This is a genomic window from Delftia sp. WSY_7 (assembly GCF_043104845.1).
GTDB classification, from domain to species: domain Bacteria; phylum Pseudomonadota; class Gammaproteobacteria; order Burkholderiales; family Burkholderiaceae_C; genus Comamonas; species Comamonas tsuruhatensis.
In genome coordinates this window covers 110,249-220,066 of the sequence record NZ_JBICLB010000014.1, presented here as the reverse complement: position 1 = coordinate 220,066, position 109,818 = coordinate 110,249, and the positions used below count along the sequence as shown (strand labels likewise).

Genomic DNA, 109,818 nt, shown 5'->3' with positions numbered 1-109,818 from the left:
CGTTGGGGCCGCCCATGATGCGCAGGTTGACCGAATACAGGCCGATCATCATCAGGATGGAGGCCAGCAGGTCCATGATCTTCAGGCGCACATTGAGCCAGCCCGTGATCAGGCCTGCCACCGCGCCTGCGGCCGTGCCGGCCAGCGTGGCCAGCCAGGGATTGGTGCCTGTGGAAATCAGGATGGCGCAGACGGCGCCGCCCAGCGGGAAGCTGCCGTCCACCGTGAGGTCGGGAAAGCGCAGCAATCTGAACGAGATGAAGACGCCCAGCGCCACCAGGCTGAAGATCAGGCCGATCTCGACGGCACCGAGCAATGAGAAAAGAGACATAGGAGGAGCGACAGGCGCGTGGGACAGAAAACGACTTAAAAAAAGGGCAGGGCCATGTTGCCATGGCGCCTGCCACCGTGGGCGCACTGCCCGGGTTGGTCCCGGGCAGGCAAACCCCGGGTATTACTTGATCACCTGGGCGGCCGACTTGACCAGCGCGTCGGACAGCTTGACGCCTTGCTTCTCGGCGGCGCCGGGATTCACGAACAGCTCCATCTTGGTGCTGACTTCGGTCTTCATGTCGCCGGGCTTTTCGCCCTTGAGGATGCGCACGACCATGCGGCCGGTCTGCTCGCCCAGATCGCGGTAGTTGATGCCCAGGGCAGCCACGGCGCCGCGCTTGACGGAGTCGGTGTCCGAGGCCACCAGCGGGATCTTGGCGTCCTGGCCGACCTTGACCAGCGACTCGTAGGCCGAGACCACGTTGTTGTCGGTATTGGTATAGATCACATCGACCTTGCCGACCAGGCTGCGCGCGGCGCTGCTGACGTCCACGGAGCGGGGTGCGGCGGCTTCCACCAGGGTCATGCCCAGCTTGGGCAGCAGGGCCTTGAGTTCCTTGACCACCACGGCGGAGTTGGCCTCGCCGGGGTTGTAGACCATGCCCACGCGCTTGGCGTTGGGCACGACCTGCTTGACCAGATCCATCTGCTTGTCCAGGGCCAGCAGGTCGGACACGCCGGTCACGTTGTTCTTGGACGGCTCCCAGCTGGGCACCAGCTTGGCGGCCACGGGGTCGGTCACGGCGGAGAACACCACGGGCACGGTCTTGGTCGATGCGACCACGGCCTGGGCCGAGGGCGTGGCGATGGCCACGATGGCGTCAGGCTTGTCGCCCACGAACTTGCGTGCGATCTGCGCGGCCGTGCCGGTGTTGCCCTGGGCACTCTGGTACTGCCACTTGAGGTTCTTGCCGGCTTCGTAGCCTGCTTCCTTGAGCGCGGCCTGCACGCCGTCGCGCACGGCGTCGAGTGCAGGGTGCTCGACGATGGCGGTCACTGCGACCGACTTCTCGTCAGCGGCGTGGGCGCCGCCCGCGATGGCGGAAATTGCCAGGGCCAGCGCGCCCAGGGGCGCCCAAGACAAGTGCTTCATACGTGTATCTCCAACGTGCTTGTGTTTGTTCCTGTTTGCTCAGCAGAAGGCCGCACAGGACGGTCGCGGCGCTTCGCGGCAAAGTCTACTGCAGCCGCCCTGTACGCCTTGGCGTTTGGACGACCCGGTTTTCACCTATAGGTTTGTATCTAAAAATTGGCATGAAATCTGCGGGGAATGCCCTAGGTGCAACTTTTTCATGCGTCTTGGACTGGTTTGGCGATGCAGGTTTGCGTCTTCAAGGGCCTGTTTTTGGCTTTGCCGTGCATTTTTATTGCGTGCGATGGCATTTCGGATGGCCTTCTATGCTTTCTGCACCGATGTTGCTTTGACGAGGCTCAAAGAAAAAGCCTGCACAAGCAGGCTTGGGCAGGCTTCAGAGAAGGGCCGGTGTGGCGCGCGGATCACATGCCCGCGTAGTTCGGCCCGCCGCCGCCTTCGGGCGTGACCCAGACGATGTTCTGCGTGGGGTCCTTGATGTCGCAGGTCTTGCAGTGCACGCAGTTCTGGGCGTTGATCTGCAGGCGCTTGCCGCCCTGGGCCGTGTCGTCCACGAACTCGTAGACGCCGGCCGGGCAGTAGCGCTGCTCGGGGCCTGCGTACTTGGCCAGGTTGATGGCCACGGGCACCGAGGCGTCCTTGAGCGTCAGGTGGGCGGGCTGGTCTTCGGCGTGGTTGGTGTTGCTGATGAAGACGCTGGACAGGCGGTCGAAGGTCAGCTTGCCATCGGGCTTGGGGTAGTCGATGGGCTTGCACTCGGCCGCCGGCTTCAGGTAGGCGTGGTCGGGCTTGTCGCGGTGCAGCGTCCAGGGGATGTTGCCCTTGAGCACGAACTGCTCGATGCCGTTCATCAGCGTGGCCGTGGTCAGGCCCTTCTTGAACCAGGCCTTGAAGTTGCGCGACTTGTTCAGCTCTTCGTACAGCCAGCTGTTCTCGAAGGCCTGGACATAGGCGCCCAGCTCGTCGCCCTGGCGGCCCGCGACGATGGCGTCATAGGCGGCCTCGGCGGCCAGCATGCCGGTCTTGATGGCGGCATGGCTGCCCTTGATGCGGCTGACGTTCAGGAAACCTGCGTCGCAGCCCACGAGCGCGCCGCCCGGGAACACGAACTTGGGCAGGGACAGCAGGCCGCCGGCCGTGATGGCGCGCGCGCCGTAGCCCAGGCGCTTGGCCGGCTTGATGCCCTTGGACTCGTCGCCTTCCAGGTAGTAGCGGATGTTGGGATGGGTCTTCCAGCGCTGGAATTCCTCGAAGGGGCTCAGGTAGGGGTTGGCATAGTCCAGGCCCGTGATGAAGCCCAGCGTGACCTTGTTGTCGTCCAGGTGGTAGAGGAAGGCGCCGCCGTAGGTCTTGCTGTCCATGGGCCAGCCGGCCGTGTGCATCACGAAGCCGGGCTTGTGGCGTGCCGGGTCGATTTCCCACAACTCCTTGATGCCCAGGCCGTAGCTTTGCGGGTCCTTGCCGGCGTCCAGCTGGTACTTGGCGATGATCTGCTTGCCCAGATGGCCGCGTGAGCCTTCGGCAAAGATCGTGTACTTGGCGTGCAGCTCCATGCCCAGCTGGAACTCGCCCGTGGGCTCGCCGTCCTTGCCGATGCCCATGTTGCCGGTGGCCACGCCCTTGACCGAACCGTCCTCGTTGTAGAGCACTTCGGCAGCGGCAAAGCCCGGGAAGATTTCAACGCCCAGTGCCTCGGCCTGCTCGCCCAGCCACTTGACCACGTAGCCCAGGCGAACGATGTAGTTGCCATGGTTCTGGAAGCAGGCCGGCAGCAGGAAGTTGGGCGTGCGCAGGGCGGATTTCTCGCCCAGGAAGACCATGGCGTCATCGGTGACGGGCTGGGTCAGGGGCGCGCCCTTTTCCTTCCAGTCAGGGATCAGCTCGGTCAGCGCACGCGGGTCCATGATGGCGCCCGACAGGATGTGGGCACCGGGCTCCGACCCCTTTTCCAGCACGACGACGGAGACATCCTGGCCTTTTTCGGCCGCCAGCTGCTTGAGGCGGATGGCCGTGGCCAGCCCGCCGGGGCCGCCGCCGACCACCACCACGTCGTATTCCATGGCTTCGCGCGGCCCGTACTGGGCCAGGATTTCTTCGTTCGTCATCGGGGTGTCTCGCTTGGATATTGAAAAACAGGATGGTCGGCAGACCGAACGTTTGTTCGGTTGCAGCGCAAAAGCCGCAATGCGGTGGATTCTATGACGTGCTTGGACCCTGCCGTTGCTGATAGGTGACAGCGCGGGAATCCGCCCTGCTGCACAGTGACCGGGGGCTGCGGGGCATGGTGCCTTGCGGTGGCGCTACAACAAGGAGACTGCAGGCATGCGCATAGAGATTCCAGAATATAAAAAATGGGTTCACGAGATGCGATTCAAAGTGCGCTGGGGCGACATGGACGCCATGGGCCATGTCAACAACGCCATGTACTTCCGCTATCTGGAGACTGCCCGCATCGACTGGATGGTCGAAGCGGGCATGGCGCCTACGCCGGGTGGGCAGGGGCCGGTCATCGTCAATGCGTTCTGCAACTTCCACCAGCAGCTGGCCTATCCCGACGAAGTACTGCTCAAGATGTATGTCAGCGACCCCGGCCGCACCACCTTCGAGACCTGGGGAACCATGGAACGCGTCTCCGAACCCGGCGTGATCTGCGCGGCCGGTGGTGGCACCGTCATCTGGGTGGACTTTCCCAGGCAGAAGGCCGTCGAGCTGCCGGGCTGGGTGCGGGAGATGGTGGGCGGCACGGCTGGCCCAGGTTGACTCAGGCTCGCCCGCTGTACCAGCCGACGTGTAGCCAGCAATGGCTGGCGGGGCTGGCCCGGTCCGGACGAACAAGCCCTTTGATGCAGGGTGCGCTGGGGTTTTTGTTCTGCCGCATTGCAGATCCATCGCAGCCCTGGGTAGCCCGGCGTGGCGGCCGGGCGCGACTTACGCAGCCGCCAACCGCTCCTTTGCCAGCCGCGTGCCTGCTGCCAGCGCTTGCAGCTTGCGCCACGCCACGTCGCGGCCCATGGGTGCGAGGCCGCAGTTCGTGCAGGGGAACAGCCGCTCCTTCGGCACGAACTCCAGCGCCCGGCCGATGGTGTCGGCCACCTCTTCGGGGGTCTCGACCACGTCGCTGGCCACGTCGATCACGCCGACCATCACGTCCTTGCCGGCCAGCAGCCTCATCAGGTCGGGCGGCACGTGGGAGTGGATGCACTCCAGGCTCACCTGGTCGATGCGGCTCTTGGCCAGCGCGGGGAACACCGTCTCGTACTGGCGCCATTCATCGCCCAGGGTGCTTTTCCAGTCCGTATTGGCCTTGATCCCGTAGCCATAGCAGATATGCACGGCCGTCGTGCAGGTCAGGCCCTGCGCCGCACGTTCCAGCGCCTGCACGCCCCAGTCGGCGGCGTCCTTCATGTAGACGTTGAAGGCGGGCTCGTCGAACTGGATGATGTCCACGCCGTCGGCCTGCAGCGCCAGGGCCTCCTGGTTGAGCAGCTCGGCGAAAGCGAAGGCCATCTTCACCCTGTCGCCATAGAAGCGGTCCGCCACGGTGTCGACGATGGTCATGGGGCCGGGCAGCGTGAACTTCAGCTTCTTCCTGGTGTGCGCGCGTGCCAGTTGTGCCTCGAAGGCATGCACGCGTCCCTTCAGGCGCAGGGCCGACACCACCTGCGGCACCATCGCGTCGTAGCGGTTGTCGCGGATGCCCATCTTCACCTTGTTTTCGAAGTCGATGCCCTCGACCTGCTCCAGGAAGCCGTGCACGAAGTGCTGGCGTGACTGCTCGCCGTCGCACACGATGTCCAGGCCTGCGTCTTCCTGGGCCTTGATCCACAGCAGGGTTGCATCGGCCTTGGCCTGGCGAAGCGCATCGCCTTCGGCCTTCCACTGGGGCCAGAGCTTGTTGGTTTCAGCCAGCCAGGCGGGCTTGGGCAGGCTGCCGGCGATCGAGGTTTCGAACATCTGGGAATTCCTTCAAATCAAACAGGGGTATGGCGGGCGTGCTCCGGGACGGTTTTCCCGGCCCGCCACGGATTGGGTGCCATGGCAGGCATGGCGGCGGGTGGCTACAGGGCGAAATCGGCAGCCCATTGCTCAAGCACATTCTTGTACGGCTTGATGAAGTGCTGCTCTGCAAACTTGCCCTGCTTGACAGCCAACTGGCTGCGCTCTTCCCGGTCATAGACAATCTGCGTCGACGAGTAATCGTGATTCTTCAGGCTGGGTTGATAGAGCATCCCGGCTGCAGAATTCGCGTTGTAGATTTCGGGGCGATAAATCTTCTGGAAGGTCTCCATGGTGCTGATCGTGCCGATCAGCTCGATATTCGTATAGTCGTTCAGCAGGTCGCCGTGAAAGTAGAAGGCCAGTGGCGCAACGCCATTTGGAGGCATGAAGAAGCGAACCTGCATTCCCATCTTCTCGAAATACCGGTCGGTCGAGGAGAACTCGCTCTGCCGATACTCGATGCCCAGTATGGGGTGCCGGTTTCCGGTGCGCTGGTAGGTCTTGCTGGTGGACACGCTGATACAGATGACGGGCGGCTTGTCGAAGTGCTGCCTGTAGGTGCCTGAGCTGGAAAATTGCCTGAACAGCTTCCCATGCAAGTCGCCAAAATCATCGGGGGTGCCGAATTCGGATCGGTTGGCGTTGTACTCCGCAAGCACAACGCTGAAATCGTAGTCGCGCACGTAGGAGGAGAAATTGTTCCCTGCGATGCCGTCTATGCGCTTGTGGTTCTTCTTGTCGAGGATGCTGGTCTTCAATATCTCGATCAACGGAAACGCACCAAGGCCGTTTCTGGCGCCAATTCCCATTTCGACCGAGATGATCTCGAGCTCCACCGAGTAGCGATCTCCCGTGGGATTGTCCCAGTGGGCCAGGTCGTTGAAGCGGTTGTCAATCATCCTCAGCGTGTTGCGCAGGTTCTGCTGCCGGCAATCGCCACGGGCCAGATTGGCAAAGTTGGTGGTAATTCGCGTGCTGTCCGATGGTTGATAGTCTTCATCGAAACGAATGCGCTTGAGATGGAAGCTGAGTTCTTGGTTCATTGTGATCTGCGACCTGATTCATGCCCTTGCCGAAAACTGCGGGCAAGCAATAGGTGCGGATGTTATGGACGGCAATCGATGAAGTAAAGTGGTCTTATCTCATGAAACCATGAGCCTGGTTCATCAAAAGCCGGCAGGCCAGAGCGCATCCCGCTCAGCGCGGTGGAGCCAGTCGGTATCCGGGCCAGTTCCGACCGCGCCGCAGTCTTCAGGCTGACTGGCGCAGCACCAGCTTGGGCCTGGCCAACAACTGCTGGCGGGGCTGGCCCGGATGGGCCATGCGTGCCAGCAGCAAGGTGGCAGCCTGTTCGCCAAGCTCGGCGGGGCGCACGTCCACCGTGCTCAGGGGGGGATGGGAATGCGCGGCATCGAACACGTTGTCGAAGCCCATGAGCGCGAAGTCTTTGCCTGCGCGCAGTCCGTTTTCGTCCAGGGCAGACAGTGCGCCAAAGGCCACCAGATCGTTGTAGCAGATGGCCGCCTTGATGGCTGGCTGCGCGGCCAGCAGGCTGCGCATGGCGTCATGCCCTCCCGTGCGCGTGGGGCTGGCGGAGAAAACCAGATCTTCATCGAAAGCCAGGCCCGCATCGGCAAAGGCGGCCCTGCAGCCGCTCAGGCGCTGCTCCAGCATCAGGCCGTCCAGCCCTCCCAGAAAACCGATGCGGCGATGCCCGGCCGCGAGCAGGTGGCGCGTGGCCGCCATCACGCCATGGGCGTTGTCGGCGCCTGCGAAGTCGTAGCTTCCCTCGCCCAGCGTGCGGATCATGACCACCAGGGGAATGCCCCATGACTGCAGGTCCTGCGCCAGCGAGGCCGGCGTGTCCAGCGCCGGGCACAGCGCAATGCCGGCCGCGTTGTGCTCGCGCATGGTGGTCAGCACTTTTTGCTGGCGCTCCAGGCTTTCGCTGGTGTGGGCCATGAGCGTGATGAAGCCGGCATCGGCCAGCCTGCGCTCAAGCCCCGCCAGCACCTCGGCAAAGAAGGGGTTCATCAGGTCGTTGATCACGACACCGACCATGTTGGACGACTGGCGCCGCAGCTCTCCGGCGCGGCGGTTGTAGACGTAGCCGAGCTGCGCTGCCGCTGCACGCACGCGCTCCGATGTCTCGGCCGGAATCAGGGGGCTGCCCTTGAGCACCAGCGACACCGTTGATTTGGAGACCTGGGCCGCAGCCGCCACGTCAAGGATGGTCACGGCGCGCACGGAAGGGGGCTTGTTCATCATGGTTCGGTGTTTTCCCTGGGTCGGCGCGATTGTGCTTGATCTTCTTTTGGAACGTTCCAATAATCAATTAGAACGTTCCAATAGAAATCATCAATACAGGGAGGGGACCATGAGCGAGGTCGGTTGGGGATTGATAGGGGCCAGCACCATTGCTGCCGATCACATGATCGGTGCCATCCGCGCGCAGCGCGGGCACACGGTGGCGGCGGTCGCCAGCCGCAGTGCAAAGCGCGCGGCGCAGTTTGCTGCCGAGCAGGGCATTGCCCGCGCCTACGACTCGGTGCCCGCCATGCTGGCCGACCCGTCAGTCCAGGTGGTCTACGTCAGCGCCGACAACGAATTGCGCCACGCCCAGGTCCTTGCTGCGGCAGCGGCCGGCAAGCATGTCCTGTGCGAGAAGCCATTGGCGCTGACCGTGCAGCAGGCGCTGGACATGGTGAGGGCATGCCGGGCCGCAGGCGTGGTGCTGGGCACCAACCACCACCTGCGCAACGCGGCAACGCACCGCAGGATGCGCGAGCTGGTGCGCGATGGCGCCGTGGGCCAGCCGCTGTTTGCGCGCGTCTTCCACGCCATCGAGCTGCCGCCCTCTGTGCAGGGCTGGCGGCTGGAGCGGCCCGAGGCCGGTGGCGTGATCCTCGACATCGGCGTGCATGACGTGGATGCGCTGCGCTTCATCCTGGGGGCTGAGCCGGTGGAGGCGGTGGCGCTGGAGCAGCAAGGACCGCTGTCCCGCAACGGCGTGGCGGACGGCGTGATGGCCGTGCTGCGGCTGGACAACGGCGTGCTGGCGCAACTGCATGCGGCATTCACCGTGGCGCATGCGGGAACCGGCATCGAGATCCATGGCACCTCGGGCTCGCTCATCGGGCGCGATGTGATGACGCAGCGGCCGGGCGGCGAGGTGCTGCTGCGCAATGGGGCCGGCGAGCAGGCCATTGCCGTGGAGCACCACGGTCTCTACGCGCATGGGGTGGCCGCGTTCTGCGCCGCGCTGCGTGGCGAAGGCCTGCCTGCCGCCACCGGCGAGGATGGCGCGCGCTCGCTGGCGGCGGCGGTGGCCATGGCCCAGGCCTGCCGCACGGGCCGGGCCGTGCCCATAGCCAATCCCCTTGCACGGGAACGGGGGGCGGCCGCATGAGCAAGCACATCACCGCCGCACAGGCTGCAGCCTTGCTGCGCGACGGCGACATCGTCAGCGTGAGCTCGTCCAGCGGGCTGGGCTGCCCCGACAAGGTGCTGGCCGCCATTGGCGAGCGCTTCGAACGCGAGGGTGCTCCGCGCAACCTGACCACGCTGCACCCGATTGCGGCCGGCGATATGTACGGCATCAAGGGAATGGACCATCTGGCCCGGCCCGGGCTGCTGTCGCGTGTCCTGGCCGGCTCGTATCCCAGCGGCCCGTCCTCGCTGCCCATGCCTGCGATCTGGCGCATGGTGGTGGACAACCAGATCCAGGCCTACAACATCCCCAGCGGCATCCTGTTCGACATGCACCGCGAGGCCGCTGCGCGGCGCCCGGGCGTGCTGACCCAGGCGGGCATGGGCACCTTTGTCGATCCCGCACAGCAGGGCTGCGCGATGAACGAGCCGGCCAGCCGCCATCCGGTAGTGCGCCTGCAGCATTTCGACGGGCGCGACTGGCTGTTCTTTCCCGCTGTGGCGCCCGACGTGACCGTCCTGCGCGCCACCACGGCCGATGAGCGCGGCAACCTGGGCTATGAGCACGAAGGCGCGCTGCTGGGCGCGCTGGAGCAGGCGATGGCCGCACGCAACAACGGCGGCATCGTCATCGCCCAGGTCAAGCGCATCGTCAGGGCCGGCCACCTGAGGCCGCACGATGTCCGCGTCCCCTGCCATCTGGTGGACCATGTGGTGGTCGATGCCGATCAGTGGCAGACCACGCAGACGGTGTACGACCCGGCCATCAGCGGAGAGGTTGCGCAACCGCTGTCCGGCTTCGAGCCCCAGGCCTGGGGGCCCGAGAAGGTGATTGCGCGCCGCGCCGCCATGGAACTGGCGCACGGGCATGCCGCCAACCTGGGCTTTGGCATTGCGGCCAATGTGCCGCGCATCCTGCTCGAAGAGGGCCTGCATGGCGAGGTGACCTGGGTGATAGAGCAGGGCGCCGTCGGCGGCATGCCGCTACTGGGCTTTGCCTTTGGCTGCGCGGCCAATGCCGATGCCATCGTGGCCTCGCCCCAGCAGTTCACCTATTTCCAGGGTGGGGGCTTCGATGTGACGCTGCTGTCCTTCCTGCAGGTGGATGGCGATGGCAGCGTCAATGTCTCGCGGCTGGGGGCCAGGCCCTATCTGACGGCCGGCTGCGGCGGCTTTGTGGATATCACGGCCCATGCGCGGCGCATCGTCTTCTGCGGACTTTTCACGGCCGGCGCCAGGCTGCGCGTGGGCGACGGGCGGCTGGACATCCTCGAGGAGGGCGGCACGCGCAAGTTCGTCGGCACGGCCGAGCACATCAGCTTCAGCGGCCTGGTCGGGCGCCAGCGCGGGCAGCGGGTGCGCTATGTGACCGAGCGCTGCGTCATCGACCTCGAAGACCAGGGCCTGGTCGTGCGCGAGATCGCGCCCGGCGTGGACCTGCAGCGCGATGTGCTGGAGCAGGCCGGCATGGCGCTGCAGGTGGCGCCCGACCTGCGGCGAATGGATGAGCGCCTGTTCCACGATGCGCCCTTTGGCCTGGCCCTGCAGGCCCGGGAGGTCCGCCGTGGCTGAGACCCTGGTTCAACTGGTGCGCCAGGGCCCCGTGGCCCAGGTCACGATAGACCGGCCCGCACGGCTGAACGCGCTGACCCCCTGCATGCTCGACGCACTGGAGCACATGGCGCGCGAGATCGAGGCCGATGGCGCCATCCGTGCCGTGGTGCTGACCGGCCGTGGCGACAGGGCCTTTTGCGCGGGCGCCGACATCCATGCCTGGGCCGCGCTGCAGCCGCTGGACATGTGGCGGCAGTGGGTGCGCCGTGGCCACCAGGTGTTCGACCGGTGGGCGCGGCTGCGCCAGCCCGTGATTGCGGCGCTCAACGGCCATGCGTTCGGCGGCGGGCTGGAGCTGGCCATCACCAGCGATGTGCGCATCGCCGTCGATACGGCGCAGTTCGCGCTGCCAGAGGCATCGATCGCCACCTGTCCCGGCTGGTCCGGCTCGCAGCGGCTGGTGCGGCTGATCGGCCCCGGCCACGCGAAGTACCTGGCCCTGGGCGGCGTGCGGCTGTCCGCCGATCAGGCGCTGGCCTGCGGGCTGGTGCATGAACGGGTGCCGGCCAGCGAACTGGGCCTGCGCGCTGCTGCGTTGGCCCACGACATGGCAGGCCAGGCGCCCGTGGCACTGCAGCTGACCAAGCAACTGATCAATGCCGCCGCCGGCGAAGACGCACCCGCCGCACTGGAAGCCATGGCCGCAGCCCTGGCCGCGAGCACGGCCGATGCAGCCGAAGGCCTGCTCAGCTTCAAGGAAAAGCGCGTGCCGCGCTACCTGGGCCGCTGAATCTGCGCCGACCTGCCGACCTGCCGACCTGCCGACCTGCCGACCTGCCGATTCGCCGTTCCGCCCTTGCCCCCTGAACCACCCAAGGAGACCGCCACCATGACTGCCGCGAACCCGCCTCCAGCCCATGCAACTGCAGTGAATGCAGGGGCCACGGCCGGCCTCATCCACAGGCCCCCGTTCCATGGCCGGCTGCTCATCGATGGCGCCTGGGCCGATGCGGCCGACGGCGCGACGCTGGAACGCCGCTCCCCGGCCCACGGCACCGTGGCCAGCATCCATGCGCGGGCCGGCCGGGCCGATGCCGCGCGTGCCATTGCCGCAGCACGCCGCGCTGCGGACCACGGGCCCTGGCCCCGCATGAAGGGTGCGCAGCGCGCCAGCGTGCTGCGTGCCGTGGCCGAATGCCTGCTGGACCGCAGGCAGGAATTGGCGCGTATGGAGACGCTGGAGACCGGCAAGCCGCTGGACCAGTCGCTGGACGAGGTGGGCGCGGCAGCCGACCTGTGGCACTACGCCGCCGCACTGGCGCGCAACCTGCATGGCGACAGCTATGACACGCTGGGCGAGGAGACGCTTGGTGTGGTGCTGCGCGAGCCGCTGGGCGTGGTCGGCATCGTCACGCCCTGGAACTTTCCCCTGCTCATCGTCAGCCAGAAGCTGCCCTTTGCGCTGGCCGCCGGCTGCACGGCCGTGGTCAAGCCGGCCGAGGAAACATCGGCCACCACGCTGATGCTGGGCGAGATCCTCATGAACGCCGGCCTGCCGCCCGGTGCCGTCAACATCCTGCCAGGCGGCGGTGGCGCTGTCGGCGAGGTCCTGGCCGCGCACCCGGACATCGACATGCTGTCCTTCACGGGCTCCACGGAAACAGGCCGGAAGGTGGCCGCAGCTTCGGCGCAGACCCTCAAGAAGCTGTCCCTGGAGCTGGGCGGCAAGAACCCCCAGATCGTCTTTGCCGATTGCGACTTCGAGGCGGCCGTCGATGCCACGGTGCTGGGCATGCACTTCAATGCCGGCCAGTGCTGCAACAGCGGCAGCCGCGTGCTGGTGCAGGCGGCCATCGCCGAGCGCTTCGTGGCCGCCGTGGCCGAGCGCGCGCGGCAGGTGCGCGTGGGCGATCCGTTGGACCAGGGCGTGCAGGTGGGCGCCATCACCACGCAGCGCCAGCTGGACGCCATCCTCACCCACATCGAGGCCGCGTGCCAGGCCGGCGCCCGCGTGGTGCTGGGGGGCGGCCGCATGGCGCGCCCAGGCCTGTATGTGGAGCCCACGGTGCTGGCCGGCGTGACGCCGGACATGGCCATTGCCAGGCAGGAGGTCTTCGGGCCCGTGCTCGCGGTGCTGGTCTTCGAGGACCTGGACGATGCGATCGACCTGGCCAACGCCACGCTCTACGGCCTGTCGGCCGCCGTCTGGAGCCGTGACTTCAGCACCTGCCTGGCGGCGGCGCGGCGCATCAAGGCCGGCACGGTCTGGGTCAATACCTTCCTCGAAGGCCATGCCGAGCTGCCTTTCGGCGGCTACCGCCAAAGCGGCCTGGGCCGCGAGCTGGGCCGCCGTGCCGCCGAGGACTACACCCAGGCCAAGACCCTGCACATGCACCTGGGTGCGCGCAGCCACTGGTATCTGCCCATCCACGAAGGAGACACGGCATGAAGCGGCCACTGACTGCCATGGCGCTGGCCATGGCCCTTGCCACACCGCCGGCCGCCATGGCCGGTCAGAGCGTCGAGGTCCTGCACTGGTGGACCGCTGGCGGCGAGGCCGCCGCGCTGAACCTGCTCAAGAGCGGGCTGGAAAAGCAGGGCGTGCGCTGGAACGACATGCCCGTGGCCGGTGGCGGCGGCGAGGCGGCCATGACGGCGGTGCGCGCCCGCGTGACCTCGGGCAACCCGCCCACGGCGGTGCAGATGCTGGGCTTCGACATCCTGGACTGGGGCGGCCAGGGCGTGGTCGCCGACCTGGATGCCCTGGCCGCGCGCGAGGGCTGGGACAAGAGCGTGCCGCAGGAGGTGCAGAAATTCTCGCGCTACCAGGGCCGCTGGATCGCGGCGCCAGTCAACATCCATTCGACCAACTGGCTGTGGGCCAACCGGCAGGTGCTGGCCCAGGCGGGCGTGACGGCCGAGCCAGCGAGCTTTGACGAATTCATCGCGGCGGCGCGCAAGGTGCGCCAGGCCGGTTTCATCGCCATCGCCCATGGCGGCCAGCCCTGGCAGGAGGCCATCGTGTTCGACAGCGTGGCCCTGTCCACGGGCGGCGCCGACTACTACCGCAAGGCCTTCATCGAGCGCGATCCGGCCACCATCCGGTCGGCGACCACGCGCAAGGTATTCCAGCGCATGGCGCAGATCCGCAGCCTGGTGGACAAGGATTTTTCGGGGCGCGACTGGAACGTGGCCTCGGGCATGGTCATCGCCGGCAAGGCGGGCTTCCAGATCATGGGCGACTGGGCCAAGGGCGAGTTCCTCAACGCCGGCAAGCAGCCCGGCAAGGACTTTGCCTGCTACCGCTTCCCGGGCACCCAGGGCATGGTGGCCTTCAGCTCCGACCAGTTCGTGATGTTCAGGCTGTCCGACGCGGGCAAGGCGGCCGCTCAGCGCAAGCTGGCGGCCGCCATCATGGAGCCGGCCTTTCAGTCGGCGTTCAATGTCGTCAAGGGTGCGGCGCCTGCGCGCCTGGACGTGGCGGATACGGCCTTCGACGAATGCGGCAAAAAGGCCATCCGCGACGTGGCCGAGGCCGATGGCCGGCGCAGCATGCTGGGCTCCATTGCGCTGGGCCATGCGACGGCCGCATCGGCCAAGAACGCCATCTATGACGTGGTCACGCGCCACTTCAACGGCCAGATCGACGATGCCAGGGCCGTGGCCGAGCTGGCCTCGGCCCTGGCCGACTGATGGAGGACCCTGCCATGAAGGCCGGCTGGCTCCCCAGGCTGCTGCTCAGCCCCAGCGTGCTGCTCACGCTGGTGTGCGTGTACGGATGCATTCTGTTCACGGTCTATCTGTCGTTCACGGCATCGACCCTGCTGCCGCGCCATGAATGGGCCGGCACCGCTGCCTACACGCGGCTGCTGGGGCTGGAGAACTGGAAGATCTCGGCGAACAACCTCGCGGTGTTCGCCAGCCTCTACATCGCCATTGCCATGGCGCTGGGCCTGGTACTGGCCATCCTGATCGACCAGAAGATCCGCGCCGAGGCCGTGCTGCGCTCCATCTTCCTGTACCCCATGGCCCTGTCCTTCATCGTCACGGGAACGGCGTGGAAATGGCTGCTCGACCCCGGCGTGGGCCTGGAAAAATCCATGCACCTGCTGGGCTGGCAGGGCTTTGCGTTCGGCTGGATCAAGGACGGCGACATGGCCATCTACTGCGTGGTCATCGCCGCCGTGTGGCAGACCAGCGGCTTTGCCATGGCCCTGTTCCTGGCGGGCCTGCGCGGGGTGGACTCCGAGCAGATCCATGCGGCGCGGCTCGATGGCGCGCGCACCTGGCAGGTCTACTGGCGCATCGTCCTGCCGCAATTGGGGCCGGTTTTCGTATCGGCCTTCGTGATCCTGGCGCACATGGCCATCAAGTCCTATGACCTGGTGATTGCGCTGACCAATGGCGGGCCAGGCCGCTCGACCTGGCTGCCCTCGGTGTTCATGTACCAGTACTCGTTCACCCGCAACGAGATGGCCGTGGGCGCGGCCAGCTCGGTGCTGATGCTGCTGGCCGTGGGCGCCATCGTCCTGCCCTATCTCTGGGGCGCCATGCGCAGCGCAGGAGGTCGCCATGACTGAGCTGCGCACACCCTGGTCCGTGACACGGCGGCTTCAGCCCTGGCGCGTGCTGCTGTATGCGGCGCTGGTCCTGCTGGCGGCGGTCTTCCTGCTGCCGGTCTATGTGATGCTGGCCAATTCGTTCAAGCCGCTCGACGAGATCCGCAGCGGCCACCTGCTGGCGCTGCCCGGCCAGTGGACGCTGGCGCCCTGGCGCAGCGCCTGGAGCACGGCGCAGATCGGCGTGCAGGCCACGGGGCTGCGGCCGTTCTTCCTCAATTCCTTCCTGGTGGCCGTGCCATCCGTGCTGCTGTCCACGGCCCTGGGCGCGCTCAACGGCTGCATCCTGACCCAGTTCCGTTTCCGGGGGGCGGACCTGCTGTTCGGCGCCATCTTGCTGTCGGTCTTCATTCCATTCCAGATCGTGCTGATCCCCATGGCCAAGATGCTGGGGGCGCTGGGCCTGGCGGGCAGCCTCAAGGGCCTGGTCTTCGTCAACACGGTGTACGGCATAGGCTTCACCACGCTGTTCTTTCGCAACTACTACGCGGCCTTCCCGGCCGAGCTGGTGCGCTCGGCGCGCATGGATGGCGCGGGGTTCTTCGGGCTGCTGTGGCGCGTGCTGCTGCCCAACAGCCTGCCCATCGTCGTGGTGGCCGCGATATGGCAGTTCACCAGCATCTGGAACGAGTTCCTGTTCGGCGCCTCGTTCAGCGATTTCAGCTCCTACCCGCTGACCGTGGCGCTGAACAACCTGGTCAACAGCAGCACCGGCGTCAAGGAATACAACGTCCACTTCGCGGGGGCGTTCATCGCGGCCTTGCCGACGCTGGCCGTGTACCTGGTGTCGGGCCGGTTCTTCGTGCGCGGGCTGATGGCCGGCGCCGTCAAAGGCTGATGCCCAGCATCTTGCAGTGAGGCATTCCATGGCATTCCTTGATCTCGACCGCATCCACAAGCGCTTCGGCGCGGCCAGCATCCTGCAGGACATCAGCATTGCCGTGCAGGAGGGCGAATTCCTGGTCCTCGTCGGCCCGTCGGGCTGCGGCAAGAGCACGCTGATGAACATCATCGCGGGCCTGGAGCCGCCCAGCGGCGGCCGCCTGGCGCTGGGCGGCCGCGACATCACCCACGCGGCGCCGGCCGAGCGCGACATCTCCATGGTGTTCCAGTCCTATGCGCTGTACCCCAACATGACCGTGGCGGGCAACATCGGCTTTCCGCTGGAGATGCGCAAGGTGGACAAGTCGCGGCGCCTTGCGCGGGTGCAGGAGGTGTCCAGGCTGCTGCAGATAGAGCACCTGCTGGGGCGCAAGCCGCGCCAGCTGTCGGGCGGCCAGCGCCAGCGCGTGGCCATAGGGCGGGCGCTGGCGCGCGAGCCGCAGCTCTACCTGTTCGACGAGCCGCTGTCCAACCTCGATGCCCAGCTGCGCGTGGACATGCGCGCCGAGATCAAGAAGCTGCATCAGCGCCTGGGCGCCACCATCATCTATGTCACGCACGACCAGATCGAGGCCATGACCCTGGCCACGCGCATCGCCGTCATGAAGGGCGGGGTGCTGCAGCAGCTGGGCACGCCGCAGCAGGTCTACAACCGGCCGGCCAACACCTTTGTGGCGGGCTTCATGGGGTCGCCGCGCATGAACCTGCTGCCTGCGCGCGTGGGTGAGGGGGCGGGTGAGGGGCAGGGCGGTCCCTTCCTCGATATCGGCGGCCAGTCCCTGCCCCTGCCGCAGCCGCTGGCCACCGCGCTGCAGGGCCATGCGGGCAGCGAAGTCATTGCCGGCATACGTGCCGAGGCCGTGGGCCTGGCGCCCGAAGGCGTGCCGGCCGCCCCCGGCCAGGGCCTGGCCGAGGCCCGCGTCGAACTGCTGGAGCCCACCGGATCGGACACGCTGGCCCTGCTGAAGCTCGGTGGCCATGCGTTCACCGCGCGGCTGCCGCCCGATGCGCCGTTGCGCGCCGGGGACAGGGCACGCCTGCTGATCGACCTGTCTCGGCTGGTCTGCTTCGATGCCGCCACCCAGGCGCTGATCGCATGACCGCCATGGCGCACAACGGGCTGGACTGCGATGTGCTCATCATCGGCTCGGGCGTGGGTGGCTCGGCCGTGGCCCTGCAACTGGCGGGCAGCGGTGCGAGCGCATGGGTGCTGGAGCGCGGCCCGGTGCTGCCGCGCGAGGCGCAGAACTGGGACATCGAGGCCGTCTTCGCCGAAAGACGCTACCAGACCGACGAGGTCTGGTACGCCAGCGGGCGGGCGTTTCGGCCCGGCATGTTCTATTTCGTGGGCGGGCACACCAAGTTCTACGGCACGGCCATGCTGCGCTTTCGGCAGCGCGATTTCGAGGCGGTGGAGCATGAGGAGGGCATCTCGCCCGCCTGGCCGCTGCGCTATGCCGATCTCGAACCCTGGTATGCCCTGGCCGAGCAGCTGTTCGGCGTGCGCGGCCAGGGCGGCGCCGACCCCACGGAGCCGCCGCGCAGCACGGCCTATGCCCATCCCCCGGTGCCGCACGAGCCGCTGCTTTCGCGCATCGAGCAGCGCTTGCGTGCCCAGGGCCTGCGGCCGTTTCCCATGCCCTGCGCCATCGACCTGGGACCGGGCGGGCACTGCCGGCGCTGCGCCAATTGCGACGCCGTGCCCTGCATGGTGGGGGCCAAGGGCGATGCCGAAACCTGCCTGCTGCGGCCTGCGCTGGCGCACCGCAATGTGCGGCTGCACACAGGCGTGCACGTTCAGCGCCTGCTCACCGATGCGGGCGGGCGGCGCGTCGTCGCGGCGGAGGTGGTGGACCGCGGCGTGGCGCGCCGCATCACGGCGGGGCTGTTCGTGCTCAGTGCCGGCGCCATCAACTCGGCGGCCCTGCTGCTGCGCTCGGCCAATGCGCGGCATCCGCGCGGCCTGGCCAATGGCAGCGACGTGGTGGGCCGCCACTACATGACGCACAACACCACGGCCCTGATGGCATGGCACCCGTTCAGGCGCAACCGCACGCGCTTTCCCAAGACGCTGGCGCTGCACGACTTCTATTTTGGCGACGGCGCGGGCGGCCCGCCGCTGGGCAGCCTGCAACTGCTGGGAAAGATCCGCGAGCCCATGCTGCGTGCCGCCCTGCCGGGCACCCCGAGGTGGCTGCGCAGCGCGCTGGCCGAGCGCAGTGTGGACTGGTACGCGCAAAGCGAGGACCTGCCCCACCCCAGCAGCCGCGTCACGCTGCGCGCGGACGGAGCCATCGACCTGCACTGGCACCGCACCAACCTGCGCGCCCACCAGCGTTGGGTGGCGCGCTGCGCCCAGATACTGCGCGGCACCGGCTACCCGCTGGTGCTGTCGCGCGGCTTCGGCACCGAGGTGGTGTCGCACCAGTGCGGAACGGTGCGCCTTGGGAGTGATCCGGCCACCTCGGCGCTGGACCCGCAGTGCAAGGCCTGGGAGCTGGACAACCTGTATGTGGTCGATGCGGGATTCTTCCCGTCCTCGGCCGCAGTCAACCCCGCGCTGACCGTGGCGGCCCAGGCCCTGCGCGTGGGCAGTCACCTGCGTCACCACCTTCAGGAGCTGCTGCCATGAATCCGCAATCGACGGCACGGCGCCCCGTGGCCCTGGTCACCGGCGGCAGCCAGGGCATAGGCGCCGCCATTGCGCTGCAACTGGCGCACGACGGCTTTGACGTGGCCATCACCACGCTGCAGGACGACGGCGCCAGTGACGGCGCCAGCGTCGCGCAGATCCAGGCCTGCGGCGCGCGTGCGCTGCGTGTTTGCGGCGACCTGGCCGACGTGCACGACCACGCTCGTGTGCTCGATGCGGTCTGCGCCTGGGGCGGTGTGCCGTCCTGCCTGGTCAACAACGCAGGCATGGGATCGCCGCGCCGCGGCGATCTGCTGGACATCCGCGCCGAGGACTTCGACCGGGTGATGGCCACCAACCTGCGCGGCAGCTTCTTTTTCACGCAGGCCGTGGCGCAGCGCATGCTGGCTGCGTCTTCGGGCGCTGCGCGGTCCATCGTCACCGTGTCCTCGGTCAGCGGCGAGATGGCGTCGGTAGAGCGCGGCGAGTACTGCCTGTCCAAGGCCGGCCTGGGCATGCTGACGCGCCTGTTCGCGCTGCGCCTGGCGGCGCACGGCATTGGCGTGTTCGAGCTGCGCCCCGGCATCGTCCGCACGGCCATGACGGCGGGTGCTGCCGATCGGTACGACGGCCTGATCGCTGCGGGCCTTGTGCCCATGGGCCGCTGGGGCCGGCCCGAGGACGTGGCGCAGGCCGCCAGCGCGCTGGCAAGCGGCAGGCTGGCGTTTGCGACGGGGTCGGTGCTGCATGTGGATGGCGCGCTCTCCATCGCGCGGCTGTGAGGAGGATGACCATGGACAGCTATGACTACATCATCACGGGCGCGGGCTCGGCGGGCTGCGTGCTGGCCAACCGGCTGAGCGCCGACCCCTCGGTGCGCGTGCTGCTGCTGGAGGCCGGGGGCTGGGACTCGCATCTTCTGTACCACTGGCCTGCGGGTTTTGCGCGCATGACCCGGGGCCGGGGCTCCTGGGGATGGCAGACCGTGCCGCAGCGGCATCTGAACCAGCGCGTGCTGCGCTACACGCAGGCCAAGGTCATCGGTGGCGGCTCGACCATCAACGCCCAGCTGTACACGCGCGGCGCGCCGGCAGACTATGACGACTGGGAGCGCCTGGGCGGCGCCACGGGCTGGTCCTGGCGCGACGTGCTGCCGTACTTCAAGCGTTCGGAGAACAACCAGCGCTTTGCCAACGAGTACCACGGCTACGGCGGCCCGCTGGGCGTGTCCTGCCCCGTCAGCCCGCTGCCCATCTGCGAGGCCTTCTTCCAGGCCGGCCAGGAAATGGGCATGCCCTTCAACCCCGACTTCAACGGCGCCGCGCAGCAGGGCCTGGGCTACTACCAGCTCACGCAGTGGAATGCGCGCCGTGCGTCGGCGGCCACGGGCTTCATCGATCCGGTGCGCATGCGCCGCCCCAATCTGACCGTCCAGCTGCAGACCCAGGCGCTGCGCGTGCTGGTGCAGGGCAGGCGCGCGGTTGGCGTGGAGGCGGTCTCGGGCACCAGCCGTACGCCTTTCAGCGTGCACGCCAGCCGCGAAGTCATCGTCTGCTCGGGCGCCATAGGCTCGCCCAGGCTGCTGATGCACTCCGGCATAGGCCCTGCCGACCATCTGCGCAGCGTGGGGCTGGCGCCTGTGCATGACCTCCCTGGTGTCGGCTCCAACCTGCAGGACCACCTGGACCTGTTCGTGATCGCCGAATGCACGGGCGACCACACCTACGACAAATACCAGCGCCCCTGGCACGCGGCCTGGGCGGGCCTGCAGTACCTGCTGCTCAAGAAAGGGCCGGCCGCCTCCAGCCTCTTCGAGACCGGGGGCTTCTGGTATGCCGACCCCGATGCGCTCGCGCGCTCGCCCGACATCCAGTTCCATCTGGGGCTGGGCTCGGGCATAGAAGCCGGAATGACCGGGCTGGAGAACGCAGGCGTGACGCTGAACACGGCCTACCTGCGCCCCCGCTCGCGCGGCACGGTCCGGCTCGCGGATGCAGACCCGGCGTCGGCGCCCTTGATCGATCCCAACTACTGGGCCGACCCCCATGACCGGGCCATGTCCATCAAGGGCCTGCGCCTTGCGCGCAAGCTGCTGGGCCAGCCCGCGCTGCGGCGCTACGTGCACGGCGAGGTATTGCCGGGCGGACATCGGGACAGCGATGCCGAGCTGTCTGACTACGCCTGCGCCCATGCCAAGACCGACCACCATCCCGTGGGCACCTGCCGCATGGGCCCCGAGCACGACCCGTACAGCGTGGTGACGCCGCAACTGCAGCTCATCGGCATGGAGAGGCTGCGCGTGGCCGATGCGTCCGTGATGCCCTTCATCCCCTCGTGCAACACCAACGCTCCCACCATCATGGTGGCCGAGAAGGCTGCCGACCACATCCTCGGCCGACTGGCTTGAGGCAGGAGACCCCCATGCAGATCCTCCTTCCCCGAAGCGACGGCCGTCTCGTGCCACTGGCCATGAAGGCCAGTCCCATCGCTCCCGCGGGCCCGGCTCCTGCCTTCAACCGCAGCGTCTACGCAGCGGCCCATTTGGTGATCGACCCGTTGGCAACCACGCATCCCTGGGATGGCCCGCCTGCCATCGATTGGGAGGCGACGCTGGCCTTCCGCGAGCATCTGTACCGCCTGGGCTTCAAGGTCGCCGAAGCCATGGACACGGCCCAGCGCGGCATGGGCCTGGACTGGCCATCGGCACGCGAACTCATCCAGCGCAGCGCGCGCCATGCGCGGGCAGTGGGCGGCCAGCTGGCCTGCGGCGCGGGCACCGACCAGCTGGCGGCGCAACCCGGGGTCACGCTGGCACAGGTCGAGGGGGCCTACCGCGAGCAGATGGATGTGGTGCAGGCCGAAGGCTGCCCCGTGGTCCTCATGGCCAGCCGCGCCCTGGTCCAGGCCGCGCGCGGCCCGCAGGACTATCTGCAACTCTATGACCGGCTGCTGGACGCTGCCGACCAGCCCGTGGTGCTGCACTGGCTGGGCGAGATGTTCGACCCTGCGCTGCGCGGCTACTGGGGCAGTACGGACCTGGTGCAGGCCCTTGATACCGTCGCCGCGCTGATCGCAGCGAAGGCGCCCAAGGTCGAAGGCATCAAGGTATCGCTGCTCGATGCGCAATGGGAGAGGGCGCTGCGCCGCAGGCTGCCTGCGGGCGTGAAGATGTACACGGGTGACGATTTCCACTACGCCGAACTCATGGCCGGCGATGGGACGGCAGCCGGTGAGGGCGGCCACTCCCACGGCCTGCTGGGCATCTTCGACCCCATCGCCCCGGTGGCGGCCGTGGCGCTGGCCGAACTGGCCCAGGGCCGCAGCGGGCGCTTCCGGGAACTGCTGGATCCCACGGTGGCGCTGTCGCGCGAGATTTTTTGCGCGCCCACGCGGCATTACAAGGCAGGCATCGTGTTCCTGGCCTGGCTCAATGGCCACCAGAAGCACTTCTCCATGGCCGGCGCAATGCAGTCTGCACGCGGGGCCGTGCACTTTGCCAAGGTGTTCGAGCTGGCCGATGCCTGCGGTGCGCTGGCCGACCCGCAGCGGGCCAGCGCGCGCATGAAAAGCTATCTGTCGGTGGCCTGTGGCGTCGAGGCTTGAAGCAGGATTGCCCGGATCTTGCCCCGTCTTCCCCAGGCCGGCAGCTCACACCGCACTCACTCCACGCTCACACCAGGCTCACACCAGGCTCAGGGATTCATCGCATCCCGGCTGCAGCATCGGCTGCAGCCCGAGCATCAGATCAAGGTTCTGCACCGCCGCACCGGCGGCGCCCTTGCCCAGGTTGTCGAACACGGCGGTCAGCAGCACCTGCTCTTCCTGCGGCTGTCCGAACACCGCGAGCCGCATCCGGTTGCTGCCATTGAGCGCACGCGGATCGAGCCGCTGCGCATCGGCGTCCTCCTCCAGGGGGTGCAGCTCGATGCAGGGCTGGCCCTGGTACCGCGCCTGAAGCGCAGCGTGCAGGCTGCGGGCGGTCACACCAGCGGGCAGCAGCCGCAGATGCAGGGCGATGGTCAGCACGATGCCTTGCCGGTAGTGGCCATAGGCCGGCACGAACACCGGCGCATGGGCCAGGCCGGCATGCTGCTGTATCTCGGGCACGTGCTTGTGGTGCAGACCCAGGCCATAGACCTGCAGGGGCACGGCAGTGGCGGCGGCAGCGCCCTCATGGTCCAGCAGCCCTGCGCGGCCCCGTCCCGAATAGCCCGATACCGCGTGAATGACGAGCGGGTAGTCGGGGGGCAGCAGGCCCGCGTCGATCAAGGGCCTGAGCAGTGCCAGAGCACCTGTCGGATAGCAGCCGGGATTGCTGACGCGCCGGGCATGGGCGATGCGTTCAGCCTGGCCTGCCTCCAGTTCCGGCAGGCCATAGACCCAGCCCGGCGCGGTGCGATGCGCAGAACTCGCATCGATCACGCGCACGCCGGGCCGGCGCACCAGCGCCACCGCCTCGCGCGCAGCCTCGTCCGGCAGGCACAGCAAGGCGATGTCGCAGTCGTTGAGCGCCTCGGCCCGGTGCGCCGTGCTTTTGCGCTGGTCGGCCGGCAGTTGCAGCAGGCGCAGGTCGGTCCGATCCGCCAGCCATTCGCGCACCTGCAGGCCGGTGGTGCCTTGGTCGCCATCGATGAAAACAAGAGAGGTCATGGGTTGCTCCGATTGGGTGTGGAGCGCATGGTGCAGCGCCTGCCGCATGCAGGCCAGTTGAATCTGACAAACTACGGATTCATGATTCCTGAATTGCTGGCAACCTGGGACACCGCACCATGCGCGAAATCAATCTGGACCGTCTGCGCACCCTGCTGACGGTGGCCGACCTGGGCTCGTTCGCCGCCGCCGCCAAGGTGCTGCACCTGGCGCCGCCCACGGTGACGCTGCATGTGGCGCAGCTCGAAGAACGTCTGGGAACTCGTCTATTGCACCGCGCACCGGCCGGCGTCACCGCCACATCGGCGGGCAGCCTGCTGATAGACAAGGCGCGCCAGCTCCTGGCCGAGGCCGACGATCTCCTGCAGACCGTGCAGCGCCAGATCGCCACGCGCGGGGGCCGCGTGCGCCTGGGCGCCTCCACCGGCGCACTCGCGCACCTCTTGCCCCAGGCACTGGAAACCCTGGCCGCCCGGCATCCCGAGATCGACGTGCAAGTGGCGGTGATGACCAGCGAGGAAGCCCTGGCGCGCCTGGCTGCCGGCAGCCTGGACATCGGCATCGTTGCCTTGCCGCAGCCTGTGCTGCGCGGGCTGCAGGTGCAGGCCTGGCGCCAGGACCCGGTGCTGGCCTTCATCCCGGCCGCCTGGAAGCCGCCGCGGCACATCACGCCCGCTTGGCTTGCGGCCCGCCCCCTGATCGCCAACGACCGTGGCACCCGGCTGTCGCGCCAGACCGCCGAATGGTTTGCCGCAGGCGGCGCCCGGCCGCAGGCACGCATCGAGCTGAACTACAACGACGCAATGAAGAGCCTGGTGGCAGCGGGCTACGGCGCCGCGCTGCTGCCCCATGAGGCCGGCGCACCGCAGCCTGACCCCCGCATCACCACGCGGCCCCTGCGGCCGGCACTGTCAAGGGCGTTGGGCATCGCGCATCGCAAAAGGCCGGATGACGACGCGACGACGGTGACGATTGAGGTTTTGATGGGGATGCGGGGGCGTTGATTGACAGCAGGAATCAGTAGAGCCGATGAGCGGACTGGAATAAACCTCGGCTTCATCCCAGTCCGTTTCGGTGCCTTGTTGATGCGATGGCACCATCACCGGCTTGACACTACGCTGGAATGAAAACGCCTATCGCGTCAACATTTGTGCCGGAACGACCAAAGAAGCCACCCGCTGCTTCAGCAGGAATGGGGCCGAAGGGTTTCCCTCCGTCGCCTCCGTAGGGGCCGTAGGACTTCTTGTTGGTGGTAATGGTCAGGGAATCAATTCGACTTCCGCTTCGCCCTTGTATCGTAACGATGTGCTCGTTGCTGCCAAACTCGATCACAGTTTCTTCACCGCCCCCGCCACCATGGCGTGCACCAGTGAGCTGTGTTCCGTCTGTCAGAAGCCAAGTGGTTTGGATGGCATCGACTCTGGCTCCGTGCCTGATCGAAATCCTCACAATTCGAACCACTTGGGTCAGATCATCGGAAAATTCGTCTCCACCCTGACCGCCGACTTGTTGACTTTTCTTGTAAGGCATATAAATCTCCGTTGTCAATCGCCCTTGGTTTTTTGGCTTCTACGGGGCGATGTTCATAGAAGCGTAAGGCTCGAAAGCCAGAAGCTGAATTCAATGATTGGCCGAATGGCGACAATGGCCGTAGTGCGCTTCCAGTGCAAATGAGGTGCGGTCGACAAGAGTACGCTCTGACGTTCATTGACCAAACGATCCATCCGAAATGCGCGAAGTCAACACGATTTGATTTCTGGATCTCAATAGCGGCACATCCGGTTTTTCGTCCTGTCATTGCGATCGCCATGGCAATATTTGCCACTGCCATCATCAGAGGACTTCAGGCCATTCATCGCTGGCGTTTCATTCTGTCACATTGAATAAGCGGCGTCCATCGGAAGTTGGCAATTCAATCGTTGGATTGAGAATGGCTTCTTCTTTTCAATGGTGGTGGTGCATTCTGATCGCATCAAATATTTGCTGTACACACATTGCTGCCATTGCTCTCATTGCACCCATTGCAGCAATTGATGCCGGTGTGCGGTGGCAGTCTTGATAAAGCCGACAAGTTCGGACCACAGATGAGCAACCGCAAAGAGGCAAGTCCGCCATCGCGGCTCATGCACAGGCGCTGCCGACCCGAACCGGGCCTTCACCAGGTGCACCAAAGCAGGCCGCAGTGTCCAGGCCCCAGGCCCCAGGCTCCCCGACATGATGGAAGTGCCGGGTTTCTTCAGACAGCCAGCGAGTCGGCAGGGGGCTTCGACCTGATATCAGGGACCTGCAGTTTTGCCGCTTGACCTTCAACTCAAGTTGAAGCTTAAGCTCCTTATCCTCTCATCACACAAGCTGCTGCAAGGATCGATATGCAAACCATTTTGGGCGCCAATGGCCAGATCGCTGTGGAGCTGGCGCGCGAGCTCCACCGCAACTACACGCAGAACCTGCGCCTGGTCAGCCGCAAGCCGCGCAAGGTGAACGATACGGACGAGCTGGTGTCCGCCGACCTGATGAATTCCGCGCAAACCCTGGAGGCCGTGCGTGGCAGCGAGGTCGTGTACTTCACCGCTGGCCTGCCACCAGACACCGAGTTATGGGAGGGGCAGTTTCCTGCCATGCTGCGCAATGCGCTCGATGCCACGCGGGCAGCGGGGGCCAAGTTTGTCTACTTCGACAACACCTACATGTACCCGCAAACCGCGCAGCGGCAGACCGAGGAAACCGCCTTTGCCCCGGTGGGCCGCAAGGGGCGCGTGCGCGCCTTGATGGCCGAGATGGTGCTGGCCGAGATGCAGCGCGGCGATATCCCCGTCGCCATTGCCCGCGCGCCAGAGTTCTACGGCCCCGGCAAAACCCAAAGCATCACCAACACCCTGGTGATCGGCCCGCTCAAGGCGGGCCAGAAGGCCAAAGTGCCGGTGCGTGACGACAAGCTGCGCACCCTGATCTGGACGCCCGATGCAAGCCGCGCCATGGCAGCCATTGGCAATGCGCAAGATGCGTATGGCCAGACCTGGCATCTGCCTTGCTGGGACGAGCGGCTGACCTATCAGGCCTTTGTGAACCTGGCGGCTGCAACCTTTGGGGTTGAGCCGCGCTACAAGGTACTGAGCCACCTGGCCATGGTGGTTGCTGGCTGGGTCTCCAAGCCCGTGCGCGAACTGCGCGAACTGCTGCCACGCTACGCGCACGACAATGTGTTTGATTCGTCCAAGTTCAAGCGCCGCTTTCCCGACTTTGCTGTCACCAGCTACGCACAGGGCCTCAAGCACATCGCGCAGGAGTCATCATGAGTACGCCACGTATCTTGCATGTCGTCACCAATGTCGCTCATTACGACGACCCTGCGCACGCCACAGGGCTGTGGCTGTCGGAGCTGACCCATGCCTGGGATGTGTTTGCTGCGCAAGGGTATCTGCAGCAACTGGTGAGCCCGCTGGGTGGCGCCGTACCGCTGGAGCCGCGCGCACTCCAATGGCCGCACTTCGATGCTTCGGCCAAGGCCTGGCTCGATGATCCCGTGCGCATGGCCCTGCTGGCGAACACTGCGGCACCTGCCGATATCGATGCGAACGATTTCGATGCCATCTACTTCACCGGAGGGCATGCGGTGATGTGGGATTTTCCCGATAGTGCGGGGCTGCAGCGCATCACACGCGGCATCTGGGAGCGAAGTGGCATCGTTGCATCGGTTTGCCACGGCTACTGCGGCCTGCTCAATACGCAGCTCAGCGACGGCTCTTTGCTGGTCGCGGGCAAACGGGTCACGGGTTTTTCATGGACGGAAGAAATCCTGGCCGGAGTGGCCTGGTCCATGCCCTACAACGCCGAGCAGGAGATGAAGATGCGCGGTGCGCGCTATCAGAAAGCCTTGCTGCCTTTTATGTCGTATGTGGTGGCCGAGGGCCGCCTCATCACCGGGCAAAACCCGGGGTCGGCCAAAGCGACTGCCAAGCAGGTGGTGCAGGCTTTGGCAAGGCGCTAGGGCCACGTTCCAAACTGGCGCAGGCCTATGCCGCGCTTGCCCGCTTCTTGTGTCCGGTGCGCATGAGCTTGCCCATTTTTTCTTCGGCCGCTGCTTCAGAGGCCAAGGATTCGGATTGCTGGGCCAGTACATGGGAGAGCACACGGCGTGCGTTGTCATGGCAATCCATGTTGTCTGGCCGCGCTTCAATATCGGACAACAAAGCCTGCAACTGCTTTTTGCTGGCCTGCAGCTTTTTCTCCATGGCCTTGATATCGGCAATTTTTTGGCGCAGCGCGCCCACGACGGCCTCATGGTCCCAGCCTTGCAGGCCGGGCGGCAAGAGTGCACGAATTTCATCCAGGCTGAAGCCCACCCCTTGCGCAATCGCAATCAGCTCCAGCATCTGCACCATCTCAGGCGGATAGCTGCGGTAGCCATTCGCGCCACGCTCAGCCGCTTGCAGCAGGCCGCTTTGCTCATAAAAACGAATGCGTGATGTGGACAGGCCTGTGCGTTTGCTCAGTTCGCCAATGTTCATACGTGACCTCGGCAGGGATGCCTTGACCTTCAACAAGACTTGAAGCTTATCGTACTCGCAAGCCCTTCGCTCCAGCGGCAATTTGCGGCGAGCGCAACGTGCAAGCGAGGCAACCTGACGCAGCTCGGTCAGCCGCTGACCAGCCTGCACGCCTGCTTTGACTGCCGTGGCTACCGTATCTGCCGGGTGTCATGGCCCCGTGGAAGCCGCCGCTTGCGCAATAGACCCCTGCGCGCGAACTGTATGGATGGACAGTAGAATTTCGGGCTCGATAGTTTCCACAAGGGAAGGGTCTGGACATGTCCGCAGAACTCGAACAAGAAGTCGTCTCGATCTTCGAAGACCGCCTTTGGCATCACAACGGCTGGGAGGCCCGCGTCATCAAGAATGAAGACGACGATGGCTGGGCCGTTGCCATGACCCAGGACGGCCAGGCGGAGCCAAGCCTGGTCGGCCCGTGGACCATGGGCCGCGACAAGAAAAATCCCAAGCCGCTGGACGTTTCCGCCTTCAACACGCTCGTGAAGACGGCGCACGAGGTGATGCGCCGGCATGAGCAGCATCTGGCAGCGCAGTTGCACAAGGATGTGCAGATCGTGGTGGGCGGGTCACGCGTGACCGTCTCTCTGGATATCGAGCCCGATGAGGACAATCCCAGCGCCACGCTCACCGCCACTGCCGCCGACGGCAGCGAGCTGGCCAAGGTGGGAGTCAGGCCGGACCATCAGCTCACCCGGACGTCTGCGCAAGCGTGGGCAGAGGCAGGCTACCCCCGTCCCAGCGAGGACTGAGCCGCGGGCAAGGCCGGGGAATCGGGGGGGCTGTTTCACAGCTGCCTTCCAAGGCGGATATGCGGCTTTGCGGCTTTGCCACACGCTCTAGATGTGCAGCATGGCCAGCCCGCCCACGCCAAGGCCCAGCGCTGCCACGCCGAGCATGGCGTATTCCAGCCATTTCTTCTTGGTCAGCAGCGCGATGGCTGCAAGGGCAATGGCGACCTGCAGCGCGGTGGTGGCCTGCGCCCAGCGGTGATGCAGGTGCATCTGCATCTCTGACTTCTCGTCCCATTGCCGGGCCTCTGCTTCCAGGCGGTCGGCATCGCGCTTGATGTCGTCCTTTTCCTTTTCGTAGCGCTCCACCTTGGCCTGGTAGGCCGCCCGCCTGTCCTCCGTGGTCGCCAGATCACGCGCGAAATCGGACAGCGATTGCTTGGTGCTCTTGGCCTGGAAGAAGGCCCACTGGTTGGCCGCTTCGGTCTTCTTGATGGCTGCGTCGTTCTTGTACAGTCCGGCATTGGCCTGGGTGGCGCCGCCCATGTACGCGAAGATGGCGCCCACCGTGGCGATGACTGCCGTGCACATGGCGATCTGGTTGGTCAGGCTGCCGCCGCCGATGCCGTGGTGGGCGGTGTGGCCATGCTCGCCCTGGGCAGCATGTTCGAGTTCGTGATCGTGTGGGCCGTGGACGTGAAAGCCGCCGGAAGACATAGGTGCCAATTCCTTGATGCAATGGGGTGGCGCATTATGGGGCCGGCCTGGCGGCAATCCAGGGCTCCAGAATGTGCGGGGCGCATGGCCCGCTTGGAGGTCAGCGCCTTGGCTGACGGCCTGCAGATGGGGGAGTGGGATCAGGCGGCAGTCGCGCGGTGCGGCAGCGCTGCGAGCAGTATTTGACCTCGTCCCAATCACGTGCCCATTTTTTGCGCCATGTGAACGCAAGACCGCAGCACGCACACAGCTTGGAGGGCAGGTGGGGCTTCTTGTGCATGGCGCGGGCGTTCCTGCAGTTCAGCGCGTCAGCGTGGCCAGGGCGCGCCGGGCCAGCGCCCGTCCGCTGAGCCAGGCGCCTTCGACGCCTGCGCCGCACATCCAGTCGCCGCACAGGCCCAGGCCCGCAGGCGCGTCCCACCAGCAGCGGTTGACCAGGTGGGGTGCCGGCAGCGCATAGCGCCAGCGGTGGGCAGTGACGCGCAGGCCGCCTGGCAGAGAGTCGGACAGAGAGCCGGCCAGGGCCTTGAATGCCTGCAGCAGTTGCCCGGCCACGGATTCAGCGTCCGACTCGATGTGATCCTGGCTCCACCGTGCACTGGCATGCAGTACCCAGGTCTGCTGCCCTTGTTGCCCTTGCCGTCCTGGCTTGGCGCTGTCGCGTGCCACCCAGCACAGCGGGCCATCCGTGATTTCTGCCGCATCCCAGTCCAGCGGCAGGGGGGCGTCGGTGCGCAGCATGGCCACCCAGCAAGGCTGCATGCGTGCGCTGGCGGCCAGTGCCGCAGCATAGGGCGAGACCGGCTCCAGCAAGGCTGCCGCCTGCGGTGCAGGCACTGCCAGCACCAGGGCGCAGTATTCCGGCCCCATCTGCCCTTGTTCGGCACAGTGCACTGTCCAGCGGGCAGGCCCGTGCTGCAAATGCTGCACCGTGGCCTGCAGGTGCAGCCGTACGCCATGCCCCTGCTGTCCAAGCCGCTGGACAAGAAATGCTGCGGGAGAGGTCATGCGCGGCACGCCCACCCAGCGGTCGGGGCCTGCCTCTGCGGGCACCACGTCTGTGCCCAGCAGGCGCACTGCGCGCGGACGCCAGGCGGCGACAACGCCGTGCTGCTCCCACTGGCGCACCTCCTGCACAAACTCCGGGTCCTGGGCTGCAAACGATGGGGCGCCGTGATCGCACTGCCACGCACCCTGCGGATCCTGCGCGCGCCGTGTGCTCATGCGCCCGGATGGGCCTCGGCTTTTCTCGAAGATATCCACGCGGCAGCCAGCCTCGGCCAGCAACTGTGCGCAGGCCAAACCCGCCATTCCTGCGCCGATCACCGCGACGGGGGGCAGGCTGTTCACAAGGCCTCCTGGCTGCGCGCTTCCTGGTGCCGATCATGGCTGACCCAGATCAGCGCGCCGGTATCGACGCCCAGTTCCGCGGCCTTGGCGACGATGGATTGCAGGGTCTGCGGGGGCAGTTTCGGCTCCCTGGCCAGTATCCAGCAGTACTGCGTGTCCGGCCCGAGGACCAGCGCCCAGCGGTAGTCAGGGTCCAGGGCGGCCACATGGTAGCCGCCGTAGAACGGACCGAAGAAGGAGACCTTGAGCGAAGCCGTGTCCGGCTTGCCCGTGAACAAGGCCTTGCCGACGGCACGCTGCCACTGGCCCCGGGGCACGGAAAACCCCCGGTTCACCACCTTCACGCTGCCGTCTGCCTGCGGCGTGTACTCGGCGGTCACATCGGTCATGCCCCGCTCGAAACCATGGTCCAGCCGTGCCAGTTCGTACCACAGGCCCTGGTAGCGCTGCAGGTCGAACGGTGAGACGGGCGTGACCGAGCCTGGCGGGCGCATGCTGGCGCAACCGCTGGCCAGCAGGCCGGCGCCAAGGGTCGCTGCCAGCAGGGTGCGCCGCCTGGCGGTGAAGACGGGGCGGGGGGCGGGAAAGTTCATGCGGATGTCCTTGATGTTCTTGTCGTCTGCCGCCATCGGGCGACCAGCGGTTGCAGATCCGTGAGATGGCGCACCGGCGTGATGCCCGTGACAGGGTTGGAATAGAGCGCCGGGCATGCTCCACCGGCCCACAACTCGATGGCCGGCGGCAGGTGGCTGCGCAGCTCGCCCAGGCAAGCCTGCGCCATCGCTCCGTTGTGGGCGCTGCTGAAGCTCAGCCCCACGATGTCGGCGCGATGTGCCCGCGCGGCCTGTGCCACGTCGCCGATGGGCGTCTGGGTGCCCAGCGATACGCAGTTGCAGCCTTCCAGGGCCAGCAGGGCTTCGACCATGAGCAGTCCCAGTCCATGCATCTCCTGAGGCAGCGTGGTCAGCAACACCTTGGGCGCGGGCGGCGGGGAAGGGGGGGCGAGCGAGGCGATCGCCTGCCTCAGGACGCCGGTGAGCACCTCGGTGTACAGGTGCTCTTCGAACACTTCAAAACGCCCCTGTGCCCAGAAATCGCCGACCGCCGTGGTCAGCGGGGCCACGAGCGTGGTCACGAAACCGGCCAGGCCCATGCGCGACTGGGCCAGGCTCAGGCAATGCCTGAGCTGGGCGGGATCATGGGCAGCAATGGCGTTGAGCATGGGTGCGAAGCGTTCAGAGTCTGCTGCATTCTCTGAATTTGTCCTGGACAAATCCATGGCTGGCGAGGTGTCGGCGCGGGCCAGCAGCGCCTGCAGGCCGTCCAGGTCCACCCCCATCAGCTTGCTGGGGCGCAGCCCCGTATCCATGAGCCGCCGGATCAGGGTCAGTTGTCGAACCTGGTCTGCCGGGTAGCGGCGATCGCCTGCCGAATCCCGTTCAGGCCTTGGAAAGCCGTAGCGTCTTTCCCAGACACGCAGGGTGTCCTTGGCAAGTCCGGTCTCGCGTTCGACGGCTGAGATGGGCAGCCCGGGGCCAGGCGCCAAAGGCAGGGGGTCAGAAAGTGGCGTCATTGATCTGAAGGGAACAAAACGTCCGGCCATGGCCGGGATGTTTTGAGGGATTTTGCGAATTGTCTAGGACAAAAATATGTTTTGTCCAATATATTACATAGAGAAACAAAGCGCAGGCCTGCTGGCCGCCACCCGGCAGCCGCTGGCGCGAGTGCTCTGTAGATCCCGGCCAGGAGATGAGGGCCCCAGGCGCAGGCGAGGCTTGACATCGTGATCGCCGCGCCCGTGTGCAGTCTTTCCGGCCACGCAGTCCGTACCGATGATCATCATGAATTTGTCCAACTGGCCACTGGCCCGCCGTCTCGCAGCTGCCTTCGCATGCGTCATCGCCATTTTTCTTCTTGTCATCGCGCTGGCCGTGAGCAGCCAGGCCCGGCTCAAGGAGGCCCAGCAATGGAACGAGCACACCTTCAAGGTGATGTCCCAGGGACAGCGCATGCTCACGGGCATGGTCAACATGGAGACGGCCTCGCGGGGCTATCTCCTGTCGGGCGACTCCCGTTTTCTGGCCCCCTGGGATGAAGGACTCAAGGAGTTCGAGGCCTCCTGGCAGGAGGCCGTACGCCTGACCGAGGACAACCCCGCCCAGCAGCGCCGGCTCGACGGTATCCGGCTGCGCCACCGTGAATTCGTGCAGGCGGTGCAGCCGCTGCAGGCGCTGCGGCGGCAAGTTCAGGATGGCACGGCGACGGTCGAGGATCTGGTTCGCGAGTTCTCCCTGGGGCGCGAGAAGGCGGCCATGGATGGGCTGCGCGCACTGCAGGCAGACCTGGTGCGGGAGGAGGAGCAGCTCATGGCCGAGCGCCTGACGCGCACCGAGTCGCTGGCGGCAATGACGCTGGCGTTCGAGCTGGGGGGCGCGCTGGTGGCCGTCGTGCTGGCCGCCTTGCTGGGCACCTGGGTCACGCGCTCCATCACCGGCCCCATCGGACGGGCCATCCAGCTGGCACGTGCGGTGGCATGCGGGGATCTGACGCAACGGGTGGAGGCCACCACCCACGATGAAGTGGGGACCCTGCTGCGCAGCCTCGGCGAGATGAGTGATGCGCTATCGCAGGTCGTGGCCGTCGTGCGCAGCGGCAGCGAATCCGTGGCAAGTGCAAGCACGCAGATTGCCCAGGGCAACACCGACCTGTCCTCTCGGACCGAGAGCCAGGCCAGCGCGCTTGAACAGACGGCGGCCTCCATGGAGCAGCTCGGAGCCACCGTGACCCAGAACGCTGATGGCGCGGGCAAGGCCAACGCGCTCGCGCAGCAGGCCAGCGGCGTGGCCGGGCAGGCGGGCGAGGTGGTCACCCAGGTCGTGGACACGATGAAGGGCATCAGTGAAAGTTCGCGCCGCATCGCCGACATCATCAACGTCATCGACGGCATCGCGTTCCAGACCAACATCCTGGCGCTGAACGCTGCGGTGGAGGCGGCGCGTGCCGGTGAACAGGGCCGCGGCTTCGCTGTGGTGGCCTCCGAGGTCCGCAGCCTGGCCGGCCGCAGCGCGGCGGCGGCCAAGGAGATCAAGGCTCTGATCTCCGACAGCGTCGAGCGGGTCGAACAGGGCTCTGTGCTGGCCGACCGCGCGGGGGGCACCATGGCTGAAGTGGTGATGAGCATACGCAGCGTCACCGACCTCATGGGAGAGATCAGCGCGGCTTCCGCCGAACAACGCAGCGGCGTGGCACAAGTGGGCGAGGCGGTCACGCAGATGGACCAGGCGACACAGCAAAACGCGGCCCTGGTGGAGGAAATGGCGGCGGCAGCCACGAGCCTGCGCCAGCAGGCGCATGACCTTGTGCAGTCCGTGAGCGTTTTCCGCCTGGGGCCCCAGACGCAGGGTTGAGGCAGGGATGGCGCAGGGTTGATGCACCTGGTGAAGACGCGGTGCGGGACTTTGGGAGAGCGGGCCTCTCTACAGGCGCCGGAGCATCAGCCGCTGCTGCCGTCCTGCCCGGGCACCGGCCGGCGTTCAAATAGTTGCACCATGGCCCGGGAGGGCCGGAGCCCGCAGGTCGCGCCATCCGGTTTTCCGAACGGCGCCTGCATTTCATTGTTCGGATTTCCGTTCCACCTTATGCATAAAAGTAAGGTCGATATAGGCGAATCAAGCAGTTAGCGCGTGGCGCAGGTGCCGGATGCGGCTGGCACGGTCTGTGCACTGTCAGGCGCAGGCCACGTGCGTCGTGGTTGTGTGTGCAGGGAGACAAGCCCGTCTTCGCAATGGCATCCGGCAGAGACCCGGGGGCTGCGGCGGACCGGGCTCGCTTGCAAGACCGAAATACGTCCAACGAAAAAATCCGCATGAAATTCAATCGCTTGACCACCATGGTGCTCGTGGCCATGGTCCTCGGCGTGCTGGTGGGCTATGCCTGCAACAGCTACGCGCCCACGCCCGAGGCCGCCAAGGAAATCGCCAGCTACTTCGGCATCCTCACCGATGTCTTCCTGCGCATGATCAAGATGATCATCGCGCCCCTGGTGTTCGCCACCCTGGTGTCGGGCCTGGCCAACATGGGCGACGCCAAGGCCGTGGGCCGCATCGGCGGCCGCGCGCTGGGCTGGTTCATCGTGGCCTCGTTCTGCTCGCTGGCCATCGGCCTGATCTATGCGAACGTGCTGCAGCCCGGCCATGGCCTGAGCGTGGCCCTGCCGTCGTCGGCCGAAGGGCTGAACCTCAAGACCTCGGCGCTGAACCTCAAGGACTTCATCGCCCACGTGTTCCCCAAGAACATCTTCGAGGCCATGGCGACCAACGAGGTGCTGCAGATCCTGGTGTTCGCGCTGTTCTTCGGCATTGCGCTGGGCAACCTGCACAACCAGGCCGCGCGTTCCATGGTGGGCCTGATGGACGAAGTGGTCCACATCATGCTCAAGGTCACCGACTACGTGATGCGCTTCGCCCCCGTGGGCGTGTTCGGCGCCGTGGCCGGCACCATCACCATCCATGGCTTGGGCATGCTGTCGGTGTTCGGCAAGTTCATGCTGTGCTTCTACCTGGCCCTGGCCACGCTGTGGGTGCTGCTGATCGTGGCCGGCTACGTCGTGCTGGGCCGTGACATCTTCCGCCTGCTGAACCTGATCCGCGGCCCGCTGCTGGTGGGCTTTTCCACGGCCAGCAGCGAATCGACCTATCCCAAGCTGATGGAGCAGCTGGAGAAGTTCGGCATCAAGCCGCGCATCATCGGCTTCGTGCTGCCGCTGGGCTACTCGTTCAATCTCGATGGCTCCATGGTCTACACCACCTTCCTGGCCATCTTCATCGCCCAGGCCTACGGCATCGACATGACGCTGACGGCCCAGATCACCATGCTGCTGGTGCTGATGGTCTCCAGCAAGGGCATTGCCGGCGTGCCGCGCGCCTCGCTGGTGGTGGTGGCCGCCGTGCTGCCCATGTTCGGCCTGCCCGAGGCCGGCATCCTGCTGATCCTGGGCATCGACCATTTCCTGGACATGGGCCGCACGCTGACCAATGTGCTGGGCAATGCCATTGCCACGGCCGTGGTGGCCAAGTGGGAAGGCGCGGTCGATCCGAATGCCACCACGGACGACGACGAGTCGCTGCTGCCCATGGAGCACTCCCAGGAAGGGCGGCCCGCTGTCTCGGCCTGAGGCCCAGGCGGCGCTGGGGGGCACTGATAACATTGGTGCCTTCACCATGCCCGCCCGCCGCCCCCTGCGCCAGCTCATCCTGCTTTTGCTGTGGCTTGCCCTGAGCGGGCTGAGCGGCTGGGGCGCGTACCTGATGGCGCAGCGGCTGGGCATCGCCGATCTGCGTGCCACGGGCATGCACCGGCTGGAGCTGTACGGCGCCAGCCTGCAGCGCGAGATCGGCAAGTACGCCTTCCTGCCCGACGTGCTGGCACTGGAAGGCAATGTGCAAAGGCTGCTGGCCGAGCCCGGCGACGAGCAGCTCACCAACCGCGTCAACGCCTACCTGGAGCAGCTCAACGACCGAGCGGGCACGCTGACCGCCTACCTGGTCGATGCGCGCGGCCACGTCGTGGCCTCCAGCAACTGGCGGCGCTCCGACAGCTACCTGGGCGAGGACCTGAGCTTTCGCCCCTACTACCGCACCGCCATGGCCACGGGCAGCGCGCGCTTCTTCGGCATTGGCACCACGCGCGGCGAGCCCGGCTACTACCTGGCCTCCACCCTGGGCGACGACACCCACACGCTGGGCGTGGCCGTGGTCAAGGTCAGCCTGGACCAGCTGGAGCAATCTTGGTCCACGGTGGAGGCGCCCGTGCTGGTGGGCGACGAGAACGGCGTCGTCATCCTGGGCACGGTCTCCGACTGGAAATTCACCACCTTGCGCACGCTGGACGAGGGCACGCGCGCCGCCTTCGACCACACGCGCCAGTACAACCGCCGCGCGCTGGAGCCGCTGGGCCTGCAGGTGCTGCGCGACCTGGGCCAGGGCGCGCGCCTGGTGCGCATTGCCCGCCATGGCGAGGAATCGCCGGGCTCGGTCTACCCGGTCAGCGGCCGCTTCCTGGCCCAGTCGCGCCAGCTGCCGGGCACGCCCTGGACGATCACCGTGCTATCGCACCTGGAGCAGGTCGACCAGCTGGCCCAGAGCCGCGCGCTGGCCGCGGCCGTGGGCGCGGCCTTTGTGCTGCTGCTGGCCATGATGGTCAACGAGCGCCGCCGCCACCTGCGCGACCGGCTGGCCGCGCGCGAGGCGCTGCAGGCCGCGCACGACGAGCTCGAGCGCAAGGTGGAGCAGCGCACGGCCGACCTGTCGGCCGCCAACGAGGCGCTGCAGGCCGAGGTGGCCGAGCGCACCCACGCCGAGGCCACGCTGCGCGCCGCCCAGGACGAACTGGTGCAGGCCGGCAAGCTGGCCGTGATAGGCCAGCTGTCCACGGGCGTGGCCCATGAACTCAACCAGCCGCTGACGGCGCTGCGCACCCTGGCCGGCAACAGCCAGCGCTTTCTGGAGCGCGGCGATACCGAAACCACGCGCGTGAACCTGGAGCGCATGGCGCAGCTGGCCGACCGCATGGGCCGCATCACCGGCCAGCTGCGCAACTTTGCGCGCAAGTCCAGCGGCGCCAGCCAGGCCGTGCCGCTGGCGCGTGCCCTGGACAATGCGCTGGCCGTGCTGGAGTCGCGCGTGGCCGAGACCGGCGCCCGCATCCTGCGCGATGACGGCGTGCCCGAGGCCGTGGCCTGGTGCGACCGCAACCGCATCGAGCAGGTGCTGATCAACCTGATCAACAATTCCCTGGACGCCATGCGCGGCCAGCCCGCGCCCTGCCTGGAGCTGGCCTGCGCCGTGGCCGATGGCCGCGCCCAGGTCACCGTGCGCGACCACGGGCCGGGCCTGAGCGAAGCGGCGCAGGCCCATCTGTTCCAGCCGTTTTTCACCACCAAGGAAGAGGGCGTGGGCCTGGGCCTGGGGCTGGCGCTGTCGGCCGGCATTGTGCGTGAATGCGGCGGCACGCTGACGGGCAGCAACCATCCGGGCGGCGGCGCCGTCTTCACGCTGAGCCTGGCCCTGGCTCCCTCCACACCCTCTGCCGACACACCATGACCGACGCCCTCAAAGTCCTGATCATCGAGGATGACCCCGACATCGTGCTCGGCTGCGAGCAGGCGCTGCAGCTCGAAGGCATCGCATGCGAAAGCGTGGGCAGCGCCGAGCAGGCGCGCCGGCGCCTGTCGCGCGACTTCGCGGGCATCGTGGTCAGCGACATCCGCCTGCCGCGCATGGACGGCATGGCCTTCCTGCGCGAACTGGTGGCCATGGATGCCGAGCTGCCCGTGGTGCTGATCACCGGCCACGGCGACATCTCCATGGCCGTGCAGGCCATGAAGGACGGCGCCCAGGACTTCATCCAGAAACCCTTCGCCCCCGAAACCCTGGTCGGCGCCGTGCGCCGCGCCCTGGAGCGCCGCCGCCTGGTTCTGGAAGTGCGGGCGCTGCGCCAGCAGCTGCAGCAGCGCGACAGCCTGGAGCACCGGTTGATAGGGCGCGCGCCCAACATGCGCCAGCTGCGCCAGATGCTCACGGGCCTGGCGCAAAGCGCGGCCGACGTGCTGATCCAGGGCGAGACCGGCACGGGCAAGGAACTGGTGGCACGCTGCCTGCACGAGGCCAGCGCGCGGCGCGATGGCAACTTCGTGGCCGTCAACTGCGGCGGCCTGCCCGACACGCTGTTCGACAGCGAAATGTTCGGCAGCGAGGCCGGCGCCTATACCGGCGCGGGCAAGAAGCGCATCGGCAAGCTGGAGCACGCCAGCGGCGGCACGCTGTTCCTGGACGAGATCGAGAGCATGCCCGTGCCCATGCAGATCAAGCTGCTGCGCGTGCTGCAGGAACGCGTGCTGGAGCGCCTGGGCTCCAACACCCTGATCCCCATCGACTGCCGCGTGATCGCGGCTACCAAGTTGGATCTGCTGGAATTGAGCCGGCAAGGCCTGTTCCGCGCCGACCTCTACTACCGCCTGAACGTGGCCACCGTCTCGCTGCCGCCGCTGCGCGAGCGGCGCGAGGACGTGCCGCTGCTGTTCGAGCATTTCGCGCTGCAGGGCGCGGCGCGCCACCAGCGGCCCGTGCCCGAGCTGACCACCGCGCGCGTGCAGCAGTTGCTGGGCTATGACTGGCCCGGCAACGTGCGCGAGCTTCGCAACGTGGCCGAGCGCACGGTGCTGGGCATCGAGGCCGGCTCGCCCCCCTTCGGCCAGCCGGCCGGCACCACCGCGCAGGACACCGCGCCCCGGCCGCTGTCCGCCACCGTCGAGGCCTTCGAGCGCGCCCTCATCGCCGACGCCCTGCGCCGCCACGCCGGCAGCCTGGCGCGCACGGCCGAAGCCCTGTCCATGCCCAAGACCACGCTGCACGACAAGATCCGCAAGTACGGGCTGGATGGGTAGGGGCTGGTTGCCCGCCTCCAACCCGGATTTTCGGGAAACGGCTTGGCCTACCTGGATTCGTAGGACGGGCGCAGTGCCGCAATCGCCTTTTGAATCGCAGCGCGCACGGCGGGCCGGTCGATCACCTCGCCACAGTGCAGCACGGGCAATGGCTTGCCCTGCCTGGGACGGGTTTCGTCGCGCATGACGGCCATATCGCCGTTGGCGCCCTTGGTGTTCTCCCTCTGCACCTGTTCGGCAATGCCCGCCAGCACTTCGATATCCCCGTGCATGCGCTGCACGACAACGGATGCCCAGGCATCTCCTTGGTCCTTGAGATAGGGCTCAGTCTGTTGGGTCAGGCAGCTTGCGATGGCATAGCTTTCAACGTCGCGCTGCACTTGCGTGCGAGCGCCACCTGCGGGATTCGTGTCTGGGGTGCATCCGGCGATGACCAGACCACATGCCAGCAAAGCCATGCGCATCAAGTGAGCTCCCAAAATTCACCAAGTGAAGTTTTGATGGATGGGTTGTCCGGATTTGTGTAAGTGGAGTAGTTGTCATAGCCCGGTTCACGATAATGGACTCCATTCCATAAGGCGATATGACCTGTGGCGCCACTCCAGTTCACGCTGAAGGCAATGATGCCTTTCAGGCCGCGAAATTTGTCATCATATGGGCTGACGGCATCAGTGGATGGTTTGCCAAGTGATTTCAAAAGATAGGATCGAAAATCTGCTACGCCATAAATGATGCGAGAACCGTCTTTTGTTCCCAATGTCCGTGCACCAGCCGTACCCGCCAAGGCTGCGTTGATCGGCGCACCGGCCTTGTTGAAGGCAACGCTCAACCGGCTGGCACATGTGTTTCCATTGGGACCGAAGCCTGGTAAGTAGATATTTTTCTCGGCAGCACCACCCAGTTCTGTGTATAGATCTTTCATGGTCTTGAATCTGACGTGGTCAGGAAACTCCTGCCATAGCCGATGAAAATTTGGTTTGATCAAAATTAGCCTTTCGTTGCTATACGCCAATCTTCATGTCGATCCCGCAAAGTGATGGAGAGTGTCCGGGCTGGCTGCAATCGGGACGGGGGCTTACCACTCGCATTTTTCCCTTGATCGGCAGGCTGGCGTGCAGGTTTGCAATCCCCAATGGGGCGGATCGTTGTCTGGCGGCAAGCATCGTAACAATCTTCTGTCCGACCTTTTCTTTTTTGTTTCAGGTAATTACATCTATCTCGAATGGCCGCTGGAATGAAATTAGGTCCCATTGAGTCTGGGCCTACTCCAGTGACTGATGGCGCGATTTCTCTGCAGTACGGGGCGTAAGCCTTTGAGGCCTGACGCCCCCAATTCCCTCAACCCCGCTCCCCGAACTCCACGCTTTCGCGCGTCCAGCGCCGCGCCTGCTCGCTCAGGCTCAGTCCCAGGCCGGGGCGCGTGGGCACGAGCATGCGGCCATTGGCGATGTCCAGGCGTTCGTTGAACAGCGGCTCCAGCCAGTCGAAGTGTTCCACCCAGGGCTCGTTGGCGCAGGTGGCGGCCAGGTGCACGTGCAGCTCCATGGCGAAGTGGGGCGCCAGGCTCAGGTGGGCCAGTTCGGCCTGGGCGGCGATTTGCAGGAAGGGCGTGATGCCGCCCACGCGCGGCGCGTCGGGCATGAGGAAGTCGGCGCTGCGGTGGCGTATGAGATCGCCGTGCTCGGCGGCGCTGGTCAGCATCTCGCCGGTGGCAATCGGCGTGTCGAAGCGCGCGGCCAGCGCGGCGTGGCCTTCGTGGTCGTAGGCGTCCAGCGGCTCCTCGATCCAGACCAGGTTGAATTCCTCGAAGACACGGCACATGCGCTGGGCCGTGGGGCGGTCCCATTGCTGGTTGGCATCGACCATGATGGGCGCGGCATCGCCCAGGTGGGCGCGCATGGCCTCCACGCGCCGTATGTCCAGCGCGCAGTCGGGCTGGCCCACCTTGAGCTTGATGCCGCCAATGCCGCGCTCCAGCGAGGCGCTGGCGTTGCGCTTGAGTTCATCGAGCGGCGTGTGCAAAAAGCCTCCCGAGGTGTTGTAGCAGCGCACGGATTCGCGCTGCGAGCCCAGCAGCTTGGACAGCGACAGGCCCGCGCGGCGCGCCTTGATGTCGTACAGCGCCACGTCGAAGGCCGCGATGGCCTGCACGGCCAGCCCGCTGCGGCCCACGGAGGCGCCGGCCCAGCACATGCGCGTCCACAGCCGCGCAATGTCGCTGGGGTCTTCGCCCAGCAGGGTGGGCGCGATCTCGCTGGCATGGGCGAACTGGCCGGGGCCGCCTGCGCGCTTGGCGTAGCTCAGGCCCAGGCCCCGGTGGCCGTCGCGGGTCTGGATCTCGGCGAACAGCATGGCTACCTCGGTCATGGGCTTTTGGCGGCCCGTGAGCACCTTGGCATCGCTGATGGGCCGGGCCAGGGGGAGGTAGCAGGACGCCAGGCGTATCCACTGGATGCGGTTCTGGCTGGTGGTTTCGGAGAGCGCGGAAGAGGTCATGGCTGCGGGAGTGCGGTGGTTGGAAAAAGGACAGGGGCAGGCATCAGTCGATGCTGATCTTTCCGGCCTCGATGACCGTCTTCCAGCGCGCGTATTCCTGGCGCTGGAACTCGGCGAACTGCTGGGGCGTGCCGGCCACCATTTCGTAGCCGATGGAGACGAACTGCTCGCGCACCCGGGGATCGTTGAGCGCCTCGACAAAGGCCGCATGGGCCTTGTCGCGCAGCGCAGGCGGCAGGCCCTTGGGCGCGACGATGGCCTGCCAGGAGGCGACCTCCACGTTCTTCACCCCGGCCTCGGCCAGCGTGGGCAGGTCCGGCAGCACGGGCGAGCGGCGCGGGCTGGTCACGGCCAGGGCGCGCATCTTGCCGGCCCGGATGTGCTGGATCACGGCATTGATGTTCTGGAACGAGGCATCGACCTGGCCGCCGATCAGGTCGGCATGGGCGGGCGCGCCGCCCTTGTAGGGGATGTGCACGCCCTGGGTGCCCGTCTGCTGCCAGAACAGTTCGGCCGTCAGGTGGTCGCTGGAGCCGTGGCCGGCCGAGGCAAAGCTCATCTTGCCCGGATGGGCCTTGAGGTGGGCGACCACGTCGGCCACGCTCCTGTGCGGCGAGGCGGCAGGCACGACCAGCACGTTGGGCGACTGCACGGCCACGGTGATCAGGTCGAAGTCCTTGAGGGCGTCGTAGGGCAGGTTCTTGATCAGGTGGGGCACGATGACCAGCGGGCCCAGCGAGGTGACGAGAAAGGTCTGCCCGTCCGCCGCCGCGCGCTGCACGAAGGCCGCGCCGATGGTGCCCGTGGCGCCGGCCTTGTTCTCCACCACGAAGGACTGCCTGAGCTTTTCGCCCAGCCTGGGCGCCACGGCGCGCGCGACCTGGTCGGTGGAGCCGCCGGCGGGGAAGGGCACGACCAGGGTGACGGGCCTGTCGGGCCAGGCCTGGGCCGATGCAGAAAAGGCGGTGAGCGCGGCCAGGGCCAGCGCCATGGCACGAAGAATGTGATTCATCTTGTCTCCTGATTTGTGAATGACATCGTTGTCATTTCTAAGGAAATGAAAAAGCGCCGATGCCGTTTTGTAGATGCAAGGATTTGCGCTTTCAGCAAAATGATATCGTTGTCATTTTGGCTGTCAATCACGATTTCTGCGATGCAGGGCAGGCTTGGCGCCCGTGCGTGGAGGGCGGTCTGCTATCTTCAGGCCCGTCCCCGATACCCGCCCGCGATCGCGCTTGCCCATGAACACACCCACACCACCCAGGCCCGCCACGCTGCACGACGTGGCCGAGGCGGCCGGCGTCTCGCTGATCACGGCCTCGCGCGCACTGGGCAATCCTTCCATCGTTTCGGAGAAGACGCGCGAGCGCGTGCGCCAGGCCGTGGAGGCCACGGGCTATATCCCCAACCTGCTGGCGGGGGGGCTCAAGTCCCGCCGCAGCCGCATGGTGGCCGGCGTGGTGCCTGCGCTGTCGGTGTCGCAATTCCTGCCCACGGTGCAGTCATTGACGGCCACGCTGGCGCAGGAGGGCTATCAGCTGCTGCTGGGCCAGACCTTCTACGACGAGCAGCGCGAGGAAGAGGTGCTCAACGCCATGATCGGGCGCCAGCCCGACGGCATTGTGATGATGGGCCTGGTGCAGTCCGGCAAGGCGCGCGAGCGGCTGCGCAGGACCGGCATTCCCGTGGTGGAAACCTGGGACTTCAGCGACCAGCCGCTGGACATGGTGGTGGGCTTTTCCCACCTCAAGGTGGGCAGCGCGCTGGCCGGCTATTTCCTCTCGCGCGGCCTGCAGCGCGTGGGCATGGCCACGGGCAGCGACCACCGGGCCCAGCAGCGGCGCGAGGGCTTTCTCGCAGCCTGGGGCCGCGAGGTGCCCACGGTCACCGTGTCCGCGCCCGGCAGCCTGGAGCTGGGCCGGCAGGCGCTGGGCCAGTTGCTGGCGCAGCAGCCTGATCTGCAGGCCGTGGTCTGCAGCTCGGACATGCTGGCCCACGGCATTTTGGTGGAAGCCCAGGCGCGCGGCCTGCGCGTGCCCGTGGATCTGGCCGTCTCGGGCTTCGGCAATGCCGATTTCGCGGCCCATCTGCTGCCGTCGCTGACCACCGTGCATGTGGACGGGCCGGGCATAGGCCGCCTGGCCGCCGAACTCGTGCTGGCACGCTGCCAGGGCCGCAGTGCCGGGCGCTCGGCGTTCGACCTGGGGTTCGAGCTGATCGAGCGGGATTCGACCCGCCTGGCTTAGAGGCTCAGCACAGGGCAGCCGCCTGGCGCTCGGTCGCCAGCCCGAACAGGCTGCCCAGCGCGTGCTGGATCTCATCAGGGGCCAGCTGCCTGGTCTCGGTGCCGCTGGCCGTGATGGTCTTGAGCGCGTCGCCCACCAGGATCATGCGGCCGGCCGGCTGGTGCAGCACCACCACCCGCTTTTGCACGAAGATGGCGTCCGGGTGCGTGGAGTTCAGGTAGTTGGCGGGGGCGAAATCCACCCATTCCTGGGGCGACAGGTTGAAGGCGTACTGGTTGGCCCATTCACCGTCCACGCGGGCCTGCAGCAGGTATTCGCCCTGGTCGTCCAGGCTCAGGCGGAAGGTGTCGCCGTCCTGGCGGACCTCGGTGTCCAGCTCGTCCAGGGCCATGGGGGCGCGTATGCCGTAGCTGCCAAAGCCCAGGTCGCACAGCCAGCGCCGTCCCTCGACCTCGGCCACCAGGGCCATGTGGGTGCGGGGGCGGCGGGCAGGGTAGAACATGGGCCGCGCCGCCACAAAGCGGTAGGCAATGCCCAGGGCCTGCAGCGCCATGGCGAACAGGCCGTTCACCTCGTAGCAGTAGCCGCCACGGGCGCCGCCGAGGATCTTGCCCGCAATGTCTTCGGGCACCAGAGAGACGATCTTGCCGGCCTGCACGTCGAGATTCTCGAAAGGCACCGCGAACAACTGGTGGCGCATCAGCGCATGCAAGGTGGCGGTATCGGCCTTGGCGGAGTCACCGGCACTGAAGCCGATGCGGCGGAAATAGGCCTGGAGATCGAAATTGCTGGCTTGCATGGGTTTCCTCGGGTTGCTTGATGGCTGCAACGATAAATCCGGGCAGCCAATGCCTGTATAAGCAGAATCCAAGAAAACTGACCTGTACAGATTGGCATGCCCACCACCAACGAACCCTTGCCCCAGTACCGCCGCATTGCCCAGGCCCTGCGCCAGACGCTGGCCTGCGGCGCACTGCGCCCCGGCGACAGGCTGATCTCCGCCCGCAGCCTGGCCGAGCGCGAACAGGTCAGCCTGCCCACCGCACTGGAGGCGCTGCGCTGCCTGGAGGCCGAGGGCCTGATCGTGGCGCGCCCGCGCTCGGGCTACTTTGTGCGGCAGGCAACCGGCGGCGCGGCGCTGCAGGCGTCCCGCCCGTCGTCGCGTCCCGTGCCCGTGACCCTGTCGGCCCTGGCGCGCTCGCTGTTCAGCAGCCCCGACACGCGCCTGATCCCGCTGGGTGCGGCATTGCCCGATCCGGCCTGGCTGCCCACGGCCCGGCTGCAGCGCGCGCTGCAGACCGCCGGGCGCCGCCTGGACGCGCACGGGCAGACCTACAGCATGCCGCCGGGCCGCGCCGACCTGCGCGGCCAGATCGCGGCCCGGGCCGCGCAATGGGGTGCGCGCTTCGGCCCCGACGACCTGGTCCTGACGGCAGGCGCCACCCAGGCCGTGCGGCTGGCCCTGCGCGCCGTGTGCAAGCCCGGCGATGTCGTGGCCGTAGAGCGGCCCGCCTATTTCGGCAGCCTGCTGCTGCTGGAGGACCTGGGCCTGAAGGCGCTGGAGATTGCCACCGATCCCCGCGAAGGCCTGCTGCTGGAGCCGCTGGCCGAGGCCATTGCCCGCCACCGGCCGGCTGCCGTGCTGGCATCGCCCACCGTGCAGAACCCGCTGGGCGCCAGCATGCCGGTGGAGCGCAAGCAGGCCCTGGTGGCGCTGCTGGAGCGGGCGGGCATTCCCTTGATCGAAGATGATGTCTATGGCGACCTTGCCGGAGACGGCCAGCGCCCGCCGGCCTGCAAGGCCTTCGACGGCAGCGGCAACGTGCTGTATTGCGGCTCGGTGTCCAAGACCCTGGCGCCGGGCTGGCGCGTGGGCTGGATTGCGGCGGGTCGCTTCCATGCCCAGGTGCTGCAGGTGCGCCTGGCGGGCGACTGGGCGGGTGCGCCGCTGCTGGAAGCCGCCGTGAGCGAGGTGCTGGCCAGCGGCGACTACGACCGGCACCTGCGCCGTCTCAAGTCCCGCGTGCAGGCCGGGGTGCAGGCCGTCACGGCCAGGGTCGAGGCCAGCTTTCCGCCCGGCACCCGCGTCTCGGCCCCGCGCGCGGGCTTTCTGCTGTGGGTGGAACTGCCGCGCCAGGTCAATGCACTGGAGGTGCACCGCCGCGCGCTGGAGCTGGGCATTGGCGTCAGCCCCGGCCCGCTGTTCTCATCGCGCTCGGACCTGCCCAACCACCTGCGCCTGAACTGCGCCAACGAGCCCACGCCGCGCCTGCTGGGGGCCGTGGGGCAGGTGGGGGAGATATGCCGGGGTTTGGTCGAGGGTGCTGCGGCGCGCCAGGGGGCACAGGTCGGCCAGCCTACTTCTTCTCGCGCGGCACGCGCCCCATGAGGAAGAATTCGGGATTGGGTTGCATGCCGGCAAAGCTGGCCATGCGGTTGGACAGGCCGAAGAAGGCGGTGATGGCGGCGATGTCCCAGATGTCCTCGTCGTCGAAGCCATGCGGGTACAGCGCCTCGAAGTCGGCCTCGCAGATTTCATGGCTGCGTTCGCAGACCTTCATGGCGAAGTCCAGCATGGCGCGCTGGCGGGCGCTGATGCCGGCCTTGCGGTAGTTGACCGCCACCTGGTCGGCCACGTAGGGCTGCTTTTCGTAGATGCGCAGGATGGCGCCGTGGGCCACCACGCAGTACAGGCACTGGTTGGCCGCGCTGGTGGTGGTGACGATCATCTCGCGCTCGCCCTTGGTCAGGCTGCCTTCTTCCTTGAGCATGAGGGCATCGTGGTAGGCGAAGAAGGCGCGCCACTCGGCAGGGCGGCGCGCAAAGGCCAGGAAGACGTTGGGAATGAAGCCTGCCTTTTCCTGCACTTCAAGGATGCGGGTGCGGATGTCCTCTGGCAGGCTGGACAGTTCGGGCTGGGGGTAGCGGGCGGTGGCCATGTGTCTTGTCTCCTGGGTGTGGTGGTTGTCGTTGCGGTCCATGTTCGCATGGCCTGCGCTGCGCGGGGTGAACGCGCATGACAGCCTGCCTGCCGCCGAGGTTGCAGATTGCGCACGGGCTCAGGCGGGCGCCATCTCCGGCTCAGGCCGTTGTGCAAACCAGTCGCCCAGAAAGCCGGTGAGCGCGCGGATCCGGGCCGACATCTCGCTGCGCGTGGCGTGCACCAGGTAGATGTCGGCCGCAGGCAGCTGCCATTGGGGCAGGACCTCGCGCAGCGCGCCTGCGGCCAGCGGCGCGGCCACGTCCCAGAGCGAGCGCTGCAGGATGCCGTGGCCGTCCAGTGCCCAGGTCAGGGCTGCAGCGCCATCGTTGGTGCTCATCACGCCGTTGACCTTGATGTTGTGCTCGCTCAGGCCCTGGCGCGTGCGCCGGCTCAGGCGCCAGCTGCCATAGGTTTCGTCGCTCTCGCGGATCACGATGCAGCGGTGGGCCTGCAGGTCCGCAGGCTGGCGTGGCTCGCCATGGGCGTTGAGGTAGGAGGGCGCGGCGCACAGCACGCGGCGGTTGGGCAGCAGCAGGCGGGCGGTGAGGCCGGAGTCGGGCAGGGCGCCAAAGCGCACCACGGCGTCAAAGCCCTGCTCGACCAGGTTGACGGGCCTGTCCGTCAGGTGCAGCTGCACTTGCACCTCGGGATAGGCGCGCGCAAAGGCCGACAGCGCGGGCGCCAGCCGCTGGCGGCCAAAGCCCAGTGTGCAGGCAATGGACAGCGGGCCGCGCGCCGTGGCGCGCGTGCCCGAGATGCTGCGCTCCAGCGCCTCCAGGTCGGCCAGGATGCGCGCGCCGTCCAGCAGGTAGGCTTCGCCCTCGGGCGTCAGGTGGATGCGCCGTGTCGTGCGCTGCAGCAGGCGCACGCCCAGGCGCCGCTCCAGCAGGGACAGGCGGCGGCTGACGGCGGGCGGCGTCACGCCCATCTGCTGGGCCGCGGCGGCCAGGCTGCCTTCGCGGATCAGCAGCGAGAAGAAACGCAGGTCGGAAAAGCCGTCCATGGTGGATGCGGTGGATGGTTGATTCGTAAATTGAACTGATGGATCAATGCAATATTTTGCTATTTATGCAGCCTGGTTTACTGATTAGCATGGCAGGCTGACAGTCATGAACAACGTAGAAGGAATCTCCGGGATGCACACAGATCCATGGATGCCGGGCCTGCGCCAGCAGCGCATCACGGTCGATGACGGGGTGGAGATCAACGCCTGGGTGGGCGGCCAGGGGCCGGCCCTGCTGCTGGTGCACGGCCACCCGCAGACCAGCGCCATCTGGCACCGCGTCGCGCCCCGGCTGGCGCAGCAGTTCACCGTGGTGCTGGCCGACCTGCGCGGCTATGGCGACTCCTCGCGCCCGGCCGGCGATCCCGAGCATGTGAGCTACAGCAAGCGCACCATGGCCCGCGACCTGCTGCGGTTGATGGCGCGGCTGGGCCATGAGCATTTCAGCGTGCTGGCGCATGACCGGGGCGCGCGCGTGGCGCACCGGCTGGCCATGGACTATCCCGCCAGCGTGCAGCGTCTGGTGCTGCTGGACATTGCGCCCACGCTGGCCATGTACGAGCAGACCGGCGAGGCCTTTGCGCGCGCCTACTGGCACTGGTTCTTCCTGATCCAGCCCGCGCCGCTGCCCGAGCGCCTGATCGAGGCCGACCCCGCCGCCTATGTGCGCGAGATCATGGGCCGGCGCAGCGCCGGCCTGGCGCCCTTCGATCCCCGGGCGCTGGCCGAGTACCAGCGCTGCCTGGCGCTGCCGGGCAGCGCGCACGGCATGTGCGAGGACTACCGCGCCTCGGCCGGCATCGACCTGGACCATGACCGCGAGGACCGCCGGCTGGGGCGCAGGCTGTCCATGCCGCTGCTGGTGCTCTGGGGCGAGGAGGGCGTGGTGCACCGCTGCTTCGATCCGCTGCGCGAGTGGCAGCTCGTGGCCGACGATGTGCGCGGCCGGCCGCTGGCCTGCGGGCACTACATTGCCGAGGAGGCGCCCGACGCACTGCTGGACGCGGCCCTGCCATTTCTGTTGCAGGCCGGGTGAGTGCGGTCATTGCTGGCTTTCGGGACTGCATTCAGGCAAGCCGGCAAAAAAGGGAAAAGAGGGCAAAGGTGCATTCGCACCATATCTGCGGAGACATAGCGTTCTCCATGGATTCAATTGGTATGCCAATCGTGTCCGGAAAAGGTAAGCAATTGAAAAAAACCGCATGCCTGCTGCCCGCATGCAATGCCCAGGTCCCAATCCTTGAAAGCCGCTGGAGACAAGGCCTGGCAAGGGCTGGGCAACGCCTTGCGCCCATAGGGGACCGCCGCACAAGGTGCAGGCGGGCCAATGCGCAGCCCATTGCCGATGCATGGTGAAACGCCGAACTGATACAGTCGCGCGGCCCGCCCGAGGGGGAGGGTCTTATTCATCACGGGATATTCACAATGAGCAACAAGAAAACCGCAGTGGCTGCTGCCGTGGCATTGGCCGTCGTGGCCTATGGAGGAACCACCTGGTATACGGGCCAAAGGGCCGAGTCCGGCTACAAGGATGCCGTGGCCGAATTGCGCAAGGTGCTGGGCGAGAAGGCCGTCGTGACCGACGAATACCACAAGGGATTCCTGTCGTCCCAGGCCAAGCTGGTGCTGCAGTGGCCTGCGGCTGGCGAGGCCGATGCGCCCGCCGCTGCAGACGCCGGCGCAGAAGCCGCCCCCAAGCCCGTGCGCCTGGTGGTGGACACCACGGTGCGCCACGGCCCGCTGGCCGGTGGCCGCCTGGCGGCAGCGGTGTCGGAGACGCGCTTTGCGCTCGACGGCCTGGACGAAAAGAGCCGCCAGACCCTGGCCAAGGCTGTCGCTCCCACGCTGACCAGCGTGCACCACTTCACGGGCGGCCAGGATGTGCGCCTGCTGCTGCCCGCCGGCGAGCTGGGGGACCAGGAAGTCACCATGCGCTGGCAGGAAATGGTGCTGGACACGGCCCTGGGCGGTGGCAGCGTCAAGGGCACCTGGCGCTGGCCCGAGGTGGCCCTGCTGGGCCTGCCCAGCCGCGACAAGTCCATGGGCGTGGAAGAGGAAGAGGGCGAGGAGGAGGAATCCGACAACGACGAGGCCATCGCCGCCCAGCCGGCCGCAGCGCCGGTGGAGCGCACCAGCATCGTGCTCACGGGCCTGGAAAGCAGCTTCGAGAACAAGGTCATCGACGGCCTGTGGGGCCTGGGCCCCGGCAAGGCCAGCGTGCGCATCGCCCGCTTCGGCATGAGCAGCACGCCCGCCGAAGGCGGCGAGGCCAAGACGCTGCTGGACCTCAAGAACGTGGACGGCAGCTCGGTCATCGAGTCCGACAAGACCACGCTGGGCATGACCACCCAGGTCAAGGGCACGGGCCGTATCGGCCCCATCGATTTCGAGTCCGTGGGCTACGAGGAAAAGATCCAGCGCCTGGACATCGAGGCGCTGCGCGGCTTCCAGCGCGTCATGGTCGAGGGCTACCGCAAGGAGGGCCTGGCCAAGGCACTGGAATCGCTGGAAGAGCAGGGCATGGGCGTGCTGATGCAGAACGCCCCGCGCCTGGTGGCGGCCCTGCCGGCCTACTCCATGAAGCTGCAGGCCACCTACCAGGGCCAGACCGGCCACCTGGAGTACGGCGCCGAAGTGCAAAGCGCGCCCACGCAGGAGCAGGTCGCCCAGGCCGGCTGGATGCCGGCGCTGCTCAAGACCTCGGCACTGCAGGCCAATGCCAGCCTGCCCAAGGCCTGGCTGGAGCCGCTGATCAAGGCATCGGGCAAGCCCGATGTCTCGGCCGAGGATGTGGAAGGCATGCTGGGCATGGCCCAGGCCACGGGCTATGCCCGCCTGGAAGGCGACAAGCTGGTCAGCGCGCTCAAGATGCAGGCCGGCCAGGTCACGCTCAACGGCAAGCCCATCGCCCTGCCCATGGGCGCGCTGCAGTAAGCGGCCATCCACCTTCGGGGCGTCGCCCCGGAAGGTGGTCTCAGGGATGCCACTGGCTGGCGCGCACCACGGGGGCCTGTGTGCTGGCGCTGCCCGCCAGCGCATAGGACAGCTGGTTGGCCGCCGCCACCACCGTCTGCGCCATGGCTTCCAGCCGGGCCTCGGGCAGGCGCGATGCCGGCCCGGAGATGCACACCGATCCCATCAGCCGCCAGTGCATGCCGAACACCGGCGCCGACACCGTGGCCACGCCCTGTTCGCGCTCGCCGATGGACCAGTGGTAGCCGCGCTGGCGGATCTGCTCGTACACCGGCCCCGGCTCGCCTGAAAACGCCAGGATCACGCGCCCCGGCGAGCCCTGGTCCAGCGGCAGCCCCTCGCCCATGCGCGCATGGTGGCGCAGCGCCTGCGGCCCTTCCACGCGCACGAGGCAGGTGCGCACATTGCCTTCGCGCACATAGAAGGCCGCGCTCTCGCCGCTGGCCTGCGTGAGCGCGCGCAGCGCGGGCTCCAGCACGTTCTGCACATCGAAGCCCGCCTGGTAGCGCGCACCCAGCCAGCCAGCGGCCGGGCCCAGGCGCCAGTCCCCATCGTCCCTTTGCACCATGAAGCCCGACTGCGCCAGCGTGCGCGCCAGCCGCAGCACCGTGGTCTTGTGCAGCGCGCAGCGCCGGCTCAGTTCCGCCAGGGACAGGTGCGACTCCCCGAGGGCGAAGGCGCCAAGCAGCTGCAAGGCACGCGTGACGGCGATGACGCCGCCGTCCTTGGCCGCGCTGGCCTTGTCATCGGGTGGCTGCGCCGGGGAAGGGGTGCTGGGGGGCTTGTTCATGGTGCAAGGCATGCAATTGGTTGCGCTGTATGAAACGGCATTGTATGGGTTGAAACGTTTTCATAAAGTTCGTCCCACGCACCGCAGCCATGCGGGCGTTGGACACAACAAACGGAGACAAACCGCCATGCCGATTCCCTCGCTTTCGCGTTGCCTCAACGCACGCCTTCTTGCCGTCCTGGTCGGCGTTGCCGCCATCGTGCCCATGGGCGCTGCCCAGGCCCAGGACGCCTATCCCCGCAAGCCCATCCGCCTGGTCGTGCCGTTCCCGCCCGGTGGCGGCACGGACATGATTGCGCGCACCGTGGCCCAGCGCCTGGCGGACCACAACAAGTGGACCGTGGTGGTGGACAACCGGCCCGGCGCAGGCGGCAACCTGGGCGTGGATGCCGTGGCCAAGGCCGCGCCGGACGGCCATACCCTGGTCATGGGCCAGACCAGCAACCTGGCCATCAACCCCTCGCTGTACGCCAGGCTGCCCTATGACCCGCTGAAGGACCTGGTGCCCGTGGCGCTGGTGTCTTCCGCGCCCATCGTGATGGCCGCGCCCGCCAACTCGCCCTACAAGACCTTTGACGACCTGGTCAAGGCCGCCAAGGCCAAGCCCGACGGCCTCACGCTGGGCTACTCGGGCAACGGCACGGTGGCGCACCTGGCCGGCGAACTGGCCGAGAACGCCGCCGGCATCAAGCTGCGCCATGTGCCCTACAAGGGCGCAGCCCAGGCCATGACCGACCTGGTGGGCGGGCAGATCGATTTCTACATGTCCGCCGTGCCCACGCTGCTGGGCCAGGTGCGCAACGGCAAGCTGCGCGCGGTGATGGTCACCTCGCTCAAGCGCTCCGACCAGCTGCCGCAGACGCCCACGCTGGCCGAGTCGGGCTACAAGGACTTCGAGGCCGTCACCTGGTTCGGCGTGCTGGCCCCGGCCGGGACGCCCCAGGCCATCGTGCAGCAGCTGAACAAGGCCATCAACGACGCGCTGCTGGTGCCCGAGGTGGCCGAGAAGCTGCGCTCCGAAGGCGGCGAGGTGCTGGGCGGCTCGTCCGAGAAGTTCGCCGCGCTGCTGCGCGCCGAGGTGCCGCGCTGGGCACGCATCGTCAAGGACTCGGGCGCCAGCCTGGACTGAGCCCGGGGGCAGGGGCGCCAGCCCTTTCGCTTCCTTCTCGCTCCCACCTCCTTTCCTTTCCTCCATCGAGATCTCGCCATGGACTGCGACAGCCTTGCCGTGCCCGTCCGTTTCTCGCAGGGCAGCGCCCGGCCCCGTGCCACGCTGCCCCCGGATGCCTGCGACTGCCATGTGCATGTCTATGACGGCCGCTACCCGGCAACCCCGGGCGCGCGGCTGCTGCCGCCCGATGCCTCGGCCGGCGACTACCGCGCGCTGCAGCGGCGCCTGGGCACCTCGCGCTGCGTGCTGGTCACGCCGTCCACCTACGGCAGCGACAACCGCTGCATGTTGGATGGGCTGGCCGCCCTCGGCCCGCAGGCGCGAGGCGTGGCTGTGATCGATGGCAGTGAAAGCGATGACCAGCTGCAGCGCCTGCACGGCCTGGGCGTGCGCGGCGTGCGGCTGAACCTGTCGCTGGGCGTGACGGGCACGGCCGAGATGCTGATGCCGCTGGCCCGCCGCATCGCGCCGCTGGGCTGGCACCTGCAGCTGCTGATGGCGCCGGACCTGCTGGCGTCGCTGGCCGGCGTGCTGCGGCAATTGCCGGTGCCGCTGGTGTTCGACCACTTCGGCCGCATCGCCCCCGAGCAGGCGGGGCGCCATGCGGGCCATGCGCTGCTGCTGGAGCTGCTGGAGGGCGGCAGGGCCTGGGTCAAGTTGTCCGGCGGCTACATCGTCAGCGCGCTGCAGTCGGTCGAAGACCCGGCGCTGGATGCCCTGGCCGCCAGCTATCTGCGCTGCGCGCCCGAGCGTGTGCTCTGGGGCAGCGACTGGCCGCATGTCAGCGCCTCGGCAGGCATGCAGCCCCTGCCCGATGACGCCCGCCAGATCGACCGCCTGGCCGACTGGACCGCCCGTGCCGGCGGCGCCGCCACGCTGCAGCGCGTGCTGGTGGACAACCCCCGGGCGCTGTACGGCTTCGAGACGGCAGCGCCGACATCGCTTTGCACACAAGCAGGAGACAAACCATGAACACCTTCCATCCCGCGCGCCGCGCCCTGCTGGCCGCAGGCGGCGCCGCCCTGCTGGGGCCGCTGTGCAGCCCCGCCGCCCAGGCGCAGCCCGCATGGCCGGCAGGCAAGCTCATCACCTGGGTCGTGCCTTACCCGCCCGGCGGCAGCACCGATGTGCTGGGCCGCCAGGTGGCACTGCAACTGGGCAAGGCCCTGGGCAGCACCGTGATCGTGGACAACCGCGCGGGCGCCACGGGCACCATCGGCGCGGCCTATGTGGCCAAGGCTGCGCCGGACGGCCACACGCTGCTGGGCACCTCCATCGGCCCGCAGGCGATCGCGCCCCACCTCATGGGCAAGCTGCCCTATGACCCGATTGCGGGCTTCGAGCCCGTCATCACCATCGGCACCATTCCCCATTTGCTGGTGGTGGGCGCGGCCCAGCCCTTCCAGTCGGTGGCCGATCTGCTGGCCGCCGCCAAGGCGCAGCCGGGCCAGCTGGCCTTTGCCTCGGGCGGCAGCGGAACCATCTTGCAGATGCAGGGCGAGCTGCTGCAAAGAAAGGGCGGCGTGCGCTTCATCCATGCGCCCTACAAGGGCGACACGCCCGCGCTGCAGGACACGCTGGCGGGGCAGGTGCAGTTCATGTTCGCCCCCGTGGCCGCCGCGCTGCCCCATGTGCAGGGCGGCAAGCTGCGCGCGCTGGCCGTGACCTCGGCGGCGCGCCTGAAGGCCCTGCCTGATGTGCCCACCATGGCCGAGGCCGGCATCGGCGACTTCGTGGTCGAGCAGTGGCAGGCCGTCTTTGCGCCGGCCAGGACGCCGGCCGCCATCGTGCAGCGGCTGAACCAGGAGATCGGCCTGGCGCTCAGGGACCCGGCCGTCGTGGCACTGGCCGAGCGGCTGGGCGTGACCCTGGTCGGCGGCACGCCGCGGCAGTTGGGCGAGCTGCAGAAATCCGACTCCGCCAAGTGGGCCCAACTCATCCGCGAGGCCGGCATCAAGGCCGACTGACGCGCGCACATCTTTCTGTTTTCCTTCACCTCATCTCACTGGACCATCATGAGCCAACTCCCAGAAATCATCCGTGACATAGAGCGCGTGGACGCCCAAGTCGTGCAGCGCGCAGCCGGCTTTCAGGCCGCCATCCTGGCCGACGTGGCGGGCCGCCGCGGCACCATGCATTCGCGCGTGGCGCCCGTGCACCAGGGCATGAAAGTGGCCGGCCCGGCCTTCACCGTCGAGGTGCGTCCCGGCGACAACCTCATGATCCACGCCGCCATTGCGCTGGCCCGGCCCGGCGACGTGCTGGTCATCGACGGCAAGGGCGACCAGACGGCGGCGCTCATGGGCACGCTGATGCTCAGCGCCTGCAAGAAGCTGGGCCTGGCCGGCGTCATCGTGGACGGCGCCATCCGCGACCGCCTGGAGCTGCTGGAGCTGGACTTCCCCGTGTTCAGCGCAGGCTTCAATCCCGCAGGCCCGACCAAGTTCGTACCGGGCCGCATCAACCACGCCATCTGCGCTGGTGGCACGACGGTTCACCCGGGCGACCTGGTGGTGGGCGATGCCGATGGCGTGGTCGTCATCGAGCGCGCCAAGGCACCCGCCATGCTGGAGCTGGCCGTGAAGAAGGTGGCCGACGAGGCCGCCCGCATCGAGGCCATTGCGCGCGGCGACACGGCATCGAAGTGGCTGCCCGCGGCCCTGCGCGCGGCCGGCGTGCTCAAGGAAGGGGAATCGCTGTGAGCACCGTCATCGTCACCGGCGCCGATCTGGCGCCACAGGCCCTGGAGCTGCTGGCCCGGCACGACATCGTCTATGCGGGCAAGACGCCCACCGAAGAGGACCTGGTCGCGCTGTGCCGCGCCCATGATCCCGTGGCCATCATCGTGCGCTACGGCAAGGTGGGCGCGGCCGTGATGGACGCGGCGCCCTCGCTGCGCGTGATCTCCAAGCACGGCAGCGGCACGGACACCATCGACAAGGCGGCCGCCGCCGAACGCGGCATTGCCGTGGTGGCCGCCGCGGGCGCCAATGCGGCGGCCGTGGCCGAGCAGGCACTCGCGCTGCTGCTGGCCTGCGCCAAGTCGGTGGTGGCGCTGGACGCCCGCATGCACGCAGGCCACTGGGACAAGGCCACGCACAAGAGCCTGGAGCTGGGCGGGCGCACCGTGGGCCTGGTGGGGCTGGGCGCCATCGGCCTGCGCTTTGCGCGCATGGCCGATGCGCTGGGCATGCGCGTGATCGGCTTCGATCCCTTCGCAAAGAACCTGCCCGCCTACGTGCAGCCCGTGGACCTGGAAACCATCTGGCGCGAGTCCGACGCGATTTCGCTGCACTGCCCGCTGACCGAGGAAAACCGGGGCATGCTCGGCGCCTCCACGCTGGCGGCCTGCAGGCGCGGCGTGATCGTGGTCAACACCGCACGCGGCGGCCTGATCGACGAGGCCGCGCTGCTGGCCGCCGTGCGCTCGGGCCAGGTGGCGGCCGCAGGGCTGGACAGCTTTGCGGTGGAGCCCATGGTGGCCGGCCACCCGTTCCAGGGCGAAAGGAACTTCGTGCTCAGCCCCCATATCGGCGGCGTGACCGGCGATGCCTACGTGAACATGGGCGTGGGCGCGGCCCGCAATGTGCTGGAGGTGCTGGCCCGCGTGCCTGCGGCGGCCGGCGCCTGAGCCAGGGCAGGGGCGCCGTGCGCGCCCTTGGCCCATGCATGTGCATGCATGTGATTTGAGGAGACAAGCGATGTCGAGGAATTTCCAAGAGGTCCGCCGCCTGGCCTTGCGCGGCGGCCTGCTGGCCGCCGTGGGGCTGGCCGTGCTGGGCGCCCAGCCCGCGCTGGCGCAGAAGGACTATCCGGCCAAGCCCGTGCGGCTGGTCGTGGGCTTTGCGGCGGGCGGCCCCACCGACGTGGTGGCGCGCGCCTTTGCCGACCATGCGGGCAAGGCGCTGGGCCAGCCCTTCGTGGTGGACAACAAGCCCGGGGCCAACACCATACTGGCCGCGCAGGCCGTGGCTGGCGCGCCGGCCGATGGCTATACGCTGCTGTTCGGCGCCACCAACCACAGCATGATCCCGGCGCTGTACCAGGGCCGCGTGAAGTTCGACGTGGTGCGCTCGTTCCGGCCGCTGTGCACGGTGGCCAGCAGCCCCACGGTGCTGGTCGTGGGGCCGGGCATGCCGGCGCGCAACCTGCAGGATTACATGGACCAGGCACGCAGCCGGCCCGGCAGCGTCACGGCCGGCACGGCGGGCATGGGCAGTTCGGGCCATTTCGCCACCGAGATGTTTGCGCGGGCCAAGGGCCTGAAGCTCAACCACGTGCCCTACAAGGGCGCGGCGCCCGTGGTCACGGATCTCATGGGCGGCCAGCTCGACAGCTCCTTCGCCACGCTGGGCTCGGTGCTGCCCCAGGTGCGCAGCGGCAAGCTCACGGCGCTGGCCGTGGCTTCGCCCAGACGCGCGTCCCTGCTGCCCCAGGTGCCCACCTTTGCCGAAGCGGGTGGCGGCGACTACTCGGCCGATGTCTGGTACGGCGTGCTCGCGCCGGCTGGCATTCCCGACGGCGCGGCCCAGGCGCTGGAGCGCGTGGCCGTGGAGTTTGCCAAGAGTGCATCGGCCGCGGACAAGCTGCACGGCCTGGGCATGGATGCCGAGTCGAGCTGCGGCAGCGCCTTCGCGCAGCGCGTGGCCAGCGAAGCGGCCTCCTATGCGCAGATCGCCCGCGAACTGAACCTGAAGGCGGATTGATTCGGCCGCCGCCCCCTCTAAAAAATGTGGAGACAAGCCATGAAATTCCTTGCCAGAACCCTGATCGCGGCCTGCGCCCTGGCCGCCGCCGTGGCCCAGGCCGCCTTTCCCGAGCGTCCCATCACCCTGGTCGTGCCCTATGCGCCCGGCGGCGGCGCCGACGCGGCCGCGCGCCTGCTGGCCACGCGCATGGGCGCGCGGCTGGGCACCAGCATCATCGTGGACAACCGGCCCGGGGCCAGCGGCACGATTGGTGCCAGCCAGGTGGCCAAGGCGCGCGCCGATGGCTACACGGTGCTCTACGACGCCACGCCGTTTTCCATCAACCCGCATCTGTTTGCCAAGCTGCCCTATGCGCGCAGCGCGCTGCAGCCGCTGTCGCTGGTGCTGCTCATGCCCAATGTGGTCGTGGTGAAGGCCGATTCGCCCGTGCGCAGCGTGGCCGACCTGGCGGCCAGGGCCAAGGCGCAGCCGGGCAAGATCAACTTCGCCTCGGGCGGCAGCGGCACGGTGCAGCGCCTGGCGGCCGAGCTGTTCCGCCAGCGGCTGGAGCTGGACATGGTCCATGTGCCCTACAAGAGCGGCGGGCCGGCCATTGCCGATGTGATGGGCGGGCAGGTGGACTTCATGTTCGGCACCATGGCGGCCACCTATCCGCTGGTCACGGGCGGCAAGCTGCGCGCCCTGGCCGTGGCCGCGCCCCAGCGCTCGGCGCGCCTGCCCGATGTGCCCACCGTGTCCGAGACCGTGATTCCCGGCTACGAGGCCTATGAGTGGAACGGCATCTTCCTGCCCACGGGCACGCCCGAGCCCGTGGCCGCGCGCCTGCACCAGGCGCTGTCCGAGGTGCTGCAGGAAGCCGAGGTGCGCCAGCGCCTGAGCGACCTGGGCGCCCAGCCCATGGCATCGACGCCGGCCGAGTTCGCCGCCTTCCTCCAGAAGGAAGACGCCAAGTGGGGCGAGGTGGTGCGCAAGGGCGCCATCGTGCTGGACTGAGCGCATGGGCATGACCGACATCGCCATGGCCGTGCCGCACTCGGCCGGCACGAGCAGGCCTGCGCGCACGCTGCCGCCCCTGGCTTGCGACAGCCACATGCACATCTTCGATGCGCGCTTTGCGCCGTCGCCGCACTGGCCGCGCACGCCTCCGCAGGCCGACGTGGCCATGTACCGTCAACTGCAGCGGCGCCTGGGCACCTCGCGCGCCGTGGTGGTCACGCCCTCGACCTATGGCACGGACAACGCCTGCACGCTGGATGCGCTGGAGCGCCTGGGCGATGATGCGCGCGGCGTGGCCGTGGTCGCCCACGACGTGGCCGATGCCGAGCTGGACCGGCTGGCCACGCACCGTGTCTGCGGGCTGCGCGTGAACTTTGTCTCGCCGCAGTCCTGGGGCGAGACCACGGCCCACATGCTGGTCACGCTGGCGCACCGGGTCGCACGGCTGGGCTGGCATGTGCAGGTCTTCGTGCAGCCCGAACAGCTGGTGGCGCTGGAGCCCGTGCTGGGCGCGCTGCCCGTGCCCCTGGTCGTGGACCACCTGGGTCGCATCGACCCGGCCGCGGGCATGCAGGGCGTGGAGGGCGCGGCCCATGCCGCGCTGCGCCGGCTGCTCGATGGCGGCAATACCTGGGTCAAGCTCTCCGGCGCCTATATGCGTTCATCGGTGGGCGCCCCCTCCTATGCCGACACGCTGCCGCTGGGCCGCGACCTGGTGCGCGCCGCACCCGAGCGCCTGGTCTGGGGCAGCGACTGGCCGCACACCACCGAGGCGCCGGGCTCCGTCGACGATGCCGATCTGGTCGATCTGCTGCAGGCCTGGGCGGGCACGGACGAGGCCATGGACCGCATCCTGGTCGACAATCCAGCGCGCCTGTACGGCTTCAGCGCCATCCCCTGAAATCCCGAGAAAGACAAGCACCATGTTCCTGCTGCAAGCCCCCCAGGTCTGCGAACTCGAATCGTTCACCGCCATGCCCGACGCCCTGCGCCGCCCCGAGCGCAGCGAGTGGGCCGATGCCAACCGGGGCGGCGCCGTCACCGACTCCTTCCTCGAGGGGCCGGTGTTCGACGGCGCCGGCAACCTGTACGTGGCCGACATTCCCTGGGGCCGCGTCTTCCGCATCGATCCGCAAGGCGCCTGGACCCTGGTGGCCGAGTACGACGGCGAGCCCAACGGCATGAAGTTCCTTGACGAGCGCACGCTGCTGATCACCGACTACAAGAACGGCCTGATGTGCCTGGAGGTGGCCACGGGGCGCGTCAGCCCCTATCTGCAGCGGCGCAACAGCGAGCGTTTCAAGGGCGTGAACGACCTGGTCTTCGATGCCGAAGGCAACCTCTACTTCACCGACCAGGGCCAGAGCGGCCTGCACGACCCCAGCGGCCGCCTGTACCGCCTGCGGCCGGACGGCCGGCTGGACCTGCTGCTGGCCAACGTGCCCAGCCCCAACGGCGTGGCGCTGTCGCCCGATGGCCGCGTGCTCTACCTGGCCGTGACGCGCGGCAACTGCGTCTGGCGCGTGCCCCTGCTGCCCGATGGCAGCGTGGCCAAGGTGGGGCAGTTCTTCACCTCCTACGGCCCCAGCGGTCCCGACGGGCTGGCCGTGGATGACCAGGGCCGGCTGCTGGTGGCCAACCCGGGCCTGGGCCTGGTGTGGGTGCTCAACCACCGCGCCGAGCCCGTGCAGGTGCTGCGTGGCGTGCCGGGAAGCTCGCTCACCAACCTGGCCTTTGGCGGCGCGGACCGCCGCACGCTGCATGTGACGGACTCCACGCACGGGCGCATTCTGCGTGCCCGGCTGGAGGCGCCGGGGCTGGCGCTGCACGGCTTGAACAAGGGCTGAGGCGGCCGTCGCGACCTTCTCAGCCGTCTCGGCAGTCTCAGTCGTCGCAACCGTTCCTCAGGGCCTGGCCGGCATGTCCAGGATCTCCCGGGCTTCCTGCAGCAGGCCTATCCACAGCTGCTCCTGCTGTATGCCGGCCTTGAGCACCAGGTGCTGCAGCCGCCGCTCGCGCGTGGGCGGCTTGTCCAGGAAATCGCGCTGCTCCAGGCGCTGGTAGACGTCCAGCTGCGCCTGGTGCAGTGCCAGCAGCCGCTGCACTTCGTCCTGCAGTCCGCAGGGCCCCACCACCGCCTCGGCACGCAGGCGGACCATCCATTCCTCGCGCAGCGGCTTGGGGTCTTCCTGCTCGGCCACCCAGCGCTTGAGCTCCTTGCGGCCCGTGGGCAGGATGCGGTACTGGCGCTTGCGGCCCCGGCCGGATTCGGCGGGCAGGGCCTCTATCCATTGCGCCTCTTCCAGCCGGGCGAGTTCGCGGTAGATCTGCTGGTGCGTGGCGTTCCAGAAATAGCCGATGGAGCGGTCGAAGCGCTCGGCAAGTTCCGAGCCCGAGCAGGGGTGCTCGACCAAGGCAGTGAGAAGGGCGTGTGGCAGGGACATCGGCAACAAAGGGACTGGCGCTGGGCGCCATCTTACGGGCCTGCATGGAGGCGCGGCCAAGCGCTGCAGTCATTTCTGCAATTTTTTGCGCAACCAGTTGCATAAATAAAGGAGGCTGACTACATTCATGCAATCAGTTGCATAAAAAAGCGAGACAGGCATGACCCACTACCCCCACCTGAATGCCGAACTGGACCTGGGCTTCACCACGCTCAGAAACCGCGTGCTCATGGGCTCCATGCACGTGGGCCTGGAAGAGGCGCCCAACGGTTTCGAGCGCATGGCCGCCTTCTACGCCGAGCGCGCGCGCGGCGAGGTGGGCTTGATCGTCACGGGCGGCATCGCCCCCAATGAGCGCGGCCGGCCCATGAAGGGCGGCGCCATGATGGTCAATGAGCACGAGGCGGACCAGCACCGCATCGTCACGCAGGCCGTCCATGCCGAGGGCGGCAAGATCGCCATGCAGATCCTGCACTTCGGCCGCTACGCCTACCAGCCCGGGCTGGTGGCGCCCAGCGCGCTGCAGGCGCCCATCAACCCCTTCGTGCCGCATGCGCTGACGGGCGACGAGGTGGAGCAGACCATCGAGGACTTCGTGCGCTGCGCAGCCCTGGCCCGGCATGCGGGCTACGACGGCGTGGAGATCATGGGCTCGGAGGGCTACCTGATCAACGAGTTCATTGCGGCGCGCACCAACCACCGCGATGACGAATGGGGCGGCAGCTACGCGGGCCGCATGCGCTTTGCGGTGGAGATCGTGCGGCGCACGCGCCAGCGCGTGGGGCGGGACTTCATCATCATCTACCGCCTGTCCATGCTGGACCTGGTGGAGGGCGGCTCCACGCTGGAGGAAGTGATCGCGCTGGCCCAGGCCATCGAGGCCGCGGGCGCCACGCTGCTGAACACGGGCATAGGCTGGCACGAGGCGCGCATCCCCACCATCGCCACCAAGGTGCCGCGCGCCGCCTATGCCTGGGTCACGCAGCGCGTGATGGGGCAGGTGGGCATCCCGCTGATCACCTCCAACCGCATCAACACGCCCGAGGTGGCCGAGCGCCTGCTGGCCGAGGGCTATGCCGACATGGTCTCCATGGCCCGGCCGCTGCTGGCCGATGGCGACTTCGTACGCAAGGCACGCCAGGGCCGGGCCGACGAGATCAACACCTGCATTGCCTGCAACCAGGCCTGCCTGGACCATACCTTTGGCGGCAAGATCACCTCCTGCCTGGTCAACCCGCGCGCCTGCCATGAGACCGAGCTGGTGATTGCGCCCGCGCCCGCCGCCAAGCGCATCGCCGTGGTGGGCGCCGGCCCGGCGGGCCTGAGCTTTGCCGTCACCGCCGCGCAGCGCGGCCATGCGGTGACGCTGTTCGATGCGGCCAGCGAGATCGGCGGGCAGTTCAACATTGCCAAGAAGGTGCCCGGCAAGGAGGAGTTCCACGAGACGCTGCGCTACTTCCGCCGCCAGCTGGAGCTGGGCGGCGTGGCGCTGCGACTGGGCCACCGCGTGGAGGCTGCCCAGCTCATCGAGGGCGGCTATGACGAGATCGTCCTGGCCACGGGCATACGGCCGCGCCTTCCCGCCATCGACGGCGTGGACCATCCCAAGGTGCTCGGCTACCTGGACGTGCTGCAGGGCGACAGGCCCGTGGGCGAGCGCGTGGCCATCATCGGCGCGGGCGGCATCGGCTTCGATGTGGCCGAGTACCTGACCCATGCCGGCGACAGCGGCGCCGTGGCGCCCCGCAAGTTCTATGCGGAGTGGGGCATAGACACGGACTACGCCCAGGCCGGCGGCCTGGCGCAGCCGCAGGCCCAGCCCTCGCCGCGCCGCGTGCACCTGCTGCAGCGCAAGTCCACCAAGGTGGGCGACCAGCTGGGCAAGACCACGGGCTGGATACACCGTACCTCGCTGAAGGCACGCAGCGTGGCCATGGGCTCGGGCGTGGCCTATGAGCGCATCGACGACGCCGGCCTGCACATCACCGTGGACGGCCAGCCGCAACTGCTGGAGGTGGACAACGTCGTGCTCTGCGCGGGCCAGGAGCCGCAGCGCGAGCTGCATGCGGCCCTGAGCGCGGCGGGCTGCAGCGTGCACCTGATCGGCGGCGCCGACGTGGCGGCCGAACTCGACGCCAAGCGCGCCATCCTGCAAGGCACCACGCTGGCGGCCAGCCTTTGAGGGCGCCGCCCGATTCCGTTTTCCACCTCAACCACCAGGAGACAAGCATGTCCCAGCCCCCGAAGAACGCCCATCCCGCAGTCGCCCGCTCCCTGGAGCTGTGGCATCGCATGGTTGCCGCCAGCGACCTGGGCGAGCTGCACACCATCGTCCATCCCGATGCAGTGTTCCGCTCGCCCATGGCCAACACGCCCTATGCCTCGGCAGCCGCGCTGATGCTGGCGCTGTCCACTGTGGTCCAGGTCTTCGAGAACTTCACCTACCACCGCCAGATGGCCAGCGATGACGGCCTGGACGTGGTGCTGGAGTTCAGCGCCAGCGTGGGCGGCAAGAACCTCAAGGGCATCGACTTCATCCGCTTCGACGAGCAGGGGCTGATCCGGGAATTCGAGGTCATGGTGCGCCCCATGAGCGGCCTGCAGGCCCTGGGCACGGAGATGGGCAAGCGGCTGGGCGACAAGCTTCCCGCCTTCAAGGCCGTGGCCTGAGGGCAGGGCGCGCCATGAAAAACGCCCCCGAAGTTTCGGGGGCGTTTTGCCGTGGGCGTCAGCCGGTCAGAGCGTGCCGGCCTTCTGGCGGGCGATGGCATCGGCCACGCCCTTGCCGTAGGCCGGGTCGGCCTGGGTGCAGTGCGCTATGTGCTTTTGCACGATGTGCTCGGACACACCGGCGATGTTGCGCGCCGTGTTCTCGAACAGGCGCTGCTGCGCATCGGGCGTGAGCAGGCGGAACAGGTCGCCGGGCTGGGTGAAGTAGTCGGCATCGTCCTCGCGGTAGTTCCAGCGGTCGGCCGCGCCGTTGAGGGCCAGCGGCGGCTCGGCGAAGGCCGGCTGCTCCTGCCACTCGCCCTTGGTGTTGGGCTCGTAGGCGATGGTGCCGCCGTAGTTGCCGTCCACGCGCATGGCGCCGTCGCGGTGGTAGGCGTGGTAGGGGCAGCGCGGCGCGTTCACGGGGATCTGGTGGTGGTTCACGCCCAGGCGGTAGCGCGCGGCATCGCCGTACGAGAACAGGCGCGACTGCAGCATGCGGTCGGGCGAGGGGCCGATGCCCGGCACCAGGTTGGCCGGCGTGAACGAGGCCTGCTCCACATCGGCGTGGTAGTTGCGCGGGTTGCGGTTGAGCTCCATCACGCCCACTTCGATCAGCGGGTAGTCCTTCTTGCTCCAGACCTTGGTCAGGTCGAAGGGGTGGAAGCGGTAGGTCTCGGCTTCATGCTCGGGCATGATCTGCACGCACAGCTTCCAGCGAGGGAACTCGCCGCGGTCGATGGCCTCGAGCAGGTCGCGCTGGCTGCTTTCACGGTCGGAGGCGACGACGGAGGCCGCCTCGGAATCGGTGAAGTTCTCTATGCCCTGCTGGCAGACCCAGTGGAACTTGACCCAGTGGCGCTCGTTGCTGGCGTTGATGAAGCTGTAGGTATGCGAGCCGAAGCCATGCATGTGGCGGTAGCCGCGCGGAATGCCCCGGTCGCTCATGACGATGGTGATCTGGTGCAGCGCCTCGGGCAGGCCGGTCCAGAAGTCCCAGTTGTTCTCGGGCGAGCGCAGGTTGGTGTAGGGGTCGCGCTTGACGGCCTTGTTCAGGTCCGGGAACTTGAGCGGGTCGCGGAAGAAGAACACCGGCGTGTTGTTGCCCACCAGGTCCCAGTTGCCTTCCTCGGTATAGAGCTTGACGGCGAAGCCGCGGATATCGCGCTCGGCGTCGGCCGCGCCGCGTTCGCCGGCCACGGTGGAAAAGCGCGCGAACACTTCGGTCTGCTTGCCGATGTCGGAGAACACCTTGGCGCGGGTGTAGCGCGTGATGTCACCCGTCACGGTGAAGGTGCCGAAGGCGCCCGAGCCCTTGGCGTGCATGCGGCGCTCGGGAATCACTTCGCGGTTGAAGTGGGCCATTTTTTCCAGATGCCACAGGTCCTGCAGCAGCATCGGGCCACGCGGGCCGGCCGTGAGCGAGTCCTGGTTGTTGGCAACCGGGGCACCTGCGGCGGTGGTGAGCTTGTGGGTCATGGTCTCTCCTTGATCGAGGGGTGGTAGCGGCGCCGGCTTGCACGCAGGCAGCGCGGCGCTTGGAAAATCAATAGCTGCGTGCTATCGAATTGCTTTTATTGTTGTTTCGTTCTATGGATGCGGCAAGGCTTTGGCGATTGGCAAATCTCAACTGCGCCATAGCCAAAAAATTTCACCGCACCCCGCCTGCGTCGTGCCGGGCATGCTTTTTGCCAAGGCATTGTGTTGCGCGGGCGGATACGGCCCGTGTAGGCCGTCGCCCTGTCAGCCAGAGACCAGCTTGTGGACCAGATCGGCGGCCGTGGAGGCGCCGTACTTGCGCATCAGCCGTGCGCGGTAGATCTCCACCGTGCGGTGGCTGATGGCCAGGGCGCGGCCGATTTCCTTGGAGGTCAGGCCTTCCAGCAGGCGGGCGGCCACCTCGCGCTCGCGCCCCGTGAGTTCGGCCTTGACGGGGCGCTGGGCGCTGAGGTCCTCGAAGCTCCAGATGCCCGAGGCATGCGGGTCGCTGCGGTCCAGCGTGCGGCCCGTGACATGGCACCAGAACGTTTCGCCGTTGGCGCGCTTCATGATGCGGTTGTCCGAATAAAAGCCCCTTGCATTGAGAATGGGCGCGATGCGCGCGCCCAGCCGCTCATACTCGTCGGCGCTGGGGTAGAGGATCTGGAAGGTCTGGCCGATCAGCACCTCGCGCGAGGCCTCGAACATCTCGCAGACCTGGCGGTTGCAGTCGATCATGGTGCGGTTGCGCGAGATCACGAGACCGACGGGGGCGGCCTCGAACGCCAGCCTGTAATCTATATCCATGGGCAAATCTTTACGAAGAACTACTTATGCAAGTACGTAGTATCGTAGCGCATCCAATCTGAAGGAGACATGTGTGAAAAAGCTCTACCCCTCTGCGGAGCAGGCGCTCCAGGGCGTCGTGGCCGACGGGCAATTGCTGGCTGTGGGAGGCTTCGGCCTGTGCGGCATTCCCGAGGCCCTGATCGACGCGCTGCGTGACAGCGGCGTCAAGGGCCTGACGGTGATTTCCAACAACGCGGGCGTGGACGGCTTTGGCCTGGGCAAGCTGCTGGAGACGCGCCAGATCAAGAAGATGATCTCGTCGTATGTGGGCGAGAACAAGGAGTTCGAGCGCCAGTACCTGGCCGGCGAGCTGGAGCTGGAATTCACGCCCCAGGGCACGCTGGCCGAGAAGCTGCGCGCAGGCGGCGCCGGCATTCCCGCCTTCTTCACCAAGACCGGCGTGGGCACCATGGTGGCCGAGGGCAAGGAGCTGCGCGAATTCGACGGCGAGACCTATGTGATGGAGCGCTCGCTCGTGCCCGATGTCTCCCTGGTCAAGGCCCACCGTGCCGACAAGAGCGGCAACCTGCAGTTCCGCCTGACGGCGCGCAACTTCAACCCTGCCGCCGCCACGGCCGGCAAGGTCTGCATCGTGGAAGTGGAGGAGGTGGTCGAGGTCGGCGAGATCGCACCGGACGACATCCACCTGCCCGGCATCTACGTGCACCGCATCGTGCACAACCCGAACCCCGAAAAGCGCATCGAAAAGCGCACCATCACAGAAAAACAAGGAGCCTGACCATGCCGTGGACCCAAGACCAGATGGCCGCCCGCGCGGCCCAAGAACTCGAAGACGGCTTCTACGTCAACCTGGGCATCGGCATTCCCACCCTGGTGGCCAACCACACGGGTGACAAGGAAGTGTGGCTGCAGTCCGAGAACGGCATGCTGGGCATCGGCCCCTTCCCGACCGAGGATGCCGTGGACGCCGACCTGATCAACGCCGGCAAGCAGACCGTGACGACGATTGCCGGCTCGTCCATCTTCGGCAGCGACCAGTCGTTCGCCATGATCCGCGGCGGCAAGATCAACCTGTCCATCCTGGGCGCCATGCAGGTGTCCGAGAAGGGCGACCTGGCCAACTGGATGATTCCCGGCAAGATGGTCAAGGGCATGGGCGGCGCCATGGACCTGGTGGCGGGCGTCAAGCGCGTCATCGTGCTCATGGAGCATGTGGCAAAGAAGAAGGACGGCACGACCGACCTCAAAATTCTTCCCGCCTGCACTCTGCCTTTGACCGGCGTGGGCGTGGTGGACCGTATCATCACCGACCTGGGAGTGATGGACGTGACGCCGCAGGGCCTGAAGCTCGTGGAACTGGCCCCCGAAGTGAGCTTCGAGGACATCCAGTCCAAGACCGGCGTGACGCTGATTCGCTGATGTTGCCGTGCTGTGCAGTGCCTGCCTGGTGCAGGCCTGCGCGACGAGAGCCCGCCTTGCGCGGGCTCTTTTGCTTATATTTCAGATTTCGAGCCAATGGGAGCCTCTATGACGGATGTCGCGGCCGTGCGCAATCCACCGACAGCGCAGGGATGGAAGGACGAGGGCGTGCATTTCCTGCGCGCCGTCACCGACATGGCCGAGCATTGCAACGTGGTGACCGGCGAGCCCATCTTCAACGACAAGGGCGTCAAGCTCGTGGACAAGGGCGCGCGCATCGACAGCAACATGTACGAGCGCCTGGTCAAGCACAAGCTGCGCGACCCCATCGACAAGCACCTGGGCGTGGACAACCGCGTGGACGTGCTGGCCATCGAGGCCCAGGCCATGGTGCAGTGCGAGACCGTGGACCTGATGCGCCGCCTGGTGCAGTCGCTGGGCGGCACGGACCGGCTACTGGCGCCGCTGCGCCTGATGGTGCTGCCGCCGCAGATCGCCTTCAAGCTCACGGTCATGCGCGAGCAGCGCCCCGAGCTGTTCGCCCACAGCCTGCAGATGATGCTGGTGGCCGTCTACCTGGCGCTGCAAAGCGAATGGAGCGAGCGTGAATGCGGCCCGCTGGCCACGGCGGCCCTGCTGCACGATGTGGGCATGCTCTACATGGACCCGGCCTGGACCGATCCCAACTACCGGCTCACGGGCGCCGAGCGCAAGCACCTGGTGGCGCACTCGGTCACGGGCATGCTCATCATGCGGGGCGCGGGCGCGTATTCGCAGGACGTGGAAATGGCCGTGCTCGAGCACCACGAGCGCATGGACGGCACGGGCTATCCGCGCGGCGTGCATGGCGAAGCCATCTCCAAAATGGGCCGGATCCTGTTGCTGGCCGAGGTGGTCTCGGCCTTCTTCGACAAATTCCAGGACCTGCCCGGCCAGCGCCTGTCGCTGATGCTGCGCATGAACCACCGCCGCTATCCGGCCGATCTGGTCGGCATCCTGCTGCCGCTGCTGTACGACGAGATCTCGCCGGGCACGCCGCTGCCGCCGCTGCAGGCCGAGGTCACGCACAGCGTGGCAGCGCTGTCGGCCGCCTTCCAGATGTGGGACACGTTCAGCCAGGCCTTTCCCGAGCGCTGGCAGGCCATGCCCGACCACCAGGCGGCCGTCTACATCGACTCCAGCATCGGCAGCCTGCAAAAGCAGCTGGCCGAGGCCGGCCTGCACCCGAACCAGCAGACCGACCTGCTGGCCTACCTCAAGGACGACGTGCAGGGCATGAGCGAGCTGGCCCTGCTCAGCCGCGAGGCCCTGTGGCAGCTGCAGGCCATCGTCAACGCCTGCCTGCGCCGCTGGCCCGCCATCAACGCCCGCACCCACGCCGTGGACACGGCGGTCGCGCAATGGTGCGAAGCCTGCATGCAGATCGACGCCACGCCGCCGCCGGGTGGGGCAGCGGCAACAGCTGCGCACTGAGACAGCCGGGCTTGCCCGGCTTTTTTTACATCCGTGGATCTCTTGGAAATCAAGAGTGCTGTATATTCATACAGTATTTGAAATTTTCCCCATGACCACGCCCCACGCCTCCCAACCTGCGCAGCCCGCCCCCATGGCGGGCGCGGCGCGTGTGCTGCCTCAGTTGCAGGGCGTGTGGCGTGGCGATGGCTGGCAGCAGGCGCTGCAGCAGCGCGTCCAGCCTTCGGGCCATGCGCTGCTGGATGCGCAATTGCCGGGCGGGGGCTGGCCGCTGGGCGCCATGGTCGAGCTGCTGCAGCCCGCCCATGGCCATGCCGAATGGCCGCTGCTGCTGCCGGGCCTGGCGGCCCTGATGCAGCGCAGCGCGGGCCAGGTGGTGCTGGTGGCGCCGCCTTGCAGGCCTTTTGCACCGGGACTGGAAGCGGCGGGCGTGGCGGCGCACCGGCTGTGCTGCGTGGAGGCCGATACCCACCCCGGCACCCACCCCGGCGCCCACCCGGCAGGCGATGGGGCAGGGCTGGCCTGGGTCTGTGAGCAGGCACTGCGCTGCCGCGACGTGCTGGCCGTGCTGGCCTGGCTGCCGGCCGGTCTGCCCATGGCCACGCTGCGCCGGCTGCAATGGGCGGCCGCTGCGCAGGGGCGCATTCTGTGGCTGTGGCGCGAGGCCTCGGCCTCCCTGCAGACGGTGGCCTCGCCTGCGCCGCTGCGGCTGCGCGTGGAGACCGAGCTGGGGGTGCCGGGCGAAGGCGGTACGCCAGCCTGCCTGCGCGTGCAGTTGCTCAAGCGCCGGGGGCCTGCGCTGGAGCATCCCTTGAAACTGCCGCTGCACCACTGGGCCTGGCAGGACGTGCTGCAGGCCCAGGCCCTGCGGCGCACCCGGCAGGCGGGCGAGGCGCAGCGCTGGCTTCATGGACACGGGCAACTGCTGCCCGCCGAGGCGCCCGCCCTGCAGGCGGCAGCGCACACCCTGGGATGAGATGCCATGGCACAGCCGAACCAAGCACTGCACTGGATTGCCTGGCCGCTGCATGCCGCGCAGGGCGATGGCCAGGGCAACGGCGACAGTGATGGCAAAGGCAGTGCCTGCGCGCAGCAGGCCTGGTGGGCCCTGCGCTGGACGCCGCGCGTGGCCGTCTGGCAGGGCGCAGGGCAGGCCGTGGCGCTGATGGAGGTGGGCAGCGTGGAGCGCCTGTGGGGCGGCCGCCAGTCCATGCTGCTGGGCCTGCTGCGCGCTCTGCGTGAACAGCAGCCTGACACAGGGCAGGCAGGCAGCCCGCAGATGCCGGTCTGGGCCCGGGCCGCCACGGCCTGGCAGGCGCTGGCCCGGCTGCGCTGGCGCATGCAGGGCACGGATTCGCGCCAGCCCTGGCCGCCTGCCGACGCACTGCCCATCTGGACACTGCCCGCACTGGAGCCGCATGCGCCGGCCCTGGAGCGCATGGGCTGCCGCCGCTGGGGCGAGCTGCGCGCCCTGCCGCGCGCGGGCCTGGCGCGGCGCATCGGGCTGCCGGCCCTGCTGGCGCTGGACCAGGCCTATGGCAGCAGCCCCCATGCGCTGGACTGGCTGGAGCTGCCCGAGCACTTTGCATTGCGCGCCGACCTGGGCTATCCGGCCAGCGACGCCCAGGCCCTGCTGCAGGCCGCCCGGCCCCTGCTGCGCGCGCTGCAGGCCTGGCTGCAGGCCCGCCACCAGGGCGTGCTGGGCCTGCAACTGCGCTGGCACCACGATCTGCGGCGCGTGGACGGCACGCAACTGCCGGCCTGGGAAGCGCTGGACATCCGCACGGCCCGGCCCGCCCAGGCGCTGGAGCACATGGAGCGCCTGCTGCGCGAACGCCTGGCCCGCACGCCCTGGCGCGCGCCTGCGGACATGCTGGAGCTGGTGGCGCTGGACACCGCGCCTTTCGCGGCCGATGCCGGCAGTTGCCTGCCACCGGCCGCGCCCGGTCCGGCGCCGCTGGGCGAGGCGGCAGGCGCGGCAGATGGGGCAGGCGCGGCCAGCGGCATGGCCTGGCATGAATGGGTGGAGCGCGTCTCGGCCCGCCGTGGCGCGCAGGGCGTACGGGTGGCGCAGCTGCAATCGGACCACCGGCCCGAGGCCATGCAGCGCTGGACCCCGGCCTGCGAGGCCTTGCAGACCCCGCAGGCACCGCGGCGGCCCGCGCACGCGCGCAAGGCGGCCAACCCCTGGCAGGGCCTGCTGCCGCCCTGGCTGCTTGATCCGCCCCAGCCCCTGCTCCTGCAGGGCAGCCGCCCTTGCTGGCAGGGGCCGCTGCAATTGCTGGCCGGCCCCTATCGGCTGGAGGCCGGCTGGTGGGGAGAGCCGCAGGCCGATGCGGCGCTGGCCGTGCGTGACTATTTCGTGGCCAGCAACGCGGCTGTCGGCCATGTCTGGATCTACCGCGAGCGCGCGCCTGCATCGGAGCGGCTGCCAGGCATGCCGGCCCTGCTGTCGCCCGCCGCCTGGTTTGCGCAAGGCATCTATGGCTGAACAGGACATCCTGCTGGAGCCGCCGCCCCCGCAGCTGCAGCGGCTGCAGCCCCCGCCCCAGGCCACCGGGCCGGTGTCCGGCATGGCATCGGGCCCGGGCCTGCCCGGCTATGCGGAGCTGCACTGCCTGTCGAACTTCAGCTTTCTGCGCGGCGCCTCTTCGCCGGCCCAACTGGTGCAGCGCGCCAAGGCCCTGGGCTACCAGGCGCTGGCCCTGACCGACGAATGCTCGGTGGCCGGCGCCGTGCGGGCCTTCGAGGCTGCACGCGACTGCGAGATGGCCCTGATCCATGGCAGCGAATTCGCCTGGGGCCCGCTGCGCGTGGTGGCGCTGGCGCGCGATCTGAACGGCTGGGGCAACCTCTGCGAATTCATCAGCGCGGCGCGCGCCCGTGCCGAAAAGGGCCAGTACCTGGTCGATACCAACAGCCCCTGGCATCTGCTGCGTGAAGGCTGCGAATGCATTGTCCTGCCACAGCGTGAGCTGCTTCCAGCCGGCGATGTGCCCGCCATCGCCCAGGCCGTGCAGGCCACCGTGGCGCAGCTGGGGCCGGGCTGCTGGCTGGGCGTGGAGCTGCTGCTGGCGCCCGACGACAGCCTGTGGCTGCAAAGCCTGCAGGACGTGGCAGGGTTAATGGGCCTGTCCTGCGTGGCATGCGGCGACGTGCACATGCATGCGCGCTCGCGCAAGCCGCTGCAGGACCTGGTGACGGCGCTGCGCCTGGGCTGCACGGTGGCCGAATGCGGCTTCGAGCTGCATCCCAATGCCGAGCGCCATCTGCGCTCACGCTTGCGGCTGGGCGGCATCTATCCGCGCGCCATGCTGGATGCAACCTTGCAGATTGCCGCGCGCTGCGATTTCAAGCTCAGTGAGATCAGCTACCACTATCCGCAGGAAAGCGTGCTTCCCGGCATGGACGCGCGCCAGACCCTGGCCTGGCATACCTGGCAGGGAGCGGCGGGGCGCTATCCGCAAGGCATTCCCGAATCGGTCGCCAAGCAATTGAAGGATGAGCTGGAGCTGATCGCCGAATGCCGCTACGAGATGTACTTTCTCACCGTGCACGACATCGTGCGCTATGCGCGCAGCGAAGGCATCCTGTGCCAGGGCCGTGGTTCGGCCGCGAACTCGGCCGTCTGCTATTGCCTGGGCATCACGGCCGTGGACCCGAACAAGACCACGCTGCTGATGGCGCGCTTCATCAGCCGCGAGCGCAGCGAGCCCCCAGATATCGACGTGGACTTCGAGCACGCGCGGCGCGAGACCGTCATCCAGTACATCTACGAAAAATACGGCCGCGGCCGTGCGGCGCTGACGGCCGTGGTCAGCTGCTGGCGCACGCGTGGCGCACTGCGCGACGCGGGCAAGGCCCTGGGCGTGGATGCGGTGCTGATCGACGCCATGGCCCGGCAGCACCACTGGTTCAGCGATGCCGAGGACGAAGCGGCCGAGCCGGAGCCCGAACCCGATGACCCCGCCCTGGGCTGGGTGCGCTCCAAGCTGCTGCGCCTGGCCCGGCTGCGCGAGCGGCTGGGCGACGACTGCCCGCAACTGTCGCCCCAGCGTGCGCGGCTGTGGCTGGAGCTGGCCCTGCAGCTGCGCGACAGCCCGCGCCACCTGAGCCAGCATGTGGGCGGATTTGTGCTGACCGACGGGCCGCTGACGCGGCTGGTGCCCGTGGAGCCGGCCGCCATGCAGGGCCGCTCGGTCATCCAGTGGGACAAGGACGATCTGGACACCATGAAGCTGCTCAAGGTCGATGTGCTGGCCCTGGGCATGCTCACCGTGCTGCGCGGCAGCCTGCACGCGCGCGCCGCGCTGCGCGGCCCGCGCTGGGAGCTGACCGACATCCCCAAGGACGACCCGGCCACCTACGACATGATCTGCCGCGCCGACACCGTGGGTACCTTCCAGATCGAGAGCCGGGCGCAGATGAGCATGCTGCCCCGGCTGCAGCCGCGCGAGTTCTACGACCTGGTGGTCGAGGTCGCCATCGTGCGGCCCGGCCCCATACAGGGCGGCATGGTCCATCCCTATCTTCAGGCGCGCGAGCGTCGGCGGCAGGGCGGCGAGCTGGTTCTGGAAAAGCCTGCGCTCGAGAAGGCGCTCAAGCGCACGCTGGGCGTGCCCATTTTTCAGGAGCAGGTGATGCAGATCGCCATGATCGCGGCGAACTTCTCGGCGGGCGATGCCGACGAGCTGCGCCGCTCCATGGCGGCCTGGCGGCGCAAGGGCGGCGTGCACCGCTTCGAGCGTCCGTTGATAGACGGCATGCTGGCCAACGGCTACAGCGCCGAATTTGCCCAGGCCATCTTCCGCCAGATGCTGGGCTTTGGCGAATACGGCTTCCCAGAAAGCCATGCCTACAGCTTCGCCATGCTGGCCTATGCCAGCGCCTGGCTCAAGCGCCATGAGCCGGCCTGTTTCCTCATGGCCTTGCTCAATGCCCAGCCCATGGGCTTCTACACCCCCTCGCAACTGATCCAGGATGCGCGCCGCCACGGCGTGCGCGTGCTGCCCGTCGATGTGCGCCACAGCGACTGGGACTGCACGCTGGAGGCACCGCACGAGCGCATTGCCGGCGTCGAGCTGCCGCAGCCGGCCGTGCGCCTGGGTCTGTGCATGGTGGCGCAGCTGCCAAAGACTTCGGGCGAGCGCGTGGCCCAGGTCCGAGCGCAGGCGCCGTTCAGGAGCACCGAGGACCTGGCCCTGCGCGCCCGGCTGCAGCGCGCCGAGCTGCAGGCCCTGGCGGCGGCCGATGCGCTGCAGGGCCTGTCAGGCCACCGCCGCCAGCAGATGTGGGATGCGGCGGCCCTGCAGGTGCAGCCCCCGCTGTTCGCGGGCGTGCCCGTGCACGAGGCGCCCGTGCAACTGGCCGCCGCGCCCGAGGGCGAGGAAATCCTGTTCGACTACGCGGCCACGGGCCTGAGCCTGCGCCGCCATCCGCTGGCCCTGCTGCGTGACCGCCTGCGCCGCCACGGACTGCGCACGGCGCTGGAGCTGCGCGACACGCTGGCGGGCATGCGCGTGCGGGCCTGCGGCATCGTCACCGTGCGCCAGCGCCCGCCCACGGCCAAGGGCACGGTCTTCATCACGCTGGAGGACGAGACGGGCACGGTCAACCTGGTGGTCTGGCCCGATACCGTCACGCGCTGGGGCGAGCCCTTGCTGGGCGCGCGGCTGCTGGCGGTCGAGGGCATCTGGCAAAGCAGCTCTGACTGGGGCGGCGGCAAGGACTGCGGCGAGTCAGTGCCTGCAGAGCAGGCCAGCCAGGAGGTGCCCGCCGTGCGCCATCTCATCGTGCACCGCGCCCGCGACATGAGCCGCTGGCTGGGCCGCCTGGGCGGCGCCGGCGTGGCGAGCCGCAATTTCCACTGAGGGCTGTTGCCGTTGCTGCGGCTGCCGAAGCAGGCTCAGGCCATGCGGGCGTCGGCGCGGATGTCGGGCATCTGGTCGATACGCTTGCCGAACCAGCCTATGCGCTCGGTCTGGCGCACATCCAGCCTGGGCACGTAGGGCTTGATATCGAGCACGGGCGTGCCGTCCAGCATGTCGTTGCCCAGGAAATGCAGCAGCAGTCCTTCGCGCCGCACCAGGCGCACGATGGACAGGCCCAGCCGGTTGGGCCGCGCCGGGGCGCGCGTGGCGAACACGCCGTGGCTGCTGTCGTCCATGAAGGGCACGACTTCCAGCTTTTCCACGGCCTGGTGCAGGTGGGTGATGAGGATCAGGTAGTCAAAGCCTTCGATGTCGCGCAGCCCGGCCTCGAACTCGGGCAGCAGCTCCACGCGGCCTGCCTCGTCGGCCGCGCCTGCCGTCTGTATGGGCATGCCCACCGGATCGGTGAAGCGGCTGCGCACATGGCCGATGGGGCGGCAGCCTATGGCTTGCGCGGCGGCATCGCTCATGCGCTGGCGGTGCCCTGGGGATTGAGCAGGCGCGTCAGCGCTGCGATATCGGCCGCAGCCGCCATGCGCGACGTGGTTTCTATGGAGCGGTAATGCCTGACGATGGCCTCGCCCGTGGCCGTGAGCGAGGCGCCGCCGCCATGGGCGCCGCCTGCGCTGGTGTTGACGGCCGGCGTCTGCAGCGCGCGGTTCATCTCGTCCACGAGCACCCAGGCGCGCCGGTACGACATGCCCAGCGAGCGGGCTGCGGCCGAGATGGAGCCCGCCTCGGCGATGGATTCGAGCAACTGCACCTTGCCGGGTCCGATGGCAATGGTGCTGTCGTTGTATACGCGCAGGCGGAACTGGACTTTGGAGGACATGGGAGAAGGGCTGGGCACGGCAAAAGCGGGTTAACGGCGAAGGTTAAGCGAAATCAACGGTCTGCGCCGCGATGGGGCTAAGGGGAAATACGCAATGCATGGCCTGCTACAGCGGGGCGGGTCATATGCACTGTGCGCCGCCGCCGTTCGCAACGGCTGTGGCCCTCATGGTACTGATGGCTCGCACGGTCGGCGTTGCCACTCTTGCCAGACTGCACGCTGGCCCAAGCCCCGGCTCACATAGGCGCGCGGTGATCATGGTCTTGCTGGCCAGCGCCTGGGGACGGCCATTCGTGGCGTCCCCAGGGCGCGCTGCAGCTGAAGGCCGGGCAGGCCTTCCTACTTCTTGCCGGCGTCTGCCAGCAGGCGCTGGCATTGCGCATCTTCCTCGGCAGCCGGCACCGTCAGCGGCACCAGGGCCAGGGCGGCGGGCGCCACCACGGCGGCGGCCACGGCCGCGCCCGCACGCAGCAGCAGCGGGCCGGGCTCCACGCCCACCTTGGGGTTGGCGAAGCTGCCGCGCACATACAGGGGCGTGCGCAGCGAGAAGAACTTCCACTTCAGCGATTCGGGCTTGATGTGCAGATCCATGGTCTCCTGCGCCAGGCTGATCTGGCCTGTGGCCTCCACGATCGCCTCCGGCGTCGCCAACTTGACGTTGCGCGTGCGTGCCAGGCCGTTCTGCACGGACAGGTCGGCCACGGCGCAGTTGAGCTGGACTTCCTTGTCGGCACCGAACAGCTTGGTCACCACCACGCTGCCCAGGTTGAGCGCGGCCAGGTCCAGCAGTTGCTTGCTGAAGCGCCCGTCGCGCACATACAGGCGCATGTCGCCGGAGCTGGTGCCCAGCCATTCGGCCATGGACTGGCCTCGGCCCTCCAGGGCGATGGCGCCATCCATGCTGCCCAGGCTTTTCTTCATCAATTCGATCTCGGGGAACAGGGCCGACAGCTGCAGCCCCTGGACCTTGCCCTGGAGGTTGGCCTTGGGCGGCTTGGCGCCGCTGTCCACCATGGCCTGCAGGTCCAGCTTGCCCTTGGCCATGCCGAAGCGCAGCGGCGCCAGGCGCAGCACGCCGTTGTCCATGACGGCATGTACGCTGAAGTTCTCGATGGGCAGGGCCTGGGGACGCTCGATGCGGTCACTCTGGAAGTGCACATCCATATCCATGGCATTCCACTTGCTGGTGTCAAAGCGCTGCGTGGGCAGGGTCTTGCCGCTGGCCGCCTGCCGGCTTTTCTGGTCCTGCCTGGTGGACGGTGCTCCTACCACCGGCCCCAGGTCGGCCAGGCGCAGCTTGCGCGATGCCAGTTCGCCGCTGAGCTTGGGCCGGGGCTTGCCGGATGCGTAATGCAGCGAGCCGCGCAGATCGCTCTGGCCCACGCGGCCCTCGAAGTTTTCGTAGTCCCACTCGGCGCGGCCGGGCTGCAGGCTGCCGACCAGATGGCCGTTGGTGTCGAAGGGCGGTGTGCGCGGCAGCAGCAGGCCGGTCAGTGGGAACAGGTCGGCCATGCTGGAGCCGCGCAGGTGCACCTGCAGGTCCATGCCCTTGAGTGCCCTGGGATTGTCGAGAATGCCCTCGGCCCGTGCGCGCAGGCTGCCCGCATGGGCCCACAGCTTGACCGGAAAGCGTGCCTGCTCGCTTTGCAGGTCCAGCACGGGGCCGATGAGGCCCTGGGCCTCGACCGTGGCCTTGGCGATGCGGCCGGTCAGGCCGACGCGCATGCCATACGGAAAGTCTGGACTGGGCGGCCGTACAAGGCTGTCCAGGCGTGCGCGCACCGCCATCTGGCGCACGCCATCGCTCCAGCCCACCAGGCCGCCGCGCAGGCTCAATTGCGTCACTTGGAAGCGCCAGCGCGGACCGGTGGACCCGGGGCGCTTGAAAGTCCAGTTGTTGCTGCCGTCCTTGCGCCGTGCAAAGACCAGGTCAGGCCCTTCGAGCTGCAGATGGTCCAGCAGCACGTGCCGGCCCAGCAGCGGCCACAGCCGCAGGCTGGCCGTGGCGCGGGCTGCCGTGGCCATGGTGGCGGCGTCGCGCGGGGGAGGGGCCATTTTTTCGTCGGCCAGGACGATGCTGTCGCTGTCGATACTGGGCGCGGAAGGGCTGGCCTGCGAGTCCTTGTCCTTGCCTTCGTCCTTGTCCGTGCCCTTGTCCTTCGCCTTTCCCCTGGGCTGTTCCTTGGCTTTCTCCTCGGGCAGGCGGCCCTTGTTCAACTGGTCGGGCGGCGCAGGCAGGGCAGGCAGCTCGCCACTGCCCTTGGCCGGCTCCTGCTCCACCTGCCAGCCTTCGGGCTGGCCCAGGGTCAGCTGCTCGGCCTGGACGGTGACGCCAGGAATCCAGTGACGCCAGCCCTGGTCCAGCGGCTGGGGCCAGTTCCATTGCACCCGCAGGTCGCCTTCAATCGCGAAATGCCGGCCGGTGCTTTCACTGACCCGCTCATTGATCCAGGGCCTGGCGCGGTTCCAGTCATAGGTGGCAATCAGGACCACGACCAGCGCCAGCAGCAGCACCAGGGCCGAGACCATCCACACGAGGATGCGCAGCCAGCGGCGGCGCGGCGGGCGGGGTGTGGGCTTGGAGGCCGGCGTGGGGGAGCTGTCGGTCGCTGTGTCGGTCATGGCGCAGGGGGCCGCTAAATGGAGTTCGGTCCATCCTAGCGCCGCAAAACCGCTTGCCAAGGTCCGGGACGCGCTGGCGGGCAGCCGGCAGGCCCGCATACAGGAGATTGGCCTACAGCGCGGCCTGCCGTGGCAAAAGCGCTGTCATCACCGTGTCTCCTGACCTTGGCGCAGCCGGGTGGATGCCAGGGCGGCCACCACCAGCAGGCCCGCCATGATGAACAGGCCGTTGCGCGTGCTGCCCGTGGCCTGTTCGATCATTCCCATCACGGTGGGGCCGATGAAGCCGCCCACCAGGCCGCAGGTATTGACCAGGGCAATGCCGCCCGCCAGCCCCGCACCCGCCAGCCGCGAGGCCGGGAACAGGAAGACGACGGACTGCACCACGAAGAACATCAGCGCCGTGAGGCTGAAGCCCAGCAGCCCCAGCGCGGGCGAGGCCTTGCCCGCCAGCGCCGCCAGCAGCAGGCCGGCGGCCATGGTGCCCAGGCCCGCCAGCAGCATGCGCCGGCAGCGCTGCGGGTGGGTGGCAAAGCGCGGCAGCCAGGCCGCACCGATGGCCGCTGCGATCCAGGGCACGGAGTTGAGCGTGCCGATCTGCAGCGGCGAGAGCTGGCCGTAGGTGCCGATGATGCCCGGCAGAAAGAAGATCACCGTATAGATGCTGATCTGGTGGCAGAAGTAGACAAGGATGGCCAGCCAGATCTGGCGGTCACGCAGGCAGTCCCGGAGCGAGTGGCCCACCTGGCCGGCGCTGGCCTGCTGGTCCTGCTCGGCCTGCAGGCGTTGCAGTACCTCGCGCGATTCGGCGGCCGTCAGCCAGGGTGCGCTGGCCGGGCCGTCTGGCAGCTTCTTCCAGACCACCCAGGCCAGGGCCACGGCGGGCAGGCCCTCGATCACGAACATCCATTGCCAGCCGTGCCAGCCCAGGAAGCCGTCCATCTGCAGCAGCGCGCCGCCCACGGGGCCGCTGAGGATGTTGGCAATGCACACGCCCAGCAGGAAGTAGCCGATGGCGCGGGCCCGTTCCTCGCGGCCGAACCAGTAGGTCAGGTACAGCATCACGCCGGGGAACAGCCCCGCCTCGGCCGCGCCCAGCAGCACGCGCATCACGTAGAACGAGGTCTCTCCGGTGATGAAGGCCATGCCGGCCGACAGCAGGCCCCAGGTCACCATGATGCGGGTGATCCAGAACCGCGCGCCCACCCTGTGCATGATCAGGTTGCTGGGCACTTCCAGCAGGGCGTAGCTCAGGAAGAACAGCCCCGCGCCCAGGCCGTAGGCGGCCGCCGAGATGCCCAGGTCCACCTCGATGTGCGACTTGGCCAGCGCGATATTGGTGCGGTCTATGAAGCTGATCACATAGGACAGCACCAGCAGCGGCATCAGCCTGCGGAAGATGCGGGCGTTGAGCAGCGACTGCCTGTCGCCGGCGGCCGGCTGCGGCCGTGCGGGCGGCGCGTGAACAGGGGAGGGCGATGGGTGATGGACCATGGCAAATCCTTGGAAAGATGGGTGGATGAAAGCGGAGTCAGGCGGTGGCGGTGGAGGCGGCGTTGCCGCGCGTGCCCAGCTGCAGGGCCACGCCGCCCAGCGCGCAGCCGGCCATGACCAGGAAGCACAGGGCATAGCCGCCGGGGCTGGTCCAGCCGCCGCCCAGGGAGATCAGGCTGCCCATCAGCACGGGCGCGATGCCGCCGCCCACGAACATGGCGGTGGTGATGATTCCGTTGGCCGTGGAGGTGGCCGCAGGCTGGGCGCAGTCCGAGGCCACCGCGTAGTAGATGGGCCAGACCGCATTGGCGACCAGGCCGAACAGCAGCTGCATCACCACGACCAGGGCCATGGTGTCGGCGAAGTAGAAGGCGCCCACGCTGGCGGCCATCCACAGGCCGCAGATCACCAGGGTGACGCGGCGCCCGATCACGTCCGACAGAGCCGGCCAGACCAACTGGCCCAGGATGCCGGTGAGCGTGAACACCACGCTCATGCCTGCCGATTCGGCCAGCGACAGGCCCATGATGTTGTAGAGGTAGGCGGGCAGCACCACGTTGATGCCCATGTAGACCACCTGCGTGAGCAGGGTGTTTCCAGCCGTCAGGGCGATGCTGCGGTTGGTCAGCGTGCTGCGCAGGGTGCGCCAGGCCTGGCCTTTTTCCACCTGCGCCGCCACGCTGGCCTGCGGCGGGGTCATGCCCCGGGCGGCGATGTCGGCATACAGCAGTTCCATCTTCTGCGGCGTGGAGTAGCGCGCCCAGAACCACATCAGCGGGATGGCGACGACCAGCGCGACAAAGAACACATAGCGCCAGTTCTCCTCGCCGAAGGCGTACAGCACAAAGCCGGCGACCAGGCCACTGAGCATGGCGCCCACCGGATAGCCCGTGTGGTGGGCGCCCAGCGCGAAGCCGCGCCGCTCCACCGGCCACCACTCGGCGGTGTTGCTCACGCCCACGGGCTCGCCCCAGCCGGCGCCCAGGTTGACGCCGACGCGCAGCGCCACGAAGCCCGCCAGGCTGCCGCTCAGCGCCTTGAAGCCCGAGGCGAACGACAGCGCCGTATAGCCCAGCACCAGGGGCACCTGAAAGCGTGCGCGCTTCCAGCCCGCGCCGTAGCGGTCGCTCCAGATCGCGCCGGGAATGTCCAGCACGGCCAGGGCCAGCATCACGATGGTGGCCACCGTGCCCCATTCGTCGGCCGACAGGCCGAAGTGCCGGGAGATGGTCGGCCCCAGCCGCAGCACGATCTCGCGGTCGTAGGCATTCAGTACCCAGATCAGCCAGCAGACCAGCAGGGATACCCATGAATAGCGGTGGATCTGGCGCAGCGAAGCGCGCGGGGCCTGGGCCATGGCGGTCTCCCGGGCACCAGCGGTGGGTGCCGTTTCATTGTTGTGTGGATGAAGGCGCCGCTTCGCGGGGCGGGCGGCGTTGCGGTGCGAAGGCTCCGGGCCTGCATGCCCGGCTCCGCGCTCAGGCGCCGAAGCGCTGCTCGGGCAGGCCACGCACGCCCAGCCCCTTGACGGAGAACAGCGCGCCACGGGCCTGGCCGTCGCCCGGGAAACGCGGCAACGGCGGCTTGCCCATGGAGGTGACGTACAGCGTGTCGAGCCCGGGCCCGCCGAACATCACGCTGGTCACCTTGCGCACCGGCATCTCTATCACCCGGTCCACCCGGCCGTCCGGCGTGTAGCGCACCAGCTGGCCCGCGTACACCAGGGCCTGCCACAGGCAGCCTTCGGCATCGACCGTGGCCCCGTCGGCCGCGCCGCCACCGCTGGTGTCGACCGGGGCAAAGGTCCGGCGGCCGCTGGCATGGCCCGTGGCCGTGTCGTAGTCGTAGGCCCGGATCTCGCCGCTCCACGTGTCCGAGAAATAGAGCGTCGTGCCGTCCGGGCTCCAGCACGGGCCGTTCGAGCAGATGATGCCCTCGTCCAGCACATGCAGGCTCAGGTCCGTGTCCAGCCGGTACAGCCGCGCCGAAGGCTGCTCCTCCAGGGTGTCCATGGAGCCGAAGACGAAGCGGCCCTGCCGGTCCACCTTGCCGTCGTTGAGCCGGTTGCCGGGAAGGTGGGACTCGGGGGCGACGACCAGCTCCAGCTCGCCGCTTTCCAGGTCCAGCGTGTGCACGCCGCCGTGCAGCGCCACCAGGGCCGAGCGGCCGTCGCGGCGCAGTGCCATGGAGCCAATCTTCTGGCCGACTTCCCAGGCGCGCAGTTCCCGCCCGTCGGCCGTGCAGCGGAAGATGCGGCCGTCGAAGCTGTCTATCCAGTACAGGCGCTGCTGCCCGACGTCCCACAGCGGGCCTTCGCCCAGCGTGGTCTTGAGGTCGGCGACGATATCGATCTGCATGGGAGTCTCCTGTTCGGTGGCATGGGGGCTGGCCCGGGAAGGCGATTCAGAAGGCCACGTTGGCCGCACCCTTGAGGCCCAGCATCCGGCGCGCCTCGTCAGGCGTGGCGACGTCGACATTCAGGGCCTCGAGCACGGTGCGGATGCGGCGCACCTGCTCGGCGCTGGAGGTGGCCAGCTGCCCCGGGCCTATCCACAGAGAGTCTTCCAGCCCCACGCGCACATGCGAGCCCATGGCCGCGCCCATGGTGGCCAGCGGCAGCTGGTTGCGCCCGGCGCCCAGGATGGACCACTGGTAGTTGCTGCCCAGCAGGCGGTCGGCCGTGCGCCGCATGTGCATCAGGTCCTCCGGGTGGCCGCCGATGCCGCCCAGGATGCCGAACACCGACTGCACGAACACGGGCCCCTGCACCAGCCCCCGGTCCACGAAATGCGCCAGGTTGTGCAGGTGGCTGATGTCGTAGCACTCGAACTCGAAGCGCGTGCCCTGGGCCTGGCCCAGCCGCAGGATGCCTTCGATATCGGCAAAGGTGTTCTTGAAGACCAGGTTGCGGCTGTTTTCCAGGTGCTCGCGCTCCCAGGCGTGTTCCAGGTTCGGGAAGCGCTCCAGCATGGGGAACAGGCCGAAGTTCATCGAGCCCATGTTCAGCGAGGCCAGCTCGGGCTGGAACTCGGTCACGGGCCGCATGCGCTCTGGCACCGTCATGTGCGGGCTGCCGCCCGTGGTGATGTTGACAATGGCATCGCACTCGGCACGGATCGCCTTGAGAAAGGGGCGGAACAGCTCAGGGTCCTGCGAAGGGCGTCCGTCGCGGGGATCACGGGCATGCAGGTGCACGATGGCGGCGCCGGCCTCGGCGGCATCGATGGCGGCGCGGGCAATCTGCTCGGCCGTCACGGGCAGGTGGGGCGACATGCTGGGCGTGTGGATGGCGCCCGTGGGCGCGCAGGTGATGATGGCTTTGGTGCGGGTGGCCATGGAAGGTCCTTGCAAACGGTGAAAAAGGCGAGAGGAGGAGAGGGCGCTCAGCTCAGCGCCTGGGTCAGGCCATCGACGGCCAGTTCCTGGCCCGTGACATGGCCGGCCAGCGGGCTGGCGGCAAACACGGCCATGTTGGCAATGTCGCGCGCCGTGGCCATGCGGCCCAGCGCGGCCTGGTGCGTGTAGCTGCGCGTGACGTCCTCCAGCGGCAGGCCGCGCGCCTGCGCCTTGGCGGCAATCACATCGCGGATGCGCGGGCCGTCCACGGCGCCCGGCAGGATGGCGTTCACCCGGATGCCGTCTGCGCCCAGCTCCAGTGCCAGCGACTTGGTCAGGCCGATCACCGCCCACTTGGACGCCGAATAGGCCGTGCGGCCCGGCATGCCCAGGTGGCCTGCCGCCGAAGACAGGTTGACGATGGCCGCCTGCCGGCCCTCGCGTGCCGATTGCCGAAGCCGGGGCACGGCCAGCCGCGTGCACAGGAAGGCGCCGGTGATGTTCACATCCAGCGTGCGCTGCCAGTCGGCCAGCTCCAGCGTCTCCACCGCGCCCGTGGGGCCGGCCACCCCGGCGTTGTTGACGAGGATGTCCAGGCCGCCCAACTCGTTGTCCACGGCCTTGAACAGGGCCTGCACCTGCAAGGCATCCGACACATCGGCAAGACGGCCGCTGGCGCCGGGCAGGGCGGCAGCCAGCGCATCCAGGCTGGCCTGGGCCACGTCACAGACCATGACGCGCGCGCCGGCCTCGGCAAAGGCGCGGCTGATTTCCAGGCCGATTCCGGCGGCGCCCGCCGTCACCAGGACGCGCTGGCCGGCCAGAAGATCGTTTTTCCACATGCGGGGACTCCTTGGGAACTCAAACAAAGGTGAAAGGGATTCGGGTTGGGTTTGGATTTTGTATCTGTGATCACAGATCAAATATGGTGAATACCCTATGAGGCATGACAGCGGCGGCGCCGCGCTACCATCGCCGCCATGGCCATCAACGAACTAGTCACCCCACTCAAACGGCAGACCCTCAGCAGCGATGTCTATGCACAGCTCAGGGAATTGCTGATCACGGGCCAGATGATTCCGGGCGAGCAGATCTCGCTGCGCACCACGGCCAGCGCGCTGGGCGTCAGCGTCATGCCCGTGCGCGAGGCCGTGCACCGGCTCGTGGCCGAGCAGGCGCTGGAACTCACGCCCAACCGCGCGCTGCGCGTGCCCTTGATGACGGAAAGCGCCTTCCGCGAGATCACGCGCATCCGCGTCAACCTCGAAGGCCTGGCCACGGAGCAGGCGGCCCGGCAACTGCCGGCCGCCGGGCTGGAACGCATCGCCGCCCTGCAGGACCGCTTTGCGGCCGAGATGGCCAGCGCCTCGCCGGACGGCGCGCGGCTCATCGCCTTCAACAAGGATTTCCACTTCGCCGTCTACAGCGCGGCCGGCATGCCCATGCTGCTGCAGATGATCGAGGCGCTGTGGCTGCGCATAGGCCCCATCCTCAACCACGACATGCGCTCGGGCTCGCGCCGCGTGAGCGAACAGGTGGCGGTCGGCCACCACGCGCGCCTGGTCGAGGCGCTGCGGCGCGGCGATGCGCCCGCCGCGAAGGAGGCGCTGCGCGGCGACATCGAAAGCGCGGCCGACTACATTGTTTCGGCGGGCGTGCTGGTGACGGCGGACGGTGCCGCGGGCGGTGGGGATGACGGCGCGCCGGAAGTCCTGCGCCGCTAGAATCGCCGCCCCATGCACAACGCCCACGACCCAAAGGTTCTTCCCATACGCGACGGCGTCAGCCCCAGCTGCGTGGTGCTGCCCAGCCAGGGCGGCGGGTTGCTGATCGATTTTCTGGCCGAGCGCCTGCCGGCCGTGGCGCGCGAAGACTGGCTGCGGCGCCTGGCGCTGCGCGAGGTGGTGGACGAGCATGGCCGCGCCGCCGATGCAGGCACGGCCTTTGCGCCGGGCCTGCGCTACTACTACTACCGCGAGCTGCAGGCCGAGCCGCCCATTCCCTTCGAGGCCGAGGTCCTCCACCGCGACGCGCATCTGCTGGTGGCCGACAAGCCGCATTTCCTGCCCGTGGTGCCGGCCGGCAAGTACCTGCAGCAGACGCTGCTGGTGCGGCTCAAGCGCGAGTTCGACCTGCCCGAGCTGTCGCCCATCCACCGCATTGACCGCGATACGGCGGGGCTGGTGGTGTTTTCGGTGCAGCGCGCCACGCGCGGCATCTACCAGGCGCTGTTCCGCGACCGCGCCATCCACAAGACCTACGAGGCCGTGGCCCCCTGGCGCGAGGACGTGGTTTTCCCGCGCACGCATGAAAGCCGCATGGAGGAAAGCGGCCATTTCTTTCGCATGCACGAGGTGGCCGGCACGCCCAACACCAGCACCCACATGCAGGTGCTGGAGCAGCGCGGCCCCTGGGCGCGCTACCGGCTGGAGCCGGAAAGCGGCAAGCGCCACCAGCTGCGCGTGCACATGGCCGCCCTGGGCCTGCCGCTGTGGGGCGACGGCTTCTATCCCGAAGTGCATGACATGCCCGAGGGCGACTACTCGCGCCCGCTGCAGCTGCTGGCGCGCAGCCTGGCCTTCACCGATCCTCTGGACGGCCAGTCGCGGCGCTTTGACAGCCGCCGCCAGCTGCTGCCGCTGACCGACCTGTAGAGGCTTTTCCACTGCCGGAAACCGCTGGCTTTTTTGCCCATGGCCACGCCATGGGATAGGCCGGTTGCGGACATTTAACGGACAACTTTGTCCGATAATTGTCCGCATGACTTCCAAAAGACCCAGTGCCGATATCCGCCGCGCCCAGTTGTTGGACGCGGCCGATGCCGTGTTTTCCGAGCATGGCGTGACCGCGCCGCTGGACCTGGTGGTCGAGCGCGCCGAGGTCGGCCGCGCCACGCTGTACCGGCAGTTTCCTGACCGGCGTGCGCTGATGCTGGCGCTGCTGGAGCGTTCGCTGGACAGCATGCGCAGCGCGGCCGAAGCCATGGCCGAGGACGACGATGCCTTCTACAAGCTGCTGTCGCGCCTGGCCGAGCGCATTGCGGTCTCGGCCCCCATCACCGATTACTGGCGCACCGTGGAGCGCGGCGACGAGGTCATCGCCCAGGCCCGCGTTGCCATGTGGCAGATCTTTCGGCCGGCCATGGACCGGGCCGTGGCCTGTGGCCATTGCCGCCAGCCGCTGACGCAGGCCGAGCTGTCCCTGGTCTTCGGCATGCTGGGCGCCTCGCTGCGCGGCGAGACGCCGCAGCAGCGGCGCACACTGGCGCGCAAGGCGCTGCAGATCGTCTGGCAAGGCCTGAAGGCCTGACATGGCCACCACACCCACTCCACCAGGGCCCGTGCTGCCCCCGTCGCCCCCCGTCGTCTACCTCAAGCCCCCGCCGGACTGGGAAGAGCATGAAAAGCCCAGCCTGCCGGGCTCGCCGTCCATGCCGCTGCACCAGCCGGCCGTGCGCGCAGCCTATGGCCTGATCGCCGTGCTGGTGGCGCTGACGGGCGGCCTGGGCAATGCACTGTTCACGGCCAACCTGCCCACCATCCAGGGGCAGATGGGGCTGACGTCTTCCGAGGCCGCCTGGCTGACCGGCGCCTACGTCATGCTCAACATGACGGCCAATTTGCTGGTCTACAAGTTCCGCCAGCAGTTCGGCATGCGGCTGTTCGCCGAGATCGGCCTGGGCCTGTATGCGCTGCTGACGCTGCTGCACCTGGTGCTGGGCAGCTACACCAGCCTGCTCATGCTGCGCGCGGCCAGCGGCCTGGCGGGCGCCACCTGCAGCACGCTGGGCACGCTCTACATGCTGCAGGCCGCGCCGCGCAAGCATGTGCTCAAGATGCTGGTGATCGGCGTGGGCCTGGGGCAGATCGCCACGCCGCTGGCCTGGATCCTGTCGCCGGGCCTGCTGTTCAACAGCGAGTGGCACAACCTCTACCTGTTCGAGGCCGGCCTGGCCCTGATTTCGTTCGCGGGCGTGGTGGTGCTCAAGCTGCCGCCGGGCGTGCACATCCGCAGCTTCGAGCGGCTGGACTTCCTGACCTTCTTCCTGATGGTGCCCGGCGTGGGCCTGCTGATCGCCGTGCTGGTGCAGGGCTACAACCACTGGTGGCTGGACACGCCCTGGCTGGCCTGGATGCTGATCGGCTCCATCGTCCTGCTGAGCGTGGCGCTGTACATCGAGCACCACCGTCGCAACCCCATGCTGCAGACGCGCTGGTTCGTGCTGGCGCCCACGGTGCGCTTCGTGATCGGTGCGTTGCTGCTGCGCTTTCTGACCACCGAGCAGACCTATGGCGTGATCGGCATGCAGCGCATGCTGGGCATGACGGTGGACCAGATGCAGCCGCTGTTCATCGTCATCCTGCTGGGCACCATCGCGGGCATTGCCGTGTCGGCGCTGACCTTCGGGCTGGAGAACATGGGCAAGCAGATCGTGGGCTCCATCGTGCTGTTCGCGCTGGCGGCCTGGCTGGACCACAGCCGCACCAGCCTGGCCCGGCCCGAGGACTTCTTCGGCAGCCAGTTCCTCATGGCCGTGGGCGCGGGCCTGTTCATGGGGCCGCTGATGCTGATCGGCGTGGTGCAGGGCCTGAAGTTCGGCGCGCACTACATGCTGACGGCCATCGTCACCATCTCCATGACGCAGGCCATGGGCGCGCTCATGGGCTCGGCCCTGCTGAGCACCTACCAGATGCACCGCGAGCAAGTGTATTCGGCCGCCATCGTGGCCGATGTCGATCCCACCGACCCCATCGTGGCCGACCGCCTGCGCCTGCAGCAGCAAAGCCTGGCCCGCGTCATCGCCGACCCGGCCCTGCGCGCGGCCCAGGGCACGGCCCAGCTGGCGCAGGCCGCACGCCGCGAGGCCAATGTGCGCGCCTACAACGACGTGTTCGCCCTCACGGCCGGCGTGGCCGTGCTCTACCTGCTGTGGATGCTGGCCCTGGCCGGCCGCGCACGCCAGCGCGCCTTCGTGGAGCGCATGCGCGCCGCCGCAGCCGATGCCTCGGCCATGCGCGGCACCGATGCCGCCGCGCCGCAGGACGCGCCGGGCCAGCCGCCCACCCAACCCGTCGCCCGCGCCTGAAACCGTTCGCCCAGAGAAAAGACAACAACATGAGTGACTCCGAAAATTCCAATGGCGGCACGGCCGCCTCTGCCTCGCCTGCGCCGGCTCCCGCTGCGGCGCCTTCGCCCTCGCCTTCGCCATCGCCATCGCCCAAGCTCATCAAGCCCTCGCTGCGCAGCGTGCTGGTGATGCTGGTGGTCGCCCTGGCCGGCGTGCTGCTGGTGCTGCGTGCCTGGAACCTGTTCCCCTTCGCGGGCACCGTGGTCAGCACCGACAACGCCTATGTGCGCGGCGCCGTCACCGTGCTCGCGCCCCAGGTCAGCGGCTATGTGACCGAGGTGCTGGTGCAGGACTACGAGAACGTCAAGGCCGGCCAGCCCCTGGTGCGCATTGACGCCCGCACCTACGAAGCCGCCCAGGCCCAGGCGCAGGCCCAGCTGGCCAATGCCCGCGCACAGCTGGCCAATGCCGACCAGACCCAGGCGCAGAACCGCGCCACGCTGGGCGCCAGCCGCGCCGGCCTGGCGGCGGCGCAGGCCGAATCCGACCGCGCCGCAGCCGAGCTGCAGCGCGTGCAGGCGCTGTCCGAGCGCGGCTCCGTCTCGCTCAACGAGCGCGACAAGGTGCGTGCCACCGCGCGCCTGGCGGCCACCAACGTGGCCAAGGCCCAGGCCGACATCGAGATCAACGCCCAGAAGATCAAGGCGACGACGGTGAACCGCGCCTCGCTCGAAGCCCAGGTCCAGATGGCCGAGGCGCAGCTGCGCCAGGCCCAGATCAACCTGGACAACACCGTGGTGCACGCGCCCGGCGATGGCCAGGTCAGCGAAGTCGGCGTGCGCCGGGGCCAGTACGTCACGGCCGGCTCCCAGCTCATGTACGTGGTGCCGCACACGCTGTGGGTGGTGGCCAACTTCAAGGAAACCCAGACCGCCCGGGTGCGCATAGGCCAGTCCGTGCGCTTCAGCGTCGATGCGCTGGGCGGCGCCCACCTCACGGGCCGCGTGCTGGAGATCGCGCCGGCCACGGGCTCGGAATTCAGCGTGCTCAAGGCCGACAACGCCACGGGCAACTTCACCAAGGTCGTGCAGCGCCTGCCAGTCAAGATTGCAATCGATCCCGACCAGGAGCTGGCCGCCAGGCTGCGCGCGGGCATGTCGGTGGTGGTGCGGCTGGATACGGCGCAGCCTGAGCCCCAACCCGCACGGCAACCCGCACAGCAACCCGCACGGCAGCCCGCACCCCAACCGGAGGCCCGCCCATGACCGCCCGCGCACTGGCCATGGCCGTCGCCTGCGCCGCCGCGCTGGCCGGCTGCAGCGTGCCGCCGCTGAGCACCGCGCCTGAAGCGGCCCGCCCCGCCATGCCCGCCCAGTGGAGCGGGGCAGGGCAGGAGCCTGCCGCCGCCGTCCAGGCATCGTGGTGGCAGGCCTTTGGCGATCCGCTGCTCACGCGCTGGGTGGAACTGGCCCAGTCCCGCAACAACGATGTGCTGCTGGCCCTGTCGCGCGTGGATGAGGCGCGGGCCAACCTGGATGTGGCAGGCGCTGCGGGCCTGCCCCAGCTCTCGGCCACGGCCGGCGCCTCCACGGGCCGCAGCCTGGGCGCGCGGGGCCTGGCGCACACGCGCTCGGTTCAGCCCGGCCTGCAGGCCAGCTGGGAGCCTGATCTTTGGGGCCGCATCGCCCACCTGGAAAAGGCCGCCGCCCTGCGCCTGCAGGCCAGCGAGGCCGACCGCGACGCCGTGGCCCTGGCCGTGGCCGCCACCACGGCCCAGGCCTATGTGGGCCTGCGCTCGCTGCAATCGCAGCTGCAAGTGGCCCAGGCCACGGCCCGCTCGCGCGAACAGGCCCTGCGCCTGGCTGACGATCAGGCGCGCGTCGGCTACACCTCGCAGCTGCAGCTCACCCAGGCCCAGGCCGAGCTGCAATCCGTGCAGCAGGCCGTGGAGCAGCTGGAGCTGTCGCTGGCGCGCCAGCGCACGGCGCTTCTGCTGCTGGCCGGTGGCGAGGGTGACGAGCAGGCAGCCGCGCTCATGGCAACAACCGACGGCCAGTCCGCTGCGCTGGGCGCACCGCCGCCTGCGCCGGCCGCCGGCCTGCCTTCGGCCTTGCTGCAGCGCCGCCCCGACATTGCACGGGCGCAGCTGCAGCTGGCGGCCGCTGACGAAAGCCTGGCCGTGCAGCGCACCGCCTTCCTGCCCCAGGTCTCGCTGACGGCCAGCGCCGGCAGCCTGCTGGTCAATGCCCTGCAATACCACCCGGCCACGGTCTGGGCCCTGGGCGGCAGCGTGCTGGCGCCGCTGTTCACGGGCGGGCGGCTGCAGGGCCAGTTCGACGCCGTGACCGCCCAGCGCGACCAGGCCGCCTATGCCTACCGTGGCGTGGTGATCAAGGCCCTGGCCGATGTGGAAAACGCCCTGGTCGGCACCCGGCGCCTGCAGTCGCAGTGGCAGCACGCCAGCGAACGCGAGGCGGTGCTGCAGCGCTCCCTGGGCTTTGCCAAGGACCGCTACGATGCCGGCTACGCCAGCTACCTGGAAGAGCTGGACGCCCAGCGCAATCTCTACCAGGCCCAGCAGGAAGTCATACGCCTGCGCCAGAGCCAGCTGGAAAACGCCATTGCGCTGTACCAGGCGCTGGGCGGCGGCTGGCAGGCCGCCACCACACCAGTCGCTGCAACCGTCGCTGCACCTGTCGCCAGCCCCGCCCGCTGATCAGACCTTCTCGATGCGCGCAGGCAGGCCCTGGCGCACCGCGGCGCCCGACACCCAGTCCACCCACACGTTTTTGCAGCCGGGCCGCGTGGGATCGGCAAAGCCCAGGTCATTGAGGTTCACGCCATTGGCATGCTCGGCGTTCACCGGCATGGGCTGGCCGTCGATGCTGTGGCGGCCCGCGCCCAGCTCGCGGTGGCCGTAGCCGTGCTCGATGGCCACGGTGCCCGGCATCACGCCGTCGCGCACCATGGCCACGGCCGTCACCGCGCCGCCCGGCGTGCGGATGCGCACCGTGTCGCCGTTGGCGATGCCCAGCCGCTCGGCGTCATCGCGGTGCAGGGACACCGGGTTGTGCGGATGCACCTGGCGCAGCCGCGAGACGGCAATCGACATGGAACTCATCAGGTTGGACTTGTACGAGGTCAGCAGCAGCGGCCATTGCTGCTCGCCGAAATGCGTGCGCATGGCGCTGCCGTCGGCCAGCCGCGCCGGATACCAGGTGGGGCAGCCGCTGTAGCGCTCGCCCGTCATGGCGTGGCGCATGCGGGCCAGCTCCTCGCTCCACACCTGCAGGGCAGGCGCGTGGGCCTTGCGGGTGTGGCCATCCTTCCAGGCGTCCTCGATGCGGTCGAAGCGCCCGCCGCGCGTCAGCAGCATGGCCACCTGGCGCCATTCATCGTCCTTCAGGCGCTGGCGCAGCGCGGGCACCAGCCTGTCCACGCCGGTGATGGCGATGTCGTCATCGCTGGCCGCCGGCACGGGCTTGCCACCTGCCCAGGCCACGTTGGCCAGGGCGTGGATGAAGAAGTCCTCGGCCGAGCGCAGCGCATGGGGCTGGCCCTGGGCGTCCTTGATGGCGGCCTCGCCAAAGCCGGGCAGGCCCAGCCGTTCTGCCACGGCGAAGAGAAAGCTCTCCACATTCACGGGCTGGCCGCCGGCCGTGCGCGCCACGGCGGGCTGCACCACGGGCCAGCGCACGGTGGAGCTTTTGGCCACCACGTCGGCCCAGGGCGCCGAGATGCCCCAGCTCTCGTAGGTCACGGTATCGGGCACGATGAAATCGGCCAGCGCGCTGGTCTCGTTGATGAAGGGGTCGATGGAGACGATCAGCGGCAGCTTCTTCGGGTCCTTGAGATCGTCCACCAGCGCATTGCGAAAGCCCGCAATACCGTAGACGGGGTTGCTCATGTGGTTGATCCAGGCCTTTGCGCGGTAGGGGTAGCCGGCCAGCGCGCTGGCCAGCATCTCGCTGGACAGGCCGCCCACGGCCGGGTACCACGGGGCCTGGGCGGCGGGGTAGTCCTTCGCGCCCTCGGGCTGGCCCTCGCGCTTGCGCTGGAATTCCGCGCTTTTCTCGTAGGGCTGGCGGTGGCGTGACAGCGCCAGGCCGCGCGGCTTGACCTTGCCGTCGAAGTTGGCGAAGTCGTAGCGCGGGCCCGGGCCGAAGGGGCCGAACGGGCCGGCATCCAGCACCAGGCCGCCCTGCACGTTGAGGTTGCCCACCAGGGTGTTGAGCATGCTGATGGCGTAGGCGGTGTAGAAGCCCGCGCCGCTCATGGTGCCGCCGTGCGCATCGGCCACGGCGCGCTTGCCATGGCTGGTGAACTCGCGCGCCAGCGCCTCGATCTCGCCGCGCGCCACGCCGCACAGCGCCGCGTACTCGTCCAGTGTCTTGAGGCTGGCCTGCTCATGCAGCTTGGCGAGCGAGGAGCAGACCGACAGCTCGGGGGCCTGGTCCGCGCCTTCGGCCTTCAGGCCGGGCACGGCCACGCGGGTGCGCACCATCAGCTGTGCAGGCTCGGCCTGGGTGTGCGGCGCCAGGCGGCCATCGGCACGCTGCACCACGAACACATCCTGGGCCGGCTTGCCGTCTTCGGCTGGCGCGGGCAGGGCCCAGCCCAGGTCGGCGCCGCGCAGAAAGCTGCCATGGCGCGGGTGGCCGGGCTCGTTGACCAGCAGGTGCGTGGCATTGCTCCAGGACGCCTCGCCCGCCGCCTGCATGGCGGCCGGGCCGGGCTGGGCGAGAAAGCCCGTGTCATGGCGCGCCTCGTCCAGGATGACGCGGATGAGCGCCATGGCCAGGGCCAGGTCGCTGGCCGGCTTGACGGCCAGCCAGCGGTTGCCGCTGCCGGCAGCCAGGCTGGACGAGGTCGGCAGCACGGGCGAGACCACCACGTAGCGGAAACGGTTGTCGTCGCGCGAGCGGGCCTCGGCCAGTTCGCGGCCCTGGCGCTGGAAGGGGTTGCCGGACTGCGCGGGCGCCGCGCCTATGAACAGCCCGAAGCTGGCATGGCTCCAGTCCGGCTTGCCGTGCGGCATGCCGGGCAGGTCGCCCAGGGCCGCTGCCGCACCCACGCGAAAACTCTGGCCGCAGTAGGCGCCGTGGTTGCTGACGTTCACGGTGCCGAAGGACGGCCCTGCAAAGCGGCGCAGCAGCTGGGCGCGGCCTTCGTTGGAGGCGTCGGTCACCAGCAACTGGTTGGAGCGCGGGCCGAACTCGGGGTTGTCGGCGTCCAGCGGCGTCTTGGTGTCCCAGATGGCGCGCAGGCCCTCGACCTGGCCTTCGCCGAACAGATCGCCGCCCTCGCAGACTTCCTGCACCAGTTGCTCGAAGGAAATGCTCTGCCAGCGACCGCTGCCGCGCGGGCCCACGCGCTTGAGCGGGGTGAGCACGCGGTGCGGTGCGTTCTGGTGCTCCAGCATGGACGAGCCGCGCGCGCAGGACGTGGCCCGGCCCTCCAGGCCCAGCTCCTTGCCCAGCTTGGCGTAGACCTCGCGCACGGATTCTTCCATGGCGGCCGGGCGCGTGGTGGCCAGTGGGTGGTAGGGGTTGCCTGCCACGCGCAGGATGCGGTTGCTGGCGGTATCGACACGCACGCGCACGCCGCACTGCGTCCAGCAGCCCAGGCAGCTGGAGGGGCTGACCACCTGGCCGGGCTGTGTGGCGAGCGCGCCCGTGGCCGGGTCGATGCGGAACTCGGGCGTCAGCGAATTGCCGCGCGTGGCGCTGGCCGTGGGCGTGCCCGAGGTGCCTGCGACCAGGCCCTTGGCGCCACGTGCCAGCGTCTCGCCGTAGCCGGCCGCAAAGGCGGCCAGCCCACCGGCGGTGAGTCCGCCGCGCAGCAGCAGGCGGCGGCGGGCGGCCTCGGCATCCAGGGAATCTTCGGGAGCTTGGGGGAGTTTCTTCTTGTCGGTCATGAAAGGCTTTCTGTGGCGCGGCCGGCCGGTGGCGGGCCGCGCTCCGTGAATGGGTAAGGGGTCGTCAGGGCGACGGTGTCAGACGGCGCGGGCCGTGGCCGAGCGCGCGGGAAACAGCTCCAGCGCCCAGGTGGCCAGCGGCACCAGTGCAATGCACAGGCCGGCCACGCCGAGCATGCCCAGCAGGCCGTCGCCGCCCAGCGGCATGTGGTAGATGTACAGGCCCGCGCCGTACTTGGGCACGCCTTGCACGCCCATGAACAGCGCCCAGCGGAAGGCCCAGGCCGCGGCGGCCAGGCCCAGCCCCAGGGCCAGCGTGTAGCGCGGGCAGGCCATGCGCTGCCCGCCCCGCACCAGGGCCCACAGCAGGGCGGCACCGGCCACGGCCGAGCCCAGCATGCTCAGGCGCCAGACCGGAAACTGCTGCCACAGCTGCAGCGCCGCCTGGAAGGAGCGGCCCTGGCCCAGCCAGCCGGCAACGGCCCAGACCGCCGCCATGGCCAGCAGGCACAGCGCCAGCGCCAGGCCCAGCACGCGCAGGGCCTGCAGGGCGCCGGCATCGGGGCGGTGGCGGGCGGGCAGAAAGCGCGCCGTCACCAGCATGCAGCCCACCGTGGCCAGCCAGCCCGTGAGTGCCAGGTTCAGCGGCACCCACAGCGTGTTCCACAGCGGGCGCGAGCGCACGGCCATCAGCTCGGCGCCGGTATAGGCGGTGATGGTCAGCGCCGACACGGCCAGCAGCGGTGCCAGCCAGCGCAGCCACTGCGGCCGGCCCAGCCACCAGGCCAGCACGAAGGCCAGCGCCAGTCCCACGAAGACCGGCAGCAGCAGGGCGCCCACCGACATCCACGACCACGGCGTGAAGTGCGCATAGAAATGCCAGAAGCGCGCAGGCTGGTGCAGGTCGGCCAGCAGCGACACGGGCGCGGCGATGGCGCTGACGGCCAGCACCAGCACGGCGGCCGGCAGCAGGCGCGCCATGGCGCTGCCGCGCGGCGCCCAGGCGCAGGCGGCGGCCAGCAGGGCGGCGCCCGTGGCAATGCCGGCCAGGAAGAAGTACTGCACGGCCCAGGGCAGCCAGGCCGATTCGTAGGCGGGGGTCAGGAGTTCGACGATGTGCATGGGGTGCTCCTTGCGTTCAGTGGGAAGTGACCAGCCGCACGCTGGCCTGCCCGTCCACGCCGTCGACGAAGGCGTCGGGCAATCCCAGGTAGTACACATGCGGGTCCGTGCCCATGGCGGGCTTGAGCACCTTGAGGTCCTTGGCGTGCTCGCGCATGCGCTGGCGGATCTCGCTGCCCTCGTCGTTGAGATCGCCGATCACGCGGGCGCCGCCCACGCAGCTTTCCACGCAGGCCGGCAGCAGGCCGGCTTCCAGGCGGTGCTCGCAGAAGGTGCACTTGTCGGCGGTCTGCGTCTCGTGGTTGATGAAGCGCGCGTCATAGGGGCAGGCCTGCACGCAGTAGCCGCAGCCCACGCAGCGCTCGTTGTCCACCAGCACGATGCCGTCGCTGCGCTGGAAGGTGGCCTGCACCGGGCAGACCGGCACGCAGGGCGGGTTGTCGCAGTGGTTGCACAGGCGCGGCAGGTTGAGCATGGCCGGCGGCAGTTCCTCGTTGCCCGCGTGCTGCACCTCGTACTGCAGCACCGTGGTGCGGAACTGGCCCAGCGGCGGCAGGTTCTCCATGGAGCAGCTCACCGTGCAGGCCTGGCAGCCTATGCAGCGGCGCAGGTCCACCAGCATGCCGTAGCGCCTGCCGGCCTCGCCGGGGCGGCGCGGCGGTTGAAAGCCGGGGGTGCCGGGCGCGGCCGCCGCCACGGGCAGGGCCACGGCCGCCATGGCGGCGGCCAGCAGGTCCTGCAGGAAGCCGCGCTTGCCGGCGGCGGGCTGCGCATGGGCGGCGGTGCGGGCGGGGATGTCCTGGGAGGAGGGCTTGCAGCTGCAGTCGTTGCAGCCGCTGCCGGCGCGGGATGTTTTTGGCATGGCCTGTCTTTCATCGTCCTGCGGCCACGGAGGGTGGTCGCTCAAACTCAATAAAGCATTAAAAATATGCTTTTTATATTGAATTTAATATATGAAATTCAGGGCCTTGGCGGCTTGATGTGAGTCAAGCAATGGGCTTGCAAAGCGCCACCGACTGCCTGCCATGGACAGGCACCCAAGGCAGTCCATAGCGTGTGGCGCAGGGATTAAGACGGGGTTAACAGGGTGACTGCATTCCTCGGGTATGCGGGGCGCGTATCGGAAATCACCCTCTTGTTTCCGTGCGCGGCCCCGGTCTACGCTGCTTGTGTCGCCACTGCCAAGGAGTTCTCCATGAACCATGCCCTGAACAGCCTTGCTTCGGAACTGGACCTTGCCGCCGAAGCCGGCGAGCACCTGAGGCTGCAATTCACACAGGCCTGCGTGGACCGTATCTCGCACCTGCTGGAAGACCCGGACGTCATCCGCTGCGCACAAGGCCTTCGCCGCTACCTGGACGGCCAGATCGACAGGCAGGAGCTGGACCGCCTGGCCCGCGAGGCCGCCAGCCTGGCCAACCACCACCAGGGATCGCGCTCCCTCGACGGCTGCGGCCATGCCGCCGTGTCCGCCACCTATGCCACGGCCCACGGCCTGGCGGGCCGGGCGCTGCAGGCGGCCGACTATGCGGCCTACGCCATGGTCTATGGCGAGGGCGGCCACGGCGCCGTCACGGACCGCGAATCGTTCGAGCCTGAATACCAATGGCAGGCGCGCTGCCTGGCCTCGCTGGCGCAGGCCGCTCAGCAGCGCACGTAGCACCAGGCCGACTGCTGCAGCAGGGCCAGTGACTCGATGCCGCCCTGCGGCAGCACGCGCATGCCGGCAGGCGCCTCGCGGCCCAGCTTCTTGAGCGTGTTCGGGCAGACCAGCACATGGGCCAGGGCCTCTGCATCCAGATGCTGCGGCGTGCCCGGCGCGGCGTCCAGCAGCGCCTCGACGGCCGGGCCGTTGATGACGATGCGGACCTCGGCACCGGGCCGGTCCTGGCGCAGGTTGGCCAGATTGCTGCGCGCACGGGCCAGGGCGCCGGGTGTGGGCGCATGCAGCACGATGCGCAGCGGCGGCGCATCCGGCCGGGAGGGGAACAGGTCGCTCCAGTCGCTGGAGGCGGTGGAAGCGGTGGAAGCGGCGGGACAACGGCTTGTGCTCATGGTCGTCCTCATCATTTCCTGCCACGCGGCCCCATGACCTCTTCCAGCAGGCCCGGTGGCAGGCCGGTGCGTACCTGCACCACTCCCTTGTCATCCTTCCAGACCAGGGCCGGCGTGGCACGCAGGCCCCAGGTGGACATCAGCGAGGCATGGCTGGCCAGCACCTGCCGCGTGGCCTGCGGCACCGGGGCCAGCGGCGTGGCGCCCGCGCCTTCTGCGCTGGCGCGGCCGGCCTTGGCATAGGCACGTGCGTGCTCGGCCAGGGCCTGCTCTGGCTGGCGCGCGGTCAGCATGGCGGCGGCCTTGCCCTCGCTGCTGGGCTTGAGGATGCCCACCAGAATGTGGCGCAACTGCACCTGGCCGCTCTCCACCCAGGGCCGGGCATCGTTCCACAGCTGGTTGCAATAGGGGCAGTTGGGGTCGGTGAACACATAGACCGTGCGCGGCGCGTCGGCGCGGCCATCCGGGATGGACTGGGCGCGCTGCACATCGCTCCACAGCTGCTCGCCCATGGGCTTTTGCACGGCGGCCTGCAGGGCCTGGGCGTTCACGTCGCGGCCCTGGGCGTCGATCACCGTGCCCAGCACCCAGTGCTTGCCGTCAGGCATGCGGTAGATGGGCACGGGCTGGCGGTCGCGGTAGGCGGCCCAGGCCTTGAGTCCACCCACGGCCGGCAGCGGTCCCACCAGGGTCAGTCCCTGCTGGGCCAGGAAATCCTCCGATGGCACCTCGGACGCCGCAGCCGGCAGGGCCAAGGCTGCCGATAGGGCCAGGGCTCCTGCCAGTGCAGGCAGGGGGAACAGGGGGGAAGCGCTCATGAACATTCCTTCAGATGCTGGGCCAGGCTGGCGCGCGACAGCTCGCCCATGCGCATGCCGCACAGCCGGCCGTCGGCGCCATAGAAATAGGTGGAAGGCAGGCCCCGCTGGCGCCAGTGCCGGCCGGCCTGCTGCTGCGGGTCGAACAGCACCTGGGCCAGCGGCAGCGGGGCCGTCGCCTGCTCGCGCTGCAGGTAGCCCATCACGGCCTCGGCTGGCTCGCCCTGGTTGATCCAGATGAAGCGCACATCGGGCCGCTGCTGCTGGGCCTGGGCCAGCACCGGCATCTCGCGCCGGCAAGGCGGGCACCAGGTGGCCCAGAGGTTGATCACCATGGGCCTGCCATCGGCCTGCTGCAACTGCTGCAGAGAGACCGGCTGCGCCTGTCCGTTGACCAGGGTGAAGGCCGGCAGGGCCGGTGCATCTGCGGAGGGCAGCGCCTGCAGCAGGCTGCCCAGCACCAGCAGGGCCGCCCCCGCGCCCAGCGCCAGCCCTGTGGCGCGGCGCAGCACCGGGGAGCGGCGGCTGCGCCACAGCATGTACAGCAGCGCGGCCAGCAGGCCGGCCCACAGGTTCCATCCCCCGTCGCGGATATCGATGATGCGGCCTGCGAAGGCCGGCATCCCGCCCCAATCCCAGGGAGCAGGCGCGTACTCTGCCCACCACTGCGCGACATAGGCCAGGCGCGCCGCCAGCAGGCCGGCCAGGGTGCTTTGCCACAGCAGCGCATCCACGGCCTGGCCCGTGCGCCTTTCATTCCTGCGCGCCAGCCACTGCGCCAGCAGCCAGGCCAGCATGGCCACCACCACGCCCACCGGCAGGACCAGCGGCCCCAGCGCCAGGCTGGCGGGCAGGTGCAGCCAGGCGCCCAGCGCCGATAGCGCTGACGGCCCGCCAGGCTCTGCCGCTCCGGCAAGAACAGGCGAAGGCGCCAGCAGCAGGCCGGCAAGCAAGGGCAGGAAGGACGAAAGAAGAGGGGATGACCGGAGATGCATGGAAGGGAGTTTCAGCCATGCGGGCTGACAGGCCGTGGATGCTGGCAGCGGGGAATTAACGGGGGGTTAACGGCCTGATGGCCTCACGGCCTCACCTGGCTTGCCGGGCGGCAGCGCCCCTCTTGCGCTCGCAAGAAAATCCATCTCATGGATCGAGTGTCAGAACTTATTCCAGAGTGCTGCAAATGCCCCGAAAGAAATGGCAATGAAGAGGGATGCCTTGAAAACCAGCTTGTTTTTCGATGAAGTCGATGGCTTCACTATCTTGTATTTGGAAACGAGCATGACGACGACAAGGGTTAGCACACACACGACGATAAGCCGTGTCTGAAGTTCGTTCATTGCATATCCTTCCATCAAGCGGAATACGGGGTCACGAGCGATGCGAATCCGTGAGGGCAAGGCTTGGATTGTGCATTGGTAATTGCGCGAATTTCCGCTGTGGATGACAAGGAAAATTCCGAAATATTTCAGGATATTTCCGAGGTGACATAGGACTTGTCCTGAAGTTCCTGCGTAATTCAGACTTGGTGATTCTTTGCCTGTTGATGGCCCCAATCTGCTTTGCTTCCAGTCCCAACCAATCCCATGGCCGCAGACAGCAGCAAGGCCGCAGCGGCCAAGCCGCCAGACAGCCAGAGCGTGGCGTGCAGCCCCCAGCCATCGACCAGCTGGCCGCCTGCCCATGAGCCCAGCGCAATACCGATGTTGAAGACGCCAACGTACAGCGCCGTGGCAATTTCCACGGCGCGTGGCGCAGCCTGCATCATCCAGGTCATCAGTCCCACCGATACGCCGCCGTAGGCCAGGCCCCAGACCAGCAGCACGGCGCCACCACCGGTTGGCGAGTCGCCCACGGACAGGAACAGCACAGGCGCCAGCAGCAGGCCCAGGGCGATCGCCGCCAGACTCGGCACCGTGCGGCGCGCCGCGATGATGCCCGCCAGGAAGTTGCCCGCAATGCCCGCGATGCCGTAAGCCAGCAGCAGCGCGCTCATCCATTGCGCATCGAACCCGGACACCGTCAGCAGCAGCGGGCGCACGAAGGTGAAGGACATGAAATGCCCGGCCACCAGCAGCAGCGTCAGTGCCAGCCCGGCCTGCAGCCTGCGGTTGGCCAGCTGATGACTGAATTGGCGCAGGCTGGCCGAGCCTGTGGCAGGCAGGGCGGGGAGAACGGCCATGTGCAGCGCCAGCACCAGTGCGCTGAAGCCTGCCATGCCACCGAATGCCCAGCGCCATCCCGCGAAATCGCCGATCAGCGCGCCCAGCGGCACGCCCAGCACCGAGGCCGCCGCCACGCCGCCAAAGATGATGGAGGTTGCCAGGCCCATCGACGCCTGGGGTACCAGCCGTGCCGCCAGCCCGCCCGCGATTGCCCAGATGCCGCCCATGCAAAAGCCCACCAGGACGCGCGCGGCCAGCAGCCAGATCAGCGACGGCGCCAGCGCCGAGGCCAGGTTGGCCAGCACGAGCAGGGCCAGCAGTCCGCACAGGATGCGGCGCCGGTCCATGCCGCCCGCCGCCATCACCACCAGCGGCGCGAACAGCGCGGCCAGCAGCGCCGGCAGCGAGATCATCAGGCCGGCCCTGCCCATGGAGGTGCCCAGGCTGCCAGCAATGGATGTGAGCAGGCCGACCGGCAGCATTTCCGTGGTCACCACGGAAAAGGTGGCCAGGCCCACGGCGGACACGGCCAGCCACGGGCGGCGCGCGGCGCGTTCGGGCCGCGTGGAGGAAGACGAATTCATGGTCCAGATCCCTTCAAACAGGTGGGGGGTGTTGCACCGCCGTCGCGGGACAGAGAAAATACATACGCTGCGTATGAATAGAATCCTATATACATACAAAGCGTATGTAAATAATCATGCACGCCGTATGTAAGGAGATTGGCCATGGTCCGCCGCACCCGCGCCGAGATGGAAGAAACCCGCGCCACGCTGCTGGCCACGGCCCGCAAGGCCTTTGGAGAGCAGGGCTACGCCGATGCCTCCATGGACGATCTCACCGCGCAGGCGGGCCTGACGCGGGGCGCGCTGTACCACCATTTCGGCGACAAGCAGGGCCTGCTGGCGGCCGTGGTCGAGCAGATCGATGCCGAGGTGGATGAACGCCTGAAGGCCATCACCGCCCATGCCCGGGATCCCTGGCAGGGCTTTCGCAGTCGCTGCCAGGCCTACCTGGAAATGGCGCTGGAGCCTGAAATCCAGCGCATCGTGCTGCGCGATGCGCGCGCGGCTTTGGGCGGAGCGCTGCCGCAATCGCAGCGCCACTGCATTGCGTCCATGCAGGCACTGATTGCGGACCTCATGGCGCAGGGCATCGTGGCCCGGGCCGATCCGCAGGCGCTGGCATCGCTGATCTACGGCAGCCTGGCCGAAGCGGCTTTCTGGATTGCCGAGGGCGAGGACGCCGACCTGCGGCTGGAGCGCGGCGCGGCGGCGCTGGACCTGCTGCTGGGCGGGCTGCTGGCCCGGCCCTGAGCGGGCCGCCTGGCCGCATTCTTGTGCACCCGCCTGCGAAATTCGGCACGCCGCCGCGCCAGCGCGGCAAATCTGCGATGCTCAGTCGCTTTTCGTTCCCGACTTGGATACAGACGGCGGGGCCTGGCGCCAGGCCCTGCGGACAACAACATGCATGTTCTCTTGGTGGAAGACAACGCGCTGGTGGCCAGCGGCGTGCGGGCCGGCCTGCAGCTGCAGGGCTTTGGCGTGGATACCGTGGCCTCGGCCGGGCAGGCGGATGCGGCCATCCGTTCCTCGCATTTCGATGCCTGCGTGCTGGACCTGGGCCTGCCGGACGAGGATGGCCTCTCGCTGCTGGCGCGCTGGCGCGGCCAGGGCCTGCAGGTGCCCGTGCTGGTGCTGACGGCGCGCGATGCCGTGTCACAGCGCATCGAAGGCCTGCAGACCGGCGCCGACGATTACCTGGTCAAGCCCTTTGACCTGCACGAACTGGCGGCGCGCCTGCATGCGCTGCTGCGCCGCGCGGCCGGCCGCAGCGTGGACTGGATCGAGCTGGGCGAGGTGCGCATCAACCCCGCTGCCGGCCATATCCAGCGCCAGGGCCGCACCGTGGAGCTGTCGCGCCGCGAGTGGTCGCTGCTGCGCGCGCTGCTGCAGTCGCCGGGCCGCATCCTGAGTACCGAGCAACTGCGCGACAGCCTCTACGGCTACAGCCAGGACGTGGAGAGCAATGCCGTCAACGTGCATGTGCACCACCTGCGCCGCAAGCTGGGCCATGAACTGGTGGAGACGGTGCGCGGCGAGGGCTACCGCCTGGGCCTGCACCCATGATGCGCAGCCTGCGCGTGCGCCTGCTGGCATGTCTGTGCCTGGCGCTGTGCACGCTGTGGGGCGGGGTGGCGGCCTGGATGTTCTCGGACATGCGCAACGAGCTGCGCACCGTGCTGGATGACCGGCTGATCGCCTCGGCGCGCATGGTGGCCGGCATCGTCCACCAGTTCCGGCCTGCCCGGGAGCTGCCGCAGGACTGGAGCCCCATGCTCAACGTGATCGCGCGCGACGGCGTGGCCTGCGAGGTCAGCCTGGTGCGCGGCGAGGTCCAGCCCGTGCGGCCCGAATCGGCCCTGCCGCAGGTGCTGGCCAAGACCGAGGGCAGCCCCGTGTTCCCGCAGAGCATGCCGCTGGGCTTCTCGACCATCATCAAGGGGGGCAAGCCCTGGCGCACCTATGTGCTGGAGGACCACGGCGTGCGCATCGCCACGGCCGACCGCATCGATGTGCGCGAGGGCCTGATCCACGGCTTTGCCTACACCATCGTCCTGCCCTTCGTGCTGGCGCTGCTGGCCAGCATGGGGCTGATGTGGTGGGCCGTGACCCAGGGCCTCAGGCCGCTGGAGGCCCTGCGGCGCGAGCTGGCGCGCCGCCCGCCCGGCGACGATTCGCCCATGGCCCAGGGCCTGCAGACGCGCGAGCTGGCGCCGCTGGTGGGCACGCTCAACCAGTTGCTGCACCGCGTGCGCGCGGCCATCGACCGCGAGCGCCGCTGGAGCGACGACGCGGCCCATGAGCTGCGCACGCCGCTGACCGCCATCAAGACCCATGTGCAGGTGGCGCAGATGGCGCTGGCGGCGCCCGGCATGCCTGCTGGCCTTCTGGCCGCGCCGCCCGGCTCCATGGCCCGCGATTCGCTGGCCCAGGCGGGCGAGGGCGTGGAGCACCTGCAGCACACGCTGGAGCAGTTGCTGCTGCTGGCGCGGCTGGAGCAGCATGAACCGGGTGCCGCCAATGCGCTGGCCTGCGGCGATGCGCCTGCCGATGCGCTGCAGGCGCTGGACAAGGCCTGGCAACTGGCGGTGAATGCCGTGAGCGCCGGAGCACCGGCGCCGGCGCAGCGCCAATGGTTGGACACGCACCAGCAGCCCGGCAACGGCGCCTGGCCGCTGGCCATCTCCGAGCCCCTGCTGGTCTCGGCCCTGCGCAATCTGCTGGAAAACGCCCTGCGCCATGCGCCGCAGCATGCCGTGGAACTGGCGGTGCGGCCCATTGGCGCCATGCCGGGCAAGACACAGCAGCCGGGCTCAGGCTATGTGGAGTTCACCGTGGCCGACCATGGCCCGGGGCTCAGCGCCGAGGAATGCGAAGAGGCCACGCGCCGCTTCTGGCGCAAGCGTCCCCAGGAGCATGGCAGCGGCCTGGGCCTGCCCATCGTGCAGCGCATCGCCGAATGCGCAGGCGGCTGCCTGCTGCTGCAGCCGCGCAGCCTGTGGCGGCCCGAAGAAGGCGATGCGAGCGGGCTGGTCGCACGCCTTTATCTGCCGTTGGCGGCGGGCGCCGGCGCACTGGTGCCGACGCACTGACGAGAGCGCACCGACGCCGGCGCATTAACGCCGACTTAATCTGCGCTGCGTATCGTGCCGACCTGGCTGGCCAGCCGCGCAGGCATTGCGCCGTGCGGGGGCAGCCGCAGGTATCCAGAACTGACCCTGTCCGCCGCTGCCGCGCACCTGCCGGCGCCCACGCATGGCAGGGCAACAGCCTCTTCCCACGATGAACCGCATGAACAAACAGACCCTGTCCCGGTCGTGCATCGCCATTGCTGTCGGCATCTGCATGCCGATGGGCGGCGCCTGGGCACAAGACACCTCCGCTGCGCAGGCGGCAGTGCAAGGCAACGCTGCCGCTGGCCAGAAGATCGCCCAGGCGGGCACGCCCCAGGGCGCGGCGGCCTGTGCCACCTGCCACGGCGCCAAGGGCGAGGGCATGGCGGGCTTTCCGGCCCTGGCCGGCCAGCACGCCGGCTATCTGGCGCGCCAGCTGCAGCACCTGGCCGACGGCAGCCGGCAGGCGCCCGTGATGGCGCCCATGGCCAAGGCCCTGTCGGCCCAGGACCGTGCCGACGTCTCGGCCTACTACGCCAGCCTGCCGCTTCCCATCCAGCCCGTGCGCGGCCCGCTGCCCAAGGGCAAGGACGATGACGGCGCCTGGCTGGTCGAACGTGGCCGCTGGGCCGACGGCATTCCTGCCTGCGCCCAGTGCCATGGCCCTGGCGGCGTGGGCGTGGGAGCGGACTTCCCCGCCATCGGCCACCTGACGGCCGACTACATGCAAAGCCAGGTCGCCGCCTGGAACAAGGGCCAGCGCGAGGCCGGCCCCCTGGGCCTGATGGGCAAGATCGCCCGCAAGCTCACGCCCGAAGACATCCAGGCGGTGGCGTCCTACTACGCCCGCCTGCATGGCGCGGGCACAGCCACCGCAGCCACGGCCTCCGCGCCGGCCAAACCCTGATGGACCGGGAGCTGATCATGTCCGACACACCACGCAATCCCGCCCCCGGCAGTTCCAACACCGCCGAATACATCGTCGTTGCCTGCCTGTTCGCCGGTCTGGCGGGCACACTCGCCTATGGCATGTACGTCAGCCGTCCTGCCCGGCCTGACGTGCCGGTCAACGTGGCCGCCGCACCCGCCGCACCCGCTGCTGTCCCCGCAAAGCCCGATGCCCAGCCCGTTCAGGGGGCTGCCGACGGCGCAGCCTTCACGCCGCCCGGTGCCCGCGACATTCCGGACACCCCCATGGGCGAGTGGATCCGCCGTGGCGAGGCCATCTTCCTGCGCACGCCGGCCAACGCCGTGGGCTTTTCGGGCAACACCCTCAACTGCGTGAACTGCCACCTGGACGCAGGCCGGCTCAAGGGCGCCGCACCCATGTGGGGTGCCTACCCGCTGTACCCGGCCTACCGCAAGAAGACCAACCACGTGGACACCTTCGCCGAGCGCGTGCGCGGCTGCTTCATGTACAGCATGAACGGCAAGGCGCCCGACGACGGCCACGACATCCTCGTGGCGCTGGAGGCCTATGCCTACTGGATGGCGCAGAAGGCGCCCACGGGCGAGAAGCTGCCCGGCGCGGGCTTCACCAAGGTGGGCAAGGCCGCGCAGGAGCCCAGCTTCGAGCGCGGCGCCAAGGTGTACGAGGCCAAGTGCGCCCTGTGCCACGGCCCTCAGGGCCAGGGCCAGGAAGTAGGCGGTGTAACCGTGTTCCCGCCGCTGTGGGGCAAGCAGTCCTACAACTGGGGCGCGGGCACGCACGAAGTGGACAAGGCCGCCAGCTTCATCAAGGGCAACATGCCCTACGGCAACCCCACGCTGGATGACCAGGAGGCCTGGGACGTGGCCACCTACATCAACAGCATGGAGCGCCCCCAGGACCCGCGCTTCACCGGCAACGTGGCCGACACGCGCAAGCAGTTCCACGACAACCCGTACTCGCTGTACGGCACCGAGGTCAACGGGCGGCTGCTCAAGGGTCTTTGAGCGGATCGGACAGGCAACGGCAGGCCGGGCGCAGGCCTGCGTTGCCGTACATGGCAGGGCGCTGACAGCCGCCCTGCAAGCGCATCTGCGCCGGTGCGGCCTTTGCACCAGACGGCGTACGGTCATCGGTTTGACGGCCGGCATTTCATGATTTAATAAGAATCATTCTCACTGATTTGCCGACGCATCCGGCTTGCACCGCAGCACACCGCCTTGCCGGCAAGCCCGGCCCGTGCCGCACGCGGCCATGCGCACAGGCCTTCGCGCGACCGCCGCGCGATGCTCAGGTTTGCCGAGGAAACCATGACCCAGACCTTGGACGACATTCAGCAGCTGGCGCACGAGCACCAGGTGCTGCTGCGTGGCTACGGCCACGCCCAGTTGCGCAGCAGCGAGCTGCTGTGCCTTCAAGCCCAGGAAATAGAGAGGCTGCAAAGGCTGGTGATCCGCCAGCGCGCGGCCTTGATGGCCAAGGAAACCCAGCTGCTGTGGGCGCGCGAGGAGCGCGAGGCGCTGGAGAAGGCCATTCCCGGCCTCTCGCGCCGCGTCACGCTGGCGCGGCGCGTGGAGTCGCTGCTGGTGCGCGTGCAGGACCTGTTGCGCGAGCGCGCACGCTGGCAGCGCCAATCGGCCGCGCCCCTGGCGCAGCCCGCCGTGCCTGCAGCGGGCGCGCATGCGCGGGAGCCCGAACAGGACGCCGAGGCCTTCGAGGCCAGCCTGCGCGAGGCCGACCTGGTGATCTGCCAGACCGGCTGCCTGAGCCACGGCGAGTACTGGCGCGTGCAGGACCATTGCCAGCGCACGGGCAAGACCTGCGTGCTGGTGGAGCAGCCCGATGCGCTGCGCATCGTCCGCATACACCGGGGCGCCGACGGCGGCGACAACCCCGCCATGACGCTGAGCCACGGAGACACGACCGCATGACACGCAGCAAGATGCCCCTGAGCCCGGGTGGCGAACCCGAACTGCGCAGCGTGGGCCTGAAGGCCACGCTGCCGCGCATGCAGGTGCTGGAAATCTTCAGGCAGAGCGCATCGCGCCACCTGCATGCCGAGGACGTGTTCCGCCTGCTGGCCGAGCGGCGTGCCGAAGTGGGCCTGGCCACCATCTACCGCGTGCTGTCCCAGCTGGAGGCGGCGGGCCTGCTGCTGCGCCAGACCTTTGAAAGCGGCAAGGCGGTGTTCGAGCTCAACGAGGGGCCGCACCATGACCACCTGATCTGCCTGCAGTGCGGACGCGTGGATGAATTCAGCAACGACCACATCGAGGCGCTGCAGCACCAGGTGGCCCAGGCCCACGGCTACCGCCTGGCCGACCACCGCCTGGCCCTGTACGGCCATTGCAGCGCGTGCTCGCAGCTGCCACCCGAATCACCGGCACAGCCCGAGCAGGCAAGACAGCCTGCGCTGCAGGACAACGAATGAGCACCAACGACAGATCCCTGACCCCCGAGCAGCGCGCCGCCCTGGACCTGCTGATGTCGCGCCAGTCGCGCTGGCCGCTGCAGAACCCGGCGCCGGGCGCAGACGTGATCGACACCGTCATCGATGCCGCACTGCGCGCCCCCGACCACGGGCAGCTGCGGCCCTGGCGCTTCGTGCTGGTGCAGGGCGATGCGCGCCATGCGCTGGGCGAGGTGTTCGTGCAGGCCGCCAGGGCGCGCGACCCGCAGGCCGACGCCGAGCGATTCCGCGCCAAGGCCTTGTCCGCCCCGCTGATCATTGCGCTGGGCGTGCACCTGCAGCCCGAGCACAAGGTGCCAGAGAGCGAGCAACTGCTGGCCGGTGGCGCTGCCGCCATGAACATGCTCAACGCCCTGCACATCCTGGGCTTTGGCGGCTTCTGGGCCAGCGGCGCCAACAGCCACGATGCGCGCGTGCGCGAGGCCCTGGGATTCGAGCCCCATGACCGGCTCGTCGGCCTGCTGTATGTGGGCACGCCCGTCTCGGCCGGCCGCGAAGCCCTGCGGCCGCCGCGCAACCGCTTTGTGCGCGAATGGCAGCCCGGGCAAGACCTGGTGCAAGGCCTGGCCCTGGCCCTGTCTTCCAGCGCGGCCGACGCAGGCTGATCCTGCTTCCTTGAAGCAAAGATGCCCGGCTTGACCGGGCATCTTTCGTTGCGGCTGCGCAATCGGCCTAAGCCGCCGTCTCGACCGACTTCAGCTGGTAGATGGCATAGAAGTGCACGCCAAAGGTCCAGCGGAATGCCGGCCCCACCAGCGAGTAGGGCGGGCCGTAGCCTTCCATCACCTGGTGCGCGGCCACCAGCTGCAGGCGGGGATGGGCTTGCGCCAGATCGGCCTCGCGGCGCAGGCCCCAATGGAACTGGGCCTGGGTGAGCCGGACCGAAGGGTGCTGGCTTGCGCGCCCGGCCGCCAGCCAGCACATGGCGTCGAACACCAGCTCCGAGCCCGGCGGGCTGCGTTGCGCAAACGTGGTCCACAGCGCCTGCATCTGCTCTGGCTGCAGGTACATGGAAACGCCCTCGGCCATCATGAACACCGCAGGCCCGGACCTGTCGGCCGGCAGTCCCAGCCGCTGCCACCAGTCGGCATCGGCCAGGTCGAATTCGCGGATCTCCTGGCGCTCCGATTGCCGGGGCAGCAGCTGCCTGCGCAGCGCGGTCACCGGTCCCAGGTCCGCATCCGTCATGTGCATCTGCCCGTTGTCCAGCCATTGGAAATAGTCGCTGAGGCCGCAGCCCAGGTTCACCACATGGCCCTGCGGCTGGCGCTGCAAGAAGTCCTGCGCCAGCGCGCGAAAGCAGTGCGTGCGCGCCAGCACGCCGTAGATGCTCTGCCGGTCCTGCAGCCACCGGCTGCCGTCGTCGCCCAGCTGGGTCAGGGTGTCCAAGGCGTGGGCGTCACTGACGGCCATGCCGGGAAACAGCCGCTCGCCCAGGGCGCGGGCGGCCAGTGGAATGCGCAAGGTCTCGCTGACATCGGACAGTTTTTCCTGGCGTGGCGAGGAGGGCTGCGCGTCGGGCAAGGCCGTCGCGGCCGTCGGGGCAAGAGATTCGGGCATGGCGGGCTCCTGTGCGTTGCCGGCCGGGGCGGGCGGCATCCACCTTCCATGAATTGCTTCAAGGGCTGATACCCATATTAGGGCCTGTTCGCACGAATGCAGGCAACCCGAAGGGAAGCTGCCTGCCATCAATCCTTGTTCACCTTGTGGTCCTCGCCCTTGGCCTGTTCCATGGCCTCGGGCTCCAGCTCCTCGGCGGAGCGGTTGAGGTGGATGAAGGCACCCCAGCCCAGCAGCAGGACACCCACGGCGCTGACCAGGGCGGCGGGATAGAGCAGGTGGGCCGGCTCTTCCTGCGTCTTGAAGGCAGCGACCAGGGCTTCGACGGCCAGGGCCACGACCAGCACCACCAGAAAGCGCGAGAGAAACCGGCGCACGCGCGTGGGGCCGCTGATATGGGCCTCGCGTATGACCTCCTCTTCGGTGATGGTCTGGGCGATCTGCAGCGCGACCACGCCCGAGGCCAGAATGCCCAGCGCCTCGACGATGCGCAGGCCCGAATCGCCATCCACGCCATGCGCCATGGCGTTCCAGCCCTTGAGGCCTGCAATCCACAGCAGGGCGATGGCCGCCAGCGAAAACAGCAGGGCGATGAGCGCGTGCACGACGGTGAAAAGGGTATGGAGTGCTTTCATGGCAAAGGGCGGAGAGTGGGCCGTGGCGCATGTTTCCACGGCGCCGGCGCGCCGCTTGTAGGAAACGGCGAACAGCCGTGGACAGTGGCAGGCAGCGGTGGGCAGGCGCGGTGCCTGCCCGCGGGTGCGGCGCATGGATAAAATCCCCGGACCATGTCCAGATGGTTCATCGTGGCTTTTTCCCTGCACTTCGTCGTCAGCGTGGCCTTGTCCACGCTGGGGCTTGTGCCATGGCGGGCCCTGCCGGGGGCCGCTTGCGAGCCGGCCGGCGCCGCCTGCGCCAGCGTGCAGCGCACGGCAACGCCGCTGGTGGACACGGCCTCCCTGCTCGATGACTTCGACCATGCGCTGATGGACGATCAGCAGGACCTCCCCGATGTCATGCATGCCGTCGATGGCGTGGATGCCCCTCGGCTGCAGGCCGATCGCCATGTCGCCAGCAGCCTTCGCGAAGGACCGTGGCGCAGCCTGGCCCCGCCCGACCGGCCTCCCCGGGCGGCCTGATCCCCTTTG

At 68.3% G+C, this 109,818-nt stretch carries 102 protein-coding genes (1 of these 102 running past the window's edge); 58 read left to right on the top strand and 44 right to left on the bottom strand.

Going from position 1 to position 109,818, the window contains the following annotated elements; all coding sequences use genetic code 11:
* The 3 genes from ACF8ME_RS07265 to ACF8ME_RS07255 all read right to left on the bottom strand — a co-directional run.
* Window positions 1-331, bottom strand: the beginning of a protein-coding gene (locus ACF8ME_RS07265) for an ABC transporter permease (protein WP_043825488.1). The gene continues 557 nt to the left of window position 1, outside the view; 331 of the gene's 888 nt are visible here — the first part of the coding sequence; the start codon lies at window positions 329-331; its stop codon lies off the left edge, out of view.
* A 123-nt stretch (window positions 332-454) separates the two neighbouring features.
* Complete coding sequence (locus ACF8ME_RS07260; protein ID WP_012206114.1) at window positions 455-1,426, bottom strand: ABC transporter substrate-binding protein; 972 nt, start codon at window positions 1,424-1,426, stop codon at window positions 455-457.
* A gap of 404 nt (window positions 1,427-1,830) precedes the next feature.
* A complete protein-coding gene (locus tag ACF8ME_RS07255) occupies window positions 1,831-3,531 on the bottom strand; it encodes an electron transfer flavoprotein-ubiquinone oxidoreductase (RefSeq protein ID WP_016446313.1) in 1,701 nt (566 codons plus the stop codon).
* A gap of 217 nt (window positions 3,532-3,748) precedes the next feature.
* Here ACF8ME_RS07255 and ACF8ME_RS07250 point away from each other — a divergent pair, with 217 nt between their 5' ends.
* The gene (locus tag ACF8ME_RS07250) at window positions 3,749-4,186 is read left to right on the top strand and encodes a thioesterase family protein (RefSeq protein WP_016446312.1); all 438 of its coding nucleotides are present in this window, start codon (window positions 3,749-3,751) and stop codon (window positions 4,184-4,186) included.
* 168 nt (window positions 4,187-4,354) lie between these two features.
* On the opposite strand, the gene ACF8ME_RS07245 is transcribed toward ACF8ME_RS07250, so the two are convergent.
* From ACF8ME_RS07245 to ACF8ME_RS07235, 3 genes are all read right to left on the bottom strand, one after another.
* On the bottom strand, window positions 4,355-5,380 hold the full coding sequence (locus tag ACF8ME_RS07245; RefSeq protein WP_016446311.1) for a methionine synthase: 1,026 nt from the start codon (window positions 5,378-5,380) through the stop codon (window positions 4,355-4,357).
* A 104-nt stretch (window positions 5,381-5,484) separates the two neighbouring features.
* Window positions 5,485-6,468, bottom strand: a complete 984-nt coding sequence (locus ACF8ME_RS07240; protein WP_016451520.1) for a DUF1852 domain-containing protein — start codon at window positions 6,466-6,468, stop codon at window positions 5,485-5,487.
* Between the two features lie 208 nt (window positions 6,469-6,676).
* Entirely contained in the window at window positions 6,677-7,693 is a 1,017-nt protein-coding gene (locus ACF8ME_RS07235) for a LacI family DNA-binding transcriptional regulator (RefSeq protein WP_016446309.1), read from the bottom strand.
* A gap of 109 nt (window positions 7,694-7,802) precedes the next feature.
* On the opposite strand from ACF8ME_RS07235, the gene ACF8ME_RS07230 reads away from it, so the two are divergent.
* From ACF8ME_RS07230 to ACF8ME_RS07175, 12 genes are all read left to right on the top strand, one after another.
* Window positions 7,803-8,834, top strand: a complete 1,032-nt coding sequence (locus ACF8ME_RS07230; protein ID WP_392415859.1) for a Gfo/Idh/MocA family protein — start codon at window positions 7,803-7,805, stop codon at window positions 8,832-8,834.
* Window positions 8,831-10,426 carry an acyl CoA:acetate/3-ketoacid CoA transferase gene (locus ACF8ME_RS07225; RefSeq protein WP_046985419.1) on the top strand — a complete coding sequence of 532 codons (1,596 nt, stop codon included), beginning with the start codon at window positions 8,831-8,833 and terminating at the stop codon, window positions 10,424-10,426. The genes ACF8ME_RS07230 and ACF8ME_RS07225 overlap by 4 nt, the downstream gene beginning before the upstream one ends.
* A complete protein-coding gene (locus tag ACF8ME_RS07220) occupies window positions 10,419-11,198 on the top strand; it encodes an enoyl-CoA hydratase/isomerase family protein (protein WP_043791169.1) in 780 nt (259 codons plus the stop codon). Before ACF8ME_RS07225 ends, ACF8ME_RS07220 begins: the two co-directional genes overlap by 8 nt.
* A gap of 99 nt (window positions 11,199-11,297) precedes the next feature.
* Window positions 11,298-12,857, top strand: a complete 1,560-nt coding sequence (locus ACF8ME_RS07215) for an aldehyde dehydrogenase family protein (RefSeq protein WP_392415856.1) — start codon at window positions 11,298-11,300, stop codon at window positions 12,855-12,857.
* On the top strand, window positions 12,854-14,101 hold the full coding sequence (locus ACF8ME_RS07210; RefSeq protein ID WP_209668902.1) for an ABC transporter substrate-binding protein: 1,248 nt from the start codon (window positions 12,854-12,856) through the stop codon (window positions 14,099-14,101). The genes ACF8ME_RS07215 and ACF8ME_RS07210 overlap by 4 nt, the downstream gene beginning before the upstream one ends.
* Window positions 14,102-14,115: 14 nt before the next feature.
* Window positions 14,116-14,988, top strand: coding sequence for a carbohydrate ABC transporter permease (locus tag ACF8ME_RS07205; protein ID WP_082001472.1), 873 nt, complete (start codon window positions 14,116-14,118; stop codon window positions 14,986-14,988).
* Window positions 14,981-15,865, top strand: coding sequence for a carbohydrate ABC transporter permease (locus ACF8ME_RS07200; protein WP_016446302.1), 885 nt, complete (start codon window positions 14,981-14,983; stop codon window positions 15,863-15,865). The genes ACF8ME_RS07205 and ACF8ME_RS07200 overlap by 8 nt, the downstream gene beginning before the upstream one ends.
* A 28-nt stretch (window positions 15,866-15,893) precedes the next feature.
* On the top strand, window positions 15,894-17,009 hold the full coding sequence (locus ACF8ME_RS07195; RefSeq protein WP_209668904.1) for an ABC transporter ATP-binding protein: 1,116 nt from the start codon (window positions 15,894-15,896) through the stop codon (window positions 17,007-17,009).
* Complete coding sequence (locus ACF8ME_RS07190) at window positions 17,006-18,541, top strand: GMC oxidoreductase (protein ID WP_392415852.1); 1,536 nt, start codon at window positions 17,006-17,008, stop codon at window positions 18,539-18,541. Before ACF8ME_RS07195 ends, ACF8ME_RS07190 begins: the two co-directional genes overlap by 4 nt.
* On the top strand, window positions 18,538-19,323 hold the full coding sequence (locus tag ACF8ME_RS07185) for a 3-ketoacyl-ACP reductase (RefSeq protein WP_392415851.1): 786 nt from the start codon (window positions 18,538-18,540) through the stop codon (window positions 19,321-19,323). Before ACF8ME_RS07190 ends, ACF8ME_RS07185 begins: the two co-directional genes overlap by 4 nt.
* An 11-nt stretch (window positions 19,324-19,334) precedes the next feature.
* Window positions 19,335-20,948 (top strand): GMC family oxidoreductase, encoded by a 1,614-nt coding sequence (locus ACF8ME_RS07180; RefSeq protein WP_392415850.1) that lies wholly within the window; start codon window positions 19,335-19,337, stop codon window positions 20,946-20,948.
* A gap of 14 nt (window positions 20,949-20,962) precedes the next feature.
* Window positions 20,963-22,144, top strand: coding sequence for a dihydrodipicolinate synthase family protein (locus ACF8ME_RS07175; RefSeq protein ID WP_392415848.1), 1,182 nt, complete (start codon window positions 20,963-20,965; stop codon window positions 22,142-22,144).
* Window positions 22,145-22,222: 78 nt separating this feature from the next.
* On the opposite strand, the gene argC is transcribed toward ACF8ME_RS07175, so the two are convergent.
* Window positions 22,223-23,191 carry an N-acetyl-gamma-glutamyl-phosphate reductase gene (argC, locus tag ACF8ME_RS07170; protein ID WP_392415846.1) on the bottom strand — a complete coding sequence of 323 codons (969 nt, stop codon included), beginning with the start codon at window positions 23,189-23,191 and terminating at the stop codon, window positions 22,223-22,225.
* A gap of 119 nt (window positions 23,192-23,310) precedes the next feature.
* Between argC and ACF8ME_RS07165 the strand changes: the two genes are divergently transcribed.
* Window positions 23,311-24,195 carry a LysR family transcriptional regulator gene (locus ACF8ME_RS07165; protein WP_017407463.1) on the top strand — a complete coding sequence of 295 codons (885 nt, stop codon included), beginning with the start codon at window positions 23,311-23,313 and terminating at the stop codon, window positions 24,193-24,195.
* Window positions 24,196-24,304: 109 nt separating this feature from the next.
* Here ACF8ME_RS07165 and ACF8ME_RS07160 read toward each other — a convergent pair whose 3' ends face one another.
* Window positions 24,305-24,721: a jacalin-like lectin gene (locus tag ACF8ME_RS07160; protein WP_074922946.1), complete on the bottom strand. Its 417-nt coding sequence runs from the start codon at window positions 24,719-24,721 to the stop codon at window positions 24,305-24,307.
* A gap of 839 nt (window positions 24,722-25,560) precedes the next feature.
* On the opposite strand from ACF8ME_RS07160, the gene ACF8ME_RS07155 reads away from it, so the two are divergent.
* Window positions 25,561-26,487, top strand: a complete 927-nt coding sequence (locus ACF8ME_RS07155; RefSeq protein ID WP_047327461.1) for an NAD-dependent epimerase/dehydratase family protein — start codon at window positions 25,561-25,563, stop codon at window positions 26,485-26,487.
* Window positions 26,484-27,179 (top strand): type 1 glutamine amidotransferase domain-containing protein, encoded by a 696-nt coding sequence (locus ACF8ME_RS07150; protein WP_392415844.1) that lies wholly within the window; start codon window positions 26,484-26,486, stop codon window positions 27,177-27,179. The genes ACF8ME_RS07155 and ACF8ME_RS07150 overlap by 4 nt, the downstream gene beginning before the upstream one ends.
* Before the next feature lie 25 nt (window positions 27,180-27,204).
* Here the strand turns inward: ACF8ME_RS07150 and ACF8ME_RS07145 are convergent, their stop codons facing one another.
* Window positions 27,205-27,699, bottom strand: coding sequence for a MerR family transcriptional regulator (locus ACF8ME_RS07145; RefSeq protein WP_392415842.1), 495 nt, complete (start codon window positions 27,697-27,699; stop codon window positions 27,205-27,207).
* 299 nt (window positions 27,700-27,998) lie between these two features.
* On the opposite strand from ACF8ME_RS07145, the gene ACF8ME_RS07140 reads away from it, so the two are divergent.
* Entirely contained in the window at window positions 27,999-28,490 is a 492-nt protein-coding gene (locus ACF8ME_RS07140; protein ID WP_016446290.1) for a hypothetical protein, read from the top strand.
* A gap of 87 nt (window positions 28,491-28,577) precedes the next feature.
* Here the strand turns inward: ACF8ME_RS07140 and ACF8ME_RS07135 are convergent, their stop codons facing one another.
* From ACF8ME_RS07135 to ACF8ME_RS07115, 5 genes are all read right to left on the bottom strand, one after another.
* Window positions 28,578-29,186 (bottom strand): DUF4337 domain-containing protein, encoded by a 609-nt coding sequence (locus ACF8ME_RS07135; RefSeq protein ID WP_392415840.1) that lies wholly within the window; start codon window positions 29,184-29,186, stop codon window positions 28,578-28,580.
* 100 nt (window positions 29,187-29,286) lie between these two features.
* Entirely contained in the window at window positions 29,287-29,466 is a 180-nt protein-coding gene (locus tag ACF8ME_RS07130) for a DUF2256 domain-containing protein (RefSeq protein ID WP_013801983.1), read from the bottom strand.
* 20 nt (window positions 29,467-29,486) lie between these two features.
* Window positions 29,487-30,536, bottom strand: a complete 1,050-nt coding sequence (locus tag ACF8ME_RS07125; RefSeq protein ID WP_312841291.1) for an FAD-dependent oxidoreductase — start codon at window positions 30,534-30,536, stop codon at window positions 29,487-29,489.
* On the bottom strand, window positions 30,533-31,165 hold the full coding sequence (locus ACF8ME_RS07120) for a lipocalin family protein (protein WP_392415838.1): 633 nt from the start codon (window positions 31,163-31,165) through the stop codon (window positions 30,533-30,535). Before ACF8ME_RS07120 ends, ACF8ME_RS07125 begins: the two co-directional genes overlap by 4 nt.
* On the bottom strand, window positions 31,126-32,109 hold the full coding sequence (locus ACF8ME_RS07115; RefSeq protein ID WP_392415836.1) for a MerR family transcriptional regulator: 984 nt from the start codon (window positions 32,107-32,109) through the stop codon (window positions 31,126-31,128). Before ACF8ME_RS07115 ends, ACF8ME_RS07120 begins: the two co-directional genes overlap by 40 nt.
* Before the next feature lie 259 nt (window positions 32,110-32,368).
* On the opposite strand from ACF8ME_RS07115, the gene ACF8ME_RS07110 reads away from it, so the two are divergent.
* The 4 genes from ACF8ME_RS07110 (at window position 32,369) to ACF8ME_RS07095 (ending at window position 38,979) form a co-directional block, all read left to right on the top strand.
* The gene (locus ACF8ME_RS07110; RefSeq protein WP_392415834.1) at window positions 32,369-33,943 is read left to right on the top strand and encodes a methyl-accepting chemotaxis protein; all 1,575 of its coding nucleotides are present in this window, start codon (window positions 32,369-32,371) and stop codon (window positions 33,941-33,943) included.
* Window positions 33,944-34,401: 458 nt separating this feature from the next.
* Window positions 34,402-35,709, top strand: a complete 1,308-nt coding sequence (locus ACF8ME_RS07105) for a dicarboxylate/amino acid:cation symporter (RefSeq protein ID WP_016446285.1) — start codon at window positions 34,402-34,404, stop codon at window positions 35,707-35,709.
* Between the two features lie 46 nt (window positions 35,710-35,755).
* Complete coding sequence (locus tag ACF8ME_RS07100; RefSeq protein ID WP_016451540.1) at window positions 35,756-37,636, top strand: ATP-binding protein; 1,881 nt, start codon at window positions 35,756-35,758, stop codon at window positions 37,634-37,636.
* On the top strand, window positions 37,633-38,979 hold the full coding sequence (locus tag ACF8ME_RS07095; RefSeq protein ID WP_392415832.1) for a sigma-54-dependent transcriptional regulator: 1,347 nt from the start codon (window positions 37,633-37,635) through the stop codon (window positions 38,977-38,979). Before ACF8ME_RS07100 ends, ACF8ME_RS07095 begins: the two co-directional genes overlap by 4 nt.
* 47 nt (window positions 38,980-39,026) lie before the next feature.
* Here ACF8ME_RS07095 and ACF8ME_RS07090 read toward each other — a convergent pair whose 3' ends face one another.
* From ACF8ME_RS07090 to ACF8ME_RS07075, 4 genes are all read right to left on the bottom strand, one after another.
* On the bottom strand, window positions 39,027-39,437 hold the full coding sequence (locus ACF8ME_RS07090) for a hypothetical protein (protein ID WP_227469554.1): 411 nt from the start codon (window positions 39,435-39,437) through the stop codon (window positions 39,027-39,029).
* A gap of 5 nt (window positions 39,438-39,442) precedes the next feature.
* Window positions 39,443-39,901: a T6SS effector amidase Tae4 family protein gene (locus ACF8ME_RS07085; protein WP_080518216.1), complete on the bottom strand. Its 459-nt coding sequence runs from the start codon at window positions 39,899-39,901 to the stop codon at window positions 39,443-39,445.
* Between the two features lie 416 nt (window positions 39,902-40,317).
* Complete coding sequence (locus ACF8ME_RS07080) at window positions 40,318-41,475, bottom strand: mandelate racemase/muconate lactonizing enzyme family protein (protein ID WP_392415830.1); 1,158 nt, start codon at window positions 41,473-41,475, stop codon at window positions 40,318-40,320.
* A gap of 43 nt (window positions 41,476-41,518) precedes the next feature.
* A complete protein-coding gene (locus ACF8ME_RS07075) occupies window positions 41,519-42,487 on the bottom strand; it encodes a tripartite tricarboxylate transporter substrate binding protein (protein ID WP_034394772.1) in 969 nt (322 codons plus the stop codon).
* Window positions 42,488-42,716: 229 nt separating this feature from the next.
* On the opposite strand from ACF8ME_RS07075, the gene ACF8ME_RS07070 reads away from it, so the two are divergent.
* A complete protein-coding gene (locus ACF8ME_RS07070; protein WP_392415828.1) occupies window positions 42,717-43,721 on the top strand; it encodes a LacI family DNA-binding transcriptional regulator in 1,005 nt (334 codons plus the stop codon).
* A 4-nt stretch (window positions 43,722-43,725) separates the two neighbouring features.
* On the opposite strand, the gene ACF8ME_RS07065 is transcribed toward ACF8ME_RS07070, so the two are convergent.
* Window positions 43,726-44,520 carry an arylamine N-acetyltransferase gene (locus ACF8ME_RS07065; protein WP_126311508.1) on the bottom strand — a complete coding sequence of 265 codons (795 nt, stop codon included), beginning with the start codon at window positions 44,518-44,520 and terminating at the stop codon, window positions 43,726-43,728.
* 96 nt (window positions 44,521-44,616) lie between these two features.
* Here ACF8ME_RS07065 and ACF8ME_RS07060 point away from each other — a divergent pair, with 96 nt between their 5' ends.
* Complete coding sequence (locus ACF8ME_RS07060) at window positions 44,617-46,110, top strand: PLP-dependent aminotransferase family protein (RefSeq protein ID WP_043821562.1); 1,494 nt, start codon at window positions 44,617-44,619, stop codon at window positions 46,108-46,110.
* On the opposite strand, the gene ACF8ME_RS07055 is transcribed toward ACF8ME_RS07060, so the two are convergent.
* Both ACF8ME_RS07055 and ACF8ME_RS07050 read right to left on the bottom strand, forming a co-directional pair.
* Window positions 46,079-46,660: a peroxidase-related enzyme gene (locus ACF8ME_RS07055; protein ID WP_392415873.1), complete on the bottom strand. Its 582-nt coding sequence runs from the start codon at window positions 46,658-46,660 to the stop codon at window positions 46,079-46,081. The two genes, ACF8ME_RS07060 and ACF8ME_RS07055, sit on opposite strands and share 32 nt — an antisense overlap.
* Before the next feature lie 120 nt (window positions 46,661-46,780).
* The gene (locus ACF8ME_RS07050; protein ID WP_244388090.1) at window positions 46,781-47,707 is read right to left on the bottom strand and encodes a LysR family transcriptional regulator; all 927 of its coding nucleotides are present in this window, start codon (window positions 47,705-47,707) and stop codon (window positions 46,781-46,783) included.
* A gap of 133 nt (window positions 47,708-47,840) precedes the next feature.
* Here ACF8ME_RS07050 and ACF8ME_RS07045 point away from each other — a divergent pair, with 133 nt between their 5' ends.
* Window positions 47,841-48,743: an alpha/beta fold hydrolase gene (locus ACF8ME_RS07045; RefSeq protein WP_026061995.1), complete on the top strand. Its 903-nt coding sequence runs from the start codon at window positions 47,841-47,843 to the stop codon at window positions 48,741-48,743.
* Between the two features lie 113 nt (window positions 48,744-48,856).
* Here ACF8ME_RS07045 and ACF8ME_RS07040 read toward each other — a convergent pair whose 3' ends face one another.
* Window positions 48,857-49,117, bottom strand: a complete 261-nt coding sequence (locus tag ACF8ME_RS07040) for a hypothetical protein (protein WP_392415825.1) — start codon at window positions 49,115-49,117, stop codon at window positions 48,857-48,859.
* 15 nt (window positions 49,118-49,132) lie between these two features.
* On the opposite strand from ACF8ME_RS07040, the gene ACF8ME_RS07035 reads away from it, so the two are divergent.
* Window positions 49,133-50,641 carry a YdgA family protein gene (locus ACF8ME_RS07035; RefSeq protein WP_392415822.1) on the top strand — a complete coding sequence of 503 codons (1,509 nt, stop codon included), beginning with the start codon at window positions 49,133-49,135 and terminating at the stop codon, window positions 50,639-50,641.
* Between the two features lie 40 nt (window positions 50,642-50,681).
* On the opposite strand, the gene ACF8ME_RS07030 is transcribed toward ACF8ME_RS07035, so the two are convergent.
* Window positions 50,682-51,470, bottom strand: a complete 789-nt coding sequence (locus tag ACF8ME_RS07030; protein WP_016451548.1) for an IclR family transcriptional regulator — start codon at window positions 51,468-51,470, stop codon at window positions 50,682-50,684.
* Between the two features lie 127 nt (window positions 51,471-51,597).
* Here ACF8ME_RS07030 and ACF8ME_RS07025 point away from each other — a divergent pair, with 127 nt between their 5' ends.
* The 9 genes from ACF8ME_RS07025 to ACF8ME_RS06985 all read left to right on the top strand — a co-directional run bounded on the left by ACF8ME_RS07025 (window position 51,598) and on the right by ACF8ME_RS06985 (window position 60,193).
* Window positions 51,598-52,599: a Bug family tripartite tricarboxylate transporter substrate binding protein gene (locus ACF8ME_RS07025; protein WP_392415820.1), complete on the top strand. Its 1,002-nt coding sequence runs from the start codon at window positions 51,598-51,600 to the stop codon at window positions 52,597-52,599.
* A 78-nt stretch (window positions 52,600-52,677) separates the two neighbouring features.
* The gene (locus ACF8ME_RS07020) at window positions 52,678-53,613 is read left to right on the top strand and encodes an amidohydrolase family protein (RefSeq protein ID WP_392415818.1); all 936 of its coding nucleotides are present in this window, start codon (window positions 52,678-52,680) and stop codon (window positions 53,611-53,613) included.
* Window positions 53,610-54,608 (top strand): Bug family tripartite tricarboxylate transporter substrate binding protein, encoded by a 999-nt coding sequence (locus ACF8ME_RS07015; RefSeq protein ID WP_392415816.1) that lies wholly within the window; start codon window positions 53,610-53,612, stop codon window positions 54,606-54,608. Before ACF8ME_RS07020 ends, ACF8ME_RS07015 begins: the two co-directional genes overlap by 4 nt.
* Before the next feature lie 48 nt (window positions 54,609-54,656).
* Window positions 54,657-55,343 carry a hypothetical protein gene (locus tag ACF8ME_RS07010; protein ID WP_016451551.1) on the top strand — a complete coding sequence of 229 codons (687 nt, stop codon included), beginning with the start codon at window positions 54,657-54,659 and terminating at the stop codon, window positions 55,341-55,343.
* Window positions 55,340-56,272 (top strand): NAD(P)-dependent oxidoreductase, encoded by a 933-nt coding sequence (locus ACF8ME_RS07005; protein WP_392415815.1) that lies wholly within the window; start codon window positions 55,340-55,342, stop codon window positions 56,270-56,272. The genes ACF8ME_RS07010 and ACF8ME_RS07005 overlap by 4 nt, the downstream gene beginning before the upstream one ends.
* A gap of 70 nt (window positions 56,273-56,342) precedes the next feature.
* The gene (locus ACF8ME_RS07000) at window positions 56,343-57,347 is read left to right on the top strand and encodes a tripartite tricarboxylate transporter substrate binding protein (RefSeq protein WP_070080455.1); all 1,005 of its coding nucleotides are present in this window, start codon (window positions 56,343-56,345) and stop codon (window positions 57,345-57,347) included.
* Between the two features lie 39 nt (window positions 57,348-57,386).
* Window positions 57,387-58,343, top strand: a complete 957-nt coding sequence (locus tag ACF8ME_RS06995) for a tripartite tricarboxylate transporter substrate binding protein (RefSeq protein WP_016446265.1) — start codon at window positions 57,387-57,389, stop codon at window positions 58,341-58,343.
* A gap of 4 nt (window positions 58,344-58,347) precedes the next feature.
* Entirely contained in the window at window positions 58,348-59,247 is a 900-nt protein-coding gene (locus ACF8ME_RS06990; RefSeq protein ID WP_392415813.1) for an amidohydrolase family protein, read from the top strand.
* A 22-nt stretch (window positions 59,248-59,269) separates the two neighbouring features.
* Window positions 59,270-60,193, top strand: a complete 924-nt coding sequence (locus ACF8ME_RS06985) for an SMP-30/gluconolactonase/LRE family protein (protein WP_016451554.1) — start codon at window positions 59,270-59,272, stop codon at window positions 60,191-60,193.
* 57 nt (window positions 60,194-60,250) lie between these two features.
* Here the strand turns inward: ACF8ME_RS06985 and ACF8ME_RS06980 are convergent, their stop codons facing one another.
* Window positions 60,251-60,790, bottom strand: coding sequence for a PadR family transcriptional regulator (locus ACF8ME_RS06980; RefSeq protein ID WP_016446262.1), 540 nt, complete (start codon window positions 60,788-60,790; stop codon window positions 60,251-60,253).
* Between the two features lie 160 nt (window positions 60,791-60,950).
* Between ACF8ME_RS06980 and ACF8ME_RS06975 the strand changes: the two genes are divergently transcribed.
* Both ACF8ME_RS06975 and ACF8ME_RS06970 read left to right on the top strand, forming a co-directional pair.
* A complete protein-coding gene (locus ACF8ME_RS06975) occupies window positions 60,951-62,972 on the top strand; it encodes an NADPH-dependent 2,4-dienoyl-CoA reductase (RefSeq protein ID WP_061288150.1) in 2,022 nt (673 codons plus the stop codon).
* A 47-nt stretch (window positions 62,973-63,019) separates the two neighbouring features.
* The gene (locus ACF8ME_RS06970; RefSeq protein ID WP_016446260.1) at window positions 63,020-63,460 is read left to right on the top strand and encodes a nuclear transport factor 2 family protein; all 441 of its coding nucleotides are present in this window, start codon (window positions 63,020-63,022) and stop codon (window positions 63,458-63,460) included.
* Between the two features lie 66 nt (window positions 63,461-63,526).
* Here ACF8ME_RS06970 and ACF8ME_RS06965 read toward each other — a convergent pair whose 3' ends face one another.
* Together ACF8ME_RS06965 and ACF8ME_RS06960 are read right to left on the bottom strand one after the other, a co-directional pair.
* Window positions 63,527-64,978, bottom strand: coding sequence for a catalase (locus ACF8ME_RS06965; protein WP_016446259.1), 1,452 nt, complete (start codon window positions 64,976-64,978; stop codon window positions 63,527-63,529).
* Window positions 64,979-65,242: 264 nt separating this feature from the next.
* The gene (locus ACF8ME_RS06960) at window positions 65,243-65,785 is read right to left on the bottom strand and encodes a PAS and helix-turn-helix domain-containing protein (protein WP_016446258.1); all 543 of its coding nucleotides are present in this window, start codon (window positions 65,783-65,785) and stop codon (window positions 65,243-65,245) included.
* A 73-nt stretch (window positions 65,786-65,858) separates the two neighbouring features.
* Here ACF8ME_RS06960 and ACF8ME_RS06955 point away from each other — a divergent pair, with 73 nt between their 5' ends.
* The 6 genes from ACF8ME_RS06955 to ACF8ME_RS06930 all read left to right on the top strand — a co-directional run bounded on the left by ACF8ME_RS06955 (window position 65,859) and on the right by ACF8ME_RS06930 (window position 74,550).
* Window positions 65,859-66,566: a CoA transferase subunit A gene (locus ACF8ME_RS06955; RefSeq protein WP_016446257.1), complete on the top strand. Its 708-nt coding sequence runs from the start codon at window positions 65,859-65,861 to the stop codon at window positions 66,564-66,566.
* A gap of 2 nt (window positions 66,567-66,568) precedes the next feature.
* Window positions 66,569-67,207 (top strand): 3-oxoacid CoA-transferase subunit B, encoded by a 639-nt coding sequence (locus tag ACF8ME_RS06950; protein ID WP_012206068.1) that lies wholly within the window; start codon window positions 66,569-66,571, stop codon window positions 67,205-67,207.
* A 108-nt stretch (window positions 67,208-67,315) separates the two neighbouring features.
* Complete coding sequence (locus ACF8ME_RS06945) at window positions 67,316-68,680, top strand: HD-GYP domain-containing protein (RefSeq protein ID WP_016446256.1); 1,365 nt, start codon at window positions 67,316-67,318, stop codon at window positions 68,678-68,680.
* Between the two features lie 91 nt (window positions 68,681-68,771).
* Complete coding sequence (imuA, locus tag ACF8ME_RS06940) at window positions 68,772-69,656, top strand: translesion DNA synthesis-associated protein ImuA (protein ID WP_154834157.1); 885 nt, start codon at window positions 68,772-68,774, stop codon at window positions 69,654-69,656.
* 6 nt (window positions 69,657-69,662) lie between these two features.
* Complete coding sequence (locus ACF8ME_RS06935) at window positions 69,663-71,171, top strand: DNA polymerase Y family protein (protein ID WP_046987828.1); 1,509 nt, start codon at window positions 69,663-69,665, stop codon at window positions 71,169-71,171.
* Window positions 71,164-74,550 (top strand): error-prone DNA polymerase, encoded by a 3,387-nt coding sequence (locus tag ACF8ME_RS06930; RefSeq protein WP_392415811.1) that lies wholly within the window; start codon window positions 71,164-71,166, stop codon window positions 74,548-74,550. The genes ACF8ME_RS06935 and ACF8ME_RS06930 overlap by 8 nt, the downstream gene beginning before the upstream one ends.
* A 35-nt stretch (window positions 74,551-74,585) precedes the next feature.
* Here ACF8ME_RS06930 and tsaA read toward each other — a convergent pair whose 3' ends face one another.
* The 8 genes from tsaA to ACF8ME_RS06890 all read right to left on the bottom strand — a co-directional run bounded on the left by tsaA (window position 74,586) and on the right by ACF8ME_RS06890 (window position 83,736).
* On the bottom strand, window positions 74,586-75,080 hold the full coding sequence (gene tsaA, locus ACF8ME_RS06925) for a tRNA (N6-threonylcarbamoyladenosine(37)-N6)-methyltransferase TrmO (RefSeq protein ID WP_016451588.1): 495 nt from the start codon (window positions 75,078-75,080) through the stop codon (window positions 74,586-74,588).
* Window positions 75,077-75,442 carry a winged helix-turn-helix domain-containing protein gene (locus tag ACF8ME_RS06920; protein WP_016446251.1) on the bottom strand — a complete coding sequence of 122 codons (366 nt, stop codon included), beginning with the start codon at window positions 75,440-75,442 and terminating at the stop codon, window positions 75,077-75,079. The genes tsaA and ACF8ME_RS06920 overlap by 4 nt, the downstream gene beginning before the upstream one ends.
* 339 nt (window positions 75,443-75,781) lie before the next feature.
* Window positions 75,782-78,064, bottom strand: a complete 2,283-nt coding sequence (locus tag ACF8ME_RS06915; protein ID WP_392415810.1) for an AsmA family protein — start codon at window positions 78,062-78,064, stop codon at window positions 75,782-75,784.
* A 147-nt stretch (window positions 78,065-78,211) separates the two neighbouring features.
* The gene (locus ACF8ME_RS06910; protein ID WP_017403840.1) at window positions 78,212-79,558 is read right to left on the bottom strand and encodes an MFS transporter; all 1,347 of its coding nucleotides are present in this window, start codon (window positions 79,556-79,558) and stop codon (window positions 78,212-78,214) included.
* Between the two features lie 37 nt (window positions 79,559-79,595).
* Window positions 79,596-80,915 carry an MFS transporter gene (locus ACF8ME_RS06905; protein ID WP_392415809.1) on the bottom strand — a complete coding sequence of 440 codons (1,320 nt, stop codon included), beginning with the start codon at window positions 80,913-80,915 and terminating at the stop codon, window positions 79,596-79,598.
* Between the two features lie 121 nt (window positions 80,916-81,036).
* Window positions 81,037-81,915, bottom strand: coding sequence for an SMP-30/gluconolactonase/LRE family protein (locus ACF8ME_RS06900; RefSeq protein WP_392415807.1), 879 nt, complete (start codon window positions 81,913-81,915; stop codon window positions 81,037-81,039).
* 46 nt (window positions 81,916-81,961) lie between these two features.
* The gene (locus ACF8ME_RS06895; protein ID WP_046988027.1) at window positions 81,962-82,894 is read right to left on the bottom strand and encodes a 3-keto-5-aminohexanoate cleavage protein; all 933 of its coding nucleotides are present in this window, start codon (window positions 82,892-82,894) and stop codon (window positions 81,962-81,964) included.
* 47 nt (window positions 82,895-82,941) lie between these two features.
* Window positions 82,942-83,736, bottom strand: a complete 795-nt coding sequence (locus ACF8ME_RS06890; RefSeq protein ID WP_046988026.1) for an SDR family oxidoreductase — start codon at window positions 83,734-83,736, stop codon at window positions 82,942-82,944.
* 138 nt (window positions 83,737-83,874) lie between these two features.
* Here ACF8ME_RS06890 and ACF8ME_RS06885 point away from each other — a divergent pair, with 138 nt between their 5' ends.
* The 6 genes from ACF8ME_RS06885 to ACF8ME_RS06860 all read left to right on the top strand — a co-directional run bounded on the left by ACF8ME_RS06885 (window position 83,875) and on the right by ACF8ME_RS06860 (window position 90,678).
* The gene (locus ACF8ME_RS06885; protein WP_392415806.1) at window positions 83,875-84,618 is read left to right on the top strand and encodes a GntR family transcriptional regulator; all 744 of its coding nucleotides are present in this window, start codon (window positions 83,875-83,877) and stop codon (window positions 84,616-84,618) included.
* 12 nt (window positions 84,619-84,630) lie between these two features.
* Window positions 84,631-85,548: a pseudouridine synthase gene (locus ACF8ME_RS06880; protein WP_392415804.1), complete on the top strand. Its 918-nt coding sequence runs from the start codon at window positions 84,631-84,633 to the stop codon at window positions 85,546-85,548.
* A 106-nt stretch (window positions 85,549-85,654) separates the two neighbouring features.
* Window positions 85,655-86,203 (top strand): TetR/AcrR family transcriptional regulator, encoded by a 549-nt coding sequence (locus ACF8ME_RS06875; protein ID WP_016446240.1) that lies wholly within the window; start codon window positions 85,655-85,657, stop codon window positions 86,201-86,203.
* Between the two features lies 1 nt (window position 86,204).
* Window positions 86,205-87,980 carry an MFS transporter gene (locus tag ACF8ME_RS06870; RefSeq protein WP_012206052.1) on the top strand — a complete coding sequence of 592 codons (1,776 nt, stop codon included), beginning with the start codon at window positions 86,205-86,207 and terminating at the stop codon, window positions 87,978-87,980.
* A 29-nt stretch (window positions 87,981-88,009) separates the two neighbouring features.
* The gene (locus ACF8ME_RS06865) at window positions 88,010-89,227 is read left to right on the top strand and encodes an efflux RND transporter periplasmic adaptor subunit (RefSeq protein ID WP_392415802.1); all 1,218 of its coding nucleotides are present in this window, start codon (window positions 88,010-88,012) and stop codon (window positions 89,225-89,227) included.
* Complete coding sequence (locus tag ACF8ME_RS06860; protein WP_392415800.1) at window positions 89,224-90,678, top strand: efflux transporter outer membrane subunit; 1,455 nt, start codon at window positions 89,224-89,226, stop codon at window positions 90,676-90,678. The genes ACF8ME_RS06865 and ACF8ME_RS06860 overlap by 4 nt, the downstream gene beginning before the upstream one ends.
* Here the strand turns inward: ACF8ME_RS06860 and ACF8ME_RS06855 are convergent, their stop codons facing one another.
* The 3 genes from ACF8ME_RS06855 to dsrO all read right to left on the bottom strand — a co-directional run bounded on the left by ACF8ME_RS06855 (window position 90,679) and on the right by dsrO (window position 95,863).
* Entirely contained in the window at window positions 90,679-93,879 is a 3,201-nt protein-coding gene (locus tag ACF8ME_RS06855) for a tetrathionate reductase subunit A (protein ID WP_392415797.1), read from the bottom strand.
* A 78-nt stretch (window positions 93,880-93,957) separates the two neighbouring features.
* Window positions 93,958-95,001, bottom strand: coding sequence for an NrfD/PsrC family molybdoenzyme membrane anchor subunit (gene nrfD, locus ACF8ME_RS06850; RefSeq protein WP_392415795.1), 1,044 nt, complete (start codon window positions 94,999-95,001; stop codon window positions 93,958-93,960).
* A gap of 16 nt (window positions 95,002-95,017) precedes the next feature.
* A complete protein-coding gene (dsrO, locus tag ACF8ME_RS06845) occupies window positions 95,018-95,863 on the bottom strand; it encodes a sulfate reduction electron transfer complex DsrMKJOP subunit DsrO (protein ID WP_279214284.1) in 846 nt (281 codons plus the stop codon).
* A 333-nt stretch (window positions 95,864-96,196) separates the two neighbouring features.
* Between dsrO and ACF8ME_RS06840 the strand changes: the two genes are divergently transcribed.
* On the top strand, window positions 96,197-96,661 hold the full coding sequence (locus ACF8ME_RS06840; protein WP_046242128.1) for a hypothetical protein: 465 nt from the start codon (window positions 96,197-96,199) through the stop codon (window positions 96,659-96,661).
* Here ACF8ME_RS06840 and ACF8ME_RS06835 read toward each other — a convergent pair.
* The 5 genes from ACF8ME_RS06835 to ACF8ME_RS06815 all read right to left on the bottom strand — a co-directional run bounded on the left by ACF8ME_RS06835 (window position 96,646) and on the right by ACF8ME_RS06815 (window position 100,620).
* Entirely contained in the window at window positions 96,646-97,056 is a 411-nt protein-coding gene (locus ACF8ME_RS06835) for a hypothetical protein (RefSeq protein WP_392415793.1), read from the bottom strand. The two genes, ACF8ME_RS06840 and ACF8ME_RS06835, sit on opposite strands and share 16 nt — an antisense overlap.
* A gap of 11 nt (window positions 97,057-97,067) precedes the next feature.
* The gene (gene dsbG, locus ACF8ME_RS06830; RefSeq protein ID WP_392415791.1) at window positions 97,068-97,874 is read right to left on the bottom strand and encodes a thiol:disulfide interchange protein DsbG; all 807 of its coding nucleotides are present in this window, start codon (window positions 97,872-97,874) and stop codon (window positions 97,068-97,070) included.
* Window positions 97,871-98,869, bottom strand: coding sequence for a TlpA family protein disulfide reductase (locus ACF8ME_RS06825; RefSeq protein WP_392415789.1), 999 nt, complete (start codon window positions 98,867-98,869; stop codon window positions 97,871-97,873). Before ACF8ME_RS06825 ends, dsbG begins: the two co-directional genes overlap by 4 nt.
* Before the next feature lie 159 nt (window positions 98,870-99,028).
* Window positions 99,029-99,211 carry a hypothetical protein gene (locus tag ACF8ME_RS06820; protein WP_034366011.1) on the bottom strand — a complete coding sequence of 61 codons (183 nt, stop codon included), beginning with the start codon at window positions 99,209-99,211 and terminating at the stop codon, window positions 99,029-99,031.
* Window positions 99,212-99,390: 179 nt separating this feature from the next.
* Complete coding sequence (locus ACF8ME_RS06815; protein WP_392415788.1) at window positions 99,391-100,620, bottom strand: MFS transporter; 1,230 nt, start codon at window positions 100,618-100,620, stop codon at window positions 99,391-99,393.
* Window positions 100,621-100,764: 144 nt separating this feature from the next.
* Here ACF8ME_RS06815 and ACF8ME_RS06810 point away from each other — a divergent pair, with 144 nt between their 5' ends.
* The 8 genes from ACF8ME_RS06810 (at window position 100,765) to ACF8ME_RS06775 (ending at window position 107,715) form a co-directional block, all read left to right on the top strand.
* Window positions 100,765-101,352: a TetR/AcrR family transcriptional regulator gene (locus tag ACF8ME_RS06810; protein WP_392415786.1), complete on the top strand. Its 588-nt coding sequence runs from the start codon at window positions 100,765-100,767 to the stop codon at window positions 101,350-101,352.
* Between the two features lie 150 nt (window positions 101,353-101,502).
* Window positions 101,503-102,165 carry a response regulator transcription factor gene (locus ACF8ME_RS06805; RefSeq protein WP_012206042.1) on the top strand — a complete coding sequence of 221 codons (663 nt, stop codon included), beginning with the start codon at window positions 101,503-101,505 and terminating at the stop codon, window positions 102,163-102,165.
* Entirely contained in the window at window positions 102,162-103,691 is a 1,530-nt protein-coding gene (locus tag ACF8ME_RS06800) for an ATP-binding protein (protein WP_392415784.1), read from the top strand. Before ACF8ME_RS06805 ends, ACF8ME_RS06800 begins: the two co-directional genes overlap by 4 nt.
* A gap of 190 nt (window positions 103,692-103,881) precedes the next feature.
* A complete protein-coding gene (locus ACF8ME_RS06795) occupies window positions 103,882-104,619 on the top strand; it encodes a c-type cytochrome (RefSeq protein WP_016446227.1) in 738 nt (245 codons plus the stop codon).
* 17 nt (window positions 104,620-104,636) lie between these two features.
* Window positions 104,637-105,647 (top strand): c-type cytochrome, encoded by a 1,011-nt coding sequence (locus ACF8ME_RS06790; protein WP_026061998.1) that lies wholly within the window; start codon window positions 104,637-104,639, stop codon window positions 105,645-105,647.
* Between the two features lie 303 nt (window positions 105,648-105,950).
* Window positions 105,951-106,571, top strand: a complete 621-nt coding sequence (locus ACF8ME_RS06785; RefSeq protein WP_016446225.1) for a DUF2325 domain-containing protein — start codon at window positions 105,951-105,953, stop codon at window positions 106,569-106,571.
* The gene (gene fur, locus ACF8ME_RS06780; RefSeq protein ID WP_047327410.1) at window positions 106,568-107,071 is read left to right on the top strand and encodes a ferric iron uptake transcriptional regulator; all 504 of its coding nucleotides are present in this window, start codon (window positions 106,568-106,570) and stop codon (window positions 107,069-107,071) included. Before ACF8ME_RS06785 ends, fur begins: the two co-directional genes overlap by 4 nt.
* Window positions 107,068-107,715, top strand: a complete 648-nt coding sequence (locus tag ACF8ME_RS06775; RefSeq protein WP_392415783.1) for a nitroreductase — start codon at window positions 107,068-107,070, stop codon at window positions 107,713-107,715. Before fur ends, ACF8ME_RS06775 begins: the two co-directional genes overlap by 4 nt.
* 67 nt (window positions 107,716-107,782) lie before the next feature.
* On the opposite strand, the gene ACF8ME_RS06770 is transcribed toward ACF8ME_RS06775, so the two are convergent.
* Together ACF8ME_RS06770 and ACF8ME_RS06765 are read right to left on the bottom strand one after the other, a co-directional pair.
* Window positions 107,783-108,670 (bottom strand): class I SAM-dependent methyltransferase, encoded by an 888-nt coding sequence (locus ACF8ME_RS06770; protein WP_016446222.1) that lies wholly within the window; start codon window positions 108,668-108,670, stop codon window positions 107,783-107,785.
* A gap of 128 nt (window positions 108,671-108,798) precedes the next feature.
* Entirely contained in the window at window positions 108,799-109,305 is a 507-nt protein-coding gene (locus tag ACF8ME_RS06765; protein WP_026061999.1) for a hypothetical protein, read from the bottom strand.
* A 153-nt stretch (window positions 109,306-109,458) separates the two neighbouring features.
* On the opposite strand from ACF8ME_RS06765, the gene ACF8ME_RS06760 reads away from it, so the two are divergent.
* The gene (locus ACF8ME_RS06760; protein ID WP_074921334.1) at window positions 109,459-109,809 is read left to right on the top strand and encodes a hypothetical protein; all 351 of its coding nucleotides are present in this window, start codon (window positions 109,459-109,461) and stop codon (window positions 109,807-109,809) included.
* Window positions 109,810-109,818: the final 9 nt, after the last annotated feature.

Bases quoted from the DNA above. Each gene is read 5' to 3' on its own strand.
- ACF8ME_RS07260 (WP_012206114.1), bottom strand. From the start codon at position 1,426: ATGAAGCACTTGTCTTGGGCGCCCCTGGGCGCGCTGGCCCTGGCAATT.
- ACF8ME_RS07255 (WP_016446313.1), bottom strand. From the start codon at position 3,531: ATGACGAACGAAGAAATCCTGGCCCAGTACGGGCCGCGCGAAGCCATG.
- ACF8ME_RS07250 (WP_016446312.1), top strand. From the start codon at position 3,749: ATGCGCATAGAGATTCCAGAATATAAAAAATGGGTTCACGAGATGCGA.
- ACF8ME_RS07245 (WP_016446311.1), bottom strand. From the start codon at position 5,380: ATGTTCGAAACCTCGATCGCCGGCAGCCTGCCCAAGCCCGCCTGGCTG.
- ACF8ME_RS07240 (WP_016451520.1), bottom strand. From the start codon at position 6,468: ATGAACCAAGAACTCAGCTTCCATCTCAAGCGCATTCGTTTCGATGAA.
- ACF8ME_RS07235 (WP_016446309.1), bottom strand. From the start codon at position 7,693: ATGATGAACAAGCCCCCTTCCGTGCGCGCCGTGACCATCCTTGACGTG.
- ACF8ME_RS07230 (WP_392415859.1), top strand. From the start codon at position 7,803: ATGAGCGAGGTCGGTTGGGGATTGATAGGGGCCAGCACCATTGCTGCC.
- ACF8ME_RS07225 (WP_046985419.1), top strand. From the start codon at position 8,831: ATGAGCAAGCACATCACCGCCGCACAGGCTGCAGCCTTGCTGCGCGAC.
- ACF8ME_RS07215 (WP_392415856.1), top strand. From the start codon at position 11,298: ATGACTGCCGCGAACCCGCCTCCAGCCCATGCAACTGCAGTGAATGCA.
- ACF8ME_RS07210 (WP_209668902.1), top strand. From the start codon at position 12,854: ATGAAGCGGCCACTGACTGCCATGGCGCTGGCCATGGCCCTTGCCACA.
- ACF8ME_RS07205 (WP_082001472.1), top strand. From the start codon at position 14,116: ATGAAGGCCGGCTGGCTCCCCAGGCTGCTGCTCAGCCCCAGCGTGCTG.
- ACF8ME_RS07200 (WP_016446302.1), top strand. From the start codon at position 14,981: ATGACTGAGCTGCGCACACCCTGGTCCGTGACACGGCGGCTTCAGCCC.
- ACF8ME_RS07195 (WP_209668904.1), top strand. From the start codon at position 15,894: ATGGCATTCCTTGATCTCGACCGCATCCACAAGCGCTTCGGCGCGGCC.
- ACF8ME_RS07190 (WP_392415852.1), top strand. From the start codon at position 17,006: ATGACCGCCATGGCGCACAACGGGCTGGACTGCGATGTGCTCATCATC.
- ACF8ME_RS07185 (WP_392415851.1), top strand. From the start codon at position 18,538: ATGAATCCGCAATCGACGGCACGGCGCCCCGTGGCCCTGGTCACCGGC.
- ACF8ME_RS07180 (WP_392415850.1), top strand. From the start codon at position 19,335: ATGGACAGCTATGACTACATCATCACGGGCGCGGGCTCGGCGGGCTGC.
- ACF8ME_RS07175 (WP_392415848.1), top strand. From the start codon at position 20,963: ATGCAGATCCTCCTTCCCCGAAGCGACGGCCGTCTCGTGCCACTGGCC.
- argC (WP_392415846.1), bottom strand. From the start codon at position 23,191: ATGACCTCTCTTGTTTTCATCGATGGCGACCAAGGCACCACCGGCCTG.
- ACF8ME_RS07165 (WP_017407463.1), top strand. From the start codon at position 23,311: ATGCGCGAAATCAATCTGGACCGTCTGCGCACCCTGCTGACGGTGGCC.
- ACF8ME_RS07160 (WP_074922946.1), bottom strand. From the start codon at position 24,721: ATGCCTTACAAGAAAAGTCAACAAGTCGGCGGTCAGGGTGGAGACGAA.
- ACF8ME_RS07155 (WP_047327461.1), top strand. From the start codon at position 25,561: ATGCAAACCATTTTGGGCGCCAATGGCCAGATCGCTGTGGAGCTGGCG.
- ACF8ME_RS07150 (WP_392415844.1), top strand. From the start codon at position 26,484: ATGAGTACGCCACGTATCTTGCATGTCGTCACCAATGTCGCTCATTAC.
- ACF8ME_RS07145 (WP_392415842.1), bottom strand. From the start codon at position 27,699: ATGAACATTGGCGAACTGAGCAAACGCACAGGCCTGTCCACATCACGC.
- ACF8ME_RS07140 (WP_016446290.1), top strand. From the start codon at position 27,999: ATGTCCGCAGAACTCGAACAAGAAGTCGTCTCGATCTTCGAAGACCGC.
- ACF8ME_RS07135 (WP_392415840.1), bottom strand. From the start codon at position 29,186: ATGTCTTCCGGCGGCTTTCACGTCCACGGCCCACACGATCACGAACTC.
- ACF8ME_RS07130 (WP_013801983.1), bottom strand. From the start codon at position 29,466: ATGCACAAGAAGCCCCACCTGCCCTCCAAGCTGTGTGCGTGCTGCGGT.
- ACF8ME_RS07120 (WP_392415838.1), bottom strand. From the start codon at position 31,165: ATGGCGGCAGACGACAAGAACATCAAGGACATCCGCATGAACTTTCCC.
- ACF8ME_RS07115 (WP_392415836.1), bottom strand. From the start codon at position 32,109: ATGACGCCACTTTCTGACCCCCTGCCTTTGGCGCCTGGCCCCGGGCTG.
- ACF8ME_RS07110 (WP_392415834.1), top strand. From the start codon at position 32,369: ATGATCATCATGAATTTGTCCAACTGGCCACTGGCCCGCCGTCTCGCA.
- ACF8ME_RS07105 (WP_016446285.1), top strand. From the start codon at position 34,402: ATGAAATTCAATCGCTTGACCACCATGGTGCTCGTGGCCATGGTCCTC.
- ACF8ME_RS07100 (WP_016451540.1), top strand. From the start codon at position 35,756: ATGCCCGCCCGCCGCCCCCTGCGCCAGCTCATCCTGCTTTTGCTGTGG.
- ACF8ME_RS07095 (WP_392415832.1), top strand. From the start codon at position 37,633: ATGACCGACGCCCTCAAAGTCCTGATCATCGAGGATGACCCCGACATC.
- ACF8ME_RS07090 (WP_227469554.1), bottom strand. From the start codon at position 39,437: ATGGCTTTGCTGGCATGTGGTCTGGTCATCGCCGGATGCACCCCAGAC.
- ACF8ME_RS07085 (WP_080518216.1), bottom strand. From the start codon at position 39,901: ATGAAAGATCTATACACAGAACTGGGTGGTGCTGCCGAGAAAAATATC.
- ACF8ME_RS07080 (WP_392415830.1), bottom strand. From the start codon at position 41,475: ATGACCTCTTCCGCGCTCTCCGAAACCACCAGCCAGAACCGCATCCAG.
- ACF8ME_RS07075 (WP_034394772.1), bottom strand. From the start codon at position 42,487: ATGAATCACATTCTTCGTGCCATGGCGCTGGCCCTGGCCGCGCTCACC.
- ACF8ME_RS07070 (WP_392415828.1), top strand. From the start codon at position 42,717: ATGAACACACCCACACCACCCAGGCCCGCCACGCTGCACGACGTGGCC.
- ACF8ME_RS07065 (WP_126311508.1), bottom strand. From the start codon at position 44,520: ATGCAAGCCAGCAATTTCGATCTCCAGGCCTATTTCCGCCGCATCGGC.
- ACF8ME_RS07060 (WP_043821562.1), top strand. From the start codon at position 44,617: ATGCCCACCACCAACGAACCCTTGCCCCAGTACCGCCGCATTGCCCAG.
- ACF8ME_RS07055 (WP_392415873.1), bottom strand. From the start codon at position 46,660: ATGGCCACCGCCCGCTACCCCCAGCCCGAACTGTCCAGCCTGCCAGAG.
- ACF8ME_RS07050 (WP_244388090.1), bottom strand. From the start codon at position 47,707: ATGGACGGCTTTTCCGACCTGCGTTTCTTCTCGCTGCTGATCCGCGAA.
- ACF8ME_RS07045 (WP_026061995.1), top strand. From the start codon at position 47,841: ATGCACACAGATCCATGGATGCCGGGCCTGCGCCAGCAGCGCATCACG.
- ACF8ME_RS07040 (WP_392415825.1), bottom strand. From the start codon at position 49,117: ATGAATAAGACCCTCCCCCTCGGGCGGGCCGCGCGACTGTATCAGTTC.
- ACF8ME_RS07035 (WP_392415822.1), top strand. From the start codon at position 49,133: ATGAGCAACAAGAAAACCGCAGTGGCTGCTGCCGTGGCATTGGCCGTC.
- ACF8ME_RS07030 (WP_016451548.1), bottom strand. From the start codon at position 51,470: ATGAACAAGCCCCCCAGCACCCCTTCCCCGGCGCAGCCACCCGATGAC.
- ACF8ME_RS07025 (WP_392415820.1), top strand. From the start codon at position 51,598: ATGCCGATTCCCTCGCTTTCGCGTTGCCTCAACGCACGCCTTCTTGCC.
- ACF8ME_RS07020 (WP_392415818.1), top strand. From the start codon at position 52,678: ATGGACTGCGACAGCCTTGCCGTGCCCGTCCGTTTCTCGCAGGGCAGC.
- ACF8ME_RS07015 (WP_392415816.1), top strand. From the start codon at position 53,610: ATGAACACCTTCCATCCCGCGCGCCGCGCCCTGCTGGCCGCAGGCGGC.
- ACF8ME_RS07010 (WP_016451551.1), top strand. From the start codon at position 54,657: ATGAGCCAACTCCCAGAAATCATCCGTGACATAGAGCGCGTGGACGCC.
- ACF8ME_RS07000 (WP_070080455.1), top strand. From the start codon at position 56,343: ATGTCGAGGAATTTCCAAGAGGTCCGCCGCCTGGCCTTGCGCGGCGGC.
- ACF8ME_RS06995 (WP_016446265.1), top strand. From the start codon at position 57,387: ATGAAATTCCTTGCCAGAACCCTGATCGCGGCCTGCGCCCTGGCCGCC.
- ACF8ME_RS06990 (WP_392415813.1), top strand. From the start codon at position 58,348: ATGGGCATGACCGACATCGCCATGGCCGTGCCGCACTCGGCCGGCACG.
- ACF8ME_RS06985 (WP_016451554.1), top strand. From the start codon at position 59,270: ATGTTCCTGCTGCAAGCCCCCCAGGTCTGCGAACTCGAATCGTTCACC.
- ACF8ME_RS06980 (WP_016446262.1), bottom strand. From the start codon at position 60,790: ATGTCCCTGCCACACGCCCTTCTCACTGCCTTGGTCGAGCACCCCTGC.
- ACF8ME_RS06975 (WP_061288150.1), top strand. From the start codon at position 60,951: ATGACCCACTACCCCCACCTGAATGCCGAACTGGACCTGGGCTTCACC.
- ACF8ME_RS06970 (WP_016446260.1), top strand. From the start codon at position 63,020: ATGTCCCAGCCCCCGAAGAACGCCCATCCCGCAGTCGCCCGCTCCCTG.
- ACF8ME_RS06965 (WP_016446259.1), bottom strand. From the start codon at position 64,978: ATGACCCACAAGCTCACCACCGCCGCAGGTGCCCCGGTTGCCAACAAC.
- ACF8ME_RS06960 (WP_016446258.1), bottom strand. From the start codon at position 65,785: ATGGATATAGATTACAGGCTGGCGTTCGAGGCCGCCCCCGTCGGTCTC.
- ACF8ME_RS06950 (WP_012206068.1), top strand. From the start codon at position 66,569: ATGCCGTGGACCCAAGACCAGATGGCCGCCCGCGCGGCCCAAGAACTC.
- ACF8ME_RS06945 (WP_016446256.1), top strand. From the start codon at position 67,316: ATGACGGATGTCGCGGCCGTGCGCAATCCACCGACAGCGCAGGGATGG.
- imuA (WP_154834157.1), top strand. From the start codon at position 68,772: ATGACCACGCCCCACGCCTCCCAACCTGCGCAGCCCGCCCCCATGGCG.
- ACF8ME_RS06935 (WP_046987828.1), top strand. From the start codon at position 69,663: ATGGCACAGCCGAACCAAGCACTGCACTGGATTGCCTGGCCGCTGCAT.
- ACF8ME_RS06930 (WP_392415811.1), top strand. From the start codon at position 71,164: ATGGCTGAACAGGACATCCTGCTGGAGCCGCCGCCCCCGCAGCTGCAG.
- tsaA (WP_016451588.1), bottom strand. From the start codon at position 75,080: ATGAGCGATGCCGCCGCGCAAGCCATAGGCTGCCGCCCCATCGGCCAT.
- ACF8ME_RS06920 (WP_016446251.1), bottom strand. From the start codon at position 75,442: ATGTCCTCCAAAGTCCAGTTCCGCCTGCGCGTATACAACGACAGCACC.
- ACF8ME_RS06915 (WP_392415810.1), bottom strand. From the start codon at position 78,064: ATGACCGACACAGCGACCGACAGCTCCCCCACGCCGGCCTCCAAGCCC.
- ACF8ME_RS06910 (WP_017403840.1), bottom strand. From the start codon at position 79,558: ATGGTCCATCACCCATCGCCCTCCCCTGTTCACGCGCCGCCCGCACGG.
- ACF8ME_RS06905 (WP_392415809.1), bottom strand. From the start codon at position 80,915: ATGGCCCAGGCCCCGCGCGCTTCGCTGCGCCAGATCCACCGCTATTCA.
- ACF8ME_RS06900 (WP_392415807.1), bottom strand. From the start codon at position 81,915: ATGCAGATCGATATCGTCGCCGACCTCAAGACCACGCTGGGCGAAGGC.
- ACF8ME_RS06895 (WP_046988027.1), bottom strand. From the start codon at position 82,894: ATGGCCACCCGCACCAAAGCCATCATCACCTGCGCGCCCACGGGCGCC.
- ACF8ME_RS06890 (WP_046988026.1), bottom strand. From the start codon at position 83,736: ATGTGGAAAAACGATCTTCTGGCCGGCCAGCGCGTCCTGGTGACGGCG.
- ACF8ME_RS06885 (WP_392415806.1), top strand. From the start codon at position 83,875: ATGGCCATCAACGAACTAGTCACCCCACTCAAACGGCAGACCCTCAGC.
- ACF8ME_RS06880 (WP_392415804.1), top strand. From the start codon at position 84,631: ATGCACAACGCCCACGACCCAAAGGTTCTTCCCATACGCGACGGCGTC.
- ACF8ME_RS06875 (WP_016446240.1), top strand. From the start codon at position 85,655: ATGACTTCCAAAAGACCCAGTGCCGATATCCGCCGCGCCCAGTTGTTG.
- ACF8ME_RS06870 (WP_012206052.1), top strand. From the start codon at position 86,205: ATGGCCACCACACCCACTCCACCAGGGCCCGTGCTGCCCCCGTCGCCC.
- ACF8ME_RS06865 (WP_392415802.1), top strand. From the start codon at position 88,010: ATGAGTGACTCCGAAAATTCCAATGGCGGCACGGCCGCCTCTGCCTCG.
- ACF8ME_RS06860 (WP_392415800.1), top strand. From the start codon at position 89,224: ATGACCGCCCGCGCACTGGCCATGGCCGTCGCCTGCGCCGCCGCGCTG.
- ACF8ME_RS06855 (WP_392415797.1), bottom strand. From the start codon at position 93,879: ATGACCGACAAGAAGAAACTCCCCCAAGCTCCCGAAGATTCCCTGGAT.
- nrfD (WP_392415795.1), bottom strand. From the start codon at position 95,001: ATGCACATCGTCGAACTCCTGACCCCCGCCTACGAATCGGCCTGGCTG.
- dsrO (WP_279214284.1), bottom strand. From the start codon at position 95,863: ATGCCAAAAACATCCCGCGCCGGCAGCGGCTGCAACGACTGCAGCTGC.
- ACF8ME_RS06840 (WP_046242128.1), top strand. From the start codon at position 96,197: ATGAACCATGCCCTGAACAGCCTTGCTTCGGAACTGGACCTTGCCGCC.
- ACF8ME_RS06835 (WP_392415793.1), bottom strand. From the start codon at position 97,056: ATGAGCACAAGCCGTTGTCCCGCCGCTTCCACCGCTTCCACCGCCTCC.
- dsbG (WP_392415791.1), bottom strand. From the start codon at position 97,874: ATGAGCGCTTCCCCCCTGTTCCCCCTGCCTGCACTGGCAGGAGCCCTG.
- ACF8ME_RS06825 (WP_392415789.1), bottom strand. From the start codon at position 98,869: ATGCATCTCCGGTCATCCCCTCTTCTTTCGTCCTTCCTGCCCTTGCTT.
- ACF8ME_RS06820 (WP_034366011.1), bottom strand. From the start codon at position 99,211: ATGAACGAACTTCAGACACGGCTTATCGTCGTGTGTGTGCTAACCCTT.
- ACF8ME_RS06815 (WP_392415788.1), bottom strand. From the start codon at position 100,620: ATGAATTCGTCTTCCTCCACGCGGCCCGAACGCGCCGCGCGCCGCCCG.
- ACF8ME_RS06810 (WP_392415786.1), top strand. From the start codon at position 100,765: ATGGTCCGCCGCACCCGCGCCGAGATGGAAGAAACCCGCGCCACGCTG.
- ACF8ME_RS06805 (WP_012206042.1), top strand. From the start codon at position 101,503: ATGCATGTTCTCTTGGTGGAAGACAACGCGCTGGTGGCCAGCGGCGTG.
- ACF8ME_RS06800 (WP_392415784.1), top strand. From the start codon at position 102,162: ATGATGCGCAGCCTGCGCGTGCGCCTGCTGGCATGTCTGTGCCTGGCG.
- ACF8ME_RS06795 (WP_016446227.1), top strand. From the start codon at position 103,882: ATGAACCGCATGAACAAACAGACCCTGTCCCGGTCGTGCATCGCCATT.
- ACF8ME_RS06790 (WP_026061998.1), top strand. From the start codon at position 104,637: ATGTCCGACACACCACGCAATCCCGCCCCCGGCAGTTCCAACACCGCC.
- ACF8ME_RS06785 (WP_016446225.1), top strand. From the start codon at position 105,951: ATGACCCAGACCTTGGACGACATTCAGCAGCTGGCGCACGAGCACCAG.
- fur (WP_047327410.1), top strand. From the start codon at position 106,568: ATGACACGCAGCAAGATGCCCCTGAGCCCGGGTGGCGAACCCGAACTG.
- ACF8ME_RS06775 (WP_392415783.1), top strand. From the start codon at position 107,068: ATGAGCACCAACGACAGATCCCTGACCCCCGAGCAGCGCGCCGCCCTG.
- ACF8ME_RS06770 (WP_016446222.1), bottom strand. From the start codon at position 108,670: ATGCCCGAATCTCTTGCCCCGACGGCCGCGACGGCCTTGCCCGACGCG.
- ACF8ME_RS06765 (WP_026061999.1), bottom strand. From the start codon at position 109,305: ATGAAAGCACTCCATACCCTTTTCACCGTCGTGCACGCGCTCATCGCC.
- ACF8ME_RS06760 (WP_074921334.1), top strand. From the start codon at position 109,459: ATGTCCAGATGGTTCATCGTGGCTTTTTCCCTGCACTTCGTCGTCAGC.